Origin of the sequence: Corynebacterium sp. HMSC036D03, from assembly GCF_001836185.1 — a bacterium.
Lineage (GTDB): Bacteria > Actinomycetota > Actinomycetes > Mycobacteriales > Mycobacteriaceae > Corynebacterium > Corynebacterium simulans.
Genome location: NZ_KV827743.1, coordinates 1 through 115038, shown reverse-complemented (window position 1 = coordinate 115038; position 115038 = coordinate 1). Strand labels below are relative to the sequence as shown.

Annotated in this window: 105 protein-coding genes and 1 pseudogene (1 of these 106 only partly in view); 59 read left to right on the top strand and 47 right to left on the bottom strand. The window is 61.0% G+C overall.

The features are described 5' to 3' along the window. The 8 genes from clpB to HMPREF2692_RS07730 all read left to right on the top strand — a co-directional run. Positions 1-2173, top strand: the 3' portion of a protein-coding gene (gene clpB / locus HMPREF2692_RS07765) for an ATP-dependent chaperone ClpB (RefSeq protein WP_070497924.1). 389 nt of this gene lie to the left of the window's left edge; the window shows 2173 of its 2562 coding nt (coding positions 390-2562); its start codon lies off the left edge, out of view; the stop codon is at positions 2171-2173. A gap of 47 nt (positions 2174-2220) precedes the next feature. Beyond that, entirely contained in the window at positions 2221-3069 is an 849-nt protein-coding gene (locus HMPREF2692_RS07760; RefSeq protein ID WP_070731683.1) for a sulfurtransferase, read from the top strand. A gap of 69 nt (positions 3070-3138) precedes the next feature. Further along, positions 3139-4377: a type III secretion system chaperone family protein gene (locus HMPREF2692_RS07755; protein ID WP_070823310.1), complete on the top strand. Its 1239-nt coding sequence runs from the start codon at positions 3139-3141 to the stop codon at positions 4375-4377. A 68-nt stretch (positions 4378-4445) separates the two neighbouring features. Beyond that, complete coding sequence (pyrE, locus tag HMPREF2692_RS07750) at positions 4446-4991, top strand: orotate phosphoribosyltransferase (RefSeq protein ID WP_070432286.1); 546 nt, start codon at positions 4446-4448, stop codon at positions 4989-4991. After that, positions 4978-5661, top strand: coding sequence for a TrmH family RNA methyltransferase (locus HMPREF2692_RS07745; RefSeq protein ID WP_070432287.1), 684 nt, complete (start codon positions 4978-4980; stop codon positions 5659-5661). Before pyrE ends, HMPREF2692_RS07745 begins: the two co-directional genes overlap by 14 nt. Before the next feature lie 62 nt (positions 5662-5723). Then, positions 5724-6920, top strand: a complete 1197-nt coding sequence (locus HMPREF2692_RS07740; protein ID WP_070823308.1) for a glycoside hydrolase family 76 protein — start codon at positions 5724-5726, stop codon at positions 6918-6920. Positions 6921-7093: 173 nt separating this feature from the next. Further along, positions 7094-8128 carry a class II fructose-bisphosphate aldolase gene (gene fbaA, locus HMPREF2692_RS07735; protein WP_061924895.1) on the top strand — a complete coding sequence of 345 codons (1035 nt, stop codon included), beginning with the start codon at positions 7094-7096 and terminating at the stop codon, positions 8126-8128. Positions 8129-8491: 363 nt separating this feature from the next. Then, positions 8492-9700 (top strand): FUSC family protein, encoded by a 1209-nt coding sequence (locus tag HMPREF2692_RS07730; protein WP_070823306.1) that lies wholly within the window; start codon positions 8492-8494, stop codon positions 9698-9700. Positions 9701-9724: 24 nt separating this feature from the next. On the opposite strand, the gene HMPREF2692_RS07725 is transcribed toward HMPREF2692_RS07730, so the two are convergent. Continuing rightward, the gene (locus HMPREF2692_RS07725; protein ID WP_070823304.1) at positions 9725-10621 is read right to left on the bottom strand and encodes a hypothetical protein; all 897 of its coding nucleotides are present in this window, start codon (positions 10619-10621) and stop codon (positions 9725-9727) included. Between the two features lie 220 nt (positions 10622-10841). Between HMPREF2692_RS07725 and gltS the strand changes: the two genes are divergently transcribed. The 3 genes from gltS (at position 10842) to purT (ending at position 15079) form a co-directional block, all read left to right on the top strand. Beyond that, a complete protein-coding gene (gene gltS, locus HMPREF2692_RS07720) occupies positions 10842-12062 on the top strand; it encodes a sodium/glutamate symporter (protein WP_210386809.1) in 1221 nt (406 codons plus the stop codon). A gap of 117 nt (positions 12063-12179) precedes the next feature. Continuing rightward, the gene (locus tag HMPREF2692_RS07715; RefSeq protein WP_070518569.1) at positions 12180-13472 is read left to right on the top strand and encodes an adenylosuccinate synthase; all 1293 of its coding nucleotides are present in this window, start codon (positions 12180-12182) and stop codon (positions 13470-13472) included. Positions 13473-13729: 257 nt separating this feature from the next. After that, positions 13730-15079, top strand: a complete 1350-nt coding sequence (gene purT, locus HMPREF2692_RS07710) for a formate-dependent phosphoribosylglycinamide formyltransferase (protein ID WP_070823303.1) — start codon at positions 13730-13732, stop codon at positions 15077-15079. Here purT and HMPREF2692_RS07705 read toward each other — a convergent pair. From HMPREF2692_RS07705 to HMPREF2692_RS07695, 3 genes are all read right to left on the bottom strand, one after another. Next, positions 15076-15546, bottom strand: a complete 471-nt coding sequence (locus HMPREF2692_RS07705) for a GNAT family N-acetyltransferase (RefSeq protein ID WP_070823301.1) — start codon at positions 15544-15546, stop codon at positions 15076-15078. The genes purT and HMPREF2692_RS07705 overlap by 4 nt on opposite strands. 22 nt (positions 15547-15568) lie before the next feature. Beyond that, positions 15569-16426, bottom strand: coding sequence for a PRD domain-containing protein (locus tag HMPREF2692_RS07700; RefSeq protein WP_070823299.1), 858 nt, complete (start codon positions 16424-16426; stop codon positions 15569-15571). A gap of 68 nt (positions 16427-16494) precedes the next feature. Further along, the gene (locus HMPREF2692_RS07695; protein WP_070823297.1) at positions 16495-18501 is read right to left on the bottom strand and encodes a glucose PTS transporter subunit IIA; all 2007 of its coding nucleotides are present in this window, start codon (positions 18499-18501) and stop codon (positions 16495-16497) included. Positions 18502-18916: 415 nt separating this feature from the next. Here HMPREF2692_RS07695 and pta point away from each other — a divergent pair, with 415 nt between their 5' ends. The 3 genes from pta to HMPREF2692_RS07680 all read left to right on the top strand — a co-directional run bounded on the left by pta (position 18917) and on the right by HMPREF2692_RS07680 (position 22477). Next, positions 18917-20275 (top strand): phosphate acetyltransferase, encoded by a 1359-nt coding sequence (pta, locus tag HMPREF2692_RS07690; RefSeq protein ID WP_061924832.1) that lies wholly within the window; start codon positions 18917-18919, stop codon positions 20273-20275. Further along, a complete protein-coding gene (locus tag HMPREF2692_RS07685; RefSeq protein ID WP_061924828.1) occupies positions 20276-21496 on the top strand; it encodes an acetate kinase in 1221 nt (406 codons plus the stop codon). It abuts the gene before it with no gap. A 123-nt stretch (positions 21497-21619) separates the two neighbouring features. Continuing rightward, positions 21620-22477 carry a hypothetical protein gene (locus HMPREF2692_RS07680; RefSeq protein WP_141761314.1) on the top strand — a complete coding sequence of 286 codons (858 nt, stop codon included), beginning with the start codon at positions 21620-21622 and terminating at the stop codon, positions 22475-22477. A gap of 318 nt (positions 22478-22795) precedes the next feature. On the opposite strand, the gene HMPREF2692_RS07675 is transcribed toward HMPREF2692_RS07680, so the two are convergent. The 3 genes from HMPREF2692_RS07675 to HMPREF2692_RS07665 form a co-directional block, all read right to left on the bottom strand. Further along, entirely contained in the window at positions 22796-25168 is a 2373-nt protein-coding gene (locus HMPREF2692_RS07675) for a serine/threonine protein kinase (RefSeq protein ID WP_371326202.1), read from the bottom strand. Positions 25169-25282: 114 nt separating this feature from the next. Further along, positions 25283-26290 carry a glutamate ABC transporter substrate-binding protein gene (locus HMPREF2692_RS07670; protein WP_070823292.1) on the bottom strand — a complete coding sequence of 336 codons (1008 nt, stop codon included), beginning with the start codon at positions 26288-26290 and terminating at the stop codon, positions 25283-25285. Continuing rightward, a complete protein-coding gene (locus HMPREF2692_RS07665; RefSeq protein ID WP_210400650.1) occupies positions 26290-27750 on the bottom strand; it encodes a hypothetical protein in 1461 nt (486 codons plus the stop codon). Before HMPREF2692_RS07665 ends, HMPREF2692_RS07670 begins: the two co-directional genes overlap by 1 nt. Positions 27751-27847: 97 nt before the next feature. Between HMPREF2692_RS07665 and HMPREF2692_RS07660 the strand changes: the two genes are divergently transcribed. The 3 genes from HMPREF2692_RS07660 to HMPREF2692_RS07650 are packed head-to-tail and all read left to right on the top strand — an operon-like array spanning position 27848 to position 30129. Further along, positions 27848-28357: an NUDIX domain-containing protein gene (locus HMPREF2692_RS07660; protein WP_062044452.1), complete on the top strand. Its 510-nt coding sequence runs from the start codon at positions 27848-27850 to the stop codon at positions 28355-28357. A 30-nt stretch (positions 28358-28387) separates the two neighbouring features. Then, a complete protein-coding gene (locus tag HMPREF2692_RS07655) occupies positions 28388-29347 on the top strand; it encodes an ABC transporter ATP-binding protein (protein ID WP_061924817.1) in 960 nt (319 codons plus the stop codon). A gap of 14 nt (positions 29348-29361) precedes the next feature. Then, positions 29362-30129 (top strand): ABC transporter permease, encoded by a 768-nt coding sequence (locus HMPREF2692_RS07650; RefSeq protein ID WP_062044454.1) that lies wholly within the window; start codon positions 29362-29364, stop codon positions 30127-30129. Between the two features lie 282 nt (positions 30130-30411). Here the strand turns inward: HMPREF2692_RS07650 and cls are convergent, their stop codons facing one another. Genes cls through HMPREF2692_RS07630 form a run of 4 tightly spaced genes read right to left on the bottom strand, consistent with a single transcriptional unit; the run spans position 30412 to position 34189 of the window. Continuing rightward, positions 30412-31881, bottom strand: coding sequence for a cardiolipin synthase (gene cls / locus HMPREF2692_RS07645; protein ID WP_070432324.1), 1470 nt, complete (start codon positions 31879-31881; stop codon positions 30412-30414). Positions 31882-31897: 16 nt separating this feature from the next. Beyond that, entirely contained in the window at positions 31898-32707 is an 810-nt protein-coding gene (locus tag HMPREF2692_RS07640) for an exodeoxyribonuclease III (protein ID WP_070455288.1), read from the bottom strand. Between the two features lie 3 nt (positions 32708-32710). Then, entirely contained in the window at positions 32711-33520 is an 810-nt protein-coding gene (locus tag HMPREF2692_RS07635) for a GNAT family N-acetyltransferase, cg3035/Rv0428c family (RefSeq protein ID WP_070497944.1), read from the bottom strand. A gap of 42 nt (positions 33521-33562) precedes the next feature. Then, on the bottom strand, positions 33563-34189 hold the full coding sequence (locus HMPREF2692_RS07630) for a peptide deformylase (protein ID WP_061924803.1): 627 nt from the start codon (positions 34187-34189) through the stop codon (positions 33563-33565). A gap of 16 nt (positions 34190-34205) precedes the next feature. Between HMPREF2692_RS07630 and HMPREF2692_RS07625 the strand changes: the two genes are divergently transcribed. The 3 genes from HMPREF2692_RS07625 (at position 34206) to HMPREF2692_RS07615 (ending at position 36507) form a co-directional block, all read left to right on the top strand. Continuing rightward, positions 34206-34469, top strand: coding sequence for a DUF3263 domain-containing protein (locus HMPREF2692_RS07625; protein ID WP_062039327.1), 264 nt, complete (start codon positions 34206-34208; stop codon positions 34467-34469). A gap of 17 nt (positions 34470-34486) precedes the next feature. After that, the gene (locus HMPREF2692_RS07620; protein WP_070455284.1) at positions 34487-35263 is read left to right on the top strand and encodes a LytR C-terminal domain-containing protein; all 777 of its coding nucleotides are present in this window, start codon (positions 34487-34489) and stop codon (positions 35261-35263) included. 107 nt (positions 35264-35370) lie between these two features. Next, on the top strand, positions 35371-36507 hold the full coding sequence (locus HMPREF2692_RS07615) for a glutamate--cysteine ligase (RefSeq protein ID WP_070455282.1): 1137 nt from the start codon (positions 35371-35373) through the stop codon (positions 36505-36507). 17 nt (positions 36508-36524) lie between these two features. Here the strand turns inward: HMPREF2692_RS07615 and HMPREF2692_RS07610 are convergent, their stop codons facing one another. The 8 genes from HMPREF2692_RS07610 to HMPREF2692_RS07575 form a co-directional block, all read right to left on the bottom strand. Then, a complete protein-coding gene (locus HMPREF2692_RS07610; RefSeq protein ID WP_083286022.1) occupies positions 36525-37811 on the bottom strand; it encodes a glycosyltransferase 87 family protein in 1287 nt (428 codons plus the stop codon). A gap of 19 nt (positions 37812-37830) precedes the next feature. Continuing rightward, positions 37831-38211 carry a monovalent cation/H(+) antiporter subunit G gene (locus tag HMPREF2692_RS07605; RefSeq protein WP_061924793.1) on the bottom strand — a complete coding sequence of 127 codons (381 nt, stop codon included), beginning with the start codon at positions 38209-38211 and terminating at the stop codon, positions 37831-37833. Continuing rightward, positions 38211-38483, bottom strand: coding sequence for a monovalent cation/H+ antiporter complex subunit F (locus HMPREF2692_RS07600; protein WP_061924789.1), 273 nt, complete (start codon positions 38481-38483; stop codon positions 38211-38213). The genes HMPREF2692_RS07605 and HMPREF2692_RS07600 overlap by 1 nt, the downstream gene beginning before the upstream one ends. Next, positions 38483-39001 carry a Na+/H+ antiporter subunit E gene (locus HMPREF2692_RS07595; protein ID WP_070455280.1) on the bottom strand — a complete coding sequence of 173 codons (519 nt, stop codon included), beginning with the start codon at positions 38999-39001 and terminating at the stop codon, positions 38483-38485. The genes HMPREF2692_RS07600 and HMPREF2692_RS07595 overlap by 1 nt, the downstream gene beginning before the upstream one ends. Further along, positions 39001-40773: a Na+/H+ antiporter subunit D gene (locus HMPREF2692_RS07590; RefSeq protein WP_062043228.1), complete on the bottom strand. Its 1773-nt coding sequence runs from the start codon at positions 40771-40773 to the stop codon at positions 39001-39003. Before HMPREF2692_RS07590 ends, HMPREF2692_RS07595 begins: the two co-directional genes overlap by 1 nt. Continuing rightward, positions 40766-41266 carry a Na(+)/H(+) antiporter subunit C gene (locus HMPREF2692_RS07585; protein WP_070823289.1) on the bottom strand — a complete coding sequence of 167 codons (501 nt, stop codon included), beginning with the start codon at positions 41264-41266 and terminating at the stop codon, positions 40766-40768. The genes HMPREF2692_RS07590 and HMPREF2692_RS07585 overlap by 8 nt, the downstream gene beginning before the upstream one ends. Before the next feature lie 2 nt (positions 41267-41268). After that, on the bottom strand, positions 41269-44214 hold the full coding sequence (locus HMPREF2692_RS07580; protein WP_070823283.1) for a Na+/H+ antiporter subunit A: 2946 nt from the start codon (positions 44212-44214) through the stop codon (positions 41269-41271). Positions 44215-44591: 377 nt separating this feature from the next. After that, entirely contained in the window at positions 44592-45974 is a 1383-nt protein-coding gene (locus HMPREF2692_RS07575) for a dipeptidase (protein ID WP_070823348.1), read from the bottom strand. Between the two features lie 184 nt (positions 45975-46158). Between HMPREF2692_RS07575 and HMPREF2692_RS07570 the strand changes: the two genes are divergently transcribed. The 5 genes from HMPREF2692_RS07570 (at position 46159) to ppk2 (ending at position 52233) form a co-directional block, all read left to right on the top strand. Further along, positions 46159-48180, top strand: a complete 2022-nt coding sequence (locus tag HMPREF2692_RS07570; RefSeq protein ID WP_082778656.1) for an OPT family oligopeptide transporter — start codon at positions 46159-46161, stop codon at positions 48178-48180. A gap of 292 nt (positions 48181-48472) precedes the next feature. Next, complete coding sequence (gene groL / locus HMPREF2692_RS07565; RefSeq protein WP_061924773.1) at positions 48473-50119, top strand: chaperonin GroEL; 1647 nt, start codon at positions 48473-48475, stop codon at positions 50117-50119. A 670-nt stretch (positions 50120-50789) separates the two neighbouring features. After that, a complete protein-coding gene (locus HMPREF2692_RS07560) occupies positions 50790-50978 on the top strand; it encodes a hypothetical protein (protein ID WP_061924768.1) in 189 nt (62 codons plus the stop codon). 72 nt (positions 50979-51050) lie between these two features. Next, complete coding sequence (locus HMPREF2692_RS13495; protein WP_256366445.1) at positions 51051-51182, top strand: hypothetical protein; 132 nt, start codon at positions 51051-51053, stop codon at positions 51180-51182. Between the two features lie 151 nt (positions 51183-51333). Next, positions 51334-52233 carry a polyphosphate kinase 2 gene (ppk2, locus tag HMPREF2692_RS07555; RefSeq protein WP_062037083.1) on the top strand — a complete coding sequence of 300 codons (900 nt, stop codon included), beginning with the start codon at positions 51334-51336 and terminating at the stop codon, positions 52231-52233. A gap of 216 nt (positions 52234-52449) precedes the next feature. Here ppk2 and HMPREF2692_RS07550 read toward each other — a convergent pair whose 3' ends face one another. From HMPREF2692_RS07550 to HMPREF2692_RS07520, 7 genes are all read right to left on the bottom strand, one after another. After that, the gene (locus HMPREF2692_RS07550; RefSeq protein ID WP_070823281.1) at positions 52450-56400 is read right to left on the bottom strand and encodes a Pls/PosA family non-ribosomal peptide synthetase; all 3951 of its coding nucleotides are present in this window, start codon (positions 56398-56400) and stop codon (positions 52450-52452) included. Beyond that, positions 56401-56859 (bottom strand): MarR family winged helix-turn-helix transcriptional regulator, encoded by a 459-nt coding sequence (locus HMPREF2692_RS07545; RefSeq protein WP_062037089.1) that lies wholly within the window; start codon positions 56857-56859, stop codon positions 56401-56403. It lies immediately after the preceding gene. Between the two features lie 61 nt (positions 56860-56920). Beyond that, the gene (locus HMPREF2692_RS07540) at positions 56921-57250 is read right to left on the bottom strand and encodes a type II toxin-antitoxin system HicB family antitoxin (protein ID WP_062037092.1); all 330 of its coding nucleotides are present in this window, start codon (positions 57248-57250) and stop codon (positions 56921-56923) included. Between the two features lie 135 nt (positions 57251-57385). Then, on the bottom strand, positions 57386-57688 hold the full coding sequence (locus HMPREF2692_RS07535) for a rhodanese-like domain-containing protein (RefSeq protein ID WP_070497955.1): 303 nt from the start codon (positions 57686-57688) through the stop codon (positions 57386-57388). A 36-nt stretch (positions 57689-57724) separates the two neighbouring features. Continuing rightward, positions 57725-59731: a hypothetical protein gene (locus tag HMPREF2692_RS07530; protein WP_070823273.1), complete on the bottom strand. Its 2007-nt coding sequence runs from the start codon at positions 59729-59731 to the stop codon at positions 57725-57727. A 132-nt stretch (positions 59732-59863) separates the two neighbouring features. Then, positions 59864-60520: a LuxR C-terminal-related transcriptional regulator gene (locus HMPREF2692_RS07525; protein ID WP_070518558.1), complete on the bottom strand. Its 657-nt coding sequence runs from the start codon at positions 60518-60520 to the stop codon at positions 59864-59866. After that, positions 60517-61215 carry a sensor histidine kinase gene (locus tag HMPREF2692_RS07520; protein WP_070432314.1) on the bottom strand — a complete coding sequence of 233 codons (699 nt, stop codon included), beginning with the start codon at positions 61213-61215 and terminating at the stop codon, positions 60517-60519. Before HMPREF2692_RS07520 ends, HMPREF2692_RS07525 begins: the two co-directional genes overlap by 4 nt. Before the next feature lie 110 nt (positions 61216-61325). Between HMPREF2692_RS07520 and HMPREF2692_RS07515 the strand changes: the two genes are divergently transcribed. The 3 genes from HMPREF2692_RS07515 to HMPREF2692_RS07505 are packed head-to-tail and all read left to right on the top strand — an operon-like array spanning position 61326 to position 64337. Continuing rightward, positions 61326-62012, top strand: coding sequence for an ABC transporter ATP-binding protein (locus HMPREF2692_RS07515; RefSeq protein ID WP_062037107.1), 687 nt, complete (start codon positions 61326-61328; stop codon positions 62010-62012). Continuing rightward, positions 62009-63409 (top strand): FtsX-like permease family protein, encoded by a 1401-nt coding sequence (locus tag HMPREF2692_RS07510; protein ID WP_062037110.1) that lies wholly within the window; start codon positions 62009-62011, stop codon positions 63407-63409. The genes HMPREF2692_RS07515 and HMPREF2692_RS07510 overlap by 4 nt, the downstream gene beginning before the upstream one ends. Next, the gene (locus tag HMPREF2692_RS07505) at positions 63351-64337 is read left to right on the top strand and encodes a S41 family peptidase (protein WP_246823436.1); all 987 of its coding nucleotides are present in this window, start codon (positions 63351-63353) and stop codon (positions 64335-64337) included. Before HMPREF2692_RS07510 ends, HMPREF2692_RS07505 begins: the two co-directional genes overlap by 59 nt. Before the next feature lie 15 nt (positions 64338-64352). On the opposite strand, the gene HMPREF2692_RS13395 is transcribed toward HMPREF2692_RS07505, so the two are convergent. The 3 genes from HMPREF2692_RS13395 to HMPREF2692_RS07495 form a co-directional block, all read right to left on the bottom strand. Then, entirely contained in the window at positions 64353-64862 is a 510-nt protein-coding gene (locus HMPREF2692_RS13395) for a DUF559 domain-containing protein (protein ID WP_235591242.1), read from the bottom strand. A 12-nt stretch (positions 64863-64874) separates the two neighbouring features. Continuing rightward, the gene (locus HMPREF2692_RS13390; protein WP_235591243.1) at positions 64875-65186 is read right to left on the bottom strand and encodes a hypothetical protein; all 312 of its coding nucleotides are present in this window, start codon (positions 65184-65186) and stop codon (positions 64875-64877) included. 195 nt (positions 65187-65381) lie between these two features. Continuing rightward, a complete protein-coding gene (locus HMPREF2692_RS07495) occupies positions 65382-65855 on the bottom strand; it encodes an inorganic diphosphatase (RefSeq protein ID WP_062037114.1) in 474 nt (157 codons plus the stop codon). 116 nt (positions 65856-65971) lie between these two features. Here HMPREF2692_RS07495 and dacB point away from each other — a divergent pair, with 116 nt between their 5' ends. The 13 genes from dacB to HMPREF2692_RS07430 are packed head-to-tail and all read left to right on the top strand — an operon-like array spanning position 65972 to position 77555. After that, on the top strand, positions 65972-67246 hold the full coding sequence (gene dacB / locus HMPREF2692_RS07490) for a D-alanyl-D-alanine carboxypeptidase/D-alanyl-D-alanine endopeptidase (protein ID WP_061924734.1): 1275 nt from the start codon (positions 65972-65974) through the stop codon (positions 67244-67246). Further along, on the top strand, positions 67236-68243 hold the full coding sequence (tilS, locus tag HMPREF2692_RS07485) for a tRNA lysidine(34) synthetase TilS (RefSeq protein ID WP_062037121.1): 1008 nt from the start codon (positions 67236-67238) through the stop codon (positions 68241-68243). The genes dacB and tilS overlap by 11 nt, the downstream gene beginning before the upstream one ends. Before the next feature lie 12 nt (positions 68244-68255). After that, positions 68256-68843: a hypoxanthine phosphoribosyltransferase gene (hpt, locus tag HMPREF2692_RS07480; RefSeq protein WP_070518556.1), complete on the top strand. Its 588-nt coding sequence runs from the start codon at positions 68256-68258 to the stop codon at positions 68841-68843. Between the two features lie 26 nt (positions 68844-68869). Then, positions 68870-71212: an ATP-dependent zinc metalloprotease FtsH gene (gene ftsH, locus HMPREF2692_RS07475; protein ID WP_070518555.1), complete on the top strand. Its 2343-nt coding sequence runs from the start codon at positions 68870-68872 to the stop codon at positions 71210-71212. Beyond that, complete coding sequence (folE, locus tag HMPREF2692_RS07470) at positions 71202-71792, top strand: GTP cyclohydrolase I FolE (protein ID WP_061924723.1); 591 nt, start codon at positions 71202-71204, stop codon at positions 71790-71792. Before ftsH ends, folE begins: the two co-directional genes overlap by 11 nt. Before the next feature lie 2 nt (positions 71793-71794). Beyond that, complete coding sequence (folP, locus tag HMPREF2692_RS07465) at positions 71795-72730, top strand: dihydropteroate synthase (protein ID WP_070518554.1); 936 nt, start codon at positions 71795-71797, stop codon at positions 72728-72730. Next, on the top strand, positions 72730-73104 hold the full coding sequence (gene folB, locus HMPREF2692_RS07460; protein ID WP_061924717.1) for a dihydroneopterin aldolase: 375 nt from the start codon (positions 72730-72732) through the stop codon (positions 73102-73104). Before folP ends, folB begins: the two co-directional genes overlap by 1 nt. Before the next feature lie 2 nt (positions 73105-73106). After that, positions 73107-73574, top strand: coding sequence for a 2-amino-4-hydroxy-6-hydroxymethyldihydropteridine diphosphokinase (folK, locus tag HMPREF2692_RS07455; RefSeq protein WP_070823271.1), 468 nt, complete (start codon positions 73107-73109; stop codon positions 73572-73574). Then, positions 73571-74035, top strand: coding sequence for a DUF3180 domain-containing protein (locus HMPREF2692_RS07450; RefSeq protein ID WP_061924713.1), 465 nt, complete (start codon positions 73571-73573; stop codon positions 74033-74035). Before folK ends, HMPREF2692_RS07450 begins: the two co-directional genes overlap by 4 nt. Positions 74036-74072: 37 nt before the next feature. Next, positions 74073-75194 carry a DUF6779 domain-containing protein gene (locus HMPREF2692_RS07445; RefSeq protein ID WP_070823268.1) on the top strand — a complete coding sequence of 374 codons (1122 nt, stop codon included), beginning with the start codon at positions 74073-74075 and terminating at the stop codon, positions 75192-75194. Beyond that, positions 75195-75866: a 6PGD fold domain-containing protein gene (locus HMPREF2692_RS07440; RefSeq protein WP_210385626.1), complete on the top strand. Its 672-nt coding sequence runs from the start codon at positions 75195-75197 to the stop codon at positions 75864-75866. Then, positions 75863-76630 (top strand): pantoate--beta-alanine ligase, encoded by a 768-nt coding sequence (locus HMPREF2692_RS07435; protein WP_070432306.1) that lies wholly within the window; start codon positions 75863-75865, stop codon positions 76628-76630. Before HMPREF2692_RS07440 ends, HMPREF2692_RS07435 begins: the two co-directional genes overlap by 4 nt. Before the next feature lie 10 nt (positions 76631-76640). Next, positions 76641-77555 (top strand): 2-dehydropantoate 2-reductase, encoded by a 915-nt coding sequence (locus HMPREF2692_RS07430; protein WP_070823265.1) that lies wholly within the window; start codon positions 76641-76643, stop codon positions 77553-77555. A gap of 365 nt (positions 77556-77920) precedes the next feature. Here HMPREF2692_RS07430 and HMPREF2692_RS07425 read toward each other — a convergent pair whose 3' ends face one another. Next, entirely contained in the window at positions 77921-80011 is a 2091-nt protein-coding gene (locus HMPREF2692_RS07425; protein WP_070432304.1) for a PhoX family protein, read from the bottom strand. Between the two features lie 165 nt (positions 80012-80176). On the opposite strand from HMPREF2692_RS07425, the gene lysS reads away from it, so the two are divergent. Next, positions 80177-81754 (top strand): lysine--tRNA ligase, encoded by a 1578-nt coding sequence (gene lysS / locus HMPREF2692_RS07420; RefSeq protein ID WP_062043275.1) that lies wholly within the window; start codon positions 80177-80179, stop codon positions 81752-81754. A 6-nt stretch (positions 81755-81760) separates the two neighbouring features. Here the strand turns inward: lysS and HMPREF2692_RS07415 are convergent, their stop codons facing one another. Together HMPREF2692_RS07415 and HMPREF2692_RS07410 are read right to left on the bottom strand one after the other, a co-directional pair. Continuing rightward, positions 81761-83035, bottom strand: coding sequence for a serine/threonine-protein kinase (locus tag HMPREF2692_RS07415; RefSeq protein WP_070823264.1), 1275 nt, complete (start codon positions 83033-83035; stop codon positions 81761-81763). Beyond that, a complete protein-coding gene (locus tag HMPREF2692_RS07410) occupies positions 82996-83436 on the bottom strand; it encodes a hypothetical protein (protein WP_062037152.1) in 441 nt (146 codons plus the stop codon). Before HMPREF2692_RS07410 ends, HMPREF2692_RS07415 begins: the two co-directional genes overlap by 40 nt. Positions 83437-83611: 175 nt before the next feature. Here HMPREF2692_RS07410 and HMPREF2692_RS07405 point away from each other — a divergent pair, with 175 nt between their 5' ends. Then, positions 83612-85036, top strand: coding sequence for an MDR family MFS transporter (locus HMPREF2692_RS07405; RefSeq protein WP_256381215.1), 1425 nt, complete (start codon positions 83612-83614; stop codon positions 85034-85036). Positions 85037-85043: 7 nt separating this feature from the next. On the opposite strand, the gene HMPREF2692_RS07400 is transcribed toward HMPREF2692_RS07405, so the two are convergent. Then, complete coding sequence (locus HMPREF2692_RS07400) at positions 85044-85670, bottom strand: hypothetical protein (protein WP_070455247.1); 627 nt, start codon at positions 85668-85670, stop codon at positions 85044-85046. Between the two features lie 13 nt (positions 85671-85683). Then, positions 85684-87087: a serine/threonine protein kinase gene (locus HMPREF2692_RS07395; protein ID WP_141761313.1), complete on the bottom strand. Its 1404-nt coding sequence runs from the start codon at positions 87085-87087 to the stop codon at positions 85684-85686. A 251-nt stretch (positions 87088-87338) separates the two neighbouring features. On the opposite strand from HMPREF2692_RS07395, the gene HMPREF2692_RS07390 reads away from it, so the two are divergent. Next, positions 87339-90059: an ATP-dependent Clp protease ATP-binding subunit gene (locus HMPREF2692_RS07390; protein WP_061924678.1), complete on the top strand. Its 2721-nt coding sequence runs from the start codon at positions 87339-87341 to the stop codon at positions 90057-90059. Positions 90060-90161: 102 nt separating this feature from the next. On the opposite strand, the gene HMPREF2692_RS07385 is transcribed toward HMPREF2692_RS07390, so the two are convergent. Continuing rightward, complete coding sequence (locus tag HMPREF2692_RS07385; protein WP_070432301.1) at positions 90162-91409, bottom strand: lipase family protein; 1248 nt, start codon at positions 91407-91409, stop codon at positions 90162-90164. 195 nt (positions 91410-91604) lie between these two features. Between HMPREF2692_RS07385 and HMPREF2692_RS12710 the strand changes: the two genes are divergently transcribed. Together HMPREF2692_RS12710 and HMPREF2692_RS07380 are read left to right on the top strand one after the other, a co-directional pair. Next, entirely contained in the window at positions 91605-91775 is a 171-nt protein-coding gene (locus HMPREF2692_RS12710) for a DUF4236 domain-containing protein (RefSeq protein ID WP_005529875.1), read from the top strand. A gap of 47 nt (positions 91776-91822) precedes the next feature. Continuing rightward, on the top strand, positions 91823-93091 hold the full coding sequence (locus HMPREF2692_RS07380) for a threonine/serine exporter family protein (protein ID WP_070455243.1): 1269 nt from the start codon (positions 91823-91825) through the stop codon (positions 93089-93091). A gap of 9 nt (positions 93092-93100) precedes the next feature. Here HMPREF2692_RS07380 and HMPREF2692_RS07375 read toward each other — a convergent pair whose 3' ends face one another. After that, positions 93101-93964 (bottom strand): HhH-GPD family protein, encoded by an 864-nt coding sequence (locus HMPREF2692_RS07375; protein ID WP_210387426.1) that lies wholly within the window; start codon positions 93962-93964, stop codon positions 93101-93103. A 47-nt stretch (positions 93965-94011) separates the two neighbouring features. Here HMPREF2692_RS07375 and HMPREF2692_RS07370 point away from each other — a divergent pair, with 47 nt between their 5' ends. Both HMPREF2692_RS07370 and HMPREF2692_RS07365 read left to right on the top strand, forming a co-directional pair. After that, positions 94012-94638, top strand: coding sequence for a carbonic anhydrase (locus HMPREF2692_RS07370; RefSeq protein ID WP_070498216.1), 627 nt, complete (start codon positions 94012-94014; stop codon positions 94636-94638). 71 nt (positions 94639-94709) lie between these two features. Continuing rightward, positions 94710-95447 carry a hypothetical protein gene (locus HMPREF2692_RS07365; protein WP_082787662.1) on the top strand — a complete coding sequence of 246 codons (738 nt, stop codon included), beginning with the start codon at positions 94710-94712 and terminating at the stop codon, positions 95445-95447. On the opposite strand, the gene radA is transcribed toward HMPREF2692_RS07365, so the two are convergent. Both radA and HMPREF2692_RS07355 read right to left on the bottom strand, forming a co-directional pair. Continuing rightward, the gene (gene radA / locus HMPREF2692_RS07360) at positions 95444-96820 is read right to left on the bottom strand and encodes a DNA repair protein RadA (RefSeq protein WP_062043300.1); all 1377 of its coding nucleotides are present in this window, start codon (positions 96818-96820) and stop codon (positions 95444-95446) included. The genes HMPREF2692_RS07365 and radA overlap by 4 nt on opposite strands. A 106-nt stretch (positions 96821-96926) precedes the next feature. After that, positions 96927-97520, bottom strand: coding sequence for a hypothetical protein (locus tag HMPREF2692_RS07355; RefSeq protein WP_061924658.1), 594 nt, complete (start codon positions 97518-97520; stop codon positions 96927-96929). 219 nt (positions 97521-97739) lie between these two features. Here HMPREF2692_RS07355 and HMPREF2692_RS07350 point away from each other — a divergent pair, with 219 nt between their 5' ends. From HMPREF2692_RS07350 to HMPREF2692_RS07315, 9 genes are all read left to right on the top strand, one after another. Next, positions 97740-98324 carry a CarD family transcriptional regulator gene (locus tag HMPREF2692_RS07350; RefSeq protein WP_061924655.1) on the top strand — a complete coding sequence of 195 codons (585 nt, stop codon included), beginning with the start codon at positions 97740-97742 and terminating at the stop codon, positions 98322-98324. After that, positions 98296-98985, top strand: coding sequence for a 2-C-methyl-D-erythritol 4-phosphate cytidylyltransferase (ispD, locus tag HMPREF2692_RS07345; RefSeq protein WP_070518547.1), 690 nt, complete (start codon positions 98296-98298; stop codon positions 98983-98985). Before HMPREF2692_RS07350 ends, ispD begins: the two co-directional genes overlap by 29 nt. Further along, positions 98982-99464 (top strand): 2-C-methyl-D-erythritol 2,4-cyclodiphosphate synthase, encoded by a 483-nt coding sequence (gene ispF, locus HMPREF2692_RS07340; RefSeq protein ID WP_062037182.1) that lies wholly within the window; start codon positions 98982-98984, stop codon positions 99462-99464. The genes ispD and ispF overlap by 4 nt, the downstream gene beginning before the upstream one ends. 79 nt (positions 99465-99543) lie before the next feature. Further along, positions 99544-100977 carry a cysteine--tRNA ligase gene (gene cysS, locus HMPREF2692_RS07335; RefSeq protein WP_062043306.1) on the top strand — a complete coding sequence of 478 codons (1434 nt, stop codon included), beginning with the start codon at positions 99544-99546 and terminating at the stop codon, positions 100975-100977. Between the two features lie 9 nt (positions 100978-100986). Beyond that, positions 100987-101934, top strand: coding sequence for a 23S rRNA (guanosine(2251)-2'-O)-methyltransferase RlmB (gene rlmB / locus HMPREF2692_RS07330; RefSeq protein WP_061924644.1), 948 nt, complete (start codon positions 100987-100989; stop codon positions 101932-101934). A 303-nt stretch (positions 101935-102237) separates the two neighbouring features. After that, positions 102238-102537, top strand: a complete 300-nt coding sequence (locus tag HMPREF2692_RS12705; RefSeq protein WP_348967633.1) for a lactococcin 972 family bacteriocin — start codon at positions 102238-102240, stop codon at positions 102535-102537. Positions 102538-102543: 6 nt separating this feature from the next. After that, positions 102544-104529: a hypothetical protein gene (locus HMPREF2692_RS07325; RefSeq protein ID WP_061924639.1), complete on the top strand. Its 1986-nt coding sequence runs from the start codon at positions 102544-102546 to the stop codon at positions 104527-104529. Between the two features lie 3 nt (positions 104530-104532). Continuing rightward, positions 104533-105159 (top strand): heme ABC exporter ATP-binding protein CcmA, encoded by a 627-nt coding sequence (gene ccmA / locus HMPREF2692_RS07320; RefSeq protein WP_061924635.1) that lies wholly within the window; start codon positions 104533-104535, stop codon positions 105157-105159. Positions 105160-105167: 8 nt separating this feature from the next. After that, a complete protein-coding gene (locus HMPREF2692_RS07315) occupies positions 105168-105779 on the top strand; it encodes a helix-turn-helix domain-containing protein (protein WP_141761312.1) in 612 nt (203 codons plus the stop codon). A 60-nt stretch (positions 105780-105839) separates the two neighbouring features. Here the strand turns inward: HMPREF2692_RS07315 and HMPREF2692_RS07310 are convergent, their stop codons facing one another. From HMPREF2692_RS07310 to HMPREF2692_RS07295, 4 genes are read right to left on the bottom strand one after another with little or no spacing between them, the layout of a single operon-like run. Continuing rightward, positions 105840-106640 (bottom strand): CE1 family esterase, encoded by an 801-nt coding sequence (locus HMPREF2692_RS07310; RefSeq protein ID WP_070432299.1) that lies wholly within the window; start codon positions 106638-106640, stop codon positions 105840-105842. 11 nt (positions 106641-106651) lie between these two features. After that, on the bottom strand, positions 106652-107608 hold the full coding sequence (locus tag HMPREF2692_RS07305; protein ID WP_141748318.1) for a metal ABC transporter permease: 957 nt from the start codon (positions 107606-107608) through the stop codon (positions 106652-106654). Next, positions 107586-108287 carry a metal ABC transporter ATP-binding protein gene (locus HMPREF2692_RS07300; protein ID WP_070432297.1) on the bottom strand — a complete coding sequence of 234 codons (702 nt, stop codon included), beginning with the start codon at positions 108285-108287 and terminating at the stop codon, positions 107586-107588. The genes HMPREF2692_RS07305 and HMPREF2692_RS07300 overlap by 23 nt, the downstream gene beginning before the upstream one ends. Next, complete coding sequence (locus HMPREF2692_RS07295; RefSeq protein ID WP_070823262.1) at positions 108287-109240, bottom strand: metal ABC transporter solute-binding protein, Zn/Mn family; 954 nt, start codon at positions 109238-109240, stop codon at positions 108287-108289. The genes HMPREF2692_RS07300 and HMPREF2692_RS07295 overlap by 1 nt, the downstream gene beginning before the upstream one ends. 118 nt (positions 109241-109358) lie before the next feature. Here HMPREF2692_RS07295 and HMPREF2692_RS07290 point away from each other — a divergent pair, with 118 nt between their 5' ends. Then, complete coding sequence (locus tag HMPREF2692_RS07290; RefSeq protein WP_070432295.1) at positions 109359-110468, top strand: LacI family DNA-binding transcriptional regulator; 1110 nt, start codon at positions 109359-109361, stop codon at positions 110466-110468. Positions 110469-110583: 115 nt separating this feature from the next. On the opposite strand, the gene otsB is transcribed toward HMPREF2692_RS07290, so the two are convergent. From otsB to HMPREF2692_RS07270, 4 genes are read right to left on the bottom strand one after another with little or no spacing between them, the layout of a single operon-like run. After that, positions 110584-111330 (bottom strand): trehalose-phosphatase, encoded by a 747-nt coding sequence (gene otsB, locus HMPREF2692_RS07285; RefSeq protein WP_061924620.1) that lies wholly within the window; start codon positions 111328-111330, stop codon positions 110584-110586. Between the two features lie 20 nt (positions 111331-111350). Then, a complete protein-coding gene (locus HMPREF2692_RS07280) occupies positions 111351-111848 on the bottom strand; it encodes a metal ABC transporter substrate-binding protein (protein WP_235591083.1) in 498 nt (165 codons plus the stop codon). Continuing rightward, complete coding sequence (locus HMPREF2692_RS07275; protein ID WP_070823259.1) at positions 111845-113275, bottom strand: alpha,alpha-trehalose-phosphate synthase (UDP-forming); 1431 nt, start codon at positions 113273-113275, stop codon at positions 111845-111847. The genes HMPREF2692_RS07280 and HMPREF2692_RS07275 overlap by 4 nt, the downstream gene beginning before the upstream one ends. 5 nt (positions 113276-113280) lie before the next feature. Beyond that, the gene (locus tag HMPREF2692_RS07270; RefSeq protein ID WP_070823257.1) at positions 113281-113628 is read right to left on the bottom strand and encodes a hypothetical protein; all 348 of its coding nucleotides are present in this window, start codon (positions 113626-113628) and stop codon (positions 113281-113283) included. A 221-nt stretch (positions 113629-113849) separates the two neighbouring features. On the opposite strand from HMPREF2692_RS07270, the gene HMPREF2692_RS07265 reads away from it, so the two are divergent. Continuing rightward, positions 113850-114305, top strand: coding sequence for a hypothetical protein (locus HMPREF2692_RS07265; RefSeq protein WP_049063229.1), 456 nt, complete (start codon positions 113850-113852; stop codon positions 114303-114305). Here HMPREF2692_RS07265 and HMPREF2692_RS13385 read toward each other — a convergent pair. After that, a pseudogene (locus tag HMPREF2692_RS13385) lies at positions 114306-115038 on the bottom strand (IS3 family transposase); the annotation flags it as partial. It abuts the gene before it with no gap.

Sequence of the window (115038 nt, the reverse complement as noted above, 5' to 3'; positions counted from 1 at the left end):
CGGCGCTACCTTTGATGCGCTGAAGGGCGCTTTCCCTTCGGTGCGCGGGGCCGCGAAGGTCACCTCTGAGAACCCAGAGGAGCAGTTCCAGGCGCTGGAGAAGTACGCCACCGACCTAACCGCCCGTGCGCGGGAGGGCAAGATTGACCCGGTTATCGGCCGCGACCAGGAAATTCGCCGCGTCGTGCAGGTGCTTTCCCGCCGCACAAAGAACAACCCAGTCCTTATCGGTGAGCCGGGCGTGGGCAAGACCGCCATCGTGGAGGGCCTGGCTCGCCGCATCGTGGCAGGCGACGTCCCGGAGTCCCTCAAGGGCAAGACCTTGCTGAGCCTCGACTTGGGCTCCATGGTCGCCGGCGCGAAGTACCGGGGCGAGTTCGAGGAGCGCTTGAAGGCAGTGCTGGATGAGATCAAGGCCTCGGAAGGCCAGATCATCACGTTCATCGACGAGCTGCATACCATCGTCGGCGCGGGCGCCACGGGCGAGGGTTCCATGGACGCTGGCAACATGATTAAGCCGATGCTGGCCCGCGGTGAGCTGCGCCTGGTGGGCGCTACCACCTTGGACGAGTACCGCAAGTACATCGAGAAGGACGCCGCTTTGGAGCGCCGCTTCCAGCAGGTCTATGCGGCTGAGCCCTCTGTTGAAGATACCGTGGGCATCCTGCGTGGCCTGAAGGAGCGCTACGAGGTCCACCACGGTGTGCGCATCATGGACTCCGCGCTGGTTTCTGCAGCTGAGCTGTCTAATCGCTACATCACCAATCGCTTCTTGCCAGACAAGGCAATCGACTTGGTTGACGAGGCCGGTTCCCGCTTGCGCATGGAAATTGACTCCTCCCCGCAGGAGATTGACGAGCTGGAGCGCGTCGTGCGCCGCATGGAGATCGAGGAGCTGGCGCTGAAGAAGGAAAAGGACGCCGCCAGCCAGGACCGTCTGAGCAAGCTGCAGCAGGAGCTTGCCGACGAACGCGAAAAGCTCGGGGAGCTCAAGGCTCGTTGGGCCAACGAGAAGAAGGCTATCGATGAAGTCCAGCACGCCAAGGAGGAGTTGGAGGATCTGAAGCGCCAGGCCGAGATTGCCGAGCGCGACGGTGACTACGAGTTGACCTCCGAGCTGCGTTATGGTCGCATTCCCGAGTTGGAGAAGCAGCTTGCCGACGCCGAGGTGCGCGCCAACGCGCAGTCCAACACCATGCTGGTAGAGGAGGTCACCCCAGACACCATCGCTGAGGTGGTTTCCGCGTGGACCGGCATTCCGGCTGGCAAGATGCTGCAGGGTGAGACCCAGAAGCTGCTCAACATGGAGGCCGAGCTGGGCCGCCGCGTGGTGGGTCAGAAAGAAGCGGTCAAGGCCGTCTCCGATGCCGTGCGCCGCGCTCGCGCGGGCGTTGCGGACCCGGATCGTCCGACCGGCTCCTTCCTCTTCCTTGGGCCTACGGGCGTGGGTAAGACGGAGCTGGCTAAGGCCCTGGCGGACTTCCTCTTCGACGATGAGTCCGCGATGGTGCGCATCGACATGTCTGAGTACGGGGAGAAGCACTCCGTAGCCCGCCTCGTCGGTGCCCCTCCGGGATACGTTGGCTACGATGCCGGCGGCCAGCTCACGGAGGCCGTGCGTCGCCGCCCGTACACACTCGTGCTTTTCGACGAAGTGGAAAAGGCGCACCAAGACGTCTTCGACGTTCTGCTGCAGGTCCTCGATGAGGGCCGCCTGACCGACGGCCAGGGTCGCACCGTGGACTTCCGCAATACGGTCATCATCCTGACCTCGAACCTCGGTGCCGGTGGCACCAAGGAGGAGGTCATGGAGGCCGTCAAGCGCAACTTCAAGCCGGAGTTCATTAACCGTCTCGATGATGTCGTGATGTTCGAGTCTCTGTCCTCTGAGCTGCTGGCCGGCATCGTCGACATCCAGCTCGATGCTCTGGCATCGAGGTTGCAAGGGCGCCGCCTGAACCTGCAGGTTTCCGACGCCGCGAAGCTGTGGCTCGCCGAGCGCGGCTACGACCCTGCTTACGGCGCCCGCCCGCTGCGCCGCCTAGTGCAGCAAGCTATTGGTGACCAGCTTGCCCGCCAGCTTTTGGCCGGCGAGGTCATGGACGGCGACACCGTCCAAGTCGACGTCGCTGACGGCGGCGAGCACCTGGAGCTCAATAGCAAGCGCAGCTAGCCTGCGTAAGAAGCGCCGAAGTGCTCATGGCCCTAGAATCTAGAGCCATGAGCAATTTGGTTTCTCCAAGCGAACTCCAGCAATCCATTTACCGCGGCGAGCGCGTCGCACTTCTTGCATCTTTGTGGGCACCAGGTGAGGGGGAGGCATACAACCAGTTCGCCTCCCTGCACATTCCTACCGCGCAGTTCGCCGACGCTGCGCACTCCTTCGTCGGCCTTCCTGGCTCCAAGGTGGGCCGTAACCCGCTTGTTAACCCGGAGCGCTTGAAGGAGAGCTGCGAGGCATGGGGACTGCGTCCCGATTGGGAGATCGTGGTCTACGACGAAGGCCGTGGCCTCTTCGCTGCACGCGCTTGGTGGACCCTGCGCTGGGCGGGCTTTAAGAACGTACGCATGCTCGATGGTGGCTTGGCTAATTGGCGCCGCCAGGGCTTTGCCACCCTTACGGGCCCAGGCAACCTTGGTCTTGCCACCGAGGTCGAAATCACGCCGGGCTCTATGCCGACTGCCACTATTGAGGACGTCAAGGCCCACGACGGCCTGTTCATCGATACTCGTACGGCAAACCGCTTCGCTGGCCGCCGTGAACACCTCGATCTGAAGGCCGGCCATATTCCCGGTGCAGTGAACCTGCCGGAGCGCCAGTTCCACAACGAAGACAAGACCATCAAGTCTGACGAGAAAATCCTAGAGATCCTCGACAACGCTGGCATCACCAAGGAAAACGTCAAGGACGCCATCGTCTACTCCGGTTCCGGTAACCACTCCGCGCTGACCATCGGCATCCTGGAGGGCCTTGGATTTACTGGCCTGCGCCACTTCGTCGGTGGCTGGTCCCAGTGGTCCGCAGACCCATCCAACCCGGTCGAGCGCGGCGACCGCACGACTGTATAAATAGCCTGCGTAAATTAACCAGCGCGCCAGCCTACTCACCCCAAGACTTCCTACTAAAGTCTTGGGGTGATGCCTATTCTGATCATTGCCCTAGTCCTCGCCGCGGCCGGCGTCGCGCTTCTCCTCCTCGACAAGCGCCAGCGCACCAACCAGCTTGACGGCACTACCCCTGTCGAGAGCCTCGAATCGTCAGAGCGTCCCACCGCTGACGAGCCACGTGAAGCCGAAACGTTTGAACCGCAGGAGGAAGGACTTGCTTCTGCAGAAAACGCAGTGGAGGAAGAGCCTGCCTCAGTACAAGAGCCCGCCCCAGTAGAGAAGGACCAGGCGGCCACCGAAGCAGCCATGGACGAGCAGAAGCAGGAGGCTGAATCGGAGCCAGTGGCCGCCGGGAAGCAGGTGGCGCCGGAGCGCAAAAACGAGCACCTGCTGCGTGCGCGTGACTTGGTGCCCGGGTCGCTGCGCCGTGAGCGCAAGGCATGGGGCGAGCATCACCAGTTCGAGTACACCAAGCAGGATGATTACCTGGCTGATGAATGGATGCGTGGCGCAGCGGCCCTGGGTGCGGCGCCGAAGGATATCGTGGCAGGGTTCGTGCATGGTCACGAGATGCTGCTGATGGACTTGGGCGGCATCAACGTCATGGCAATGCGCACCGGTGCGGCATCAGACATCGTGGTGGATTTCCGCCGCATCGGTCTCGCAGAAGAACATTTTTCGGAGGACCTGATCAAGGTCGACGACGTTGAAGGATTCGAGATGTTCGCAACCGACGCGGGCGTCGGCAAGCGGCTCATCGATGAGCGTCTAGAAGTAGCCCTTGAGCAGATGCCCGAGGAAGTCACCGCGGCGTGGATGGAATCCGAATGGGTGCTTGCTCAAACCACCAAGCACGCGCGCGGCGTGCAGTGGGATGCCATGCTGGCCCCGCTTGCAAAACTTGCCGATTGCGCCCGTGTTCTGCCGCCGCGTTCGGCCGCGATGCAGGTGCTGCGCGTGGCTGAGCTGGACCCGAGCCGCGAGATCCCTGAGCCGCCGCAGCCCGAGCCGACCGGGCCCACCCTTGTGCCGGACCACGAGGAAATCCAGCGCCCGCACATCCAGCGCCCGGAAGAGCCGGTAGAGCTGCCGAGCCGCACCCGCAGTGAGACCCTCGGCGAGGTTGACCACAGCGCGCTGGGGGCAGACGAAGTCGACGCCATTGCCGACGGCCGCGAGCGCCCCCTGCTCGATAAGGCGCAAGCGCGCATGCGCCGTGATCTCAACGGCCGCTCGACCATCTTCGGCGACGAAGAAGCAAACGAGTAGTCTTAAAGCGATAATCCCGCAAAACATGGCGGGGACAAGAAGCGGCATAAGAAACAAAAAGGAGAGCCATGAGCTTGGATGCACAGAAAAAGGCCCGTCTGGCAGAGCTGGTCAAGGAACTGGCTGTTGTACACGGCAAGGTCACCTTGTCCTCCGGCAAGGAGGCTGACTACTACGTTGACCTGCGCCGCGCCACCCTTCAGCACGAGGCCTCCCGCCTCATCGGCTCCTTGCTGCGCGAGCTGACCGCGGACTGGGACTACGTGGCAGTTGGCGGCCTGACCCTGGGTGCTGACCCCGTCGCTACCTCCGTCATGCATGCCGACGGCCGCGATATCGACGCCTTCGTGGTACGCAAGGAAGCCAAGAAGCACGGCATGCAGCGCCGCATTGAGGGCTTCGACGTCACCGGCGCTAAGGTCCTCGTGGTTGAGGACACCACCACCACCGGCAACTCCCCGCTGACCGCCGTCGAGGCACTGCGAGAGGCAGGCGCCGAGGTCGTCGGTGTGGCCACCGTTGTGGATCGCGCAACCGGCGCTGGCGAAGTTATCGCCGCTGAGGGCCTTGAGTACCGCTACCTGCTGAGCTTGGAAGACCTTGACCTCGCCTAATAACCCATTCGCGCAAGAGCCTATAGAGACAGGCAAGGGCCCTACCGAGTGGAACGAAGGCCGCCACGGCGTCGGGCCGTGGGAGGGCCCCTGGCCAGACGGTGCGCAGTATGACCCAGAGCTGCTGCGCGAGGGTGATCGCCGCAACGTGGTTGACGCCTACCGTTACTGGAGCAGGGAAGCGATCACCGCGGACATCGATAAGCGCCGGCACGCCCTGCACATCGCCATCGAGAACTTCGAGAACGATTCCAACATCGGAACCGTGGTGCGCACCGCGAATGCCTTCGCCGTCGACACCGTGCATATCGTGGGGCGTCGCCGTTGGAATCGCCGTGGGGCCATGGTCACTGACCGCTACCAGCACCTGCAGCATCATGCCACGGTGGAGGAGCTTTTGCAGTGGGCCAACGCCGAAGGGCTAACTGTTGTCGCCATCGATAACACCCCCGGATGCGTCCCCCTTGAAACAGCCGAGCTGCCGGAGCGCTGCCTGCTTTTGTTTGGACAAGAAGGCCCCGGCGTTACCCAAGCAGCCCAAGATGCAGCGTTAATGACCTGTTCCATTGCCCAATTTGGCTCGACTCGTTCGATCAACGCGGGCGTCGCCGCGGGCATCGCCATGCATGCGTGGATTCGTCAGCATGCTGACTTAGAAAAAGCGTGGTAAATCGTTATCTCAAGTAGATAAGATGGAGTAACGAAACCATAATCGAGAGTGATAGATCTACAGTGGAAGAGACATGGGCACACCGCGCGGACCTCGCGGAAACCGCCATCAATGAACGCCATGCGCAAAACGTATGGTCAATTCCGCGTACCAATCTTGCGGTCGTCAGCTGGCCGCCGACTGGTAAGGAGAAACTCTTCGTCCACTGGCACTACTGGTGGCAAGCTCATTACCTCGATTGCCTGGTAGACGCCGCGCTGCGTAACAACACCAAGGCGCGCCGCGCCCGCATCGTGGACACCATGCGCGGTATCCGTATTCGTAACATGAGCCAGCTTACGAAGAATCGTTATTACGACGACAAGGCGTGGCTGGCCCTGGCTATGGAGCGTGCCGAGCAGCTCAAGCGCATCAAGCCGCATAAGCGCCTAGGCTCCTTGCAGCGCAACATCCTGGAAGGTACCGACCCCCAAATCGGCGTGCTGCCGTGGCGCGAGGGCGAGACCTTCCTGAACGTGCCATCCAACGGCCCCGGCGCCATCATGCTTGCCCGCATGGGGCGCATCGACGAGGCCCGCCACATCGTGGACTGGATCTATGACCATCTGGTTGATGATGACGGCTTCATCATGGACGGCGTGCGCATGCGTATGGACGGCCCGGAAATCGTGAAGGCTATCCACCCGTATTGCCAGGGCGTGGTTCTGGGCGCCTGCCTGGAAATTGCATTGGCACTGCGCGAGAAAGCTGGGTTGACCTCCCTGGAGAGCATCGACACCATTCAGGAAGCCGAGCTGGCAGCGGATACGATGCACTACATCACCAACATCCGTGGCCTAGTGCAGGCAGTGGCAACCGGAATGGCTACCCCGTCCGGCGTTATCAACTGGATGACGGGCGACGGAGATGGTGGCCTGTTCAAGGGCATCCTCGTGCGCTACCTCGCGGACGTTGCTGTGCGATTGCCGGGCGATTCCCCGGCTAACCGCGCCACCAAGAAGCTTGCGGCTCGCATGGTCGTGGCCTCTGCTGAATCCGTGTGGGAACACCGCCTGGAGGTAGATGGTCTACCTATCTTCGGCTCCGACTGGACCACCGATGCTCGCCTGCCACATAATTACGGCTTCGGGCCGCATACCGTCGGCGAAAAGGTAGGCATCATCCGTGTTGCAGAGCGTGATCTTTCGGTCCAATTGTCAGGCTGGATGCTGCTCGAGGCCTGCGCACGAGTCATGAAACACCAGTCCCAAGAAAAATAAAAACGCATTACAACCGTACTATTTTGTGGTTTCACCTGCGTATCGGCAACCGCCCACCAGGCGCCTGCCTGCATTAAGGAAGTTCACAAAAATTCTGGCGGCGAAATCGGGCAAAAACAGGCATACTTGGGACTTGGAACGTGATTGCCCCAACACACTAAGGATGGAACTTCATGCCAATCGCAACTCCTGAGGTCTATAACCAGATGCTGGATACCGCCAAGCAGGGCGGTTTTGCATTCCCAGCCATCAACTGCACCTCTTCTGAGACCATCAACGCGGCTCTGCGCGGTTTCGCAGAAGCTGAGTCTGACGGCATTATCCAGTTCTCCACCGGCGGCGCTGAGTTCGGCTCTGGCCTTTCCGTGAAGAACAAGGTGGCAGGTGCTCAGGCTCTGGCAGCTTTCGCTCACGAGGCGGCAAAGCACTACGGCATTAACGTTGCACTGCACACCGACCACTGCCAGAAGGAAGTTCTGGACGAGTACGTCCGCCCCCTCATCGCCATCTCCCAGGAGCGCGTTGACCGCGGCGAGCTGCCTTTGTTCCAGTCCCACATGTGGGATGGCTCCGCAATCCCAATCGACGAGAACCTCGTCATCGCCCAGGAGCTGCTGGAGAAGGCACGCAAGGCAAACATCATCCTCGAGGCTGAGATCGGCGTCGTTGGCGGCGAAGAGGACGGCGTCCAGGCGAAGGCCGGCGCAAACCTCTACACCTCCGTTGAGGATTTTGAAAAGACCATCGATGCACTTGGTACCGGCGAGAAGGGCCGCTACTTGCTGGCTGCTACCTTCGGCAACGTCCACGGCGTTTACAAGCCGGGCAACGTGAAGCTGCGCCCAGAGGTTCTCGACGAAGGCCAGAAGGCTGCCGTCAAGAAGCTCGGCCTGGAAGAGGGCTCCAAGCCATTCGACTTCGTCTTCCACGGCGGCTCCGGCTCCGAGAAGGAAAAGATCGAGCAGGCTCTGTCCTACGGCGTTGTGAAGATGAACGTTGACACCGATACTCAGTACGCCTTCACCAACCCGGTTGCCCGCCACATGTTCGCTAACTACGACGGCGTCTTCAAGATCGACGGCGAGGTTGGCAACAAGAAGGTCTACGACCCACGCTCCTACATGAAGAAGGCAGAGCAGTCCATGGCTGAGCGCGTGGTTGAGGCCTGCACCGACCTGCACTCCGTGGGTAAGTCCATCTCCAAGTAAGACTGACCACTAAACCCACACCACACAGAGCCGTTCCCCCACCCCCCGCAGCCGCAGGGAACCCCGCAGCCGCTGGGAGGGAGGAGCGGCTTTGCTGCGTTTAGCATCAAAGAATGCGCCGGCAAAGTCCCTGACCAACATCCTCGCCCGAGTCAAACCGGAAGCAAAACCCAAATGGTGAGGTCACCGCACAACAAAAGGGACTAGTGTAAACCAATGGGGCAAATGAGGCCCGCAAGTGGTGAGGTGACCTCACCATCTAGAGCGAACCCAGCCACGACCCAGGCCGAACCCAGCCACGACCCAGGCCGACCCCAAACCAGAGCCAAGCAATCCACACGGGCGAACTAAGATAAGGAAACCATGGCGGAAGCAAAGGATAAGAGCACCAAGGAACGGGCCAAGCTGACCACGCGCCAACAGCTGCGCAGCTTTGACCGCTCGGTCAAATCCCGGTTTGCGCGCGTGAAGTCCCGCTTCCTCTACATCGTCCAGTCCACCCTCGGCGCCGGCCTGGCTTTCTTCGTCGCGCACGTCGTCTTCGGCCACGCTCAGCCGTTCTTCGCGCCGATGTCCGTCATCATCATCTTGGGCCTGTCCGGCGGGGACCGCCTTAAACGCGCGGTGGATCTCTCCATCGGCGGCATCGTCGGCGTTATCGTGGGCACCCTCCTGGTTGACGGCCTGGGCACCGGCCCTATCCACATGACCATAATCATCGGTTGCTCGCTGCTCATCGCGTCCTTCGTGACCGAGTCGCAGCTCATCAGCAACCAAGTGGCCATCGGCGCCATCCTGATCGCCACCATCATGCCCCCGGAGGAGATGGGCGGACTCTCCCGCGCCATCGACGCCATCATCGGCGCCTTCATCGGCATCTGCATGGTCGCCCTCATTCCGACCTCCCCATTGCGCGCCGTGCGTAAGGAAGTATCCAAGGTTCTGCGGGTGGCTTCTGCAGTGCTTTCCGACGTTGCCGGCGGCCTCCGCGACGGCGATGAGAAGGCGATCCTGGAAGCTCGCGACGCCGTCCGCGGTACGCAGAGCGATATCAATGACATGCTCCAGGCGGCCAAGGGCAGCGCCGAGACCGTCAAAGTTTCCCCATTCCTGTGGAGCTGGCAGCGCAACATCCGCTCCCTGGAGCGCATCCTCACCCCGGTGGACAACGCCATCCGCGGTGTGCGCGTGCTTTCCCGCCGGGCCTTGGTGCTTTCGGAGGACGGCGACCACGTCACCGAAGCCCAGCTTGACCTCATCGACGAGCTTTCCGACGTTACGTATGAGCTCGCCGAGCTCTACGGCCGGGCCAGCAGCAAGGAATCGCGGGCCAACGAGGCCGTGGTCATCCCGGAGATTGTGTACCGCTTACGCGTCCTCGGCGCGAACGCCACCATGGACGTGCTTGGCGAGGACGGCGTTCTTTCCGCCTATTCACTCCTCGCACAGACCCGGTCCATCATCGTTGACCTGCTGATGGTCTGCGGCATGTCCCGCGAATCTGCCGTGGCGCAGCTTGCCCCCACCTCTGACCATCCGGCCTATCCACCGGAAGTGCTCGACGCCGACTAAACGCACGAAGTAAAGCCGTAATAATTAAGGCCGTACAACCTGCAGATCACGCAGATGCCGGTAGAAAGTCACGCGCTTGACGGCTCGCTTTGCGCTGACGCCATCGACAATCACGCGCAACTCCGGGCCGCCCGCTTGCACCGCGCGGCCGGTACAGATGCTGGATTCATCGAGCTGACCGGAGGCGATGGGGGAGGAGAACTTCGATCGCAGCCATCCGCCGAAGCCGGACTTTGCGACTTCAGCAAGCCCTAGGTCTGCAGATTCAGCAACGGGGGAGATAGCCTTCGCTGCCAAAATTCCCGGTGCGTCAATCATTGGTACCAACCGGGCACCATACGTACCGATGCCGGCCTTGCCGGTACCTTCGTGGCGGACGACAACATGATCATCCACGATGATCTCGCCGGTGATGTCCGTGTTATTCCATTCGGAAATCGAAGCCGAGCCTGCCACGGCAAGACCTGCATCATTGCGGATGAGTGGCACTGGGTGAACCGGTGCTGAAAGCGCAACGCTGAGCGCAGATTGCAGATCAGTAGGCAGACCCCAGTTGCGGGCAGCGGGCGAAGAAGAATCCGTGGGCACATAGGCGAGCTCGGTCCACAGGTAGTCGCCGCGCATCATGCGGCTAAGAACTGCGCTCAAGGCGGAGTCGTCTCCAACCACGACGATGCGTAGTGGTTCCACCAAGTGGGGTGCTTGCGGCGCGAAGGCGGGGGTACTCAAATGCCGGACGTCTGGTTGGGCGGCAATCTCATCGAGCGAAGGGGTGGGATCTTCCGGCAGTGCGGTCTTCGCGGCTGCATCTAGCGGACGAAGCTCGGAGCGGGTGGGAACCGCGCTGACGTCGAGAACTTCTGCGTGTGGGGGCAAATCCAGGCTGAGTCTGCTACCGCAACGAACAACGATTAGGGCCACCGTGAGTTACCTTGCCTTTCCCAGCGAATCACCCCGCGAATTGGGGCATAACTCCTACACCCTACAACGCAAATTACCCCCCTTGATAACCGCCAATTGGGGTGGAGGGGGCCACATGGGGATATATTTTTAGTCCACACTACTTTCAACTTCACATTTTATTTATCTTCGTGCTGTGGCACACAGGTAACTATCCCGACAACTTCACGGAGGCTTCATCTTGGCAATTGAATTCACCATGATCCAGTCCATCGGCATCGCTGTCGTGTTGCTCTTGCTGGGTATTTGGCTCAAGCAGCGGATCTACTTCTTTGAGCGCTTTGCTATTCCGGCCCCGGTTATCGGTGGCTTCCTCTTTGCTTTGATCAACCTGGTGCTGCACCAGACTGGTATCGCTGAGATTACGTTCGATACCACGCTGCAGAGCTTCTTCATGGTTATCTTCTTTACCACGGTGGGCTATGGCGCATCGTTGAAGGTGCTGCGCGCCGCCGGCCCGAAGGTAATGGTCTTCCTCGTTGTGGCGATTGTTCTGACCATTCTGCAGAACGTCGTTGCCGTGGGCCTGGCTCCAATCGTTGGTGTCGATGCCAAGTTGGCCTTGATGACGGGCTCCGTTTCCATGACCGGTGGTCACGGTGTTTCTGGCGGTATCGCGCCTCTTGTCGAGCAGTCTGGTGTTAGCGGTGCAGAAACCGTGGCTTACACCGCAGCTACCTTTGGCCTCATCATGGGCTCGCTTATGGGCGGCCCGCTGGCTAACCGCCTGATTACCAAGGGCAACCTGATGGATCAGAAGGCAGTAGAGGTCGACGTTGACGAGTCGCTGATTGCTCACGTCGCCCGCAAGCTGCGCGGCGACGCCATGCTGCACGCCTTCGTGATGATTCTGGTTTCGATGCTCATCGGTAGCTTCGTGACCGATGCGATGAACCACTTCGTGGGCATGCTCACCGATAAGGCGGCCTTCCCGCTTTACTTCGGCTCCATGATTGTGGCGATTATCCTGCGCTTTATTAATGACTCTCGTGAGCAGAAGGAATACAAGGAACTGGTCCCAACCCAAGAGGTTGAGATTCTCGGCGTCATTGGCCTGAACTTCTTCCTGGCGATGGCTCTTATGAACATCAAGCTCTGGGAGCTCGCTGAGCTGGCTGTCCCTATGCTCATTCTGCTGGTGGGTCAGACGGCACTCATGTGGCTGTTTGCTAACTTTGTCACCTTCCGCGTCATGGGCCGCGACTACGACGCCGCGGTTCTTACCGCTGGCCACTGCGGCTTCGGTATGGGCGCTACCCCGAACGGCATGGCAAACATGGACTCCGTGGTCACCAAGTTCAAGGAATCCAAGCTGGCTTTCTTCATCCTGCCGATCATTGGCGGCATGTTCATCGACTTCGCGAACATCGTAAACATCTTGGTATTCCTGAACATCGCGTAAACGCGGCGAAGCAGCCGTGTTAAAAAATGAGAGCTGTCAATTAATACCCGTCTGCACACTTCTAGGGGTAAAGTGGTTGCGTATTTGGCTTCAATCATTAGGAAGTGACACCCAGACATGGCAGCAATCGTCATCGTTGGCGCTCAATGGGGCGACGAAGGTAAAGGTAAGGCCACCGATATCCTCGGTGGCAAGGTTGACTACGTAGTCAAGCCGAATGGCGGCAATAACGCTGGCCATACTGTTGTAGTTGGCGGCGAGAAGTATGAGCTCAAGCTCCTTCCCGCCGGCATTCTCTCTGAGAATGCAACTCCGGTATTGGGCAACGGCGTTGTCATTAATCTTGAAGCTCTCTTTGATGAGATCGACGGCCTTGAGGCACGCGGCGCGAATGCCTCGCGCCTGCGAATCTCCGCGAACGCTCACCTGGTAGCGCCGTACCACCAGACCCTGGACCGCGTGCAGGAGCGTTTCTTGGGCAAGCGCGCCATTGGCACCACGGGCCGCGGTATTGGCCCGGCTTATTCCGATAAGGTCGCTCGCATCGGTATCCGCGTGCAGGATATCTTCGATGAGTCCATCCTGCGGCAAAAGGTTGAGTCTGCGCTGGACATCAAGAACCAGATGCTGGTGAAGATGTACAACCGCAAGGCGATTGACCCTGACCAGATCGTGGACTACTTCTTGAGCTACCGCGAGCGCCTAGCACCGATGGTTATCGATGCAGAGCTGGAGCTCAACAAGGCCTTGGAGGAGGGCAAGCACATCCTGATGGAGGGCGGCCAGGCCACCATGTTGGATGTGGATCACGGCACCTACCCGTTCGTTACGTCCTCGAACCCGTCTGCCGGCGGTGCTTCCGTGGGCTCCGGTATTGGCCCGACCCGCATCAAGACCTCGCTGGGCATCATCAAGGCCTACACCACCCGCGTGGGTGCCGGCCCGTTCCCAACTGAGCTCTTTGACAAGTGGGGCGAGTACCTACAGACCACCGGTGGTGAGATCGGCGTTAACACCGGCCGTAAGCGCCGCTGTGGCTGGTACGACTCCGTCATTGCGCGCTACGCCACGCGCGTTAATGGCTTCACCGATTACTTCCTGACCAAGCTGGACGTGCTCACCGGTATTGGCGAGATTCCGATCTGCGTGGCTTACGACGTCGATGGCAAGCGCTACGATGAGATGCCGCTGACCCAGTCTGAGTTCCATCACGCAACGCCAATCTTTGAGACCATGCCGGCATGGGAGGAGGACATCACGGGCTGCAAGACCTTTGAGGAGCTTCCGCAGAAGGCTCAGGACTACGTCCTCCGCCTTGAGGAACTCTCAGGTTGCCGCATGTCCTACATCGGCGTGGGCCCCGGCCGTGACCAAACCATCGTCCGCCATGACGTCATGACCGACCACTAGATGTACGTTACTTAAGTTCGACAAATGCGAGATATCTAATCCGATATCTCGCATTTCTATTGCTGTATCTGTGTTTTTCGGATCACAGTGAGCAGGTTTTTGGCGGCGTGGCACTGGTTGCTACAGGGGCATTGGTAATTAGTCTCCTGGCTTAGCTAGATGCATCCGGATATGCCTGCGGAGCTTGATAAGCCTGCGAAAGGCCAGCCTGGCTTTTCGTTAATATGTCTGTGGGGTTGGTATGCAATAATTCAAGGATGGATATTTCAGGCGACATCGCAGGTCATATAGGTACCCCCCTTACCGGTAACGCCACCAAAGTGCTGCTGCTTGGTGCAGGCGAGCTGGGCAAGCAACTAGTCATTGCCTTCCAGAACTTGGGCCTTGAGGTACACGCTGTTGACCGCTACGCCGGCGCCCCTGCACAACAGCTCGCGCACTTTAGCTACATCGCAGACATCACCGATGAAGCCAAAGTCCTTGAAATCGCCCAGCGCATCCGGCCAGACTATATCGTCCCCGAAGTTGAGGTTGTGGCCGTCGAGGCGTTGTCGCGGCTTGAGTCCGAAACCCCAGCGGTCGTCGTCCCTAGCGCCCGGGCGTGCGAACTGACCCAGTCCCGCCAGACCATCCGTGAGGCGGCCGAAAACATTGGCCTGCCCGTAACCGCATACCGTTTTGCCAGCTCCGCGGAGGAGCTTGCCGAAGCCGTCCATGAGCTCGGCATGCCGTGCATCGTAAAGCCGGATGTGGCAACCTCCGGCAAGGGCCACATGCTGGTCAAGGATGAGGATGATCTCAAGGACGCTTGGAACCTCGTGCGCCGCGTGTCCTCCGATGAAAAGCGCGTCATCGCTGAGCGCTTCGTGGACTTTGACTACGAGGTCACCCTCCTCGCCGTTCGCTCCATCGACCCTGCAACGGGCAAGCTCTGCACCTGGTTTAGCGAGCCCATCGGTCACCGCCACGAGCGCGGCGACCTCATCGAATCCTGGCAACCGCTGGCCATGAGCGAGATCGCACTTGAGAACGCACGCTCCGTTGCCGCGCGCATCTCCAACGAGCTAGGCGGACGCGGCGTCTACGGCGTCGAGCTCTTCGTCGCCGGCGAGGATGTGTATTTTTCTTCCGTCTCCCCGCGCCCTTCCGATACCGCCATGCTCACCGGTTACACGCAGCGCTTCTCCGAGTTCGAGCTGCACGCCCGTGCCATCTTGGGCTACCCAATTGACGTCACCCTAACCTCGCCAGGTGCCAGCGTGGTGCTGCATGCCGACGCCGCGACTGACGACGTCGCTTATAGCGGCGTTGCAGAGGCCATGGCCTTCGAAGAGACCGACGTCCGTCTCTTTGGCAAGCCCGGTGCCTACGCTGGCCGCCGCATGGGCATGGTGGCAACCACCGCAGAAGACGTCGAGACTGCGCGCGACCGTGCCGCGCTTGCCGCCGCCAAGATCAGCATCAGCCAGACCCCGAACGCGCACGTTGTCGCCAATGCACAGGCCGTGGACCCAGTAGCTAACGACGCCGCGGACATCGATTTCGTCGAGGTGGCTGAGCCCGTCGTCGAGGTCGACCCAGTTCTCAACCGTTCCGCAGACGATTAGCTCTCGCGGCGCAGAATCATCGGCTGGTGGGGGATGCCCTCGTCGTCGAAAAGCGCGCCGCACACCTTAAAACCATAGGCGCCGTAGTAATCCACCAGCGGTGCCTGTGCCTCCAAGTAGACCGGCTGGCCGCTCATGGCCACCGCGGCATACTGCAAAGCCGCTTCCATGACCTGCTTGCCCAGCCCCGTGCCGCGGGCCTGCTTGTCCAACGCAAAGCGGCCAAACTGGGCTACCTCCTCGCCATCCAGCGTGGAGGGGAAGACGCGCGCGGTGCCAGCCAGCTGCTGGGTCTCATCATCAATCGCCAGGATATGCACCGTGCTATCGCGTGCATCCGTATCGTCGATTTCTGTATATGGGCACTGTTGCTCGTGCACGAAGACGTCCACTCGCAACTTATACAGCTCGTGCACCTGCAGCGGGCTGAGATGAGACAAGTTCGCAGCGGAAATCGTGTAAGTCATGGTACACGATTGTACGTGAGCGTTAGCCCTGTTCGATGTCTTGCGTGGACGCTTTCTGCAGGCGCGCAATGTGCAGCGTCAGGTAGCTGACCTCATCCGCGGTAAGTTCCGTGTCCATGCGCAGCTCGATGAGCTCTGCGATAGTGCGTGAACAGTCTGCTGCCTGCGGGTACTGGGCGTTGATTGCTTCGCCGATTGCGGTGCCCTGCGAGTCCAATTGCGTGTGCTCTGCCATGCGGACGAAGAGATACCGCAAGTGCGTAATGAAACGCGCGACGGAGATTTCCTCGCTGTTTAGCTTCACTCCGGCATGCTGGCCGATGATGTCGAGCAGCTGCTGGATTAGACCCGTCATGCGGTAGGTGCCAGACAAGTCGCCCACCAAGAACCCCGCATTGACCAAGTGCAAAGTGATGGCAACGGCCTCTGACTCCGCTAGCGGCGTGTGCAGCTGCTCGTTAATTACGCGCAAGAGGCGCTTCGCTAGTTCGAAATCCTCCTGATAGAGGTGGCGAACCTCCGCTTCGAGCGGATAGTTGATGGTGGCGCCGCGTTGGACTGCGGAGTGGACGTGGTCCGCCAATGCGACGACGAGGGTTAGCTTGTTGCGGTAGCTCTCCGGCACCGCGGCCTGATCCATGGCCTCTAGCACCAGCTGGATGAACTCGCCCGGCACGGATGCGAGCATGAGGGCCGAGTGGTCGGGGTCGCGGCCGGAGGCTGGCACGAAAACCTTGACCACCTTGGCAGAGTCCACCTCGTCGCCGGAGCGGGCCTTGAAACCGATCCCGCGCCCGGTAACGATCACTTCCTCTGCTGCGGCACCAGTGCCGCGGCGAGCGAGGATGACGTTGTTATTGAAAACGCGCAGGATCTGCATGAGGCCCGATGATAATAGAACTCATCGGGCCTCATGGAATAGCGCGCCGCATACGCGCCGAAGCGGTTTTAGCGGGTAGCGGTGATGATGGTATCGCCAGCCGTAGCCTTCTTAATTCCGGCCGGAGTTACCTCGGCCAGGGACTTGGTGTTGGTGACTGCTACGACGATGGTGGTGTCGAAACCGGCGGCGCGGACTGCGTCGAAGTCCACGGTGGCTAGCAGATCGCCAGCCCCCACGGTATCTCCCTTCTTAACGGCAGGAGCAAATCCCTCGCCCTTCATCTTCACGGTGTTGATGCCGATGTGGACGAGGACCTCGACGCCGGACTCGGTCTTGATGCCATAAGCGTGGCCGGTCTTCATCGCGCTGACGATGGTGCCCGTAACAGGGGAGTAGACCTTGTCATCAGCAGGGATGACTCCCACGCCATCGCCCAGCGTGCCGGCGGAAAAGACCGGGTCATCGATCTCGGCCATCGGGATAACCTCGCCCTCTGCAGGGGAGGAGATGTCGGTGACGGTGCCGGCAGTGGCGGCTGCGGGTGCGGCTGTGGACTCGGCCGGGGCGTCGGCAAGCGGTGCGTCCTTCTCCTCTGCGGCTGCGGCCTTGAGCGCTGCGCGCTCTTCCGGGGAGCGGTAGTCAGTGATGAAGACCGCCAGGAAGGCTATGACGAATGCCACAGCAATGGCGATGGCGTACTTGGCCATCGGGCTAAACACGGAGATGGTCAGCAGGGAGGTGAAGACGAAGGCATCCGTGGTGATGCCGTTGGAGCCCAGGGTCAAAAGCGCAACGGTCAGGCCACCGGCAAAGCAGCCCACCAGCATGCGCGGGTAGATGCGCTTGTAACGCAGGTGAATGCCGTAGAGAGAAGGCTCGGAGACGCCGCCCAGCAGGCCCGCAACCAAGGCGGAGCCGGCGGTCTGACGCATCACGGTGTCCTTGTCGCGGATGGACAGTGCCAGCACGGCGGCGGTGGCGCCGAAGCAGGAGAAGTTCCAAGCACCCATTGGGCCTTGGATGAAGTCATAGCCCAAGGTCTGGATGTTTACCAGCATCAAGGCGTTCAGTGGCCAGTGCAGACCCAGCGGAACCAGGAACGGGTAGATCATCGGGATAGCCAGGGCGAAGACGAATGGAACGTTGTCATTCATCCAGGACAGGCCGGCGCCGATGCCGTTACCGGCCCATACGCCGAACGGGCCGATGATAAATGCCGTGAGAGGGATGACGATGAGCATGGTGAAGAACGGGACGAACACCATGTGCAGAGCCGAAGGGATGATCTTCTGGAAGAAGCGGTAGACCAGCGCTGCCACAAAGGCCATCATCAACGGTACGAAGACGTTGCCGCCGTACCCCGGAAGCTGCATGGTCATGCCGAAGATAGGAATGGAGCACTGCTCGCTGCCCAACGTATCGTTGACCACGCACTGGACGGCAGGGTTCTCAGAAAGGCCCAAGAACTCCGGAGTCAGCAGGGCGGCCATGATGGCGCCCGGGACCCACGGGTCGATGCGCAGCTTCTTGCCGGCGTTGTAGGCCACCATCAGCGGCAGGAAGTAGAAGACGGAGCGCCACATGGCGTCGACGAAGAACCACGAGGCGGGCTTGTCCTCGGCGCGGAAGTCGACGATTCCGAATGCGTCGAGGATCGACGCGAAGGCGATAATCAGCGAGGCGCCGAGCAACACACCCAGAATTGGTCGGAAAGAGTCGGACAAGTACTCGAAAAACTCGTCCATAAAAGGAACCTTGCCCTTCGCCTTCGAGCGGGCCGCGGCTTTGATGTCCGCATTCGAAGCGCCGCCGTCTTTCATCTCCGACAAAGCGTTGATCTCGTCGTAGACGGTAGCGACGTCGCCACCGATAACTACCTGGTAATTTGAGTCGCCTTGCGGCACGGCGCCGAGCACCTTGGGGATGGCGTCGAGCGCTTCCTTGTCGGCCTTCGAGGCGTCGTTAAGCTGGAAGCGCAGGCGGGTGGCGCAGTGTGTGAAAGAGGCAATGTTTTGCGCGCCGCCGATGCCATCCAAGATGGCCTCAGCTGTAGAGCGCGTTTGCGTCGACATGAGATTTCCTTTCGAACTTCTTACCGGGCGCAATGCGGTTCGCGGAGGTTCCTGGGGCCTGCCCAGGAGGCCTAAAAACTACAAAAAGACCCAGGAAGCTGGGTCTTTGCATTTCACAGTTCAGTGGAATGCGCGGTGCACACAGCATCCTAGGTCTTGCCCGAAGTAACAATCCTTATAAATTCAACCTACTCCGCGGCTCTCACTCTGGGCAATTTATGTGACTCACCACACCGCTTTTTCGGGTGGCTGGGCGATTGGAGGTTCCTAAATGTGTTTTAGATTGCACTAAGCCTTTTTAAAACGGCTAAATTCGGACATCTCCAGTATGGTGAAGAGGTCACTGTATGTTGTGCCTCGTGACGCGCAACACACAACATCGTCTACTCTTTGGGAAGAGAAAGGCTAGCAGTAAATGTCTTCACAGAACTCCGCACTCGTGAGCGTCATTGGCCGTGGTTTTGACGGCCTCGATATCGCCTCCCTGGCAACCGACCTCGGCGCGACCTTCGCGCAGCTCGATGACCTGGGCACCACCCTGGACCAGATTCTGGTCACCGTTCCAGAAGGCGACGTCGTGTTGCAGGGCACGGGTGTGATGGACTTTGACGCCAAGGCCGCAGCGGCCCTGGGCATCCCGTTTGTTCTGATTTCCAACGCTCCGCAGCGCACCTCCGACCTGGCCCTTGCACATGCCCGTTCCCTGGGTGCTGAGGTAGTAGGCGCGTTTACCGACGTCGCGTCTGTCCCCGGTGCGCTCGCAGCCATCGAGTCCGTCGCGCCGGTAATGAGCGCGGAGGTCTTCCAGAAGCAGTTGCTTGACCAAGCCCGTGCCGCCGGTGCGCACATCGTTCTGCCGGAAGGCGAGGACGACCGCATTATCGAGGCAGCCGGAGCGCTTATGGCGGGCAAGGTGGCGAAGCTGACCATCCTGGGTGATGAGGCGGACGTCGCCAAGCGTGCGGAGCTCCTCGGCGTGGATCTCACCGGCGTGGACGTCATTGACCACCTGAACTCCCCGCTGGCAGAGGAGTTCGCGGCCGACTTCGCGGAGCTGCGCAAGAAGAAGGGCGTTACCCTCGAGCAGGCGCGCGAGACCATGAAGGATGTCTCCTACTTCGCCACCATGATGGTGCACAAGGGCCTGGCAGACGGCATGGTTTCCGGCGCTGCGCACACCACCGCACACACGATTAAGCCTTCCTTCCAGATCATCAAGACCGCGCCTGGTGCATCCGTTGTTTCCTCCATCTTTTTGATGGTGATGCGCGGACGCCTGTGGGCCTTCGGTGACTGCGCGGTCAACCCAAACCCGACCGCCGAGCAGCTGGGTGAAATCGCCGTGGTTTCTGCGAAGACCGCAGCGCAGTTCGGCATCGACCCACGCGTGGCCATGCTGTCTTACTCCACCGGCACCTCTGGCTCCGGCCCGGACGTCGACCGTGCAGTTGCTGCTGTTGAGGCTGCCCGCGGTATCGATTCCTCCGTCAAGGTGGATGGCCCGCTGCAGTTCGACGCCGCTTGTGACCCAGGCGTTGCTGCCAAGAAGGCACCGGAGTCCGAGGTGGCTGGACAGGCAAACGTCTTCATCTTCCCGGACCTGGAGGCGGGCAACATCGGCTACAAGACCGCCCAGCGTACCGGCGGCGCACTGGCAGTCGGCCCGATTCTGCAGGGCCTGAACAAGCCGGTCAACGACCTTTCCCGCGGCGCTACCGTTCCGGACATCATCAACACCGTCGCAATCACGGCTATCCAGGCAGGAGTCAAGTAAATGGCCTACGTACTCGTTCTTAACTCAGGATCTTCCTCAGTCAAGTTCCAGCTGGTTGACCCAGCAGGCAAGGCTACCGACGCCCCGCTGGTCTCCGGCCTTGTGGAGCAGGTCGGCGAGCCGATGGGTGCCGTCACCGTCAAGACTGGTGGCGAGGAATACAAGGAAGAGCTGGAGATTCCTACCCACTCTTTCGGCCTGGAGCGCGCGTTCGACATCATGCACCAGCACAATGTCGGCCCGATGGACGTTGAGGTCATCGCTGTGGGCCACCGCGTTGTGCACGGCGGCCGCCTCTTCTCCGATCCACAGCTGATTACGGACCAGATTGAGTCCATGATTGAGGACCTCATCCCGCTGGCTCCGCTGCACAACCCGGCCAACCTGGACGGCATTCGCGTGGCTCGCAAGATGCTGCCGAACATTCCGCACGTGGCCGTGTTCGATACCGCGTTCTTCAACACCCTGCCGCCGGCTGCTGCGCTTTACGCCATCAACAACGAGGTGGCCTCCAAGTACGACATCCGTCGCTATGGCTTCCACGGCACCTCCCACGAGTTCGTCTCCCAGCAGGTTCCGCGCCTTCTGGATAAGGACCCGAAGCGCGTCAACCAGATCACGCTGCATCTGGGCAACGGTGCTTCGGCAGCAGCAATCCGCCATGGCCGCCCGATTGACACCTCGATGGGCCTTACCCCGCTGGCTGGTCTGGCAATGGGTACCCGTTCTGGTGACATTGACCCGGGCATCATCTTCCACCTCTCCCGCCAGGCGGGCATGTCTATCGATGAGATTGACAACCTGCTCAACAAGCAATCCGGTGTGAAGGGCATTTCTGGCGTCAACGACTTCCGTGTGCTGCGTGAGCGCATCGAAGCCGAGGACCAGGATGCATGGCTGGCATACAACATCTACATCCACCAGCTGCGCCGCTTCATCGGCTCGTACATGATTGCGCTAGGCCGCCTGGATGCGATCACCTTCACCGCGGGTGTGGGCGAAAATGACACTGAGGTGCGCCAGGATTCGCTGTTCAACCTGGGAATGTATGGCATCCACTTTGATAAGGAAGCAAACCTTGTGCGCTCGAAGGAGCCGCGCATGATTTCCACGCCGGACTCGCCGGTCAAGGTCTTCGTGGTGCCGACCAACGAGGAGCTGGCTATCGCACAGAAGTCCGCTGAAATCGCCGATATGGCGCGTGAGGCGGGGCTGTACTAGTCCGCGTTTGGAAGGGGCCAACCTGGTGGTTGGCCCCTTCGTCGCGATGAGTTATCCACAGATTTGACCTGTTGCGCCAATTCCCTCTTGCGCTAGTACTGGCCCTGCTAGTGGACTAGCCCTATGGAACAATTCGGGGGAGTAGTAGAAGGGCAGTCGCTGCCTTGGCATGAAGAGCAGCTGGCGCGGTGTTTGCGGGCGGGCCATAGTGCTAGGCGGGCGGTTCTCGTAGGAGTTTCGGCGGCGCGGGTGCATGGGCTGTGGGTCCTCCCGCCGCGGTGCGGCGAGGAGCCGGTGATGCTCGCTCTGCGCTCCGGCGTTATGCCGCCACGGAGAGACTGGGGCCACGGCCGAAGCTACAAGAAGATGCGTCTGCCAGATTCTATGGTCGAGAAGGTTCAGGGCGTTCGCGTGACGTCTGCTTTGCGCGCCGCGTTGGATGTCGCGCGCTTCGAAGGCTGGATTCGCGGCTTCGTGGCGCTCGAATCATGGTTCCGGATGCACCCTGAACTCGATGTCGAGGCTGCCAAGGCTATGGCAATGGATTGCCTCGAAACTATGGGGCGGGTCAAAGATATCGCTGAAGCACGTCGAGCTATATCGCTTCTTTCTGGTCAATGCGAGTCGCCCTACGAGGCATTATGCATCGCGTTATTGGCACACGCAAAGATGGGTCATTCCATCCAACAGCAAGTCTGGGTGATTCCCAGTGTTCGGGTTGATGTTCTGATTGATGGTTGGCTGGTATTGGAAATTGACGGAGCCGTGAAGTATGACGGCGAAACCTATGGCTCGGATACCCGGCGGGTAATCGTGGAAGAGCGTCGCCGCGAGGTGCGATTGCAGAATGCCGGCTACACGGTATTCCGTGTGACTTCGACTGAGCTGTTTCATCAGCCGCAGAAGTTCCTCGCAGATTTGCGGGCAACTTGGGTGTCTGGCCGTGAGCGGGGACTGCAGCAAGTGGTGCGCCAGGCGTAGGCGCTTCCTCTCACCAGGGTCCTCACCATTTGCAGGTGGTTGGCCTAGATGGTGAGGTCGAGCTGTAACTACTGTGACTGGCGCTGTCTGCTGGGGCTGGTGATCACTCACCTCACCATGTGGTCCTCACCATTTGGGCTGAGGCACGACGCGAATAGTCAAATGGTGAGGTCGCGATGTGGCTAGTGGAGTCAGTGTTCATGGTTGGGGCTAGTGATGGCTATTGAGGTGACGTTCGGGACGGTTGACCTCACCATTTGGAAGGGCAGACATGGCGGAAGGCAGAGCCATCGAGGGGAGCCGCGGAGGCGGACCAGGCTAAAAGTTGGTCACCGGCCGCACCTGGTTCGCCAGGTCCACCAGCGCGTAGCGGTGCCGCGCGAAGGGCGCCTGCCGAGCCAGGGCGCGCAGAGTATCGGCCAAGCCATAGCGTAAGCCGCGCTGCGTGAAGGCGAACTCGAAGAGGTCATTCGGAGAGGCCGCCGCATCGAGGTCACAGTCGCGGAGGAAGTTCAGGCCCGCGGAGATGACTGCCGCCTTGACCTGCAAGAATCGCGGCTCATTTTGCGGGATCTCCTCCAGACGGCGGGCAGCGCGGCGGATACGAGATTCGGAAAGATCGTGCAGTACCAGTTGCAAAATGGTGGTCAGCCGGGCCATGCGGTAGTGGCGCGAGGCGTTGGGCACGCGATCTAGCGTCGTCACGGCCAGCTCCACCTGCTGCTCCGAGCGCAGCTGGCGGGCCAGGCCGAAAGCGGATGAGACCGTGGTCGGGTAGGTGGCCCACACGATTCCGTACAGACGCATCGAGTTAAAACGCAGGTGAGCCGGGTCATCGGTGACGTGATCCCAGATTCCTCGATCGTCGGTAAACAGTTCGTTCGGCAGCTCGTCCAGGCTGGTAGTGAGGTTCGCACAAGCCCGCGCGATGGCAGGATCGATGAGCGAGACTTCGTTGTAGCCCAGCTGCTGCAAGATGAGCTCGTTAATCGCCGCGATAGCCAGCTTCGGCGCCGGCTCGCCCGGCAGTAGGTTGAGGACGTTCGCGAAGTGCACTTGGGCGGCGCGATAGTCGTCGAGAAGCAGCACGGCGACGCCGGAGTACCACTGGAAGCGCCAATCGTTTCCGAGCTTGTCCTCAATCGAGGCGAGCCATTCGCGGGCCTGGCCGGTATAACCCAGGTCGATCATGGAACGCACCACGCCGAGCGGGATTTCTGCGGATTCCTCGTACTCCGGGGCCTGCATGGCCTGACGCAGCGTTTCGAGGGCTTCCTGCGGCTCCGTGTAGGAAGCACCCTGCAGGAGCGCGGCGCCCACGTCGGAGCGGTCCACCAGGGGCGCCGGCAGCGCCGAGACCACCTCGGAGGCGGTGATGCGCACGGTGCGGTCGATGCCGTCAATCAGCTGGTCCGTGCGAAAGACCAGGTGCTTGGTGCCGAAGGTCGTACGCTGTGGGGAAAACAGCGAGTGCTGCGAGGGATGCTGAACGCCATCGCGCAGGGCGATGACCTCGCGGAGCACACCAAAGAGCTGGTCCCGCAGCTGCGATACGCTCTGAAAGCGCTTGGCCGGATCTGGGTCCGTGGCGCGCAGCAGCAGCCGGTAGAAGGAGAGGTAGCGGCGCAGCAGCGGCTCCTCGGCAGGGGAGGGCAGTCCGGGTAAGTAGACGCCGTCTTCCTGCGGCAGATGGAAGGTCAGGCAGGCCAGCGTGCGGCCGATGGTGTAGATATCGGAGGCTACCGAGGGGCCATCCTTGGCAATCTCCGGGGCTTGGAAGCCCTTCGTGCCGTAGATGTGCCCGAAGGCGCCGATGCCGGAGACCGCGCCAAGGTCAATCAGCTTGACCTGGTCCTCGGTGATGATGATGTTCGAAGGCTTTAAGTCGTTGTAGACCACCCCGCGCGCATGGAGATAGTCCAGCGCCGGCAGCAGCTCCAAGATGTAGGCAATCGCGGTATCGACCGGGAACAGGCGGTCTGCCTGGTCGTTGCGCCGCTGTTTGAGCGAGGGGCCGCCCACGTACTCCATTACGATGAAGCCGCCGTCCACGCGGGGGTCATCGATGAAGTTGAAAATCTTCACGATTCCCGGGTGCGTAATATCCGCCAGGAACTCGCGCTCGACCTCTGCGGTGGCGGTCTCGTCTGATGACTTTTCCGCCTGCATGCCCTTGAGCACCACGATGCGCCCGGAGACGAAGTGGTCATTAGCCAGGTAAATCCAGCCCAGACCGCCGTGGGCAATAACGCCCAGAATTTCGTACTGACCTGCCACGATATCGCCGGGAGAAAGCTGCGGCGGGGCAACCTTCTCCTTTGCGGGGTCGATGAGCGCCGCCGTAGGGTTGCGCGGCACGATGAAAGGCAAGCGCGCCATGCCGTCGGCCACCTCGCGGTCGGTGCGCTTGGCCGCACGCCGCTGGCGGAAGGTATCGATGGCCGCGCGCCGCGAGCGCTGCGAGGCATCCTCCTGCTTGCGGCGGTCACGCAGCTGCCCCAGCTCCGCAATCAGGGCGCCGATATTATCCGGGTCGTTGAAGTCGCTGTCCGCATCCGCGCCGTCCTCGTCCGCGAAGGGGTCGAAGGCCACGGCCGAGGTACCCTCCTCATCTGCAAACGGGTCGAAGGGCACTGCTTGGGTGGCATCATGCGCCGCGCTAGCCGACGCCGCACTGGACGCCGTGTGCATCGCCGCCGCCGTCGCTTGATCGTCCGCGTGCTCGCTGGGCTCTTCCAGCTTCTCCGGCTCCAAGTGGTCGAGCTCGTCCTCGCTGAAGCTATGGCCTTGAGTAGGGCTCAACGCTTATGCCTCCTCATCGTCTAGGTAGTCAGGGCTGCCCAAAGCCGGCTTGGCCAGGTAGTCACCGAGCCAGCGATCAAAAAGCTTGTCCCAGGTGCCGTCGCTGTGGATGCGCTCCAGGGTGGAATTGACCTGGCGCAGCAGCGGCCGCGAATCATGGGTGGAATCGGGCTTGCGCACGGCCACGCCGTAGTCCTCCGTGGTCAGCGGCTCGCCGACGATCGAGGTATAGGAGTCTTGGGCCACCATGCCGGAGAGGAGGGCGTCGTCAGCCACCACGCCGTCGACCTGGTTGAGCTGCAGCGCCATGAGGCAGTCTCCCCAGGCGCGGGTCTGCAGGATATTCGCGGTGGAGGCCTCACGGCGGATGGTGTCCACGATGGTGGAGCCCTGGACCGCGCACAGCGTCTTGCCGGCGGTGTCATCGATCGAGCGGATGCCGGAGCTGGTCAGCACCAATAGGCGGGGCTTGGTGGTCATATACGGCGCGGAGAACGCAACCTCACGCTGACGCTCGGCGCTAATGGACATCGTGCGAATGACAATATCCACGCTTTCGTCGTTGAGCGCTCTCGTGCGCTCTGAGGACTCGACGAAGCGGAAGTCAACCTTGTCCGGGTCGCCGAAGATATCGCGGGCAATCTCGCGCGCGATATCCACCTCAAAACCACGCACCTCGCCCGTTGCGGTGTCGCGGTAGCTCATCAGGTTATTGGAGCGGTCCACGCCGACGATGATGCGCCCGCGCTTATAAATGGCAGGGATTCTTTCCTTCGCGCTCTTGCCGTCCGGTTTATAGGTGCCCTTCAGCGGCGCGTCCAATACCGGCCGGGGTTCGGCGCTGCCGGCGGGCTCGAAGATGGAGTTATCGGGAAGGGGAGGGCCCGCCTCTGCGTCTAAGGAAGCGCGCGGAATCCTTTCCTCCTTGCTGCCTAAGTCGGGGACACCGCAGGAGGCGGCACACAGGGCGGCCGCAGATAAGACGGCTAGAAGGCGAGTGGAATGAGCCATTAGAGGTACTCCTGGAGTCGCGGACGAATACCCAACCAGACGGCGATGATAGCGCCCATGGTCAGCAAGAATACGGCCGTGGCCACCATGGTCATCGCGTTGAGGCCTTCTTCCAGATAGGAACGCATGGCCACGCGCGCCTCGCCGATGAGCTCCGCCAGCGCGGAATCCACGTCGTTGAAGGAGCTCGCGGTGGTCGGAGCGCCGTCCGGGGTAATCGCCGTGGCTTCGTGGATAGCGTCGTCATAGTGGCCGTCGGCAAGCGCGTTCATGAAGACCTCGTGTGAGGCCTCCCATTCTTTGGTGGCGCTTTGTGCGGCTGGCAGGAGGGCGGGATCGGTGACGGGAATGTCGTCGTCGGCAAGCGCGGCTTCGTAGTCCTCGAGGGCCTGGTTGATGGAATAGACCGTCGAGCCAAAGCGCACCGTCATGTCGGACTCGGAGGAGCGCAGGACCAGCGCCAGGGTCTCCGAGGTGCGGGTCTGCTGGGCCTCAATCCGGGAGGCGGTGAGCGAGTCCCACGGACGGGAGACCGTCTCGAAGCTGTGATAGCCGGAGCTCCAGGTGGCGAAGTTCGCCATCGCGGCCCAGGAAAGCGCCAGGAAGAGCAGCACGCTGGCGGCCAAGAAGCCACGGTTGAAGCGGCGGCGCGTCAGGCGCCACAGCCACCACTGCGCGACAAAGAGGAAGAAAAGCGCCGCCACTAAGCCGGAAAGCGGGACCCACTGGGGGCTGGTCAGGCGCTGCTGTTGCTCCTTGACCTTGGCCGTGGTGAGTGAGAAAAGCTCGGCGGCCGCGGGCAGGATCTTGTCACTCATCAGCGAAGAGGCGTTGGACATATACGAGTTCGCCACCGCATTGCCCGCGCGGTGGTTGGTTCGCGCCTTTTCCACCAGGGCGGTATAGACGGGCAGCTCGCGCTGGATAAAGGTGACCAGCTCGCGAATGCGGGCGTCGTTAGTGTTGGTGCCCAAAACGGACTCGGTGGCCGCCACGGAGGCAGCGTCGATGGCCTTGTTATAGCGCTTGCGGTTGATCTCGGAGTCCACGCCCGCCTGGACGAAGCCCGTGGTGGCGACGGTATCCGCCAGCGAAAGGTTGGTGTAGAGGTGGTGCGCCGCGTTAGACATCGGCTCGGTGGAATTGAGCAGCTCGTCCAAGGCCTCGTGGCGGCTGGCGGAAGTATTCGACATCGACAAGCCGGCGGCGGCGAGCGCCACCGTCAGAATCACAGTGACGGTAAAAAGCTTGCCTGGGGTAGTGGCCGCGAAGTGGTAGAGACGGCGGGCCAACCGCGCCGGGCCAGCGAAGGAGTTCATGGCCAGCTGCGTGGCGTTGTTGAAGGCCGGGGTAGCGGGCTCGGTGACTTCGTCGAGCCAGTGATCGCCTGGATGCGCTTCGTGCGCGGCCGGATGCTCGCTGGGACGTGCGGCAGCATCCTCCAACCCTGTGCCAGTCATTCCCATAGAATAGCGCAGTTCCGCGCCGCTTTGGTGATGCACGCCACCGCTGTGCGCTGTCGCTGCACGCTGTCGCATGCAGCGAGAGGATCGTAGGATGGGCGCCATGAAGCAAGGAGAGCACATAAGTGGCGATGGCTGGGCAGCCGGCCCGGGCGGGATAAAGCTATGGGGCAAGTTTGGCGCGGCCGGGCTTTTCCTCCTTGCCGGCGAGCGCGTGCTGCTCCAGCACCGTGCGGAGTGGACCAACCACGGCGGCACCTGGGGCATTCCCGGCGGCGCGCGGGATTTCCACGAAAGCGCCGTTGCGGCTGCACTGCGAGAAACGCAGGAGGAATGCGCCATCGCGCCTGCCGACGTCCTGGTGCTCGGCGAGCGCGTCACCGCCGGGCCCTATCCCGCAGTGGGCGAGCTGCCCGGCAACTGGACCTATACCACCGTCATCGCACGCACCCGTGGCGATGAGCCGTTGGACGTTATTGCCAACGAGGAGTCCAACGAGCTGCGCTGGGTGCACCTCGACGAGGTGGAAAATTTACCTCTGTTGGGGGCATTTCGTGAGGCCATCCCCTCCTTGCGGGCCTTTATTGCGGGCCAACCTCGGTGAGGAGGCTGAAACTATGGCACCCTTGACAGCATGATTGAAGTTGAGGGACTGACGAAACAATATAAGTCTGTCCGCGCAGTAGACGACCTCACCTTTAAGGTGGAGCCAGGCATCGTGACCGGCTTTCTAGGTCCGAACGGTGCGGGCAAGTCGACGACCATGCGCATGATTCTGGGCCTGGATACCCCCACGGCGGGTCAGGCCCGTATTAACGGCAAGGCCTACCGCGAGTTGAAGAGCCCGCTGCGGGAGGTCGGCGCGCTGCTCGACGCCAAGGCCGTGCACCCGAACCGCACCGCGGCCAACCACCTGAAGTGGATGGCGCAGTCCAACGGCATTCCTACTTCCCGCGTGGACGAGGTGCTGGGGCTGGTTGGGCTTTCCGACGTCGCCGGTAAGAAGGCCGGCGGCTTCTCCCTCGGCATGGGCCAGCGCCTCGGCCTGGCCGGCGCCCTGCTGGGTGACCCGGGAATCCTCATCCTGGACGAGCCGGTCAACGGCCTCGACCCAGAAGGTATTCGCTGGGTTCGCTCCTTGGTCCGCGCGCTCGCGGCAGAGGGCCGTACCGTCTTGATTTCCTCCCACCTGTTGTCGGAGATGTCCATGACCGCAGACCACCTCGTGGTCATCGGCCGTGGCCGCCTAGTGGCTAGCCAGTCCACCTATGACTTTGTAAAGCAGCACTCGGATTCCTCAGTCATCGTGCGCTCCGATCACCTCGAAGAGTTCGGCGGCGCGCTGCGTGAGGCCAACGTGGCTTATACAGACGGCAGCGACGAGGAAGGTCGCAAGACCCTCATCATCAATGACGTCAGCACCGATTTCATCGGCCAGCTGGCATATTCCACAGGCGTTCCGCTCAACGAGCTTAGCCTGAAGCGCGCTTCGCTGGAGGATGCGTTCATGCGCATGACCGGCGAGGACGTGCAGTACCACGCCAGCACCCCAGGTGCTGGGCAGCCGAACCAGCCTAACCAGCCTGCCGCATAGGAGGAATGCTAAAAGTGATTATCAATACCCTCCGCGCCGAGTGGACCAAGCTGCGCACCACCAAGTCCTTCTACTGGACCACCGGCCTGATTTTTCTCCTGTCCTTCCTGTGGGCGCTGTTCAACGGTCTCAACGCTGAGATGGACCCAGCGATGCCGATTAGCCCGCTTACTGCCGAGGGCATGAACTCCATCCTGCTGATGCTGGGCATCCCGATCATCATGATCCAGGCCATCATGATCGTGACCACCGAATACCGCTTCGGACTGCAGTCCACGGTCTTCATGGCGAACCCGAATCGCTCCATCGTCGCGCTGGTCAAGCTCCTGATGTACGCGGTTATTGCGGCGGTCATCCTGTTTCTGGCGCTGGTGCTGATTTACTTTGTCTCGGACCTTTCCGCATCCAAGGAAATCGCGGACATCTACAAGCCTTTCGAAGAAGACGGCGGCAAGCGCGCACTGTGGCTCTTACCTCTGCTGGGCTTTATGGTCGTGATCTTTGTGCAGGGCTTGGGCTGGCTGCTGCGCCAGACCGCTGGCACCGTGGCACTGTCCCTGATTCTCTACCTGGGCATTGAGAACGTCGTGCGCCTGCTGCCGAAGGTCGGCGACGACCTCATCCCCTACATGCCATTTTCCGCCTTCGGCAACTGGGCTTCGGACACTGTGCCGGAAAACGTCCCATGGGACTCCTCGGCGGGAAGCGCCATCGTCTTCATCGTTTGGGCGGTAGCGCTGTGGATCCTCGGCGTCTTCGTGCTTGAAAAGCGAGACGCATGATCTCTTGGCCACTCCTGGCTACATTGGCGCTGTTGTCTTCAACAGCGCCTTTTGTCACTCGTCGCCATTTGCAGCGTGCTTCCTCACCATTTGGCTATCTACCCAGGGCTGAAAACCCAGACCTCCTGTTCGTGGATCGCTGCGCTTGCCGACGCCCCTCATTCCAGCAGAGAGCTGCATTTCCAGGTCTGGGTATTTAGTGGGGAAGGGGCCAAACGCGACGGGAGCGCAGGCAGTGTGCGGGGGAGGGCGGCCCAGGCGGCGCTGACGGTGCCGGTGGCGCTATTGCAGCGCCGAGGTCAGGCGCATCACGTTGTCCATGTAACGGCGCACGAAGCCGCGCTCGTTCCATTCCTCCAAGGTCAGCTCATGGCACACCGCGCGGTAGTTGCTAGCAAGCTGGTTAAACTCCGCCAATAAGTTGCCCTTGGCCACCAGCATCGTGGATTCGTAGTTCAAACCGAAAGAACGCATGTCCATATTCGAGGAGCCGAACATGCACAGCGGGTGGCGGCCCGGCTCGTCTGGGTCCGTCATGATGAACTTCGAATGCAGCACGAAAGGCTCTGGGAATTGGAAGATCCGCACCCCTGCCTCCAAAAGTGCCTGGTAGTAGGAGGACTGCGCGTGGTTGACCATGAACTGGTCCGCCTTGGCCGAGACATAAAGCTCCACGTCCACGCCGCGATAGCAGGCAGTGGTGACCGCCTCCATCAAAGATTCATCGGGCACGAAATAAGGCGAAACCATTACCAGGCGGTCTTTGGCGTGGTGCACCAGTGAGTTGAACATGCGCAGGTTCGGCTCCGTGGTGTAACCCGGGCCGGACGGGATGAGCTGGAGGAAGTTGGAGTCCTCGGTATCCGCGTCGTCGTAAGGCAGCGGCTCCAAAGAAAGTGCTTCTTCTGATTCCAGGTACCAGTCCACCGCAAAGACCGCCGACATGGAGGTGACCACCGGGCCGGTGAGCTCTACCATGTAGTCCACCCAGTAGCGGTCCTTGGTGCGGTAGCTGCGCTTAATCATGTTCATCGAGCCCAGAAAGCCCGTTTGGCCGTCGATGATGACCAATTTGCGGTGGTTGCGCAGGTCAGGACGGCGGAAACGAAGCTTGTGCAGCTGCAGCGGCAGCATCAAGCGCCAGTCGACGCCGATCGCGCTAAGGCGCCGGCCGAATTTCCAATAGCCGTGGTACTTCAGGCTGCCAATCTGGTCTAAAAGCAGCTTGACTTCCACGCCCCGCGAGCGGGCGCGTTTGAGAGCCTGGTAGAAGACATCGGTGGCCTCGTCCCAGGATTGGATATAAATCTCGATGTAGACGTACTTCTCGGCGCGGTCGACGGCGCTGGAAATCGCGCGTATTGCCTCGTCGTAGTCGGCGTAAATGCCACGATTGTGGCCCACGAGCGCCGGGAAACCCGTCAGATTGCGATTGAGCGCAATGACGGATTCCACCTCCGGAGAAAGCCTGCCCAGCGGATGATTCGGCGTACTCGCCGTGACGTCTTCCATCAGGTCATGGGCCTCCTGCTGGATGCGGTGGCGGCGGCGATTGATATATGGCGAGCCCATCAGCAAAAACAGCGGCAGGCCCACGATGGGCAGCAGCAAAATAGCCAGCAGCCAGGCCGTGGAGCTCGAGGGTCGGCGGCCTTCGGGCACAAATCCGATGGCCAAGATTTTGATGCCGTAGTCCAAGATGAGGAAAAACAGCTGCCAGAAAGAAAGATCGATGTTTAGTGAGAAGTCCATGCCCCAGTAGGTGCTCCTAACGCACCGAATCGAAGTCAGGCAGATCGAAATCTGCCAGCAGCGGGCAGTGGTCAGAGGTCTTGTCGCCGGCGCGTTCTACCATGTCTACCTGCGCAGATTCCACCGTCGCGGCCAAGGACTTCGAAGCCAGCTGGAAATCGATGCGCATGCCCTCGTTCTTCTGAAAGCGCATCGACTTGTAGTCAAAGTAGGTCCAGCGCTGCTCTTCCGTAAAACGCCGCGTAACCTCCTCAAGGTCTGCCTCCTCCAGCATCTGGAAGGCCGCACGCTCTGGCTCCGTAACGTGGGTCTTGCCGCGGAAGGCCTCGATATCCCAGACGTCCTCATCGCGCGGGGCAATGTTGAAATCGCCGGTGAGCAGCAGCTTCGACTGCGCGCGGCTCTCGCTGTAGTGCGCCAGCGCGTAGAGGAAGCGCAGCTTGTAGTCGTAGTGGCGGTCGGTGATTTCGCGGCCATTGGGCACATAGAGCGACCAGATCTCTACGCCGCGAATCCGCGCGCCCACCGCACGGGCTTCCAAATCCTGCGGCTTTTCTGGGTCCTTGGCAAAGCCTGGCTGGCCGGGGAAGGAGTAGAAGACTTCCTCCGGCTCCGCCTTGGAGACGATGGCCACGCCGTTCCACTGGTTCAGCCCGTGATGGGTGACGTGGTAGCCGGCGGCTTCGAATTCCATGACAGGGAACTTATCGTCGGCAACCTTGGTCTCCTGCAGGCACAACACGTCGATGTCGTGTTTGGACAGCAGGTCTACCGCCCGCTGCACGCGGGTGCGGACCGAGTTGATGTTCCATGTGGCTATGCGCATGGACTACAGGGTACCGCCTTTGCGCACGGCATACCCACGGCGATGGTGTTCTAAAAACCCGACTTCACTAAGCAGGGCCAACGCTGCGCTTTCCGACGCCTCCACCTCCACGAATGCATTCTCCGCACCGTTTGCTTTGCCCCAGGCCAAAAGCGCCTCCAGCTGTGAGGGGGTGGCGTTTCCAAGCAGCGAGATTCCCAGCCACACGCGCTCGTCGCCGGATTGGCTGAGCGTGGCGTCGAAAAGCGCGGAGTCAAGGTGCGGCTCGGCGCTCGCAGTGTCTAGGGAGCGGGTAAACACGAGGACCTCGGGCTCGAGCTGCCATGCCGCGGGCTCGTTATCGAGTACGCGCAATGCCGCCTTGCCGATGCGCTCCGGGATGGCCAGGCGGGTGGGCAGGTTGTGCGCGGCGTAGAAGGCGTCGATTTCTTCCATGGGCGCGGGCATGAAACCTGCGGAGGGGCCCAGAGGAATGGCGGAATCGGTGCCTTCGCCGAAGCGCATGAGCCATTGGCCATCATTGGTCCAGACTTTCGTCCCGCCGCGCGCTGCCGCGGCTGCCACCTCGACGGCGCGGATTTCGGAGTTGCGCACCGTGCGCGGCGAGAGCTTCTTGATGATCTTCAGCTGCTCGGCGGGGATTTCCACCGCCTCCAAGTCGGAAGGGTAGCCACCCACCGCCTGCGGCCGGATGACAAGCGGTGAGGTGCTCAGCACATGGCCGATGACATCGGAGTGGGTGCCGCCGAATTCGCGCCGGGCAACCACGCGGTCGCCGACGCTGACGGCATCAGAACGGAAGATATAGCTCATGTCGATTAAGGGCGATTAGGGGCGATTAGGGGTGCAGTCTATTTACGCGCCGTGGCCGAAGGGATCCTCGTCCTCGCCTGGCATCCAGGTCCAGCCGGCCTCGGTCCAACCGTTGCGCTTGATGGTCTTCTTGGCCTGGCGCTTGAAGCGGCCGGTGAGCACGTCGGTGTAGACGTAGCCGTCCAGGTGGCCGGTCTCGTGCTGGAGCATGCGCGCGAAGAATCCATATCCTTCGATGGAAATGTCGTTGCCGTGCTCGTCCTTGCCTGTAACGCGGGCCCAGTCGGCGCGGCCGGTGGGGAAGCCCTCACCGGGCACGGAGAGGCAGCCTTCGTCCTCGGAGCCGTCGTCGGCAGGCATGCCCTCGGGAATCTCGGAGGTCTCCAGCACCGGGTTGATGACGCAGCCCTTGCGCATGCCGCTTTCTCCAGCACCAAGCTGCTTGGCGCTACCGTTTGGGCCGTCGGTGTCAGGGCAGTGGTAGACAAACAGGCGCTTGTTCACTCCTACCTGGTTGGCGGCAAGGCCGACGCCATGGGCGACGTCCATGGTCTCGTACATGTCGGCGATGAGCTGCTGCAGCTCTGGGGAGTCGATGGGCTCAGTGACCGGCTCGGTGGGATTGTGCAGAACCGGGTCGCCGTGGATAACGATGGGGCGAATAGTCATGCCCTACAGTTTAGGCATGCAATCCTTGTCAGACCTAGACGCGGCCATTTTGGAGTTCGAATCGCATGCCCCGCGCGGTATCGGGCCTAAGGAAGAGGCCATTCGCGCGGAGCTGGATATCTCGCCGGTGCGTTATCACCAGCGCTTGAACGTGCTTCTCGACGCCCCCGCTGCCGCCGAGGCCTATCCGGTGCTGGTTGCGCGCTTGCGGCGCGTGCGGGACGGCCGTCAGGAGGTGCGGCGCGCCGCGCGGGAGGATGCACCAGATTTCCCTAATTAGAGACTAGGGTTGCTGCTGTGACTAATGTGAATTCAGATAAAGCAGCAGAATCCACCTCCACGCCGAGCAAACAGGCGGGTGCGCACCGCAGCTCGTCTAGCGGCCTGCCGCTGCGCGGCTTCGCAATGGTGCTCATTGCCGTTGCTGTCATGCTCGGCATGTGGGGCCTTTACACGCTGACCTCCAAAGACTCCACCGATACTGCCCAGACCGGCAGCACCGGCGTCGCCACGCTGCCGGCTCCCGCCGAGGGCGAGCCCGGCGCACAGGGCGGCCCATCTGCGCAGCCGGGTGCTGCCGGCAGTGCCGCGCGGGGCACGCAGGATGCCAAGGCTGGCCAAGACGCAGCCGGACAGCCTGCCAAGGAAGGCCAGGATGTAGCCGGCCGCGAGGCAGCCAACAAGGACGGTGCCGCTGCCGGCGCTGCTGGCGCTGTAGGTGCAGAAAGCGCTGCGGGTGCCGAGCGCGCCGCCAAGGACATCCCGGTCAACGTCTTTAATAACTCCGGCCGCGCGAACTTCGCTGCAGAGCAGGCAGACAAGCTGAAGGAGAAGGGCTTCAAGATCGGCGAGGTGGGCAACCTGGCCGGCGATATCCTCACCGTTCCGCAGACCACCGTCTACTTCCCGGCAGGCGATAAGGACGCAGAGAGCCTCGCACGCGAGACCGCAGCGCAGTTCTACGGCGCGCAGTCCATCCCGGAGGGTGCCATCGCCGAGTACCCGGCAGAGCTCAAGGCTGAATTCACCAAGGGCAACGCAGTCGTTGCAGTTCTGGCCATCCCGCAGGCCTAAAAGATTCGCAAGATAGATGCACGGTGGAATAAAAGACAAAATCCACCGTGCATTTAATGCATAAGAAAATGCTCTAGCTGGACCTTGCTGCGGATAGACTCACAAGGGTGAACATTCCGGAAGAATCCTTCACCCGTTCGGCCGGGCCCACCTTGGGCGTTGAATGGGAAGTAGCCCTTGTCGATCCGCACTCTTGGGATCTGGTCCCGCGCGGCGCCGAGCTGATTGAACGCGTGCAGGCGGCCACGCCCGAAATCCAGCTGGAGAAGGAATTCCTCCAAAACACCGTGGAACTGGTCACCGGAATTTGCCACACGGTGCCGGAAGCAATCGCGGATTTGTCGCACAAGCTAGAGCATGTGCGTGCCGCTGCTCAAGGAATGGGCGTGGCCCTGTGGGCCTCCGGCGGGCACCCTTTCACGGACTACCGCGAGAACCCTGTCTCGGAGAAGGCAAGCTACTCCGAAATCATCAACCGCACCCAGTACTGGGGCAAGCAGATGCTGCTGTGGGGAACCCACGTGCACGTGGGTATCCGCCACGAAGACCGCGTGTGGCCCATCATCAATGCGCTGATGACCAAGTATCCGCACCTGCTTGCAATCTCTGCCTGCTCGCCAGGCTGGGAGGGCATGGATACTGGTTATGCTTCCAACCGCACCATGCTCTATCAGCAGCTGCCCACCGCCGGCATGCCTTATCAGTTTGCGGATTGGCGCGAGTGGCAGGACTATATGCGGGATCAAGCCATCTCCGGCGTTATCAACCACACCGGCTCGATGCACTTCGATATTCGCCCGGCGGCAAAGTGGGGCACCATCGAGGTGCGGATCTCGGATGCCTCATCTAATCTCCGCGAACTTTCGGCCATCGTCGCGCTCACGCATTGCTTGGTGGTCCACTATGACCGCATGCTTGATACAGATCAGGAGCTGCCCACGCTGCAGCCGTGGCACGTGGCTGAGAATAAGTGGCGCGCCGCCCGCTATGGCATGAACGCCTTGGTAATTACCTCTCGCGCAACGGATGAACGCTGGGTCAAAGACGAGTTGGTTGACTTGGTCGAGGAGCTAACTCCTCTGTCTCGCGAGCTGGGCTGCGAGGCCGAGCTGCAGCTCATCCACGAAATCATCGAGCGCGGGGCCGGCTATGAACGCCAGCGCCGCCTCTACGAGGAGACCGGCAGCTGGCAGAAGGTCGTGGAGGCCACGAGTAAGGAGATGGATAGCCTCCGTCCGCTCTAGGCCCCTCAAGGCTCGGCCTACTTGCGCACTACCGGAATGCGCACGTCGGTGGGGTAGTCCGCCACGTTACTCTGGCGTGCGGCATGCTTGCCGGATGGCTTGCCGTGCGGGAAGCACCCCCAAATGCCATAAACCGCGATGTAGAGGAAGCATGCAAAAGGCCACAGCAGCCATGCCCACGGATGCAGGTTCTCCATGGCCTCTAGGCCATGGGAGGACATCAAGCGCCACACCGGTGGGGAGACGAAGGGCAGCTCCACGAGCAGCAACGCCACGAAGGATGCCAGGCCCGCCAGCTGCGCACCCCAGAAGGAGGGCAGACGCTTGCCGACGGCCTCATTGACCGCCAGCATCACCCATACGCCGAGCGGTACTACCCAGACGAAGTGGTGGTACCAGGAAAAAGGCGAGACCAAGCAGGTGGCCAAGCCCGCCAGCGCCAGCGCGGCGGAGGAATTCTTATTGATCCAGGCGGTGCGCAGCGCCAGCATGGTCACCATCACCACGATGACCACGGCCAGGACCCACAGCGCGGTGTTCTCTTCGCCGTTGAGACGCGCGATGATCGAGCGCAATGACTTCGCGCCGGGGTGGTCCAGGTTGCCCACGCGATCAGAATTGAACATCTTATCCGTCCAGAAATCCCAGGCATCGGGGATGGTCTGCACGCCCACGTAGACGGTAAAGAAGAAGGTAAACACGCAAGCGAAGGCGGACCACCAGCGCTTCTGGAATAACAAAACCAGGCCCATGAAAGCAGGCGTTAGCTTCATGCCAGCGGCAAGGCCGATGCCGATGCCAGGCAGGCGCAACTTACGCGGTAGCAGGTCGAGGGAGACCAGGAACATCAAAAGGATGTTGATCTGGCCATAGAAGAAGGTGCCGTTTACCGGATCAGTAGCCAAGCTGCTTATAAGCAGCGCGAGGCCTACGAACCAAGAGGCTGGGCCCATCTTGTAGCCACGCTCGCGGATGACCAGCATGATAACGGCGAAAAGAGCGATGCCCGTGATCCACTGCCAAGTCACCATCAGGCCATGGTCGGAAAAACCAGCCATCCACTCGAAGAACCAGCCTGCAAACGGCGGGTAGGTGAAAGGAAAGTTGTGGATATACGGGGCGTCGTAAAGATCGCCGCCCGCCTTCACGTCGGCGCCGGCGAGCTGGTAGATCTTCAGGTCGAAAGGAATCCTGCCAAAGAAGGCGCGCCCGCGCTCATCCGAGACGTTGAAGCGGTAAATCACGAAGGCGGCGAAGGCCGTCAGGACAGTAGCCAACGTGGGCAAGCCGTAGAGCTTTTTCACCTGCTGTTCCCTTCAAAGGTTATTTTTTACGCAAAGCACGGGTTGCTGGTTTGTCGTTTCGGGACATCAGTTCCGGCGACCCGTAGAGGCCCTCACGGCGCGCGATTCGGGAAGTGCGCTGCGCCGTAACGGGACTCGTAATCATGGCAAACAGTACCAGCAACAACAGGATTCCCAGATCACCACGCTCTGCCGGGCCGAAGGAATCTGCGCCGGTGACGCGGAAGAATGCACCCAGGATGCTCAAGATGAGACCTGTCGTTTGCGGCTTAGAAATGGCATGCACGCGCGACATGGTGTCGGGAAAGCGCGCGACGCCGATTGCGGCTGCCAGCACCAAAAGCGCACCGGCGAGGATCAAGATGATCGAGATGATGTCGGCGAAAAGGTGATAGCTCACTAGGCATCCCTCTTTCGGAATCTGGTGACAGACACGGTGGAGATAAATCCCAAAAGGGCCACGACCAGCATCGCGGAGACCACCGAGGTGTTCAGCGTCCAACAAATATAGGCGGCCATCGCGCATTGGAACATGGCCACGAACCCGTCCATGCCCACTAGGCGGTCCAGCGAATTCGGGCCGGTGATAATCCGCCAGGTGGTAATCAGGAAGGCCACGACCAAGATGCCGGCGGCAACGCCCAGAAGAATGTCATAAAGCTGGGGATCCATTAGGGGTGGCTCCTTTCAAAAATCTCAATCATGCTTGCTTCGAGCCCCGCGACGTTCGCGATTTCGCGCTCTAAAGCGGTTTCCGACGCCGCGTCCAGGACGTGGATGGTCAGCATGCGGTTGGCGATGTCGATGTCGGTTACCGTGCCGCCTGGCTGCAGGTTGTACAGGCTAACCGCCAGAGACAAGATAAACTCGCTGTCCAGGCGCATCGGCAGCTCGAGGATGGCCGTCTTCGGTGGATCTTGCGGGCGCACCGCCAGCCAGGCCACCTTGAACGAGGCGTGGAATAAGTCGATGGTCCAGCCCACCATGAATAAGGCTAGCTTGCCCCAGGAGACCTTCAGCTCGGCAATCGGCATGGCAGGCAGTGGCAGCGCAAGCACCACGAACAGGCCCACCAGTAGTCCGCCAACTAGGTTGGCTACGGTGACCTCGCCCATGAGTAGGCACCACATGGCGGTGATCCACGCGATGAACCAGGGGCGGAAGCGGTGGCGGAGTCCAGCAAATTTCATTACTTCGCCTCGCTTTCGGTGGGTTGTGATTTGGGCTGTTCCTGAGGCGCAGTTTCTACCGCCGGAGCTGGGTCCTTGATGGGCCCACGGCGTACTTCAAAAGAATCCTGCTCGTTGGTGTAGCGATCCTTCTGGTTCTTGTGCCGGGTGGGGTTATCTGCGTTATCGCCCAGGACCGCGTAGCGGTAGATGGAATCATCCTGCGCAGACTCGGCGGCGCGGCTGGTCACGCCGGAGATCGGGCCGGCCAGGAAGGTGATGGACACCGAGGCCAGCACCAGCAGGCAGGTGGAAGCCAGCATGCCAAAGGGCACGCGGCCGACGTCTTGGCGCTCGTCGAATTCGACGACATCCGTGACGTCGGAAAGCGGCGATGGATGCGCCATCACGATGTTGCCTTCCGGGGCGTCGGCGCGGTCACGCAGGAAGCCCTTGGACCAGACCAAAACCATGACGTAGAGGGTAAGCAGGGAGGTCACTACGGCACCGCCGATGACCACCCAGGCCTGCCAGGAACCCTCGTTGGCGCCGGCCTGCAGGAGGATGACCTTGCCCAGGAATCCGGAAAATGGCGGGATGCCACCCAGGTTCATCGCCGGAATGAAATACAAAATGGCGATGAGCGGCGCGGTATAAATCAGCGAGCCCAGGCGCCGCAGGGAAGAGGTGCCCGCCTGGCGCTCGATGAGGCCGACTACCAGGAACAGTGCGGTCTGGACCAGAATGTGGTGTACCGCGTAGAAGATGGCACCGGACAGGCCCTCGGCAGTGCCCAGCGAGACGCCGAAAATCATGTAGCCAATGTGGCTGACCAAGGTAAAAGACAAAAGTCGCTTGATATCGGACTGTGCGATGGCGCCCAAGATACCCACCAGCATCGTGGCGAGAGCAACCCACATGAGCAGCTGGTCCAGCCCGCCAGCGGTGAAGATGGAGGTGCGGGCGCGGATAATTGCGTAGACGCCGACCTTGGTGAGCAAGCCCGCGAAGACTGCCGTCACCAGCGAAGGCGCGGTGGGGTAGGAGTCCGGCAGCCACGCCTCGAGCGGGAAGACGGCGGCTTTGATGCCGAAGGCGATGAGCAGGACCGAGAAAATCGCGGTGCGGGTACCGGCCGGGATTTCCTCCATGCGCATCCCGATCTGCGCCATGTTCATGGTGCCGACCGCGGCGTAGATATAGCCCAGCGCCAGCACGAATATCAGCGAGGAAGCCATCGAGACCATCACGTAGCCCACGCCCGCGCGCACGCGCGCCGGGGAAGCGCCCAGCGTCAGCAGCACGTAGGAAGCCACGAGGAAGATCTCAAAGCCGACGTAGAGGTTGAAGAGATCGCCTGCCAAGAAGGACACGTTCACGCCCATGGTCAGCAGCATGTACGTGGGCAGGAAGACCGCCACCGGCTCGTCCTTGGAACCGTCGCGAATACCCTGCGAGATGGCGTACCACATCACCGAAAACAGCACTACGGACGAGGTAAATAGCATCACGGCGGAAAGGCGGTCAGCCACCAGCGTGATGCCCACCGGCGCGTCCCAGCCGCCCACCTGGAGCGTTTGAATGCCGGCCGTATCGGCGATGAAGATCAGCAGTGCGTTCGCGGCGGCGAGCAACAGCAGCGAGAAGAATGCGATCTGGCGCTGCACGCCGGTAAAGCGCGCGCACAGCATGGTCAGGGCCGCAGCCAGTGCCGGGATTATAACCGGCATGGGGATGAGGAAGCCGGTATAGGGCAGCAGGAAGTTAACCAGCGGAAGCAGCGTCTCAGTCATCGTTTGCCTCCTTTACTGGCTCTTCGAAAAAGTTGGGGCCAAAGGCGTCGCCCTGCTTGGTGGCGCGGCCGGTGGTTGGGTCATTGGAAGCATCGTGGTCCGGTGCCGCCGCGGCATTGCTAGGGCGGGCGGCCATCGCTGCAATCGCGGTATCTTCCGCGTCATCCTCAATGACGTCGGCGGTGCGGTAGCGGTACTGGCGGTAGGCCAGGGTCAGGATGAAGCCGGTTAGCGCCATGGAAATGACGATGGCCGTCAAAATCATGCCTTGGGCCAAGGGATCGGCGATTTGATCGCCATACTGGGCGGTCTCGCGGCCGTCGATAGGCGGCGAACCCGCCTTGCCGCCGGCCTGCAGCATGAGCAGGTTGGCGCCGTTACCGAGCAGCAAAATGCCCAGCAGCATCTTGGTCATCGCGCGGTCCAGCATGAGGTAGACGCCGGTACCGCACAGCACGCCCGCGGCGAGGAGAAGGAACAGGTTTGCTTCCATGTTTATTTCTCCTTTCCGGAGGTCATTGTTCGGCTTGCGGATTGCGCCGTGGCGCGGTTGCGCTGGCGGCGCGCGAGGGAGCGGGCGCGGTCGCGGGCGCGCTGCTTACGCATGTCCTCTTCCTCGTCGAGCTTGGCGCCCAGCGAGTTCAGGATGTAGAGCGTGAGCCCCACGACGATGAGGTAGACGCCGGCGTCGAAGACCAAGGCCGAAGGTAGTGAGACATCGCCCACCAGCGGCACCGGCAGCTTGGTGTAGCCGGTGGTCAGCGGCGGATGGCCGAAGGCAAAGGGGACTACCACCGAGGCGATCGAAATCAGCAGACCGGTGCCCATGGTGCGCCCGCCGTCGATTGGCAGTGCTTCATCGAGCTCTGCGCGGCCGCCGGCGAGATAGCGCAGGATGAGCGCGAGCGCGGCCACCAAGCCACCGGCGAAGCCGCCGCCCGGCGCATTGTGTCCGGAGAAGTAGAAGTAGAGCGAAAGCGCAATCATCGAGGGGAAGAGCAGGCGAGTGGTGACGTCCACCATGAGCGAGCGGTTCAGCGCCTGCTCGGATTCCGCACCGGCCGCCAGCCAGCGACGCCCGGTCACGCGCAGCGTAGGACGCCGCGAGGAGCGGGTAAAGGACTGGGTGCGGTAGATCAGCGAGGCGATGCCGGTGGCCGCGATGACCAGGACGGTGATCTCGCCGAAGGTATCCCACGCACGCAGGTCCACCAGCAGCACGTTGACGGTGTTTGCGCCGTGGCCGATTTCCTTGGCCAGCTCCGGCATGAAGGTGGAGATGGACTCGCTGCGGCGGGCATTGATGGAGAACATGCCCACCAAGGTCACGCTAAGGCCAACGCCAACGGCAAGCCAGGCGCGCAGGCGCGAGACCTTGGGGTCTTGCTTCCACTCGGTGTTTGCCGGCATGCGGCGCAGCACCAGCATGAACAGCACCATGATGATGGTCTCCACGAGCAGCTGGGTTAGTGCTAGGTCCGGTGCGCCGTGCAGGGCGAAGATGAAGGACAGGCCATAGCCGGTCACGCCGACGATGATGACGCCGGAGAGACGGTTATCGGTCACCGTGGCGGCGATTGCCGCGACCATGATGATGACGGCCGCGACGACCTGCCATGGGTTTTCCGCGACTTCCATGTGCACGTTGGTCAGATCGCCGCGGATCAGCATGATGACCGGCAGGATCATGAGCGTGCCGAAGATGATGGACAGGTTCATCTGCAGCGAACCGCGCTGGGTGGAGGCGGTGGTGCGCAGCGAGAGGGTGCGCAGCGCCTGGAGCACGGAATCGTAGGCGGCGTCGGCTGAGCCCAGCGCCGGGTACTGGAACTGCCACTTGGCCACCACATTGCGCTGCCAGTGCACGATGAATCCCACCACCACGATGAGCAGCGACAGGCCCAGCGGGATGGTGATGCCGTGCCACAGCGCTAGGTGGGTGTGCTCGTGGTGGCCGAAGAGATTGTCCAGGTGCTGGTTGATGCCGAGGGAAAGCGGGTTTGGCTGCAGGCCCAAGAAGATGGTCAGCGCGGTCAAGATTGCCGGCGGAATCCACAGCAGCGGGGCGAGCGCATGCATGTTCTCCACGGCTTCGGAGGTGCCCAGACGCTCGCCGTCTTTATCCTTCTTTACGGCGAAGGCGCCCCACAGGAAACGTAGCGCATAAGCCATGGTGAGCATAGAGCCCACCACGACGCCGACGAGCAGCATGTTGCGCGGCATTCCTACGAGGAGGGACTCGTGGAGGATGGCCTCCAGCGTTGCCTCCTTGGCCACGAATCCCAGCAGCGGTGGGATACCAGCCATGGACAGCGCGGGGATGATGGCCAGCAGATACAGTCCCGGTTTAGCGCGGCCAAGGCCGGAAAGCTTGGCGATGTCGCGTGTGCCCGAGGCATGGTCGATGGCGCCGACAATCATGAACAAAGCAGCCTTGAACAGCGAGTGTGCGAAGGTCAGTGCCAGGCCTGCTTGCAGCGCCTCGCGGGAGCCGATGGCCACGATGGAGGTGATAAAACCCAGCTGGGAGACGGTGCCATAGGCCAGAATCAGCTTGAGGTCGCGTTGCTTGAGCGCCATCCAGCCGCCCAACAGCATGGTGAATAGACCCAGCGGAATGAGGACGAGATGCCAGGTGGCGACCTCATGCAGCTCAGGGGCGAGGCGGGTGACCAAGTAAATACCCGCCTTCACCATTGCCGCGGAGTGTAGGTAGGCCGAAACCGGTGTCGGCGCTGCCATGGCGCCGGGCAGCCAGAAATGGGCGGGAGCGATGGCGGACTTGCTGATCGCACCGGCCAGGATCAGGACGATAGCGATCGTGATATAAGGCGTCTGTGTGATCTGCTCGAAATCTGCGAGTGCGCTGAAGGTCCACTGGCCGGTCTGTCGGCCCAGCAAAATGATGCCCATGAGCATCGCCAGGCCGCCCAGGGTGGTGATCATCAATGCCTGCTGGGCCGCACGCCTCGAGGAAGCTCGTTCTCCGTAGTAGCTGACGAGAAGGAATGAAAGCAGAGAAGTGATCTCCCAAAAGACGTACATCATCAGGATGTTGTCTGAGACCACCAAACCAAACATGGCGGTGGCAAAGGCCGTCATCTGCGCGCCAAACATCGCAAGGCGCCGCCGGGTTTGGTCGAAGTAGCCCCAGCAGTACAAAAGCACGAGCGCACCTATGCCTAAGATGATGAGGCTAAATAGCGCCGAGAGCGCGTCCATCCGCAGGGTGATGCTGAGGTTGGCGTCTGGCATCCACTCCAGGTTGTAGCGCAGCGCGTTGCCGTCATGGAACGTGGAGTTTGTCAGCTGGCTGAGTACCCAGAAAAAGCCAGCGCCTGGGGCGATGGCAAGAATGCCGAAGGCAGGTCTGCCCAAGTAATAGATCAAAAATGGCGCGAGGACTGTGGCCAGAATTAGAGTACTCAGAACTGTTAGCACAGTTAAGCCGGATCTCCTTTGCAAGATGGAGACGCGCGAGCATTTTTAGGCGCACGTGCGACGTTATATGTACACGAAATCGAGCATGCGCCGATGAAGACATCTAGGCCACCGAAAAGGCCTGGTTGATGAACCACTGTGAAAAGGAAACCCCACTAGAGGGGTGCCGCTGGCAGCGTCAACGCCCTGCCTCAAAAGAAAGTAGGGGGCGTGTCACATTTGGCGCAGCCAATACGGCCACTATACCGGCATAACCGGCAAAAGTCACAGATTTTTAATTAGGCAGTATTATATGGGGCTATTTTGGCTGAATACAGCCTCAATAGCCCCATGAGCTCAAGGCAGTCACAGCGCCTGCTGTGCGGTCTGCCGCGCGATTAGGCGAAGCGCTGGAGGAAATAAGCCTCGGCGGTGGCGATCTTTTCGATCTCGTTTGGATCGACGGACTCGTTTGCCGAGTGGATGGTGGCCTGCGGATCCTCCACTCCGAAAAGTGCGATCTCCGCGTTCGGGTGCTTTTCCTGCAGCTCTACGGTCAGCGGGATGGAACCACCCATGCCCTGGGAGATGGTCGCAGTGCCGTATGCCTCAGCTAGGCACTCGCCGAGCAGCGCTGCGGCTGGCTTTGTAGGATCGGTCTCGAAACCGCGGTTGGCCTCCAGAATGTCGACCTTGATGTGAGCGCCCCACGGAACGTGGTTCTTCAGGTGCTCGGCAATGGCCTCGGCAGTGGCGCGCGGATCCATGGTGGCCGGGGTGCGTAGGTTCAGGTTTGCAGCGGCGGTAGCCGGAACGGCATTGACGGCCTCGGCAACCGGGGTAGAGGTAAAGCCGGTGACTGTCACTGCCGGGCGGGCCCAGATCATGTCGCCGATTTCGGTGGCGCCGGCTGGATCTTGTGAGCCCATGATTTGGGTGCCCTCAAGCATCTGCGCGTCGGTGCGGAAATCTTCCGGCTTATAAGCGGTGGTCTGGCCCTCAGCCAGCGGCCAGGTGCCGGCGCAATCGACGCCGTCGATAGTCGTGCGGCCGTGCTCGTCGCTCAGGGAATCGAGTGCGCGCATCAGCGCCTTAACGGCATCTGGAGCGGCGCCGCCAAACTGGCCGGAGTGTACGCCGGCTTCGAGGGTGTCTACCTGGACATAGATCTGCGCGCCGCCGCGCAGGGAGGTGGTCAGCGTGGGCTGGCCAGCTTTGGCGTTGCCGGCATCGGCGATGAGGATGGCGTCGGCAGTGAAAAGCTCTGGGCGCTCCTCGATGAGTGCGGACAGGCCTTCGCCGCCGCGTTCCTCAGAACCCTCGATGAGGAAGGTCAGGTTGAGGTCGGTGCCACCGTTTGCGTCGATAGCGCGCAGGGCGGCCAGGTGCATGGCGATGTTGCCCTTGCAGTCTGCCGCGCCGCGGCCATACCAGCGGGTATCGCCGGAAGGTGCAGTGCGCTCGGTCAGGGTCAGCGGGTCAGATTCCCATGGCTCGCGTGGGCCGACCGGGACTACGTCGTAGTGGGAGTAAAGCAGGACGGTCTTGGCACCCTCTTTGCCGGCGCGCTTGCCGACGAGCGCGGTAGAACCGTCCGCAGTCTTCACCGCCTCGACCTTGACGCCGGCGTCAGTAAGGGTCTTCTCAACCCACTGCGCTGCCTTCTGGGCTTCTTCCTCGAGGCCCGGCTCGTTGTGTACGGAGTTGAAAGAAACGAGTTCTTTGAGCTGCGCGAAGATATTCGCGCGATCATTTGCGATGTAGTCAGAAATAGCAGTCATGTTGTCCAACATACTCGCAGGCTTGGACACGCACGCCAGGTGCTGTTTGGGGAACCTGTCCGAAAATTAGTATTGCCTGAACGTTTGAGATCGTGCCCGGGTGAACTAGAGTTCTAAGAATATTTAATTCCGATAATTAAATACACATACCTTCACATTGGTTTCTCGTTAGAAAGGTCTCGGCATGGCACACGACGCCGTCCAGGCTTCCCCCGCTTCTGCGTCCCACTCACCAGGGGCAACAGACAATGATGCAAGTTCTTTGCGCGAGCTGACGCTGCGCGGCATCCTAATCGGCGGACTCATCACGTTGGTCTTTACCGCAGCCAACGTCTATCTCGGCCTCAAGGTCGGCCTGACCTTCGCCACCTCGATTCCGGCAGCCGTTATTTCTATGGCTGTGCTGCGTCGCTTTGCCGGGCACAATGTCAAAGAAAACAACATTGTGCAGACCATCGCTTCTGCGGCCGGCACTCTTTCTGCCATCATCTTCGTCCTGCCGGGCCTGGTCATGGTGGGTTACTGGAAGGGATTTAGTTTCTGGGAGACCGCAGCTGTCTGCGCCATCGGTGGCGTGCTCGGCGTAATGTACTCGATCCCGCTGCGCCGCGCGCTGATTACCAGCTCTGACCTGCCCTACCCGGAGGGCGTTGCCGCCGCTGAGGTTCTCAAGGTAGGCGATGGTAACGGTGCGTCGGAAGTCGCTGCGGAAGAAAACGCCCAGGGCTTGCGCGTCATCTTGGTTGGCGGTGTTATCTCCGCGGTGATGGCGCTGTTGGCTGCGATGAAGGCTGCAGCCTCCTCAGTCTCGACCTACTTCAAGCTGGGTTCTGGTGCCACCACCTTGGGTACTTCGCTGTCGCTGGCTCTTATCGGTGTGGGCCACCTCGTTGGCCCGGCTGTCGGCTTTGCCATGCTCATCGGCGTCATCATTTCCTACTTCTTCCTGCTGCCGATGCACACTGCGGGCGACGTCTCTGGCCTGGACGCCACTGCGCTGGCTGATACCGTCGATTCCGTTTTCTCCGGCGAGATCCGCTTCATCGGTGTCGGTGCCATGGCCATCGCCGCGATCTGGACGCTGATCAAGATCACTGGCCCGATCATCAAGGGCATTTCTGAGTCTCTGGCTTCCTCCCGCAAGCGCAAGGAAGGCCACACCGTCGACGTCTCCGAGCGTGACATCCCGTTCCCGTACGTGCTTGGCACCATCGTCATCTTGATGGTTCCGATTGCGCTGCTGCTGTGGGACTTCGTACGCGGCACGGATATCCACGAGCACATGGGCGTGCTGATTACGGTCTCGGTGCTGTTTACCTTGCTGGTTGGCCTCATCGTCGCTTCCGTGTGCGGCTACATGGCGGGGCTGATTGGTGCGTCTAACTCGCCGATTTCTTCCGTTGGCATCATCGCCGTGCTGGCTGCCTCGCTGCTGATTGCCGCGGTAACTCGCGGCAGCAGCGCGGACCCGCTTTCGCTGGTGGCTTATACCCTCTTCACCGCGGCCATCGTCTTCGGCATCGCCACGATTTCGAATGACAACCTGCAGGACCTGAAGACCGGTCAGCTCGTCGGCGCGACACCGTGGAAGCAGCAGGTTGCGCTGATTATTGGCGTCCTTTTCGGCTCCGTTGTCATTCCCCCGATCCTGCAGATCATGCTCAACGGCTTCGGCTTCCAAGGCATGGAAGGCGCGGGGGAGGACGCTCTCGCTGCCCCGCAAGCTGCGCTAATGTCTTCGGTGGCATCGGGCATCTTCGATAACTCCCTGGACTGGAACCTCATCTTCACCGGTGCCGTCATCGGCGCGGTTCTCATTGTTGTTGATGAAGTTCTGCGTAAGACCACCAAGAAGTTCTCCCTGTCCCCGCTGGCCGTGGGCATGGGCATGTATCTTCCGGCCGCGCTGACCATCATCATCCCGATTGGCGCAATCCTGGGTTACTTCTACGACAAGTGGGCGGCAAGGCAGGCTAACCCGGATTTCTCCAAGCGCATGGGTACCTTGCTGGCAACCGGCCTCATCGTTGGTGAGTCTCTGTTCGGCGTGGTCAATGCTGCCATCATCGCGGCAGCCGGCGGCGAGTCCCCGCTGGAGATCTTCGAAGGTGGCACCTCCGCTAACGTCTTCGGCCTCATCCTGTTCATCACAGTGCTGGGCTTTATTTACCGTTGGACCGCCAAGAAGGTGAAGAAGGCCGAGTAGAACCGCGAAAACGCGAAGAACTCAATAAACTTCGCAAACTCCGCAACTTAATTTCTGACACGAACACCCTCCGGAACGCTCACAGCGAACGTACTGGAGGGCGTTCGTGTCTTTCCTTGCACTCGTAGTGGTCGAGTGCCAGAATGGTCGCTAGCACTCCCACCGGGTAAGTGCCAGAAAATCTCATCTATGTGGTTGAGGCTGGTTAACACTCACCAGCCGTGCCGTCGCGGGCGTCCGTATAGATACAGACGTGAGTGTCGTCCTAAACAAATCAAGGAGCACAAACACAATGGCAAAGCTTATTGCTTTCGATGAAGAGGCACGTCGCGGCCTTGAGCGTGGTCTGAACACGCTGGCCGACGCAGTAAAGGTCACCCTCGGCCCGAAGGGTCGTAACGTCGTCCTGGAGAAGTCCTGGGGCGCTCCGACCATCACCAACGATGGCGTCTCCATCGCTCGCGAGATCGAGCTGGAAGATCCTTATGAGAAGATCGGCGCTGAGCTGGTTAAGGAAGTAGCAAAGAAGACTGACGATGTCGCCGGTGACGGCACCACCACCGCTACCGTTCTGGCACAGGCACTCGTACGCGAGGGTCTGCGCAACGTTGCAGCAGGCTCCAACCCGATGGGCATCAAGCGCGGCATCGAGACCGCTACCAAGGCAGTCGTTGACTCCCTGCTTTCTTCCGCTAAGGAGATTGAGACCCAGGAAGAGATCGCTACCACCGCTGGTATCTCCGCCGCTGACCCGGCAATCGGCGCCAAGATCGCTGAGGCTATGTACACCGTGGGTAACGGCTCCGTGAACAAGGACTCCGTTATCACCGTTGAAGAGTCCAACACCTTCGGCGTGGACCTCGAGGTAACCGAGGGCATGCGCTTCGACAAGGGCTACATCTCCGGCTACTTTGCAACCGACATGGAGCGCCAGGAGGCAGTCCTCGAGGATCCGTACATCCTGCTGGTTTCTTCCAAGATCTCTAACATCAAGGACCTCGTTCCGCTGCTGGAGAAGGTCATGCAGACCGGCAAGCCGCTGCTGATCATCGCCGAGGACGTTGAGGGTGAAGCACTGTCCACCCTCGTCGTGAACAAGATCCGTGGCACCTTCAAGTCCGTTGCTGTTAAGGCTCCGGGCTTCGGAGATCGCCGCAAGGCTACCCTGCAGGATATGGCCATCCTGACCGGCGGCCAGGTCATCTCCGAAGAGGTTGGCCTTTCCCTCGAGACCGCGGAGATTGAGTACCTCGGCCAGGCACGCAAGGTTGTTGTCACCAAGGATGACACCACCATCGTCCAGGGTGCTGGCAACCAGGAGCAGATCGACGGCCGCATCAAGCAGATCCGCGCTGAGATTGAGAACTCCGATTCTGATTACGACCGTGAGAAGCTGCAGGAGCGCCTGGCCAAGCTGGCTGGCGGCGTTGCTGTCCTGAAGGTCGGCGCTGCAACTGAGGTGGAGCTCAAGGAGCGCAAGCACCGCATTGAGGACGCAGTCCGTAACGCAAAGGCTGCCGTTGAAGAGGGCATCGTTGCCGGCGGTGGCGTAGCCCTCCTGCAGGCTGCTTCCGCTTTGGATGCGCTGAATGACCTGACCGGTGACGAAGCAACCGGCGTCAAGATCGTTCGTGAGGCACTGTCTGCACCGCTGAAGCAGATTGCTCACAACGCTGGCCTGGAGCCGGGCGTTGTTGCTGACAAGGTTGCATCCCTGCCAGCAGGCGAGGGCCTGAATGCAGCTACCGGCGAGTACGTTGACCTGATGTCCGCTGGCATCAATGACCCGGTCAAGGTCACCCGCTCCGCACTGCAGAACGCTGCTTCCATCGCAGCGTTGTTCCTGACCACTGAGGCTGTCGTTGCTGACAAGCCGCAGCCTGCTGGTGCAGGCGCTGGCATGCCTGACGCTGACGCTATGGGCGGCATGGGCTTCTAATAGAGCCAAACCCCTAAAGGCGTCCATGTAGCTCCGTGCGAGCTAGATGCTGTCGATTTAAGGCGCCCTACGTGAGATAAAGAACGTCTCTCGTAGGGCGCTTTCGCGTGTCGCTACACGGAAGAGATGAAAAGTGTGCTTCCAAACCTCAACTTTCACACTAAATAACAATTTTCACAGCCAGTGGCCCATTTTTGAGACTGAATGGCGGTTGATTGGTCGCGCCTTTGTCTCTATTTGACTGCCTAGAACTCCGGGCGGAAGCGGAAACGGCTAATCTGGGGCCGTTGGTGCACCCCCGCATTGGGGCAATTTTGAAACTAATTTCCTGCTGAATTTCTAACTTTTGGACCGTGTTCATCGGCGGGGTCCTGATGTTTGTTACACACTTTTTCCAAAGAATTTGATCATTTCTGTTCAGTGTCAGAAAACCCGCTGGTAATGGGCATTCTAATTAACTTTCGAGTAAGAAATGACTTGGAGTATGCTGTGTATAAAGTGACGGTTGGGAACTGTGGGGAGCTTTCCCGAGATTTAAGAACTCGAGAGTTTCGGATTGATCTTTGAGCGCTGTGTGACAAAATAGTTACTTGTGACGCCCGCAGAGGGTGTCTGCAAATCCGCAATACCCTCGGGTGTAAATACCCGAAACCTATCCAAGGAGTTCATTATGGACCTCTCCATGATTCAGACCCACCTCGACAACTTCGTTGACACCTGGGAAGGCTGGGGCAAGATCCTGGGCAACGTTGGTTCCTTCTTCCAGAACACCATCAAAGTCTTCGACTTCCTGTCCTCCGAGCCTGAGGCATCTGACTTCTTCCCAGGCACCTCTTCCCTGATTGCTGAGAACAAGTAATTCATTTACTTCTCATCGGGGCCTTTTAGGTTCTGATCTTCAATCTTCAAATACTAGTCCTAAGGAGATAAAATGGACGGCTTCATTAACTTCGCAATCGGTTCTTCCGAGTTCGCAAACGACCTGAACATCTACGCAACCCTGATCGATCCGCTCGTTCAGATTGCTAAGGGCGCTTCCCAGCTGATCGGCATGTTCGTCTAAGAACATCCATCGCGTAAGCGATTCTAAGAGCCTCACCTTTTGGTGGGGCTCTTTTGCTATGTCTGGGTGGGGGAGGGCTTAGGGGTAAATCGGTGGAGTTGCGGTGTACTTTAACGCGCCGAATAGTTGGGTGACCGGTAAACTTTTGAGTATGGCTGACATTAAAGACGACGAACTTCCCGAGATCGACCTTGCTAAGACCGACGGCTACGTCGTCGATGATTCTGATGAGGATGACCCGGCGCTGATCATGCCGGATGGTTCCCCCATCGATACCTGGCGAGAGAACTACCCTTACGAAGAGCGCATGTCGCGTGATGAGTATGAGGCCACCAAGCGCGCGCTGCAGATTGAGCTTCTAAAGTGGCAGAACTGGACCAAAGAAACCGGCCAGCGCCACATTATCCTTTTTGAAGGTCGAGATGCAGCCGGCAAGGGTGGCACCATCAAGCGCTTCAACGAGCACCTGAACCCGCGTGGTGCGCGCACCGTCGCACTGGAAAAGCCCTCCCCGCGTGAGTCCACCTCCTGGTACTTCCAGCGCTACATTCAGCACTTCCCGGCAGGCGGCGAAATCGTCTTCTTCGACCGCTCCTGGTACAACCGCTCCGGCGTCGAGCGCGTCATGGGCTTTTGCACTGAGTCCCAGCACGCAGAGTTCCTGCGCGAGGTGCCAATGCTCGAAAACATGATTCTTGGTTCCGGTATCTCCCTGACCAAGCTGTGGTTCTCCGTTACTCGTAAGGAGCAGCGCACCCGCTTCGCTATTCGTCAGATTGACCCAGTGCGTCAGTGGAAGCTTTCCCCGATGGATCTGGCTTCCCTCGACAAGTGGGACGATTACACCTCCGCGAAGGAGGAGCAGTTCCGCTACACGGATACTGAAGAGTCGCCGTGGATCACCATCAAGTCCAACGACAAGAAGCGCGCCCGCATCAACGCTATGCGCTACGTGCTTTCCAAGTTCGAGTACACCAACAAGGACCATGAACTGGTCGGTGAGCCGGATCCACTCATCGTTATGCGCGGCCGTGACCAGATTGGTGACTAGCGTTAGTTTCGCCCTAAGGATCTAAGCGGCTGAGAACGTCGAAAGGCTGGATGCACGATGCATCCAGCCTTTTGCTTTGCGCCCCATCGCCCTAATTGCCAAATCGTGGGCCTACGATGGCTGAATCTTCCCACGATTTGGCATCTAGGCAGGCGCGCCGGCGAGAAAATGCCGCTGCAGCCAATTCCGCAGAGGATAATCGGCGGCAGGCCGGGCCTAGTCCCACGGCTCAATTGGATTGCCCTGCCATACGGAGTTGGCGGGCACGCGGTCGCCGCGCATGACGAGCGAGCCGGGGCCGACGGTGCCGGCGTCGCCAAGCAGCGATGCTGGCAGTGCGACCGAGTGGGCAGCAAGGGTCGCGCCGTCTTCGATGGTGACGGTATCCAAGCTCATAACGCGGTCCTGGAAGAGGTGGGTCTGCACCACGGTGCCGGGGCCCACGGAAGCGCCCTTGCCCACGTAACAGAGATCCGTCTCCGGGAACCAGTAGGAATCGATCCAGGCGCCCGCGCCGATCTTTACGCCCAGCGCGCGCAGGCCGAGATTGATCTCCCCAGTGCCCAGCGTGTGCTGGAAGAACCACGGCGCCGCGACGGCCTCAACGAAGGTGTCCTGCAGCTCGTTGAGCCACACGAACGCGGACCACAGTGGGTGGTCGGCCGCGCGGTGCTTGCCCACGCAGATCCACTTCACGGCCACGGTGATAGCCATGCTGACCGCGCCAATTGCCATAAGCAGCAGTCCAGAGACAGCCCAGGCAAGGCCCACACCGTAGTTATCCACGAGCACGTACATGGTGGCTAACGTTGCTGCCAGCAGCATCGCCGAGGTCATCGGCGCGAGCAGGCGCATGGTCTCAACGAGACCGCGGGCCGCCTTCACTCCGAAGCCAGGGTTATAGGTCAGGGACTCGCCCTGTACGCCCTCAACGCTGGCCTCCACGCGGCGCATGCGCTCCGGCGGCGAACCCCACCAGTTCGAGCCCGACTTGGACTTCTTCGGCGTCGAGGAGAGCACCGCAACCAGCGAGTTCTTACCCAGCTTGCGGCCCGGGCCCGTGATGCCGGAGTTGCCCACGAAGGAGCGCTTGCCCACCTTGGTCTCGCCCGTGAGCATCCAGCCGCCGCCCAGCTCGTAGCCGCCGATCATCGTGTCGTCGGCCAGGAAGGCGCCGTCCTTGATGTCCGTCAGCTTCGGAATCATCACTGCTGTGGAAATCTCCACGTCTTTGCCGATCTTCGCGCCCAGCGAGCGCAGCCACGTCGGGGTTAGCTGCGAGGCGTAGAGCGGGAAGAGCGTCGTGCGGGCTTCGTCCATGAGACGCTCAACGGACCACAGGCGCCAGCCGGCAGCAGACCGTACCGGAGCCACGCCAGGCTTGAGGCCGATGGACAGAATCCGCACGCCCAGCCAGGTCTGCGCCATGAAGCAGGCGAATGCCGCCAGTGCGCCTAGCGGCGCGAAGAAGATCGAGCCGATGAAGTCGTTGCCCGCGGTCATGCTAAGGCCTGCGACAACGACGGCCGCGCCCACAGCGAGAGCTACCACCGGTTGGATGGCTAGCAGGATCGACGTTGCGCCGTAGAACGCAACCCACCACGGGCGGCGCTTTGGCGGCTCGGCGGGGAAGCGGTGCTTGGAGCGGCCCACCTTCTTGGCAGGCGAACCGGACCAGCGCTGACCGTCTTTGATCTTCTTTCGAGCCGTGACCGTGGAGCCGGCCTCCACGTGGGCGTACTTGCCCACATTGGTGCCAGGCAGCAGGGTAGATCGCGCGCCAACGCGCGCGCCTTCGCCAACGTTGATGGCGCCAACGTGCAGTACGTCGCCGTCGAGCCAGTAGCCAGAAAGATCCACTTCCGGCTCGATAGCCGCGTGGTCACCCAACTTGAGTAGGCCCGTCACCGGAGGTAGAGAGTGCAGGTCCACGCCGCGGCCAATCTTTACGCCGAGTAGGCGCGCGTAGTTGTTCACCCACGTCGCGCCCGCAATCGAGCGTGAGCCCGAGGCATCAGCCCAGCGCTCCGCGGCCCAAATACGCAGGTGCGCCGAGCCTCCGCGCGGGTAGTCGCCCGGCTTGATTCCCGCAGTGATAAGGCGCGCGCCGATGCCGCCTATCGGGATGCGGCCAATCGGAGTCGCAAAGAGCACCACCATGACGGCAACCAGCCACCACGGGGTAGTCAGCGCCCAATCCACACCGAGCGCGTGCGCCACATTCGAGCCAAGTAGCAGCCAGGTCAGCCACGAAGTCGCAGCCAAGGTCATCACTGGAATCTGGATGAGCGTCTGCGCCACGCGCGTGCCCATGCCAACCTTGTGCACCGTGCGTTTGGGCGCAGCCGAAGGCCGCTCCTCGACACCGCCGATGTGCTCGGCCAACGAGCCCAGGCGCGGGTGGTCGTAGAGGTCACGCACCGCCACGGTGGGGTAGCGCTCACGGATGCGGCCTACCAACGTCGCCGCGGCCAGCGAGGTGCCGCCCAGGGAGAAGAAGTCCGCGTTCTCATCCGAGACAGAAACGCCCAGCGTCTCCACCCACAGCTGTGCCAGCCACTGCTCGGTCTGGGTAAGGCCCGCGGCCTCCACACCAACGCCTGGAAGTGGCCACGGCAGGGCCTTCTTATCCACCTTGCCCGAGGTGCGCACCGGCAGCTCTTCCATCACGCAGATGCGCGGGACGAGTGCAGCCGGCATGGTCTCGGCCAGACGCTCGTGCGCGGCTTTTTCGTCAAAGCCCTTCGCCTCATCCTCCAAGGAAACGTAGCCCACCAGCACGGACTCGCCGCCCGGCGTCTTCTGCACTGCCACCGCGGAGTTATAGACGTTCGGCAGGGCCGCCACGTTGGCTTCAACCTCGCCGAGCTCGATGCGCCGGCCGCCAATCTTGACCTGGTCATCGATACGACCTACGAAGTACAGGCCGTCTTCCTCCAGACGGACGTGGTCGCCCGTGCGGTACGCGCGCTCCCACGCCATCGAGTCCAGCGGCGCGTACTTTTCCGCATCCTTTGCCGGATCCAGGTAGCGCGCCAAGCCGACGCCGCCGATAACCAGCTCGCCGACCTCGCCCACGCTCACCGGGGAGCCTTGCTTATCCACGACCACCAAGTCCCAGCCGTTCAAAGGCAAGCCGATGGAAACCGGCTGGCCCGGCACCATGCGCTGGGCACAAGCGACGACCGTCGCCTCCGTCGGGCCGTATGTATTCCACATCTCACGCTCGTCTGTTGCCAGGCGGTCTACCAGCTCCTGGGAACAGGCCTCGCCGCCGACGATGAGCAGGCGGATATTGTCCAGCGCCTCTGCCGGCCACAGGCCCGCCAAGGTCGGCACCGTGGAAACAACCGTGATGTCGCGGCGGATGAGCCACGGGCCTAGGTCCATGCCGGAGCGCACCAAAGAGCGTGGCGCCGGCACCAGGCAGGCACCGTGGCCCCAGGCCAGCCACATCTCCTCACAAGAAGCGTCGAATGCCACTGACAGCCCGGCTAGCACACGGTCGTCGGGGCCCAGCGGGCCATGTGGGTGATCGACCAAAAACAGTGCGGCCTCGGCATCCACGAAAGCGGCCGCGGAGCGGTGGGTGACGGCCACGCCCTTCGGCTTGCCCGTGGAACCGGAGGTAAAGATGATCCACGCGGTGTCATCCGGCGTCGGTGCACCCTGGTGGGCGTCCTTTCCTACGCGCTCAGCTGAACGCAGCGATCGGAAGCCCTCATCCGTAAACAGGCCATCGATGTCGGCCTCGCCAAAGACCATCTCGGCGCGCTCGTCGGGATCGTCTGCGTCGACCGGCACATAGGCCGCGCCCGCAGCCAAGGTGGCCAGAATCGCGAGATAGAGCTCTCGCTTGCCGGAGGTCATGCGGATGCCGATGCGGTCGCCGCGGCAGACGCCGTTGGCCTGCAGCTCGGCGGCCCATGCCTGGACATCGGTGATGAGCTCTGAGTAGGTGAGCACCTCGCCGTCGTCAAGCGCGGCGGCGTCCGGGTTTAGCTCTGCAGTGGTTTGCACGATGTCCCACAGTGTGCGCTCGCGCGGCGCGCGATCCCGCAACAGGTATTGCTCCGGAACATGCACGAAGCCCGCGCCGGGCTGCCGGGAATCTAAAAGGTCTTCGGGCAGCGCGTGGCGCCCGGTACTAGCGTCCTCTTCCGCCATTTAAGCATCACCCTCGCTTGAAGACATGATGGCGCGGGCCAGCTTGCGCAGGTGCTTGAGCTGCTTGGAGGTGGACTCGTCGAGGGCTTCGTCCTCGGCTGCGGCGACGAGCTCCGCGAGCTCCTTGTGGGCCTTCACGCCCTTCTTGGTGGAGGCCACGATCTGACGGCGGCGATCCTTCGGATCGCGCTCGCGCTTGGCCCAGTTGCGCTCCTCCAGGGAATCGATGAGGCGCACCATGTCGGAGGCGTCGATCGCGAGGGTCTCGGAGAGCGCGGACTGAGAAGCAACGTCACCATCGACGAGGCAGGTAAGTACCCAGTACTCGCGGATGGTGGTCTGCCGGGTGCTGAGCGCTTGCTCGACGCCGTCGCGGGTGCGGCGGCGGAGGCGCTCCAGCTGGAAGGAAGGAGACTCTAGGAGCGCGGTAGGGATGGAAATAGAATTCAATGAAGGCATGCCGATGATTCTAACGCGCCTACGGCGGAACACCTAAATTATGGGTTATGGCCCATTAGTTTTACGCCGAGGCTAGCTTCTGAACAATGAGGGTGTTAAGGGATACGCCCTCTCGCTCCGCTTCAATGGTGAGGCTCCGGTGGAGCGATTGAGGGATGCGAAGGTTGAACTTTCCGGAAAAGCTGCGTTGGCCAAAAGGTTCTGGAGCTTGCTCATTGTTGCGTTGCATATCTTCTAGAGTTTCTTCGACGATGCTGCGCAGCTCGGACTCAGCGGTAGCTGCAGTGGAGTCGAGCCATGACAAGGAGGGGAACTCTAGGACTGTGGCAACGAATTCTCCATCCTCTTCGGACCACGCGGTTTGGTAGGTGTATTTGTCTGCGAGGTTCATGGTCTGCTCCTAGAAATAGAAGTCGCACTCAAGTTGCAGCTCAGAGAAGCGAACATTATTCCGAGAAGTCCGCATCTTGATGAGGATCTTTTCTATCTTTGAAACCACACTTTAGTGGTACCGTAAATGGTACCACTACTGTGTGGGGTAAACCATGGGACAACCTTGGGCCTTCCAACCATCCGTTCCGCCCTCGACGTTGATGACGTCCCAGCCCTTGGTGTGCTCCAAGTACTGGCATACCTGCATGCTGCGCCCGCCAAGGTGGCAGATGACGTAGACATCGCGGTCCGAGTCAATCTCGTCGAGGCGCTCGACAAGTTCGCCCATCGGAATGTGCGTGGCGCCTTGAGCATGCTCGGTGTTCCACTCGTGGTCCTCGCGGACGTCGATAAGCTGGGCGTTCTCAGGTACTTCCTGTGGCGTTACGTTTCTCATGCCCCATACCCTAGTCACGCGGAGGGCCTAGTGTTGCTACTCCACTCGTCGCGTCCATGGAAGAGCTTCAAACTCTGCGCGGTCTCCGTTCGCAAACCGCTCAAGGAGGGACAAGGCTTCGTCGATGTCCTCAAGGAGCATCTGGAAGTTTTCCTCCTCACCGTTGTTGTGGCCCCATTCGACGAGGTAACGTGCCGCTCCTGTTTCTGAGGGTTGCACGCGGTCGACCTGGCAGTAATCGCCCGGGACTATTCGGTCAAAGGCCGCTACCCACGCTCCCACTTCGGGGAAGCCGTCCTGGCGAACTGCTTCGAGAAGGTCATCGTTGAAAAGATATGCAGCTGAGCCGAAGACCGTGGCATTGACCATGAAGCGCTCTTCCTCAGGGATATCTGAGGATGACTTCTGATCTTGCCAATTCACTTTGTCTACCAATTGCGCTGGGGAGTAGGTGAATTCAACCATCAAATCCAGAGCAAGGGGCAGTGGGATGGATGGGATTTCGTGTAGGTTCCCGTCGGGGGTGACAAGGTCAAGCGAAACGTTGTCGCCCGTATAGGTTGTTTCCAAGGTATAACGCTCCTGGAAGTCCACCTGACTCCCGGATCGAACCTCAAGCCTCCATCCTGTGAAGAGGCGAAGCCCTGCCTCGAGTACGGAGGAGGATGTAGTCACCTCCCAGGTGTTCACATACAACTTATCCGCGAGTAGCTTCAACTGGCAGCTCTCAGCCCCCGGAAGCGGCTTGCCCGACGGGTTGTACAGTGCCAGGGAATCATCGACAACAAGCGAAATGCCATGATCCTGCGCCAGATGAGTAAGCCTCTCTATCGTGACCGACCTGACGTCGGCAGGGATGAGCAGCCGAGTGAGTGCTTGTGCCTCCACGTGCTCCTCGGCGAGGAGGATTTCGCTTCCGAGCTTTGCGTTAATCCTCTCAATATATTTCTGCATCCGGGGGCTGGGCTCGCCATTATGGTCAGCGCGGATGCGGTGCATCATGCATACTGATGCTTCTGTCCACTGCTCCTCGCGCTCCGGAAGCTCCATTGCGGTGACCGTGGTGTACGGTGCCGGATCCGAAGATGAAGAGTCCGGGAAGACCGTGGAAATCATCTCGCCGTTGCCGTCCAAATAGTGCTCCGCCACTGCGATGACTTCGTCTGCGATATCGAAGGTCTGCACATTGTCGGTGCCGAGGTTATCGTAAACCTTTGCGGTCCACTGTCCCTGTGCATTGCGGCCGTAGGCCAGGGAAAATGTTGGCCATTTGTGCAGGTGGACCATCACGCCTTCGGGGAGCTCCTTCACCGCGTCCAGCCGGCGCCAGGGTGTTTCGTGGCGGACTGAAGGATCCAGGATAGGTTTTGATGCGCGCTGAGAAAGCGGCTCCCATGCGAATTCTTCGATCAACGGGTTGCGATCACTGAAGGAAAGCAGAATTTCTCGTGCTTCTTCGTAAGTATCGACAGTGAGTGTGCGGAATACCGGTTCAGTGGCCTCTGGAGGGAGGCTGGACCATATCAGTTCGAACTGGCCGCTTGCGCGCACGTGCATGGACATTTCGAGGCCGTAGCTTCGTTCTTCCGAGCCATAGTTGATTACCTGAATCCACGTCTGTTCGGACACCGGCAGGCGGAGTGCGTCTTCAAAGGCGCGATCAAGCATAGGTCTGCTGACCTGTCGCCACATAGTTCCCATGCAGTTCCTGATGGAGGAAAGGCCATTGCTGCTCGTGGGGATTCCAGTCGCATTAAAGAGGATGTCTGTGGTTCCAATGAAGACCACCAAGCCGTGGTAATACGCCAACAAAGCTAGCTTTTCTTGGAGCTCTAAATTGCTGGAATCCATCGTGACCGTGACGGCCGAATGCGCGGGCACATCCTGACCGAAGAGCTTGGAGAGTGCCGCCGATGCCTCTTCCATTTCTGGATCCGGCTTACGAAAGGAATCCAGCCCTTCCGTCTGTATTAACTCCAGAAAATAGTCATGGTCGGCAATCAATGCTTTCGTAAAGCGCACGATGTTGAGCTGCACGTCCATTAAGCGGGGTCCTTCCGGGGTGAGTTGGGCAAGGGCACGAACAAGCTTATGCGTCTTGAGTCACAGTTTTCTTGGGATCCTCTGGACGGTCTCTGTCAGGGCGCTCTTGTCGACGGTGGGCGGGCGCGGGCTTTAGCGGTGCGCTGAGAGGTACTCCAAGATTGCCTTGACGCGGCGGTTGTCTTCGCTGGGATCTAAACGCAGCTTGGTGAAGATATTGGAGACGTGCTTGGCCACCGCGGCGGAAGAAAGGACGAGCTCGGCGGCGATGTCCTTGTTGGACTTGCCGCGGGACATGAGTTCGAGCACCTCGAGCTCGCGCGGGGTGAGCTCACCCAAGCCGCTGCGTCCGGAGCTCATTAAAGCCTGAGCCACGGTGGGGTCGATGACGGTGCCGCCCTGGGCCACCACGTCCAGGCTGGAGAGGAAGTCCCGCACTTCGGAGACGCGGTCTTTCAGAAGGTAGCCGGTGCCGGCATCGGGGGAGTCGAAGAGCTCCACCGCGTATGCGGGGGCCACATATTGGGAGAGCACCATGACGGGCAGGCCCGGGTATGCGTTTCTTAAGTTCACGGCGGCTTTCAAGCCGTCGTCGCCCATGCCCGGCGGCATGCGCACGTCCGTGATGACGATGTCCGGAAGCTCATCGCGCAGCTTGTCCACCACCGCCTCAAGCGCCGGGGCGGAGTCCGCCTGGCCCACAATTAAATGCCCGCGGCGCTCCAACAGGCCGGCGAGGCCCTCGCGCAGAATGGCGGAGTCATCCGCCACGACGATTCTCAAACTCATTGGTGAACTCCTGACTGTCCGCGATCGAGAAGAAGGGGAATCGAGCACGCCAGCCTCGTCGGCCCGCCCGGGGGAGAGCTCAGCGTCATCTCTCCGCCGAAAGCGGCGAGGCGCTCGGCCATTCCCGCCAGGCCGTGCCCGGGGACGACCTGTGCGCCGCCGTGGCCCTCATCCACCACGGTGATGCGCAGCGAATCGTCCGAGGTCACCAGCACCGAGACTGGCGCGCCCGGCGCATGCTTGGCCGCATTCGTCAAAGCTTCCGTGCCGAAGAAATAGCCGCAGGCCAGCACGGAGGCGGAGAGCTCAGGCAGAGGATGCGGGGCGAAGACGCTGACGTGGGGGCCGTGGGAGGAGGCGGCGTCGGCAAGCGCGGCGACCAGGCCGTGATCCTGCAGCACCTGTGGGTGAATACCGTGCACCGTGGCGCGCAGAGAATTCAGGCCGCGGTCCACGTCCTGCTTAGCAGCGGTGAGGAGCTCGGTGAGGTCAGCGGGGGCGTCGAGAAGAGCCTCGCCCAATTTCATGCTCGCGGCCACGAGGTATTGCTGCGCGCCGTCGTGCAGGTCGCGCTCGATGCGGGCGCGCTCGACCTCGTAAGCGTCCGCGATGGCGCGGCGCGAGGCCGTGAGCTGCGCAATCTGCTGCGCCTGCTGCTGCTCGTGCGTGGTGGGTTGGGGCTTTTTACGGAACACGGTTCACAGCATAACGGGCGCCCCGAACTGCAGGGGTAGTGCTGGCACTACCTTAAAGAGCAACGCTAGGGCTGTTCTTTCCGCGGGCCCGGCACGGTGGAATGAGAGACATGGCAAAGACACTTTCCCTGACAGACATCACCAAGGATTTCGGCGGCGGCCCGGTGCTCGCTGGAATCTCCCTCGACATTGAACCGGGCGAGCTCGTGGCCGTCATGGGGCCGTCCGGCTCCGGCAAATCCACGCTGCTGCACTGCATGTCCGGCGTGCTGACGCCTACGCACGGCAGCGTGCGCTACGGCGACGAGGAGCTCTCCGCGCTTGGCGACGGCCCCCGCTCCCGCACCCGCCTGCGCAACTTCGGCTTCGTCTTCCAAGACGGCCAGCTGCTGCCGGAGCTGAGCAACGTGGACAACGTGGCGCTGCCCGCCATGCTCAACGGAGTATCGCGTGGGGCTGCCCGCAAGCGCGCGATGGAGCTTCTTGGTCAGCTTGGCCTTGGCGGTTTGGCGGATCGTCGCCCGGCGCAGGTCTCCGGTGGCCAGGCGCAGCGCGTGACCATCGCGCGTGCACTGGTGGCAAATCCGGGCATCGTCTTCGCCGACGAGCCCACCGGTGCGCTGGACCAGTCCACCGGCCACGAGGTGATGCAGATGCTCACGACCATCGTGCGCCAGTCGGGTGCCAGCCTGGTCATGGTCACGCATGACCCGAAGGTGGCCGATTGGATGCAGCGCCGCGTGGAGATTCGCGATGGCATCATTCACGACGACCGCCGCCTTGGGGTGATTCGATGAACACCGCGACCCTAGTTATGGACCTGCAGCGCGAATCTATTCGCGCGCGCTCAGGCACGGGAATCGTCTCGATGCTGGCGATTGTGAGCTTGACCATTGGCTCCGCCATCGCCTTCCTCGTTGCGGGTGGTACCTGGATGTTCTGGCAGCGCGCCCAGCACGTCGAGGATGCCGCCCCGGCACTCAAGGAGGCCTTCGGCAACGATATTACGGCCTGTTTTTATATCTGGTTCGCCCTAGCCCTTTTTGCCTGCGCGTTCATTCTTCCGGCGCTGTTTAACCTCACAGCCCAAGCAGCCGTCCTCGGTGCGTCCGGCAGGGAGCAGCGCCTGGCCACCCTGCGCCTGTTGGGGCTGAGCTCCCGGCAGGTGGAGCGCATGGCCATTGTGGAGACCGGCCTCCAGGCGGTGATCGGCATCGTGCTCGGTGGGCTGATCAGCCTGCTCGTCGCGCCGGTCTTCACCCAGCTGGATTTCCAGATGCGCCCCATCGCTCTGTCCGAGCTTCTCCTCCCGTGGTGGGGCTACCTCGCCGTGGCGGGTGTGCTTTTCCTGCTGGCCATCGGCGCCGCATTCGTCGGCATGCAGCGCGTGCGTGTGAGCCCGCTGGGCGTGGCCAAGCGTCAGATGCCCGCGGCTTACCGCTGGTGGCGCGCCATCGTCTTCCTCATCATCGTGGCGGCCGGTGGGGTTTTCCTCTTCGGCAAGGCGGGCCCGCCGACCGCCATGGTCATCGTGGTCATGTTCGGCATGCTGATGAGCATCAACCTCATCGCTCCCTTCATCCTGCAGCTCGGCGCGCACATCTTGTCCCTCTTCCCAGGCACCGCGCACTTCGTGGCCTGCCAGCGCGTGGCGGGCAATGCGCGCCCCGCCTGGCGGCGGAGTGCTGCCATCGGCTTCTTCGGTTACTTGGCGGGATTCCTCGTTGCCGCGCCCCTGGGCGCAGACGCTTTGGCCCTATCTCTGAAGGAAGACCCGGGGACGAACGTGGTGTTCAAGGACATCTCCACCGGTGTCTTGTTAACCCTCATCTTCGGCTTCACGCTGACCACCATGTCCATCATCCTGGGCCAGGTCTCCGGCATCTTCGAAGACAAGGAGCTCATCCGCTCCCTGGATCTCATGGGCGTGCCGCGCGGCTTCCAGTTCCGCTCCGGTGCCTGGACCGTCATGGGCCCGGTCGTGGGCTTGAGCTTCTTCGGCTTCCTCTTCGGCGGTGGCATCGCCTCGCTGATGTTCTTCTCCGGCCTCGATTCAAGCGACGTCGACGTGAGCGCTCGCCTGCTTATGGCCTTCGGCTTCCTGGCGGTGGGCTGGGTGGTCACGCTTCTTGCCATTGTCCTTGTTGAACCGTTGCGCGGCTACGTGCTGCGCACAGGAGGTCGAAAAGAATGAAAACTGTACTGAAACTTTTGGCGGACTCTTAGTCGTTGCCTTTATCGCGGTGCTCGCCGCCGTGTACTTCCTCGGCCCCTCCTATGGCGGGGCGCTCCTGGGCAAGCCCTATATTCTTTTCAACACCAGCGAAAAACGTATCAACACCGCGATGGTGGATACCGCAGCGTATACCGGAATCTATGGCGAGAGCGAAGAATTTCAGCGCGCCCGCGAGGCCTTCAAAGAGGACCCGACCAACGCGGAGCTCCTCGTTGCCGCCATCGATGCCGCCGGCGGCAAGCACTCCAAGGTCTTTAACACCGAGAAGGAAAAGGCCATCGACAACGCCGAGCCCTCGGTTTCCTTCGAGGACGGCATCCTGCGCGCCACCGTCCCGTCTATCGGCCGCCACGATGATGGCCAGGCCTATGCCGATACCTTGGCTCAAGGCCTGACTGCCCACCCGGAGGCCTGTGCCGCCGTGGTGGATCTGCGTGGCAACGACGGCGGCGATATGGGCCCGATGTACGCGGGCTTAAGCCCCCTGCTGCCGGATGGCACCGCGCTCTCCTTCGTCAGCCGCATGGGCACATCTGACGTGGTCATCGACGGCAATTCCGTCACCGGCGGCGGCACGCCCACCACCACGTCGGGCGGCAAACTTGAGGTTCCCGTCGCCGTGATTGCCGACGACGAAACCGCCTCCTCCGCCGAAGCCACCCTCCTGGCCTTCCGCGGGCTGGACAACGTGCGCACCTTCGGCGAGCCGACCGCCGGCTACGCCTCCGCGAACGTGGTTCTGGATTACCCGGACGGCCGCTCGCTCATGCTCACCACGGCCAAGGACAAGGCGCGCACCGGCGAGGAATTCGCCGAGGACCCCATCGCCCCCGATGCCCCGGAATTCGAGCTCGATTCTTGGCTCGCTTCCCGCTGTGGCTCCTAAGCACGTTGCGGCTTCCTAGCCGCAACGCTCGCCTTCCCACCGCCAGTAGTGGTGCCACTTCCACGGCGGAGGAACGAACTCGCCCCGCCGTTTGATGACCGCGAGGACCTGGTGCACAGCGACGTCAAGGTGGTGCTCAATCGTGGCGGCGGTGAAGTGGAGGGGCAGGTAGCCGCGCTGGATGGCGTCGTTAAGCTTCTGGCGGTCGATTTCGAAGCGCTGCCGGTTCTCGCCTTTGTGATACGCATAGCCGTCCACCTCGATGGCAACCTTGTGTTCCTCTAGCACCAAGTCCCAGCGGTAGGGCCCAACCCGCACGTTGTTGCGGACTTTGACGTGGGGTTCAAGGCCCCGGGTGAGGTCGCGCTCCGGCTTGCTATCCGCCCCGACGATGGCCTTCTCCAACACCTCACGCGTGTGCTTGGGCAGGCGGCGAAAGTCCAGCTGCTCGGTCTCGATGCGCGAGCGCCCGTGTGGCCCAGCGAAGAAGGCCTCGATGAAGGCCACGCCATCCTCCTGCGCCATGGCCTCAATGCATTACAGCGGGCTGCACACGTTTACCCCGTTCATACTGCCCAGCGCCTTGGGCCGTGCCCGCCGGCTGCGGAAATACGTGCTTGATGCCATCGTTCCTGCACGCAGGAAGTGAAGCGGAAAAGTCAGTTCTTGGCCAAGATACTGCTGAGCGGCGGAATAGCCGTCTAAAGCTGAGTCCGGCCAGCGCCGCGAGACGACTTCAGCGAGCTCGCGCGGCGTTGGCACCGCAGATAAATACAGACCGCGGCAAATCTTGATTGCCTGCCCCTTAGCAGCGCGGCGAGTCCCCGCGCGTCCCTCGAAAATTTCCATGTGCCCCCGACGAGTACGTTTCTAACAAATAAGCCCCCAGAAACCGCTGTTTTCGGCCCCCTATTTGATCGAATCGTACGTCACGAACGAGGAGTTGTCGCGGTGACAAAGAAAAAGGACGTTTCGATCAACTAAGGCCTCTCAAACCCTCGGATTTTGAGCCCTATTTGATCGAAACGTCCCTAGAAACGTGAATTACTTGAAGCGAGCGATAGCCTCTTCGAGGATCTTCTCCGCCTCAGCCTTGTCGCCCCAGCCAGAGCCGGTAACTTCCTTGTTCGGCTCCAAGTCCTTGTAGTGGACGAAGAAGTGCTCGATCTCGTCCTTGATGGAATCCTCAACATCGTTGATGTCCTGGTAGCGCTCCCAGCGAGGATCATCGATGACGCAAAGCAGCTTGTCGTCGCCGCCGGCCTCGTCGGTCATCTTGAAGACGCCGAGGACGCGAGCCTCAACAACAACGCCCGGGAAAACTGGCTCCGGCAGGATAACGAGAGCGTCGAGCGGATCACCGTCCTCACCCAGGGTGTGGTCGATGAAACCGTAATCAGCCGGGTATGCCATCGGGGTGAACAGGTAGCGGTCGAGGTGAACCTTGCCGGTCTCGTGGTCAACCTCGTACTTGTTGCGGGAGCCCTTTGGGATCTCGATGGTTACTTCAACGCTCACTGCGTATTCCTCCATACAAATTGTGGGTACTGGGGGATTGCGGCCGAGAATATTCGGCATCATCAATCGCTGCCAATAGTCTACCGTGCCCCATTATCGCGCTAGGGTGAAAGGCGATGAAAGCGAAGCATATGTGGTGGACGGGCACGGCCGTGGTGATGGCCGCTGCCATTGCAGGCACGGCTGCACTTGGGGTAAACATCCAGAGCGCCTACAACAATTTGGACCACGGGTCCCCATATTCCCAGCCCACGCCGGCGACCCCTTTGCAGGTTGCCCAGCCCGGCGATGTGGATTTAGAAGCGCTGAAGGCCCGCCTTGATTCCCAGGCCAAGGACCCCGCGTTGGCGACGTTCGGCGCGCAGGTCATCGACACCACCAGCGATGAGGTGGTGTGGGAGCGCGACGCCCAGCGCCCGCTGACGCCGGCATCTTCCACCAAGGTGTTAACCCTTGCCGCAGCCACGTTGGCGCTCGGCGAGGACGAACGGATCACCACGCAGGTCCTGCAGGGCGAGCAGGAAGGCACGGTTGTGCTGCGCGCGGCTGGCGACGTCTGGATGACCTCCGAACAGCTCGATGACCTTGCCACCCAGGTGGGCAACGCTAAGCGCGTGGTGCTGGATACTTCCGCATGGGCAGGCCCGCAACAGGCACCGGGTTGGGACCCCGAGAATGTCGACGAGGGCTTCGTGGCGCCTATGCAGCCCGCGATGCTTTACGGCGGCCGCCTCGGCGCCACGACTGGCGACGTCCCGCGAAGCCACACCCCGGCCACGGATCTTGCGCATGCACTGGCAAAACGCTTAGGCACCGACAAAGTCGAGGAAGGCGATGCCCCGCAGGCCGGCGTCGTGCTCGGCGAGGTACACTCCGCGCCGCTGGCCGAACGCGCGCAGGAAGCCGCGAAGCATTCCGACAACGTCATGACCGAGGCCATTGCCCGCGAGCTGGCCACGGCCCGTGGAAAGGAAGCCAGCTTCCAAGGCGCTACCGAGGCCACCCGCGAGGTGCTCGAAGAAAACGACATCGATTTAAACGGCGTGAATATTAAGGACAACTCCGGGCTGTCCACTGAGAACCGCATCCCGGCGGCAGTGCTGACGCGCATCATGGACATCGCCGCTACAAACGACGCCCTGCGCCCCCTGCTGGGCTATCTTCCGCTGGCTGGCGGTGAGGGAACCTTGTACGAACGCTACGGCGATTCGCCTGCCCGCGGCTATGTTCGCGCCAAGACTGGCACGCTGACCGGCGTCTCTGCGCTGGCTGGTACCGCACAGGGCCAGTCCGGCCACGTCTATGCCTTCGCCTTTTTGGTCAACGATGGTGACATCTTGGCCGCCCGCAAGGCCCAAGACGCGCTGGCCAGCGTGCTGCATGAGTTCTAAATACGCGGCAAAGCCCTTCTGGCCGCGAGTTTCGCCAAACTTTCTGGCCTGCCGCCGCGCGGTGGTGGAGTGGGCGCAGGAGGCAAAGCCACAAGAGAGCATAGCCGTGGGGCTCTCTGGCGGCGCCGATTCTTTGGCACTGACCGCGGCCTTGGTGGCCGAGGGCTTCGAGGTACAAGCCCTGTGCGTCGATCATGGCCTGCAGCCGGGTTCTGCCGAGCAAGCCGGGAAGGCCGCCGGCCAAGCAGAAAGCTTGGGCGCGCGGGCAGAAGTACTGAAGGTGGAGGTTGCAGATCGAGGCTCCCTGGAGGCCGCCGCGAGACTAGCGCGCTACCAGGCTTTCGCCGGTGCGACGCGGCTGCCCGTGGCCGTGGCACATACCGCTGACGACCAAGCCGAGACCCTGCTGCTTGGCGCGCTGCGCGGCAAGGTCGCCGGCATGCTGCCTGCCGCCGAGATTGAGGGCGTGCGCGTGGTGCGCCCCCTGCTGCAGGTCCGCCGCGCGCAGACGCTTGCCGCCTGCGAAGAGCTGGGTCTTGCGGTTTGGCATGACCCGCAAAACCGCGATACCTCCTTCCGCCGCGTGGCGCTGCGCCGCGAGATCATCCCGCAGCTTTCCCAGCTGATCGGGGGAGACGCCGTGCCCGCACTCGCCCAGGCGGCGGGGGATGCCGCGCTTGACGACGCCGCGTTAAGTAACGCGGCGTTGAGTAAGGCGGCGTTAAGCAACGCGGCACCGGGAAGCGAAGGCCTCGACGCTGCGGAGTTGGCAGCTCTTAGCGAACCGGTGCGACGGCGTATCCTGGCTGCGTGGCTGCATGAGCAGGGGGCGGAAGTAACCCGTGAGGTGCTGCGCGGCGTCGGCAAGCTGTGCACCAACTGGCACGGACAGGGAGGCGTGGCCGTGGCGCCGAGCCTGAAAGAGCAAAAAATCATGGGGCAGAGGTTGGAAGTAAGAAGGGTTGGTGGCAAACTGGCACTATTGCCCGGTCACTAAAGGAGCGCAAGCGTGCACGACAAAAAAGATTTCAACGTCCCAGCAAATGCTTACGGCAAAGACGTCGAAGCCGTCCTCATTGGCGAGGAAGAGCTGCAAGCACGAATCCAGGAAATGGCGGATAACGTAGCCGCTAAATATAAGGACGCAGAGGAAGAAATCATCCTCGTTTGCGTGCTCAAGGGAGCCGTTTTCTTCATGACGGACTTCGCGCGCAAGCTGTCTATTCCTTCCCAGATGGAGTTCATGGCGGTTTCTTCCTACGGCAACGCCACCTCCTCTTCCGGCGTGGTCCGCATCTTGAAGGACCTTGACCGCAACATCGAGAGCCGCGACGTTCTCATCGTTGAGGACATCATCGACTCTGGCCTCACCCTGTCCTGGCTGATCCGTAACCTCAAGGGCCGCAACCCGCGCTCCCTCGAGGTGGTCACCTTGCTGCGTAAGCCGGAGGTCATTCGTGCCGAGATCGATCTGTTCGATGTTGGATTCGACATCCCGAACGAGTTCGTCATCGGCTACGGTCTCGACTACGCGGAGCGTTACCGCGACCTGCCTTACGTCGGCACCTTGCACCCAGACGTCTACACCAACAAATAGGGATTACTAGGTACAAATAGGTACTAATGAAAAACAAGAAACTCCTTCGCTACGGCGGAATCGCAGCGCTTGTACTCGTAGCGCTTTATGCATTCACCTTCTTTACCAACGATGCACGCAACTATGTCCAGGTGGAGACATCCGTAGCGGTCAAGCAGCTGACGGACAAAAACGTCGCTGAGGCGCAAATCGACGACCGCGAACAGCAGCTGCGCCTCAAGCTCAAAAAGCCAGTGACGGTGGAAGAGCGCGAAGGCGTCGAAGAAATCATCGCCAAGTACCCGGCCCGCGCCGGCGAACAGATCTTTAACTCTGTTAAGGACTCCGGCGCGGAGAAGTACCAGACCAAGGTCACCCAGGAATCCTTCCTGGGCTCGATGGTCAGCTTCCTGTTGCCGATGATCATCCTGTTCGCGTTCCTGTTCTGGTTCATGTCCCGCATGCAGCAAAACGGCGGCGGCATGTTCGGTATCGGCGGCTCCAAGGCCAAGGAGCTGACCAAGGACATGCCCACCAACACGTTCGAGGACGTGGCTGGTGCCGATGAAGCAGTGGACGAGCTGCAGGAAATCAAGGATTTCTTGGATGATCCCGAGCGCTACCATGCCCTCGGCGCGAAGATTCCGCGCGGCGTTTTGCTCTACGGTCCTCCCGGCACGGGTAAGACGCTGCTGGCCCGCGCCGTTGCGGGCGAGGCGGGAGTTCCTTTCTTCTCCATCTCCGGCTCGGACTTCGTGGAGATGTTCGTCGGCGTGGGTGCTTCCCGCGTACGCGACCTGTTTAAGCAGGCGAAGGAAAACAGCCCGTGCATCATCTTCGTCGACGAGATTGACGCCGTGGGCCGCCAGCGTGGCTCCGGCACCGGCGGCGGACACGACGAGCGCGAGCAGACCCTGAACCAGCTGCTGGTGGAGATGGACGGCTTCGGCGACCGCGAGGGCGTCATCCTCATTGCGGCCACCAACCGCCCAGACATCCTGGACCCGGCTCTGCTGCGCCCGGGCCGCTTTGACCGCCAGATCCCGGTCACGAACCCGGACCTGGCCGGTCGCGAGCAAATCCTGCGCGTGCATGCGAAGGATAAGCCGCTGGCCAAGGAAGTCGACGTCGCCCAGCTGGCCAAGCGTACCGCCGGTATGTCGGGTGCGGACCTGGCTAACGTCCTGAACGAGGCTGCACTTTTGACCGCCCGCATCGGCGGCAATGTGATTACTTATGACGCTCTCGAGGAGGCCACCGACCGCGTCGTCGGCGGCCCGCGCCGCCAGGGCAAGATCATCTCCGAGCACGAGAAGAAGGTCACCGCGTACCACGAGGGCGGCCACACCCTGGCTGCCTGGGCGCTGAAGGACATTGAGCGCGTATACAAGGTCACCATTTTGGCCCGTGGCCGCACGGGTGGCCACGCGATGACCTCCCAGGAAGATGACAAGGGCATGTACACCCGCGACGAGCTTTTCTCTCGCCTGGTCTTCGCCATGGGCGGCCGTGCTGCCGAGGAGCTCGTGTTCGGCGCGCCGACAACCGGCGCTTCTTCTGATATTGAAAACGCCACCAAGATCGCTCGTTCCATGCTGACCGAGTACGGCTTCTCCCCGGACCTTGGCACCGTGAAATACGGCAAGGAGCAGGGCGACCCATTCGGCTACGGCATGGGCGGCGGCTCCATCGAGTACTCCGAAGACGTGGCTACCCGCATCGACGAGCAGATGCGCTACCTGTTGGATCGCGCGCATCAGCAGGCCTACGACATCTTGGCGGAGCACCGCGACTACCTGGATAAGCTCGCAGAGATGCTGCTGGACAAGGAGACCTTGCGTCGCCCCGACCTGGAGGGCATCTTCGAGGGCATCGAGCCACGCGCGGCTTTCGACGTCTTCCCGAACGAGGACGATCGCTTCCCGCGCCAGGCTGGCCGCGAGCCAGTCAAGACTCCGGCCGAGTTGGCCAAGGAACGCGGCGAGGAGCTGCCACCGCGCATGACTTTGGTTGAGGCTTCCCGTGCGGCACGCGAGCGTCGCCTAGCAGGCCAGGACCCACAGCCCGCCGGCGAGATCGGCTTCAACTTTGGCCAGCACGCGGGCGACAAGGTCGAAAGTGAGAAGAACACTTTCTTCGCACCCGAAGAAGAACAAGCCGAGAAGCAGGCCCAGCCTGCTCCGGCTCCCGAGACTCCCGCTGGCCAGGCCCCGAGCGACCGCCCGACCACTGAAATTCCCCGCGTCGGTAGCCGCCACGCCAAGCCGCAGCCTGACCGCGACCAGTGGTCCAGCTTCGGCGAGAACCAGCGTGCCAATAACCCGTACAACTCTCCTCGCTCTGGCAACCAGGGCCAGGCCAGCCCCTACAAGGATTCAGATGAGCAATAACATCCCCGCCAAGGGCGAATTTGATCAGGCCCGCGCGGAGGCAGCGATCCGCGAGTTGCTCATCGCAGTAGGGGAGGACCCCGACCGCGAGGGCCTGCAGGAGACGCCAGCCCGCGTCGCGCGCGCTTACAAGGAAGTCTTCGCCGGCCTGCACGCGGACCCAACCGAAGTCCTGCACAAGACCTTCGCCGAGGAGCACCAAGAACTGGTCTTGGTGCGCGATATCCCGATTTACTCCACCTGCGAGCACCACCTGGTGCCTTTCTACGGCGTGGCGCACATCGGCTATATCCCGGGCCCAGACGGCCAGGTCACCGGCCTGTCCAAGCTAGCCCGCCTGGCCGATATGTACGCCAAGCGTCCGCAAGTCCAGGAGCGTCTGACCTCCCAGGTTGCCGATGCCCTGGTGGAGGTCCTCCACGCGCAATCTGTCATCGTGGTCATCGAATGCGAGCACCTGTGCATGGCCATGCGCGGCATCCGCAAGCCTGGCGCTACCACCACGACCTCGGCCGTCCGCGGCGGTTTCAAGTCCAATGCCGCTTCCCGCGCTGAGGTAATGAGCCTTATTAGGAGCTAGAAATGACTGTCAGTGACTTGACCGTCCCGGGCCGCACGCTGGTCATGGGAATCGTGAACGTCACCGAGGACTCTTTTTCTGACGGCGGGCGGTGGCTCAACATCGATGCCGCGATTGAGCACGCCCGCGAATTGGTCGCGGCGGGTGCAGACATCATCGATGTTGGCGGCGAATCCACCCGCCCCGGCGCAGTCCGCGTGGACGCGAAGGACGAGGAAAACCGCGTGGTTCCGGTCATCCGCGCGCTGCACGAGGAGGGCATCAAGACCTCCGTGGATACGATGCGCGCGTCGGTGGCGGCGGCGTCGGCAAGCGCGGGCGTGGACCTCATCAACGATGTCTCCGGCGGGCTTGCGGACCCTGACATGCTGGCCGCGATGGCCGATAGCGCGCTGCCCGTGTGTCTGATGCACTGGCGTACCGTGCAGTTCGGCTCCGCCGCCGGCAGTGCGGACCATGGCGGCGATGTCGTACGCGACGTGCACGAACGCCTTGCGCAGCTGAGCGACGCCGCCCTTGAAGCAGGCGTGCGCGCTGACAACATCGTCCTGGATCCGGGCCTGGGCTTTGCTAAGACCCCGCAGGATAACTGGGCGTTGTTGAAGGCACTGCCGAGCTTCCTTGAGGGCGAGTTTCCGATCCTCGTGGGCGCTTCCCGCAAGCGCTTCCTCGCCGCCATCCGCGAGGACCGCGGCGTGGAAGCCTCGCCCGTGCTCGCCGATCCCGCCACCGCCGCTGTCACCGCGATCTCCGCGCAAATGGGTGCGTGGGGCGTGCGCGTGCACGAGGTCGGCGTCTCCCGCGATGCCGTCGACGTCGCCGCCGCGTGGAACGCTGGCTTGGCCTATTCTGGCGGCGTAAACGCCACCCGCAGCTACACCAACGGCGCTGCGTCCGGCGCCATGTCCGGGGCTGTGTCTAAGGAAGGAAACCGCTAATGGCAGACCGCATCGAACTGACCGGCCTGGAGTGCTTTGGCTACCACGGTGTCTTCGAAGAAGAAAAGCGCGAGGGTCAGCCCTTCCTGGTGGACATCACCTGCTGGACTGAGTTCCCAACCACAGATGACCTTGCGAACACCGTAAGCTACGCCGAGCTTGCCGACGTCGCGGCGGACATCGTCGAGGGCCCGTCGCGCGATCTCATCGAGACCGTGGCCAACGAGGTGGCCGATACCGTGATGCAGCGTTATGACCTGCTGCATGCGGTCGAGGTGACCATTCATAAGCCGAAGGCGCCGATTCCGCGCACCTTCGCCGACGTCGCCGTCGTGGCGCGTCGCTCGCGAAAGAGCATGCGAGGAGGCAAGTGACGATGCGCGCGGTACTTTCGATTGGCTCCAACATGGATGACCGCCGCGCATTGCTGCAGACGGTCTTCGACGAGTTCGCCGCGGAAACCGTGGCAGCCTCGCCCATTTATTCCACCCCGCCGTGGGGTGTTACGGACCAGGACGAGTTCCTTAACGCGGTGCTCATCGTGGACGTAGAGGAGAGCCCAGTGGAGTTGCTGCGCCGCGGTCAAGTCCTAGAGCAGGCCGCCGAGCGCGTCCGCGTGCGCCACTGGGGCCCGCGCACCTTGGACGTGGACATCGTGCAGGTAGAAGGCGTGACCTCTAGCGAACCGGAACTGACGCTTCCGCATCCTTATGCCCACGAGCGCGCCTTCGTGCTGGTGCCGTGGCTGGCTGCGGACCCAGATGCGCGGCTTGGCGATACCCCGGTTGCAGACCTCATCGCTGCGCTCGACCCGGCCGAAGTAGAGCAGGTGAAGCTGGCATGAAGCGGACGTCGATAGGCTGGCTTGTCGGAGTAGGGCTCTTCGTTGCCGCTGCGGCTGCGATTTTGACCTCCCGCTTTTACGGCTCCATGCTGGCCATCCCGGCGACTGTTTCCATTTCCCTGTGGGCCGTGACGGCCGTGTGTGTCTTTTTGACGTGGAAGGTGCGCCAAGCCAAGAGCAAAGAACACGGTATTGGTCTAGATAACTCGCAGCTCAATCCCATGACCATCGCGCAGTTTCTGCTCGTGGGCAAAGCCTCGGCGTGGACCGGCGCCATCGTCGGCGGCGGCTACTTGGGCATGTTGGTCTATGTGCTTCCTCATGCGAATGAGCTGGTGGCCGCCGCTAGTGACCTTACGGGCGTGCTGACTTCCGCCCTCGGCGGCATCGCCATGGCAGTGGCTGGCGTGGTCTTGGAACGCCACTGTGAGGTGCCGCCCGACGCGCTGGGTCAGACTTAGTGGGCTAATTAAAGGATCGGACTGTAAATTGGTTTCCATGACTGCTCCGACCCCTGAACCACAGCAATCCGCCCCCAAGAAAGCAGACGCCGGCTCGATTGGCCTTATTGCACTGGTGATTTTGGCCGTCATCGCCAGCTTGGTCATGCTCATTTCGGGCTCTGCTAGTGCTTTGAAGCTGGCGCTCATCGCCGCATTGTGGGCGGCTGTCCTGGGCTTTTTCATGGTGGTGCGCTACCGCCGTGAGGCCGCGGAATCGGCCGCGCTGCTGGAATCTGAGCGCGCCCGCAAGGTCGAGCCAACCCAGGGTGATTCCGACATTATGGAGGAAATTCGCCGGGAGCTGGCTTCCATCCGCGCCCAGATTGAGGAGCTGTCTGGCCGCGAGTTCACCTATGAGCCAGCCGCGCTGCACGCAGAGGCACGCCGCATCATGGAGCTTGAGGAAAAGACCCGCGAGCCAGAGGTCAACTTCACCCAGGCTTCCAAGGGTGCGCCAACTGCCGACGCCGTCGCCGGCCGCCTCGGCTCCCAGCCCAGCGCCCGCACCCCGCAGCACAACCCGCTGGATGACATCATCTCCCAAAAGGTCCAGCAGCGCGGCCAGCAGACTCAGCAGTCCCAGCAGGCGCAGGCCCAGCAGTCCCAGCAGGCGCAGCGCCAGGCCCAGGAGCGCGCCCGCCAGTCCTTTGGACGTCCGACCTTCCCAGCACAGGGGCAGGCACAGCAGGCACAACAGCCGCAGAACCAGCAGGCGACTGCCCAGCAGCAGCCGCAGGCGAAGCCGGTCTCTGCAAAGCCGAGCCAGCACTTCCCAGGCGGCCAGCCGCAGAAGTCCCCGCAGTCGACTTTCGACACCGCTTCCTTCCAGACCGTGCGCTGGGATGGCCAGCAGTCCTCCCACTCCAAGCCGGCAGAGACCAAGTCCGCGCAGGCTAGCGGCCACCACGCTGCCAACGCCGCGCAGTCTGCTGGCGCACAGCAGGGCCAGCAGGGCCAGCAGGCACAGCCGCAGCAGGCAAGGGCGGCGCAGCACGCTAGCCATAAGCACCGCGCGCCGGAGCAGGAAGGATCCCGCGGCCGTCGCCGTAGCGACGAGCCACGCGAGGGTTCTGTCTCAGTGGCCGAGCTCATGGCCGCAATGAAAAAGAAGAAGTAAATGCGCGCACCGCGGATGCGCGTCGCGCTCTTCGGAAACTCACAAGCCGGCCAGCTTCTCGCTGAGGAGATGCGCATGGTCGGCCACACCGTGGAGCCGCTCACAGAACTAACCGAGCTACAGGACTATCAAGCACTCATCATCGCGCTTGGCGATGCCCGCTTGGAGCAGGCCGTCGACATGCTCGAAACCTACGTGCACGACGGCCTCATCGTGTTTCACACTTGCCTTTCCCGCGGAGTGCAGGTGCTCGATCCCTTAGAGACCCGCGGCTGCGTCGTCGCCGCCATCGCGCCGTGTCATGCGCGCCGCTGGGCCACCACGACTATCGACGAGCTTGGCCAAACCATCGCCGAGCTGGTGTTGGGGGAGTTCCAAGCCAGCGGGGCGTCGCTAAGCGATAGCGAAAGGCCCGCGTTTGCCGCCCGCGTGTACTATGCCCAGATGATGACCGAGCTGGCCGTGCGCGCGAACGAGGATGTATTCAGCGAGACTCTGGTCAAAAGCGCCGAGGCCCTCGAAGCGGCCGAAAGCGCCGAAATCATCGCGGCGTATCGAGGCATCACCGAGCCCGGAATGCGCCGTGCCTTCGTCGAAGCGGCCCGTCGATTCGGCGAGGTCTTTCGCCGCGAAGAACTAGAAATGTGGGCGCTACAGGAGGAGAACCGATGAACATCGTCGAGGACATCGAACGCATTCGCATGGTGGGCAGCGCCTACCGCAAGACCGGCCGCCGCGTAGTCCTGGTTCCCCTTGGTCGCGGCGTGCACGCGGGGCACCTGGCGCTGGTGCAGGCCGCCCGCCGGATTCGCGGCGCGGTGGTCGTCGTGGCGCTCACCGACCTGCAGGATGCACAGCTGCTTGGCGAAGTCGACGTCGTCTGGCATGCGCCCCAAGCCCCCGAACGCACGCGGATCGTGCCGCAGTGGCATGGCATGGAGGACATTAGCGCTGAGCTAACGCGCATCATTGGTCTGATTGGTGCGCTTGCGCCAAGCGACGTCGTCATGGGCGAGAAGGATTACGAGCTGCTCGTCGCGACCCAGCAGGCGTGCACCGACCTGCACCTGGGCGTGCGCGTCCAGGGCGTGCCGGCGGTACGCATGGCTGATGGCGTGGTGATGAGCCTGCGCAATGCGGACGTGGCGCCGGAGGCTCGCGAGCAAGCTAGTGCGTTGTCGGCGGCGCTGACCGCGGGTGCCTATGCGGCTGAATCTGGTGCTGAGAAGGTACTTGAGGTAACGCGCGAGGTGCTGGCTGCTGCAGGTGTGGAACCGGAGTACTTGGAACTGCGCAGCCGTGACTTGGGCGAGCCGCCGGCTGAGGGCGACGCGCGCCTCTTTGTCGCGGCCACACTCGGCGGGGTGCGGCTGATCGATAGCGTCGGCCTGCCATTGGGTATCGGTTTCCGCAATTTGGAGAACCAAGATAGCTAGTCTGGAACCCATGAAGATTGGATTTCTGGGCGCAGGCGCCATTGGCGGTTACTTTGGCGGCACTCTTTCGCAGGCAAGCCACGAGGTGGGCTACGTAGCCCGCGGCAAGACCCTGGAAGCCCTGCGCTCGGGGCTCACGCTTATCGACGCCTCTGATAACGAAACCTTCATCCCCTCCCCACCGGCGGCGGAAACGTTTGCCGAGCTAATTGAGCAATTGGGCGGACTCGACGTGGCCATTATCGCCACGAAAGCGCTGCCGGGGAATGACACTTTCGGCCCAGATCCGGAATCGCTCACGGGTATTCCCGTGGTGACCACCCATAATTCGGTGGAGATTCCGTACTTGGCTGCAGCGCATTTCGGTGAGGAAAATGTGCTGGCTGGTGTTGCTCGCGTCTTCGCGACCCGCCTGGGGTCGGCGAAGATTAAGCGCAACCCCGGTCCGTTGAGCTTGGCATTCGGCCCGATGACGGGCTCGATTCCGGTGGGGCAGCAGTTGGCCGCTGCCTTGAACGAAGCCGGCGCGCGGGGCAAATATCATGCGGAACCATTGGTCGATGTGTGGGCCAAGGCCATGTTCGTAACCACCACGGGCACTTTGGGCGCATTGGTTGACCGGCCGATTGGTTACCTCATCGACGAAATCCCGGGGCAGTTGGAGGCCTTCATGCGCGAGGTCGAGACCGTCGCTCGAGCGTTGGAGGTCGCGCTGCCGAATAACGTGGTGGAGCAGACGATGGGTTTCGCCCGCGAACAGTATCCGCAGGCCACGACATCAATGCAGCGTGATATCAAGGACCGTTTGCCCAACGAGCTCGATGCCCAGGTCGGCGCCATTCGCCGGATGGGCCAGCGCGCTGGAGTTGCGACCCCGCTCTTTGACTTTGCGCAGGACGTGTTGGAGGCCCAGCTCCGCAACTAGCGCGACCACCCTCACTGAGCAAGCACTCAGGCCTGGAACTGCACCCCTGGAAACCCAGACCTCCTGTTCGCGGTGCGCTGTCATTTTTCGCGCCCGGACCGCGACCTTGAGGTCTTGGTATCCAGGCCTGGGTAAATGGAAAGTGGTGGAGTAGCGGCGAGGTAGTGCGCGCCACAAATGCAAATGGTGAGGTCACCCCGTAACCACTGCGGCCTGTGTTGGCCAGTGTGATTATTGTTGGGTGACCTCACCATTTGTTCCTCACCATTTGTTCCTCACCATTTAGTTAGGCAGCAGCCAAATGGTGAGGTGGTGGCCAAATGACTAGGCAGCGGCCAAAGGCGAGCGGCGAAAAGGAGAGCGAGCTAGTTCACGCCAATCTTGCCGTCTTTCCATACCACGACCACGGCCGGGCGCGGGGTGGACTTGCCACCGTCAGGCCAGTGGGAGGTCGCGGCGTCGAAGGTGGCGTCGTCAGCCTCGCCCGGGTGCTGGACGTTGACCATGACGCGGTCGTCGTCAACGATTGGGCCACAGGTCTCTGCGCCGGCCGGAACCGTGAGGAAGCACTTCAGCTCACCGCGGGTATCGCCGCTGGTGGTGACCGCATAGAGGCCGTCGTTGCTGTCCAGTGCGTTGCCGTCAGTGGTAATCCACAGGTTGCCGTGGTTGTCGAAGGCCAGGTTGTCCGGGCAGGAAATCGGGGAGACCTTGGACTTATCGAAACCGCCGAAGTAGGTGTTGGCTTCATTCGGGTCGCCGCAAACCAAGAAGAGGTTCCAGGTGAAGGACTCGCCGACGTGGTCATCATCAATTTCCATGACCATGCCGTTCTTGTTCTCCTTGACTGGAGCCCATTCCTTGGCATCTTCCTTGTTCTTCTTGGCGTTCTCGCCGGTAGCGCCGCGGTAGGAGTTATTGGTCAGCGCCACGTAGACCTTGTGGGAATCCGGGTGGACCTGGATGTCCTCAGGGCGGTCCATCTTGGTAGCCCCCACCTTGTCAGCAGCTTCACGGGTAAAGATCGCAACCTCTTCCGCGCTGAAGCCATCAACGTGAGATTCAAACTTGTTGTTCTCCGTGTCAGAGGTCAGCAGCTTGACCCACTTGCCCTTGCCGTCGAAGGCGCCGTCCTCAGGCAGAACGCCCGAGCCGTCGATTTCGTCCTCAGGGGAGTTGCCCTCCATCACGGCGACGTACAGGGTGCCGTGGTCCAGGATGGAGAGGTTGTGCTCGATGTTGCCCTCTTCGTACTTCTTGGTGGAGATGAACTTGTAGATGTATTCGAAGCGGGAGTCATCGCCGGAGTAGCAGACCACGGTGCCGTCATCAGCGATGTGGATGTTGCCTGCCTCGTGCTTGAAGCGGCCCAGCGCGGTGTGCTTGACCGGAGTAGAGGTTGGGTCCAGCGGGTTAATCTCAACGATCCAGCCGAAGCGGTTTGGCTCGTTTGGCTCCTTGGAGCAGTCGAAGCGGTCGTCGAAGCGCTCCCACTTGCGGGCGGTTTCCTTGTCCTCAATACCGAAGCGCTCCAGCGACTTCTTTGCCTTCTCGTCCTTGATATCGCCAGCAGCGAAGTACTGGTCAAAGTTCTCCTCGCCAGACAGCATGGTGTTCCATGGGGTCACGCCGCCGGAGCAGTTGTTCAGCGTGCCGCTTACGGTCTCACCCTTTGGATCGGCCTTGGTCTTGACCAGGTCGCTGCCCTTAGCAGGGCCAACCAGCTGGAACGGGGTAGTTGCAGTAATGCGGCGGTTTAGCGGGCCGAACTCGCGCTTGAGCTCGCCGGTATCGCCAACCTTGGAGACCTCCAGGATGGTGTGGCCGTGGCCAGCCCAGCCGATCTTGACCTGCTCTTCGGTGGGGTTCTCCGGGTCATAATCCGGGAACATCATCGGCTCGGTGGTGTACTCGTGGGAGCACATGTAGACCAGACGCTCCGGGTTGTCCGGGTGCTCGATGAGGCCCGCGAAGTCATTGTTGAAGCCGAACTGCTTTTTCGCAGCTTCCGCAGTTTGCTTATCGACGTCGAATTCCGGTGCCCCCTCAATCACCGGGTCACCCCAGGCGATGAGCACTGACTGCTCGTAGCCCTTCGGTACAACGACCTCGTCCTTGGTGTTTGGCTGGACCGCATCGAACTGCATGCCCTCTGCAGAGGTGAGCTCGACCTTGGCATCGGTAGTCTTGCCGGCGCCTGCGTTGCCCTCGGAGTCACCCGGGCCCGCGCCGTCGCCAGAGCAGGCGGCCAGGGCTGCCGAACCGCCTACTGCAACCACGCTGAGGCCGCCCGCGCGCAGTGCGGTACGGCGAGAAAGCGGGGTGGTGAAACGGTCACCGAAGTAGGAGTTGTTGGAAGGGTTATCGCATTCGCCCAAGCAGGCGTTGCCGCACTTGTAGGTGCAGGTCAGCGAGGAACGCGAGGAAGTAAAGAGGTTAAGGCCTTTGAGTGCCATTATGTGATGCTCCTGATTTCATGTTTTAGGTCATGAGGTTTGCCGGAGCTTATATAAGCGCATCTGCATTTACAGCCTGTGTAATCGAAATGTCATTTGAATGAACACTCGTTAAACGGGTACGAGATCGCACTGTCTTAAGGGGATCGACTACCCTAGACAATCGTGAGCGAGCAGAAGAATACCCCCGAAGTAAACGACGTCCCTGAGCAGCTGCGCATCCGCCGCGAAAAGCGCGAGCGCCTGCTGGCTGAAGGCACCGAGGCATACCCGGTCACCGTTGACCGCACCATCGCCATGAAGGACCTTCGCCACAAGTTCCAGGTCCTGGCAGAAGATCAAGAGCCGGGCCAGGAAGCCGACGTAACCTACCTGCACGCAGGCGACGAGACCGAGGTCGAGCACGCCATCGCCGGCCGCCTTATCTTCATGCGCAACACCGGCAAACTTTGCTTTGCCACCCTGCAGGACGGTGACGGCACCCAGGTACAGGCCATGCTTTCTTTGGCCGAGGTCGGCGAAGAGCAGCTGGCTGCCTGGAAGTCCGACGTTGACTTGGGGGACTTCGTCTCCGTGCGCGGCCGCGTCATCGCTTCGCGCCGCGGCGAGCTTTCCATCATGGCCACCAAGTGGACCATGGCGGCGAAGTCCCTGCGCCCGCTGCCCGTTTCCTTCGCGGACATGAATGAAGAGACCCGCGTGCGCCAGCGCTACAACGATCTCATCGTGCGCGAGGAGGCTCGCAAGAACGCGATGACCCGCGTGAAGGTCATGCGCGCGCTGCGTAACTACATGGAGGATCAGGGCTTCGTCGAGATCGAGACCCCGATGCTGCAGACCTTGCACGGTGGCGCGGCAGCTCGCCCGTTCGTGACCCACTCCAACGCTCTCGACATCGACCTTTACCTGCGCATTGCGCCGGAGTTGTACTTGAAGCGCGCCGTCGTTGGCGGCATCGACCGCGTCTTCGAGATCAATCGCAACTTCCGTAACGAGGGCGTCGACCGCTCCCACTCTCCGGAATTCGCCATGCTCGAGACCTACGCGGCCTGGGGCGATTACAACGATTGTGCTCGCACCACTCGCGAGTCCATCCAGGCTGTGGCCGAGGCCGTCTTCGGCTCCCACAAGGTCACCCTGGCTGATGGCACCGAGTATGACTTCGGCGGCGAGGAATGGCCGGAAATCGAGATGTACCCATCCCTGAACGAGGCGCTTGCCCGCAAGTTCCCGGGCCAGCCGGAGGTCACCATCGACTCCACCGTGGAAGAGCTCAAGGAGATTGCCAAGGTCATCGGCCTGGACGTTCCAAAGAACGGCGGTTGGGGCCACGGCAAGCTGGTCGAGGAGATTTGGGAAGTCCTGTGCGAGGACCAGCTCGAGGGCCCAATCTTTGTCAAGAACTTCCCGGTTGAGACCTCCCCGCTGACTCGTCAGCACCGCTCCATCCCGGGCGTTACCGAGAAGTGGGATCTCTACGTCCGCGGCTTCGAGTTGGCCACCGGCTATTCCGAGCTGGTGGACCCGGTTATCCAGCGCGAGCGTTTCGAGGATCAGGCCCGCCTGGCCGCCGGCGGCGACGATGAAGCCATGGTTCTCGACGAGGACTTCCTGGCCGCCATGGAGCAGGGTATGCCTCCAACAGCCGGTACCGGCATGGGCATGGACCGCCTGCTCATGGCACTTACCGGCCTGGGCATCCGCGAGACGGTTCTCTTCCCAATCGTGAAACCGGAAAAGTAGACGGCTTTAGCAGGCTGGAATCTCGGCTGCGGATTCCAGCTCGCCCCGATAGAAAATCACAAAATTCGAGTGTTTTCCGTCGGGGTAGAATCCGGTGAGGTCGTCTGCATAAGCCACGACCTCTAAGCTGCAGCGATCGCCTTCCTTGCGCGCACTACCCCGCCCAGGGGAGGCTTTTTTGAAATCGCTGCGCGCGTCGGAGGAGGCAAATTCCAGCACGCTTATCTGCTGGCGCGGGCTGGAGCAGCTTATCGACGCCTCCATCGGCGCCTCCGCTGCCACCTCCTGCGGGTTGCATTTCAGGCCTTCCCAGCCGGTGCCGCCTTCCTTCTCGCCCACAATTTGGGGATATTCTGCTGCGAGTTCCTTTTGCGGTCCGCTCCAGTCTTCTTTGGCTAGGTAATTCCATGCACCGGCCACGCCGATGCCGCAGAGACCGAGTACCATCGCGGCTAGAAGCCATTTGCGGGCGGTACGCTCGCGCCGCGGGGTAGCGGTGGGTGTGGTCAGCTCCTCGATGAACTCCCGTGCGCTGACATAGCGGCGTGCCGGATTTTCCGCGAGCGCCTTGTGCAGCACCGTGTTGATGTGCTCGGCAAAGCCCTGGTTGCGCGGTCCTACGTCTGCTCCGGTGATTTTCGGAATCAAGCGCGAATGCGCCCATTGTTGCCGGTTGTAGTGCGCGCGCAGATTCTCCAGCGTCAGCATTTCCAGCGCGATGAGCGCCAGCGCGTAGCGGTCGCTTGCCGCGGTAGCCACTGGAGCCTTGTTGCTTAGCGACGTCGGATAGAGCTCCGGTGCCAAATAGGCATCCGTGCCCACGCGCATGCCCTCGGAGGTGATGCGATTATCCTCTTCGTAGAGCGCAATACCGAAGTCTGTCAGGACCGTCGCCGAGGGGCGCGGATCATCGGGGACCAGGATATTTGCGGGTTTCACATCGCGGTGGACAACCGGCGTGGGAAGGCTGGCCAGGTAGTCCAATGCCTGCGCGATAGGTTCGAGATAGATAGCAACCTCGGCCAAGTCGAAGTGGAGCCCTGCGGCCTTGCGGGCCTTCAGGACGTCGTCAAGCGTGCCGCCCTCCACGTAGCGCATGACAAAATAGGGCAAACCTTCCGTCGTGCCGCCGGTGTAAACCGGAACGATGGCGGAGTGGCTGAGGTGGCTCATGCGCCGCATCTCCGCGCGGAAACGCTCGCGTACATCGGGGTTGGGGGTGGCCTTGATGACCTTGATGGCTACGTCGCGTTCCAGGTCCTTTTGGCGCGCGTAGTACACGCGCCCCATGCCGCCCTCAGCGATGAGGCGGATGTCGGTGTAGCGCTCGTCGATTCCTCGGCCAGTTCCTTGGTAGAAGGAATCACCACGCGCGGCACGGCGCTGGGATCCTTGAGAAGCGGGCGCGCGAGAGCTTCGAGCACGCGGCGCTGCTCGTAATTGGGCTCGAAAGTATTCCGGGTAAATTCTGCGTTTGGCAGGCTATCTACCTCGGGTTCTGTGACAGGGGTGCCCTGCACGAGCTCTAATTCATAGCGCATCATCTTGGTGGAAAAACGCAAAAGCGAGGAGCCAAGTGGAATGATGGCGGTGGTTTGGGGAACAACGCGGATAGGAGAATAAGCGCGGTTGCTGGTCGAAGACATCGTGACGGTCAGGAAATTGCCGATGTTTTTGACCAATCACACTCCGTCCGATTCGAAGAAGTGGAGAAAATGGCGGTGTACGGCTAAATCATCTTTCCAACTACATTGCCGCACTCGGGAGAACTCCCCAGATCGCCTTTGAAGTGTCTTTTCTCACAAACGCCTGGTCTTGCTGCAAGATGCGCGCGGGACTGCCCTAATCTCTGTCTTCGTGTCCCAAAATTCTTCTGCTCCCGATTCCTTGTCCCGCGACGTAGTTATTAACCTCACGATTCTGGTCTTGGGCGCCATGATTATGATCTTGAACGAGACCTCGTTGTCGGTGGCATTGCCTGCCGTCATGGCAGACTTTTCCATCCCGGCGACGGCGGCGCAGTGGCTGACCACGGGTTTCATGCTGACCATGGGTGTGGTCATTCCCACCACGGGGTACCTGCTGGAGCGCTTTAGCACCAGGCAGATCTTCTTTGCTTCGACCGGACTCTTCCTCGCCGGCACCGTGATTGCGGCGCTGGCGCCAGCCTTCTTGGTCTTGCTTGGCGGACGCGTGGTGCAGGCGGCGGGCACGGCGCTAATGATTCCGACGTTGATGACGGTGGCTATGACCCTGGTTCCGCCGCAGCGCCGTGGATCGGTGATGGGCATCATCTCGATTGTCATTTCGGTGGCTCCCGCCCTAGGCCCCACGGTGGGCGGCGCGATTGTTAATGCTTTGAGCTGGCACTTCATCTTCTGGGCGATGGCCCCGCTGATGGCGTTGCTGGTGGTAGCGGGCATGGCCAAGCTTGTCGACGTCGGGGAAAGCCGCGATACCCCGCTGGACCCATTGTCGGTGGTGCTTTCGGTATTCGCCTTCGGCGGGCTGGTCTACGGGCTTTCATCCATCGAAAAGATGCTGGAAGGCGACGGCCTGGTGGAAATTATCGCCACCGTGGTGGGCGCGGTGGCTTTGGTTGTCTTTGCTAAGCGACAGCTAGCGTTGGGCAAGGAGAACCACGCGCTGATGGACTTGCGCCCCTTCCGCGTGCGCAATTACACGATTGCCGTGGTCATCATGCTGGTTTCCTTTGGGCTGATGCTGGGCTCGGTGACGGTCTTGCCGATTTACCTGCAAACCTCCCTCGGCGTTTCCGCCTTGGTTACTGGCCTGGTGGTGATGCCGGGCGGCCTGCTGCAGGGCCTTGTCTCGCCATTTGTGGGGCGCATCTATGACTCTCATGGCCCGCGCCCGTTGATGATTCCCGGCGCCATCCTGCTGGTGTTGGGGCTTGGCGCGATGGCAACGCTGGGGGAGGGCTCTCCGGTGTGGCTTGTGGTGGTCATGCACGTGACCTTTGCGGTGGGTATTGGCCTTATGATGACTCCGCTTATGACTACGGCTTTGTCCTCGCTGCCGAATGAGCTCTACTCGCATGGCTCGGCAATCATGAACACTCTGCAGCAGCTCGCCGGTGCGATGGGCACGGCCTTCCTAGTGGTTTTCTTGACCCGCGGCACTGTTGCTGGCATGGAGGCGGGCATGGACGAATCCGCCGCCACCGCACAGGGCACGCATTGGGCATTCTTGTTCGCGGCCGTCGCATCGCTTGTGGCACTCGTGCTCGCGCCGATGCTGCGTCCGGTTCCGCAGGATTAGCCTTTAGCTAGCAGGGGGAGAGGAACTCTGCGCGGTTGGACATGATGCGTGGGTTGCCGCCCAGGCGGGAAGCTGCGGAGCACAGAGCATCGGTATCGAAGCCATAATCGATGGCCACCGGGTAGACCTTGCCCTCTGCTACCTCGCCGCGCACAGATGGGCAGATACCTGGGTTGTAGTATTCCGCGCCGGGGTAGGCAGCGACTGAGCGCTCAAGCTGTGGAAGGGCCTCTTCCGGGCTTCCGGCCACGACGGAATCGACGATGAGCACGCCGTGGCCGTCGCAAGCAACGGCGGAAGGATTAAATCCAGCGGGCAAGTCCGAGCTGGAGTTTTTAGTTGCAGGAGCGGTGTATTCCTGCGTGACCGTCTGTTCGACGGTCTCGGTTATGGTTGCAGCTTCTTCAGATTTTTCGCTCTCAGCGCGTTGGCTGCTTTCTGAATTCTCATCCTCTTTCGCGGTGCTCTCAGTTGCAGGGGCTTCGGCAAGTGGGGCTAGCTGGGATTGCGCATTTTCTTTGGCGCCGCCCAGCATTCGCATGGCCAGAACACTGCCGCCTACCAGTGCAATAAGTGCTAGGACTGCGACGGCAATCGCGATGTAGATGGTCTTGTTTTCCTGCGAATTATCCATGGTCGCTGCTCCTTTAGGCGCACAATTGCATCTTTAGGCGCGCGTTCTCCGCGTCTGCGCCCCAGATAATGAAGGCGGACTGGGTGCCAGGCACTGCCATGTAATAGGTCGGCTCCTCGGCGTTCGGGGCTTCGAAGCTCTGGACGGTGCACTGACCATTGGAAAGCTCGGTGGGATCCGAAGGCAGGATGGCGTCGCGGGCTTCCACGGATTCGTAGGAGGCGACAGAATAGCTTAAATCGTCGCCCTCACAGGTGATCTTCGCCAGCTGGCCTTCCTCCGGCTCGCGGTGGTGGCACTTGGTATCGCCATAGCCGGAGGTGCCGCTGCGCGAGCCCAGCAGGCCAGGGTAGGCCTCTGCGAGGTTGCTTTCATCATCGTTCCAGCCCGGGTACTGCTTGAAGAAGAAGATGCCGGCGGCGGCGAGAACGACCACTGCCAGTGCGGCGCACAGCGCGATGAGGCCGGTCTTCTTGCCAGAGCCGGACTTCTTTTCTGCGACCGGTGTAGCAAATTCCGCGCCGTGTGGTTGGCCCTGCATCTGCCCCTGCGGCTGGCCTTGTGGGTAGCCTTGCTGGAACCCCTGCTGGTACTGGCCTTGCTGCATCATCAGCTGCTGTTGAGGCATGTACTGCGGTGGCATCTGCTGCTGCGGGGCCTGCTGCGCTGGCTGAGGCTGCGTCTGCGGGTGGGTTTGCTCGCGGGTTGCCGCAGCTTGCGGGCTGGCGAACTGGGAAGCAAAACCTGCGCCTGCGGCACCAGCTGCTCCCGCTGCAGCGACGCCCGCTGCAGCGGTACCCGTGGAAGTAGAGGCGTGACGCAGGGCGTCGATAACCGAGCCAGCCGAGTTGAACTGGGAATCTGGTTTGAACTCCGGATGCGCAGATTTAATGAGCTCCGCAAAGCGCTGCGTGACCTGCTCAGCGGTGACGTTGCCCACGCCCGGGCCTGCCGCACACAGCACCGCATTGCTGCGCGAACCCGTAACCATGATGCGGCGCGGATGCAGCGCATGCATGGCAAAGCCCGCCTGGTTGTTCTGCAACAGGTAATCCACTGCCTCGGCCAAAGGAGTAAAAACTGAAAGCGCCTCGGTCTTGGTGAGATGCTGCGCGCCTAGGCCAGAGCCGGTGAAGGTAGAAAGCGGCTCGCCGGAAAGTGCGGCGCGCACCAGAAAGTCCTGGCCCTTTTCTGTGGTTCCGGTGCCGACGAGCGGGGCGATGGAGCGATGGTGGACGTCGGAAAGCGCGGAGGCTTGCTTAACCGCACCGCGGTGGTTGGGCTCAAAAAGCTCGACCGTCATTGGCTTATTAGAGGAGTCCACGACACCGAAAAGCGTGGAGACCGGGGATTCGTCCATTACGGAAAGCTGACGAAGTTGATGCTGAGTAGAGAAGAACTCAGGGAGCTTTTTCACAGGGATTCATCCTTTAAAGGCAAGCGGTATAGGGTGCGTTTCTTAATTAAGAGTAACGGCCAAACGGACATCGCTAAGCGAAAAGGGGCATACAAGTGGCATAAACTTCCTGTTCGCTACCGGCGTACAGTGGTGTGAGCAGGGGAAATGGGTATATAGATGGGTGGGTTTAAAAAACGGCGAATTGCATGTCCAGTCAGCGCGTTAGAGTGGATGACACATTATTAGCGAAAGCATAGAGGTATAAGGCAATGTTCGAGAGGTTTACTGACCGTGCTCGCCGCGTCATCGTTTTGGCGCAGGAGGAAGCACGCATGCTCAACCACAACTACATCGGCACCGAGCACATCCTGCTCGGCCTCATCCACGAGGGTGAAGGCGTTGCCGCAAAGGCCCTCGAGTCCATGGGCATCTCGCTCGAGGACGTGCGCCGCGAGGTTGAGGAAATCATTGGCCACGGCTCCCAGCCGCACACCGGCCACATTCCGTTTACTCCACGCGCTAAGAAGGTCTTGGAGCTTTCCCTGCGCGAGGGCCTGCAGATGGGCCACAAGTACATCGGCACCGAGTTCCTCCTGCTCGGCCTCATCCGTGAGGGTGAAGGCGTTGCTGCGCAGGTGCTGATCAAGCTCGGTGCTGACCTTCCACGCGTGCGTCAGCAGGTTATCCAGCTGCTTTCTGGTTACGAGGGTGGCAATGGTGAAAATGACGGCCAGTCCCAGGGCGGTCCCGTCGGCGCTGGCGCCGGCGTTGGTTCTGGCGGCCGCACCGCGCCGTCGGGTTCCGGCGAGCGTTCCAACTCCCTGGTGCTGGACCAGTTCGGCCGTAACCTCACCCAGGCAGCCAAGGACGGCAAGCTTGACCCAGTTGTCGGCCGCGAGTCCGAGGTTGAGCGCATCATGCAGGTGCTTTCCCGCCGTACCAAGAACAACCCGGTCCTCATCGGTGAGCCGGGCGTTGGTAAGACCGCCGTCGTTGAGGGCCTGGCTCTCGACATCGTCAACGGCAAGGTCCCAGAGACCCTGAAGGATAAGCAGCTTTACTCGCTGGACTTGGGTTCCCTCGTTGCAGGTTCCCGTTACCGCGGTGACTTTGAGGAACGCCTGAAGAAGGTCCTGAAGGAGATTAACCAGCGCGGTGACATCATCCTGTTCATCGATGAGATCCACACCCTCGTTGGTGCAGGTGCCGCAGAGGGTGCTATCGATGCTGCTTCGCTGCTGAAGCCAAAGCTAGCCCGTGGCGAGCTGCAGACCATTGGTGCAACCACGCTCGATGAGTACCGCAAACACATCGAGAAGGATGCCGCACTGGAGCGTCGCTTCCAGCCGGTCAAGGTGGACGAGCCATCCTTGGATGACACCATCCTGATTCTCAAGGGCCTGCGCGATAAGTACGAGGCACACCACCGCGTCTCCTACACCGATGAAGCACTGAAGGCTGCGGCATCGTTGTCTGACCGCTACATTAATGACCGCTTCCTGCCGGACAAGGCAGTTGACCTCCTCGACGAGGCCGGCGCCCGCATGCGCATCAAGCGCATGACCGCGCCGGAAGGCCTGCGTGAGGTCGATGAGCGCATCGCCCAGGTGCGCAAGGAAAAGGAAACCGCCATCGATGCTCAAGACTTCGAGAAGGCAGCTGGCCTGCGTGACCAGGAGCGCAAGCTCGGTGAAGAGCGCGCGGAGAAGGAAAAGCAGTGGCGCTCTGGCGACCTCGAGGAGATCGCCGAGGTAGGCGAGGACCAAATCGCAGAGGTTCTGGCGCACTGGACCGGCATCCCTGTGCTCAAGCTGACGGAGAAGGAATCCTCCCGTCTGCTGCACATGGAAGAGGAGCTGCACAAGCGCATTATTGGCCAGGACGATGCCGTCAAGGCCGTCTCCCGTGCTATCCGCCGTACCCGTGCAGGCCTCAAGGACCCACGCCGTCCTTCCGGCTCCTTCATTTTCGCCGGCCCGTCCGGCGTTGGTAAGACGGAACTTTCCAAGTCCCTGGCTAACTTCCTGTTCGGCTCTGATGATGACCTCATCCAGATCGACATGGGTGAGTTCCATGACCGTTTCACCGCGTCCCGCCTCTTCGGTGCTCCTCCGGGATACGTCGGCTACGAAGAGGGTGGCCAGCTCACCGAGAAGGTTCGCCGCAAGCCATTCTCCGTGGTTCTCTTCGACGAGATCGAGAAGGCCCACAAGGAGATTTACAACACCTTGCTGCAGGTCCTCGAGGATGGCCGCCTGACCGACGGTCAGGGTCGCATCGTGGACTTCAAGAACACCGTTCTGATCTTCACCTCGAACCTGGGCACCCAGGACATTTCCAAGGCCGTGGGCTTGGGCTTCACCGGCTCCTCTGAGAACGACTCTGATGCGCAGTACGAGCGCATGAAGAACAAGGTCAACGATGAGCTGAAGAAGCACTTCCGCCCAGAGTTCCTGAACCGCATCGACGAGATCGTGGTCTTCCACCAGCTCACTCAGGAGCAGATCGTCGAGATGGTTGAGCTTCTCATCGGCCGCGTGGAGAAGCAGCTGGCTGAGCGCGACATGGGCATCGAGCTGACTCAGAAGGCAAAGGACTTGCTGGCAAAGCGCGGCTTTGACCCAGTCCTCGGTGCGCGCCCGCTGCGTCGCACCATCCAGCGCGAGATTGAGGATCAGCTCTCTGAGAAGATTCTCTTCGGCGAAATCGGCGCCGGTGAAATCATCACCGTTGACGTGGAGAACTGGGATGGTGAGTCCAAGGACAACTCCAAGGCCACCTTCACCTTCACGCCGCGTCCGCGCCCGCTACCGGAGGGCACCTTTGAGGATGATCTCGCTGACGCTGAGGTGCGCGAGAACGAGGAAGAGACTACCGCTGCAGATTCCACCGACACCCCGGATATCCTCTCCAGCGACGTCTTGCCAGAGTCCAATGATGACGACGGCGAGGGCAACCCACCAGCAGCTGGTGCTGGCCAGCCACTCTAAGGCTCGCCGCTAGCTGAAAAGTAAAAGGGGGCGCCTGCGTACAAAATGAGTACGCAGGCGCCCCTTTCGTTTTCCTTCTTCTAGGTTCGCTTAGTTTCTGCTCTACTCCGCAGAATCTGCTTCGGTGCTTAGGGTCTCTTCGAGCCAATCGATTGCTGGTTCATATTGTCCGATAAGACCTGCGATGTGGCCGCCGGCAACGCGGGAGGAGAGTGCACCGCCGCGGTCTTCGAGGGTTTCTACTTCACCGCCGAGCTCTTGCCAGTCGGTGGCTAGCTGCATTGCTTGGGCGTGGTCCACGATGTCGTCGTTGGGTGCGCTGCCCACCAAAACCTTGCCGGCCGGGCGCAGGTTGCCGATGCGTTGTGCTTCCAGCACGGAGCGCACCCGCTCATCGGAGGTGATGAACTCGCTCATCGAAATTCCAGTGTCGGTGAGCTCGGACAGATCCGTCATGGACCAGCGCATCGAGGAATCCACGATGCAGGAGCGGGAGTTTTCTTCCAACCAGTGCTTGCCCTTGGCGTTGAAGTACTCGTCGACCGCGGCGGAGAAATCCTGCGAACGGGCGCTAAATCCTTCAATGGCATAGGCCAAGTTCGGCCCAAGCCGTGGGGAACCGGCGAGCACCTTCACTAGGTCTGCCGGAGGAGCGCCCGCAAAAGTCGCACGCAGGTCTAGCTCCGGCGCATATTCCGGAACGAGCTCAGCCGCAGCGGCTGCAGCACCGCCACCCTGGGAATAGCCAAAGAATGCGACGGGCCCAGATGCGGCGGCCCGTGCGGCGTCGATAAGCGCGTGCCCTTGCTCAAGCCGGTTGGCATAGGTGTGCACACCCGGGGTACCCAAACCAATGTAATCCGTGATGACCAGGCGCATTCCGCGGTCCAGGAACTTGGAATACAACGGGGATTCATAGTTGACATTGATGGAAGACCCCAACAACGAGACCGGGCCTAAAAAGCCCTTGCTTCGCGAAGGCGCACAACTATCCGCCATTCCCCGGGTGCCCGGAGCCATCACCACCGTGGGAGCCTCACCCGGGCCTTCCCACTGCTCAGTCGGCTCCATGACGGTGCCCGAAACATAAGTGGGAGTGCCATCTTCAAGCCGGGAGGAATAAAGAATGCGTTCGACCCCGGGCGCTATGTTCTCGCGGCGCAGCACGGTGCCGGGCTCAGCATTGGCGACGCCCTCGGGCTCATCTTCGTAGAAATCCGCCACGAGGGCGCTGCTGAGCGAGGAACCCGCCATAGAGGAGCCAGAACTCAGCGCAGCCTGAGCCGGCATGCTCGGTGCAAAGAGGAGCAAGCTGGTGACAGTAGGGGTAAGAAGGCGCAGGAAATTCACGGATTCCAGTCTACTGGCATGGGGGATTTTCTCCGGGCTGAGGCGTGCGATTGCGGCTTTGCCGCCCTAGATGCCAAATCGTGACCGAATCTGCGGGCGTTGTCCCGTCGATTTGGCATGTAGGCACATTGAGTAGGGCGCTAAGGCGCCGCAATGCGATAGCGCGCTGAGACCACCGCGCTAAACTGTATAGCCATGGGCATTCAATACCGATCTCGTAAGAAAACCGGCAAGAATAGCTGGATCAACATCTCCGGCTCTGGGGCATCCATGTCCACCAAGGTGGGGCCGGTGACCTTCAACTCCCGCGGCGGCATGTGGATCAACCTGCCTGGCGGGCTGAACTTCCGGGGACGCTGGCGCTAAATTACAAGGTCGCAACCATGGAAGAACCTACGAGTGACTATGTCCGCATGGGCATTGAAGCCGACGTTGTGCTGCGCCTTGGCATGCTGCTTATGGGCGCCGGCACGTCGGGCTATCGTGCGCTGCGCGGAATGAAGCGCGCGGCCCGCGCTCTAGGCTTTTCCCGGTTGGACGCCAACGTAGGCGTTACCCAAATTACGTGCACCTTCCATAAGGGGCGAGCTTTTCGCACCGTGGTGGCGCAGCAGCATTCGCCAGCTGTCGACGCATCTCGTATCGAAGCCCTTGAGGATCTCACCCATAATCGCCTCTACGCCGGCATTACTGCGGAAGAACTCGATGCTTTCCTCGATGACATCGAGTCTCACGTGCGCAAGCGCTGGAATGGTTTTACCTTGGCCACTGCCGCGGGCGTGGCCTGCGCTTCCTTCTCAGTGCTTAACTATTTCCAGTCCTATGTTGTCTTCTTGGTCGCGCTCGCTGCCTTTTGCGGGCAGTTTGTCAGGTGGGCGCTGCATCATAAGCACGTGCACCAGATCGGCTGCATTGTGGCAGGTGGCGCCACGGCGAGCTTGGTCTACTTCCTGAGCACCGAGCTTTTGTCTATTGCTGGCTTAGCCAATCCCACAGACTTCTCCTCGGGCTATGTAGCCGCAGTACTTTTCCTGATTCCCGGCTTCCCGCTGTTTTCCGCGCTGATTGATTTGGCGCGCTTTGACTTTGACGCCGGCATGGCGCGGCTTAGCTACGCACTGACCGTCATCATCGCGGCTACCTTCACGGTGGCCATGGTCAGCTGGTTCACGGAACTTACCCCAATTGCGCCGCCACCTGTGCCCGATGCCAGCTGGTACGCAGCCGCCATCCTGGCTAGCTTCTTAGGCATCGCCGGCTTTGCCTTCCTGTTTAATTCCTCGCGGCGCATGGTGATTGCCGCCGCAATAGTAGGCACCGTAGCCAACATGGTGCGCTTGGGCATCCTAGAGCTGGGAGTGACCAGCTACTTCGCAGCTTTCGTGGGCGGCACGATCATCGGTCTGCTGGGCGGGCGCGTGGCGCGCACCATGCATCTGCCACGTATCACCACCACGGTTCCCGCCGCAGTCATCATGATTCCCGGCGCAGCGATGTTTCGCTCTGTCTATCACTTGAATGCCGGCAACATGGATCAAGCGTTGTCCAATCTCGCCACGGCCTCGATGATTGTGCTCTCCATCGGCTGCGGCCTCATCTTCGCGCGCCTGCTTACTGACAAAGACTGGGCACTGGGCCGGCTTATCGATTTCTCGCGCCAACCACACGATTCGCGCTACTAAAACGCCGCCTTAATGGGGCAGGTGGAAAAGTCCCTGGGAATCTTGCTCCGCGAGGCCGTCGTCAAGCAGCGAAGCCAACGCCCGCGAGCGTTGCGCCGCATCGGGCCACACCACATCGATTTTACTCTTCGGCACCGGGGCATCGGCGCCGCGCAGGACATCCAGAATCAGCCCACGCACTTGGCGGTCGGTGCCTTGGAACTTTTGCACGCGTTTTTTGGCCTTGGAAAGCTCGGCCTCACTAGGCTGCGGGCAGCCCGCCAGCTGCCAGGCACAACCTTCGCGAAGCGGGCACCCCTCACAATTGGGGGCCTTTGCCTTGCATACCAAAGCACCGAGTTCCATGAGCGCGGCCGAAAAACGTGGACCATTTTCTGGCGGGAGGAGCTTTTCCACGGCGGAAAGTTCCTTCTTCGAAGGCTGCGGCTGCAGGAATCGGCCGTCCACGGCGCGCGCGTAAACTCGGCGCACATTGGTATCAACCACCGGCACGTTGCGCTTGTAGTGGAAACAAGCCACCGCCCGCGCTGTGTAATCGCCGATGCCGGGCAGCTCCAGCAGCTTCTCGACGTCGCTTGGTACCGGCTTTTCACCTATGGCTTGCGCACACTCCCACAAGCGCAACGCGCGCCGGGGATAACCCAGCTTGCCCCACGCGCGCAGCACCTCCGCGCGGGAGGCCGCCGCGAAGTCGGCCGGGGTAGGCCACCGCTGCATCCATTCCTCCCACACCGGGGCCACACGTGCGACCGGAGTCTGTTGGCTCATGACCTCACTAAGCAGGACGCCCCACGCGGAGGTACCGGGGCGGCGCCAGGGGAGGGGACGTTCGGCTGAATCAAACCAGTCCAAAAGAGCAGCGGTGTTAATCATCGGGAAACAGTGTAAGCCAGCCTGCGTTCGGGACTACAGTTGAATCCATGCCACTTTCAAAAGTCCCGAAAGATCCCCAAAAGGTTTGGGAAGCCCTACAAGCTGGAAACGAGCGCCTGGTCAGTGGAAACGCTATCTCCGTCAACACTGAGTCGCGCCTCCGCGCCCGGCTAACCCGGGGCCAAGACCCGCGCGTCATCGTGCTGGCATGCTCCGATTCGCGCGCCCCGATTGAGCACGTATTTAACATCGGTTTCGGCGATGCCTTCGTCATTCGTACCGCCGGGCATATCCTGGACAACGCGGTGCTTGCCTCGCTGGACTATGCCTTGGAGAACCTAAACGCCAACCTTCTCGTGGTGATGGGCCACCAGTCCTGCGGTGCGGTGGGCGCGGCCTCGGCGTTCCTGAACGGAGAGATCAACCTGCCGACCGGGCTGCAGCGACCCATCATTGAGAAGGTCGCGGCTTCGGCGCTGCAGGCCAAGCGACAGGGCCGTGAGACTCGGCCCGATTTCGAGCGCGAGAACACGGCCCAAACGGTCTCTCAGATCATCGCTGATGTGCCAGCGGCGCGGCGGCTTCTCGACGCCGGCACGCTCGGCGTTGTCGGCCTGCGCTACCTACTGGAAGATTCTAGCGTGGAAACGGTGGTGCGCCACGGCGTGGACTAGGGCCATTTAGGCCTAGACACGCGGCGAGGGCTGGTGCAAGTTTGTCTGTGTCACCCCTTAAAATCGGAAGCGTGACTGATAACCGACGCAAACCCCTGCCCCAAGAGATCTACATGCGCCGCCGCGTTGCTGCGCTGATTGGACTTTTGGTGCTCGTCGGGCTGCTCATCTGGGCAGCGACCAGCATGTTCGGCGGCTCCGATGAGTCGGTGCCTACCGCTGCTACCAGCGCCCGCGGCTCGGAGGCTGCGCCGGAGACCAGCAAGACGAGCGCTGCCCCAACTAGTGATGCGGCATCGAGCAGCGTAAGCGCCGCGCCGAGCAGTGCGGAAAGCAGCGCCGACAGCAGCGCTGCAAACCCAAGCGAGTCTTCGCCTTATCCGGCGCCTAGCGCGGGCGCGGAGCCGGCTAAGAATACCTGCGCCTTGGAGGACTTGGAGATCGTAGGTACTGTCAGCCAACCTAGCTACAGTGAGGGCGAGTACCCAACCTTCTTCATGGAGGTCAAGAACCCTACCGCCGCTGATTGCGTGATTGACCTAGATAAGGACATCCTGCGCTTTGAGGTCTATGACCTTTCCACCAATGAGAAGAAGTGGGCTGATACTGACTGCTTCCCGCCGGTGGATACTGGTGAGGTCACCTTCGAGCCAGGCAAGCAGCGCACCTTCCAGGCTGATTGGTCCCGTAAAATGTCCCAGCCAAACCAGTGCAATGACCGTGCACCGGCCCCGGTGGGTGGCTACTTCATGCACGCAGTTATTGGTAACCACGCCTCGAAGGCAGAAACCTTCAACCTCGATAGCTAGCGCAAAAGGGCGATGGCCTCGCCCAAAGTTCCAGCTTGCAGCACCCGTATCCCGGCGGCATCCACCTTGCCCGCCGGGACGATTGCGTTTTCATAGCCCAAGCGCGCGGCCTCGCTCAAGCGGCGATCCAGGTTGGGCACGCGGCGCAGCTCGCCAGCCAGGCCCACCTCACCGATGACCACCGTCTTGGGCGGTAGCGGCTTTTCATGCAAAGAGGACCAGGTGGCAAGCGCTACGGCAAGATCCGTGGCGGTCTCCTGGATGCGCACGCCGCCCACGGTGGCGACGTAGGCGTCTTTGTCATTAGTGCGCTCTCCTGCGCGTGCCTGCAGAACCGCCAGCACCATGGGCACGCGGTTGGAGTCCAATCCCGTGACCACGCGGCGCGGGTTCTTTGCCACTGGATCCACGGTGAGCGCCTGAACCTCCGCGAGCATGGGGCGTACACCGTCCATGGCAACGGTGACCGCGGAGCCATCCGGCGTGCTCCCGCGGTGGGAGAGGAAGAGCCCAGAAGGATCTGCTACCTCGCGAATGCCGCCGGAAGTCTGCTCGAAACATCCCACTTCATCGGTGGCGCCGAAGCGGTTCTTGATGCCGCGCAGCATGCGTAGGCTGGACTGCCTGTCACCCTCGAAGTTCAACACCACGTCAACCAAGTGCTCGAGTACGCGGGGACCTGCAACGTTGCCGTCCTTGGTTACGTGGCCCACAAGCAGCACCGGAATGCCGGTGGACTTTGCCAGGGTGGTTAGCGCCGCAGTGACCGCGCGTGACTGGGCCACGCCGCCAGCTACGCCCTCGACGCCTGCCGCATGCATAGTCTGTACAGAGTCCACGATGATAAGGCTGGGCTTGAGTTGTTCAACGTGGCCGAAGACTACGTCCAAGTTAGACTCGGCGGCTAGGTAGAGGGTCTCGTGGAGCGCGTCAGTGCGCTCGGCACGCGCCCTTACTTGGCCCGCTGACTCCTCTGCGGTGACATATAGTGCCGTGCGTTCGAGCTGCGCCCACCTTGAAGCCACCTCCAGTAGCAACGTGGACTTACCAACGCCGGGCTCGCCGGCCATGAGTACAACCGAGCCTGGAACGATGCCTTTGCCCAAAACACGGTCTAACTCGCCGATACCCGTGTTGATGGTCTTAGTAGCACTCGCCCCAATCTTGGTGATGGGTTGCGCCGGGCTGGAAGGCGTTAGACCCTTGACCATCTGCCCGGTCACCGCAGCCGAGGCAGCCGTGCCCTCAGAAGCAGCCGGGGCGGATTCCTGCAGCGTTCCCCACGAGCCGCAATCTGGGCAGCGGCCTAGCCACTTCGGAGAGACGTAGCCACACTCGGAACAGGTGTGGATTGGACGCGATTTCTTAGCCATGCCAGTAACTCTAAAACACCCGCCGGACACGAGCGCCAACGAGAAACCCCGCACTTAGAAGTGCGGGGTCGAAGGGTTAATTAAAGGGCTTATTTCACCCGGAGGCTTAGTGGTGAGATGCCTCAGGGGACTCGGTGGTAAAGCCCTCGGTGGACTCAACGTCGCGGTTGTACTCACCGGACTTCAGCGGGGAAGCGGCAACAGCTGCGTCCACCTCGATGGTGCCGTTGTTGAAGGTGAAGGTAACCGGGCGGGAGCCGGCGTAGCCAAAGTCCTCATTCTCGAGGGAGGTCTCGACGTACTGAACGTTCTTGTTCTTCTTGTCCTTCTTCAGCTCTTCCAGGTTCTTGGCGGAATCAGCGATGATGGACTGGTCACGGGCCATCGGCTTCGTGGAGCCCAACTCTACGTCCTGGCCATCGACGGAAACGGACTCCAGGGTGACGTCAGAAACGTCGTAGCCCTGGTTGACGGCAACGAACTTCAGGGAAGTCTCACCGGAATCCGGCTCAACCTGGATTGTGACGTCGCGGACTGCGACAGCGCCGTCCTCGGTAGCAGCGGAGGAACCATCGACAGCCGCAACCTTCTGGGAAGTTTGAGTGATGTGGCCTGCCGAGCAGGAAGCCAGAGCCAGCGCAGACAGGGCGGTTACGGAAATGATGGCACCGCGACGAGCGGCGGTCTTCAAGGGCTGCACTTTGAGGGTCCTCCATAGATTGCGATCACAAAGCTTATCAACGCTTTAGCCTAGTACCTTTCCGCCCCAAGTACACAGTTTCCTCTAAACCCGTTGGGTAGGTGGCGGGGTAATACGGGGGTAGACCATGGGCGTCGACAAGCGCAAAAGCTCTACGTGCTAAACTGGTTGCCCTGTATGCGTGCCGCGCGAGGCACGAACATTAAACAAGGAGTGGGAATGGAATTTAAGGTCGGAGAGGTCGTCGTCTACCCGCACCACGGTGCTGCCAGGATTACTGACATTGAGCAGCGCGAGATGGGCGGCGAGACCCTGGAGTTCCTCGTCCTCCAGATCAACCAGTCTGACCTTGTGGTTCGAGTGCCTTCGAAGAACGCCGAGACCGTCGGTGTGCGTGACGTCGTGGGCAAGGAAGGCCTCGAGCGCGTCTTCTCCGTTTTGCGTGAGCTCGACGTGGAAGAGGCCGGCAACTGGTCCCGCCGTTACAAGGCAAACCAGGAGCGCCTAGCCTCTGGTGACATCAACAAGGTCGCGGAAGTGGTTCGTGACCTGTGGCGCCGTGACCAGGATCGCGGCCTGTCTGCTGGTGAGAAGCGCATGCTTACCAAGGCTCGCCAGATTCTCGTGGGCGAGCTCGCGCTGGCTTCCCCGGTCGATGAAAAGAAGGCCGACACCATGATGGAAGAAATCGATGCCACCATCGAGCGTCACCGCGCTGCCGGCATCGTGGAGGATAAGTCCATCACCACCGATATCGACAACGACATCGATCTCGATGACCTCTCCTTCGACGACGAAGACTAAGGTCTACGGCCTCATCGCGGCCGCAGGCATGGGCACCCGCTTGGGCGCCGAATTGCCGAAGGCTTATGTTGAGCTGGAAGGCCGCACTTTGCTGGAGCGTTCTGCGGCGGCCATGGGGGAGGTCTGTGACGAATTGATCGTCACCGTCAGCCCCGAGATGGAAGAGCACGCACGCGCCCTGCTGCCCGGCGCTCACTTGGTCCACGGCGGCGGCGAGCGCGCTGACTCCGTATGGGCTGGCCTCCAGCACATCCCTGACGATGCCATCGTCCTCATTCACGACGCCGCCCGCGCGCTAACCCCGCCCGAGATGATCGCGCGCGTTGCCGAGGCCGTGCGCAGCGTCCCCGCGGTCGTCCCGGTGGTGCCGGTCGCGGACACCATCAAGGTCGTCGACGAGCACCGCGTCGTATCCACCCCGGACCGTTCAAAGCTGCGCGCGGTCCAAACCCCGCAGGGCTTCCGCGTGGCTAAGCTGCGCGAAGCGAACGAAGCCTATTTCTCAGGCCAGCAAGATTTCGTGGCCACTGACGATGCCAGCTTGATGGAATGGTTTGGCGTCCCCGTCACGACCGTCGAGGGCGACCCACTAGCTTTCAAAATCACCACGCCCATCGATCTCACGCTGGCCACGGCGATTTTAAACAAGGAGCTCTCATGACCCAGCCCATCATCCCGCGCGTAGGCATTGCCACCGACGCCCACCAGATTGAGGAAGGCAAGCCCTGCTGGATTGCTGGGCTGCTTTTCGACGACGCCGATGGCTGCGAGGGCCACTCCGACGGCGACGTGGTCAGCCACGCGCTTGTCGACGCCCTCTTGTCCGCCGCCAACCTCGGTGACTTGGGCTCGTTCGTGGGTGTGGGGCGCAAAGAATACGACAACGTTTCGGGCGAGCGCCTGCTGCGCGAGTGCCGTGAACTGCTTGAAGAAAATGGCTTCGTGATTGGTAACGCCGCAGCTCAGCTGGTGGGACAAACCCCGAAGATGGGCCCGCGCCGCGAAGAGGCCGAGCACGTGCTCAGTGAGATTTTAGGCGCTCCCGTTTCCGTCTCCGCTACCACCACCGACCACCTAGGCTTCACCGGCCGCTCCGAAGGCCGCGCCGCGGTGGCGACGGCGGTGGTCTGGAAACAGTAATTGCCGGGAAAGGCGCGCGTGGAAGGCGCATCGCTGTGCCTTAAAGTAACCGCAAACAGCCAAGCGCCCATAGCCTAGAATGGTCAGGGTGAGTAACCTACGCATTTATGACACCGCCACCCGTAGCCAACGCGATTTCGTGCCCGTTAAAGAGGGCCACGCCTCGATTTACTTGTGTGGTGCCACCCCGCAGGCACAGCCGCACATCGGCCACCTGCGCTCCGGCGTAGCCTTTGACATTCTGCGCCGCTGGCTCATGGCGCAGGGCCTGGACGTCGCCTTCGTGCGCAACGTCACCGACATTGATGACAAGATTCTCACTAAGGCCGCCGATAATGGCCGCCCCTGGTGGGAGTGGGTTTCCACTTACGAGCGTGAGTTCACTAAGGCCTACAACACCCTGGGCGTCCTGCCGCCATCGGTAGAGCCGCGCGCCACGGGATTCGTTACCCAGATGGTGGACTACATGCAGCGGCTTATCGACGCCGGCTTTGCCTACGCGGTATCTGACGATACCGCGGGGGCAGACGGAGCCGGTTCCGTCTACTTCGACGTTCAAGCCTGGGTCGCGGCCGAGGGATCTGACTACGGCTCCCTGTCCGGCAACCGCGTCGAGGAGATGGAGCAAGGCGAAGACCCAGAGGCTCTCAAGCGCGGAAAGCGGGGGCCGCAGGACTTCGCGCTGTGGAAGGCCGCCAAGCCTGGCGAGCCTTCTTGGCCTACCCCGTGGGGCCGCGGACGCCCCGGCTGGCATTTGGAGTGCTCGGCTATGTCCACCTACTACTTGGGCGGCGAATTCGACATTCACTGCGGTGGCCTCGACCTGCAGTTCCCGCACCACGAGAACGAGGTCGCGCAGTCCCATGCCGCCGGCGATAAGTTTGCCAATTACTGGATGCACAACCACTGGGTGACCATGGCCGGCGAGAAGATGTCCAAGTCCCTGGGCAACGTGCTGGCCATCGACAACATGCTGGAGATCGTCCGCCCGGTCGAGCTGCGCTACTACCTCGGCTCCGCGCACTACCGCTCCGTGCTGGAATACTCCGAGGCAGCCCTCACCGAGGCCGCTGCCGGCTACCGCCGCATCGAGGACTTCGTGAACAAGTTCGACGATCTAGCGCTGGGCGAGTGGACCCCGGCCTTCGAGGACGCCATGAACGACGACATCGCCGTTCCGAAGGCACTGGCCGAGATTCACACCAATGTGCGCGCAGGCAATAAGGCCCTGGGCGCTGGCGATGAAGCTCAGGCACGGCAAATTGCCGAATCGGTTCGTGCTATGGCCGCAGTGCTGGGCTTTGATCCTTTGGCTGAACAGTGGAAAGATGGGGCGTCGACAAGCACTGCGGATACAGCGCTGGACGCACTCGTCCAAGCAGAACTGGAGCGCCGCACCCAAGCCCGCGCGGAGAAGGACTGGGCCACTGCGGACGCCGTCCGCGACCGCCTCGCCGCAGCTGGCATCACCATCACTGACACTGCCGACGGCCCCACCTGGTCGCTGGCCTAAGGAGAATTCATGGCACGTACGCACGGCCGCGGCGGCGCGGGCATCCGCAAGACAAACAAGAAAGGCGCCACTAAGGGCAGTGGCGGCCAGGTAAAGAAGGGCCTTGAGGGCAAGGGGCCAACGCCTAAGGCAGAGGATCGCGTCTACCACGCGAAGCACAAGGCCAAGCTGGAGCGCGAGCGCCGCAACTCGGGCCGCCACCAGAAGGAGACGGCGGAGATGGTCGTCGGCCGCAACCCGGTTGTCGAGTGTCTGCACGCGAAGGTGCCTGCTACCTCGCTGTACATCGTGCAGGGCACCCGCAACGATGCGCGCCTGTCGGAGGCCGTGGCCATTGCGAATTCCCGCAACATTCCTATCCTTGAGATTCAGCGTCACGAGATGGATCGCATGACCGGCAACGGTTTGCACCAGGGCATTGGCCTGCAGATTCCGCCTTATAAGTACGCGGACTTCCATGACCTGATGGACCGCGCGAAGGACGCTGGCGAGCCGGGCATGTTTGTCATTCTGGATAACATCACCGACCCGCGTAACTTGGGCGCGGTTATCCGCTCCGTTGCGGCGTTCGGCGGCCACGGCGTCATCATTCCGGAGCGTCGCTCCGCGTCGGTGACTGCAGTGGCGTGGCGTACTTCCGCGGGTACCGCAGCACGCTTGCCCGTCGCGCGCGTGACCAACGTGACCCGCACCGTGCAGGAATTCCAGAAAGCCGGCTACCAGGTCGTTGGCCTAGACGCCGGCGGCGAGCACACGCTCGACACCTACACGGGTGGCAAGGATCCCGTGGTCATCGTCATCGGCTCTGAGGGAAAGGGCATCTCCCGCTTGGTCCGCGAGAACTGCGATGTCATCATGTCCATCCCGATGACCGGTTGGGTTGAGTCCTTAAACGCATCCGTTGCTGCGGGTGCAGTGCTTTCGGAGTTTGCTCGGCAGCGTCGCGCTGCGAAGTAACACGTAATTTGGAAGGCGTCGCGTTGTGCGGCGCCTTTTTGCTTGCCTCCAATGCGTCTGCTGGGCAGCTACCGCCGTCCTGGTTGCAAATGCCCAGGGCTGGAAACCCAGACCTCCTGCTCGCATTTTCACGCGCTTGCCGACGCCCTGCAATCCACCAGAGAGCTGCGGATTGAGGCCTGGGTATTTGCGCGGAGTTGATGAATCTGCGAAAGATAACTTTTGACACTTGAACGCGGTTTAGGGGCAGCGTATATCTTTTAGTAGCGCGCGCTATAAGTTCAGATTCTTCTCAAGAAAGGAATGCTTATGAAAGTGAGCATGTCTAAGCGAGCAGTTTCAGTAACTCTCGCAGGTTTGTTGGCGTTGGGTGGTACAGGTGTTGCTGGGGCCACGATTGTAAATATCGATGGCGGCACGTGGGACTACGGTACGGGTAGTGGCCAAGTTTGGTCGCACTACTTTCACAATGGGGTGCGGCACGGTTCAACTGCTGTTGGTACCTTCAAGTCGGATAGCGGTTGCGTCAACAAAAACACTTGGTCACGAGCAACAGCTCCCAAGAAGTCCTCTGGAAATAAGTCCTACTACCGACACTGCTAAGGCTCGATGAAAACTTCAGTCAGACTACTAACCGTAGGGATTTTGCTCTCTACGGTTATTAGCGCATTCATTGCCTTTGTCGGAGCCAGCCTCTTATCGACTCTGGATTACCGGCTTGGCAACGAGTTTGTCCAGATCGAAGACTTCAAACCTGACAGTCACACAGAAACACTGTTTCCTGAGCTTTCTGAATTTGCGCGGGACTCAGGATTTGACGTATCGATTTATTACGCCTCGCTAGCTGATTCGGATGGTGAGGTGCGAATCTACTCCTCGGCTCTGCCTTCAGGTGCAGCTAACTTTGAGTCTCAAAAGTTTCAGAGAGGCGAAAAGCTTGTTTGGTATCCATTGTCGGAAATTCCGACTAAGGAACCGCGCCAAGTTTTTAACATTAAAGGATCGGAAAACGACGCTCGAGACCTAACGACATGGTTGGAGGAGCGCGGGTATTCCGTGATAGGGCTCCAGAACTTGACTTGGAGCATCGTCATGACTTCGTCGCTGCCTTTGTTGGTCGCGGCTGCTTTTCTACTCGCGCTCGTGTTGGGTGGCGGGCACTGCCTAGTGCGGGCTCGCGAAATCGGCATTCACAGACTTTTGGGGCTAAAGCTATCGCAGACGCTAAGGCTTGATGTAACGCGGCTTGCCAAGCAAACATGGCTACCATTTTTTCTTGCGATCATTTTTATTGCGGCGGCATTGTATCTTTACAACGACTGGGCAGAAGCGACGTTGTTTTGGGCCTTTTTCGGCGTTTCTGTGTTGCTCCAATGGGTCGGTTTGGCGCTGGGCTATGTGCTCGGGCAGTTATTGGTTCGAAATATTTCGATCCCGCAGGCCATCAAAGGCAAGGTTCGGGCGCGTCCAATTACCTACGCTCTGTATGCTGTCCGGCTATTGGCACTCTTGACGAGCCTGACGGCACTTTCGCAGATGGTTGATACCGGTGCTGAGGTGTCCGCGCGAGAGGAATTGCAACCGTATTGGAGCGGACATGCCAATGAGCAAGAGTTTGCCCTGAGCTCGAATATCACTCCGGATGAAAAAGAACAGGCTGCAGCTGCAGCGCCCTTGCGTCAGGCGGACCGCGAAGGAAAGCTACTCTTAGCGGATCCTTTTTGGCTTACCTGGCCGACTCAACTGGAAGCCCCGGTTATTCTCAGCAACCATCGGTTCGCCGTTCAAGCTGGTGTTTCCCCTTCTGAAGAAGACGTAACCGTTTGTGCTCCCGTTGCCCTCAGTGAAGAATCCAAACAGACGATTATTGACTCCGTTGCATTTGAAGCCGAACTCGCGAAGAAGAAAGTTCCAGATTTTAACTGGAAAGAGGATTGTTCGCTTGGGCAAGTCTTTTCCTATGACGTTGAGCTGCGGCCAGTAATTAATGACCCCATTGTGGTCTCGTTACCAGTGGGGCTTGAAGCTATCGGTGACCGGAATTTACTCGCGAAAGCCTCGCAGAAAGTCCTCCTTGCCATCGAGCCAACTGTCGTTGGTGAGCTGAAAGATGGGACGGTGGGCAAGGTGCTTGCCACGGCACAACCGCATGCTGATTCCTGGCGATCGTCCCTTGAGGAAGCCAAAGATCAATTCAGCCTTTGGTCGTTAAATACGGTCGTAGCGATATTACTGGTTTCCTTGTTAATCGTCGCGGGGCTTTTCAGTTTCCAGGTGGCGTTCCGGCGAGAGCTCTATGTTTCCTTCATTTGTGGGCGCAGCCCGTGGAAGATGTGCAGGAAGATTCTGCTGGCCGAGCTATTCTTTTTCGTTACCACCATCGGCTGGGTTTTGTATCGTTTGCGCGAGCATAAGGAACAACTGGAATCGCACTATCCATCAACGTGGTCGATGGGGTTTGAAAACAGGTGGTCCACGGCAACCGTTCTTGCTGTCGTCGCATTTTCGATCGTGTGGATGTGTATTTCAATCGGTTTGACCTGGTGGATTAGTGCGCGAAATCAAATGCGCTGGACAGACAGCGAGGGAAATTAGGATATGGAAATTCAGGTTGAAGACCTTCACTACAGTGTGAAGGGAAAAATGATTCTTTCCGGCCTTACGCGGTCTTTTGCGGCTGGCCGGGTGACTGCATTAACCGGCGTCTCCGGAAGTGGGAAAACCACCCTGTTGAACCTCTTGGGCGGTCTGATCTCGCCGGACAAAGGCTCAATCATGTGGGATGGAAACAACATTGCATCGCTATCGGCAGGTCGACTGCGCAAGTATCGACGCGAATGCGTTGGGTATCTTTTTCAAGATTACGGCTTGGTTCCTGACCTCACCGTTGTCGACAACGTGAAGCTCGCAGCCAGTAACGTTTCGCGCCGTGCTTTCGATGAGGCGCTAGACAGCGCTTTGGCGCAGGTCGGTTTACGAGGCTATGAAAAGCGTGTGGTCAGCGGCTTGTCGGGCGGCGAACAACAACGAGTAGCCTTGGCGAGGATCCTCATTTCTAAGCCCAAAATCGTATTGGCGGACGAGCCAACCGGTGCGCTTGACGAGGACAATGCTCAGCTGGTTGTTGAACACCTCCGTGCTTTCGCTGACCAAGGCGCCGTTGTCGTCGTCGCGACGCATTCCAAGCATGTAGCTGACCAAGCAGACTGCGAGGTAACGCTTTAGTGTGGCGATTGAAATACTCGGATATGCCGTGTCTGCTTGCAGGCATCCGAGACGATGAGCAATCGATACTCGATGAGCTAAGACGTTACTTCCTCTGGCCCCAGGTTGAATGTGTGTCCACTCAAAGGGAGCTGCTGAATGCATTGTCTGGCTCACAGGAGCAATTGCTGGTGTTGTGCGAGCGCAAAGACTCGGCGACCTGGGTATGGGATATACAAGAGTTAAAGAGCAGCGATTTCATTTACTTGGTGGATTATTCACAGCATTCGCGTGAGAAGCTTCAAACGGCAATCAATTTGGGCGCGTCTGCATATTGCGTCGTTACCCGGGAAGCTCGCTCCGGCCATGGGGGCCTTAAAATAAGTTGTTGCTTTGAAATAAACGGCGTAGCTGTTGGGACAATGCCTGAACCAGATATGCAGCGAAACCTCGAGCGACTGTCCGCAATTCAGCTTCGAATTTTAAACGGAATTGTATGTGGGCACTCAAATTATGGCATCGCGGAGGAAACACATCTTTCTGTGCCGATGATCAAGAAAATAGTTTCCCAGCTGCTCGACATCTTTGCTGCAGAGAACAGAGTCCAGTTAGCCATAAAAACCTTACCCGCTATGGGTTGAGCTGCCATCCTGTTGCAAATGCCCAGGGCTGGGTAAGTAGCGGGGAGGCGAGCCGCGGGGCTATAAGCCGAAGAAGTCCTCCACCACCTGGGCCGCGATGAAGCTATCGGTATTCGGGCCCAAGCGCGCGTCGAGCTCGTTGCCCGAGGGGATGACGTGGCCCACGCCTTCCATGGTCCACAGTTCGACGGGGTTGTCACCTTCCCAGGAATGCAAAGACACATCAGAAAACGGGCGGGTTACCTTGGCCTTAGAGCAACCGTTCATCGTGGCGAAGCGCTGCGCAGTCCACAACGCGGAAGTAACCTCGCCGCGGGAGCTATTCGCGAGGCCAGCGTGGCCGCCTTCATAAGGCGCTAACGGGTCCGCAGTGCCGTGCATCATGAGGATTGGGGTGGGCGTATAGCCCTCGGGGTTAGACGGCGCATGGTTAGCGCCGCTGCCCATCGTCGAGGCGAAGATGCAGGCACCGTCGAGGAAGCCCGGGGCATCGAAAAGCAGGCGAATTACCATCTGCCCGCCGTTGGAATAACCGCAGGCGAAGGTGCGCTGCGTGCCGTATTCCTCCTGTACGGTGGCGGCGACGTGTTGGAGAAAGGCGACGTCGTCAATGCCAAGCTCACGGGCCTTGACCGGAAGCACCGCGCGGGCGTCGTTGAAGTGCCTATCCACGCCGTCGGGGTAGACAACCACCGTGCCCGTGCGGGCGGCGAGCTCGTCGAAAGTACCGTTTGTAAAGCGCCGCATCACGCTGCCATTTTGCAGCGAACCGTGGAGGAAAAGCAGCAGGTTCGGACCGGGATTTTCCGGCGCGACGACGGTGTACTTACGCTTGAATCCCTGAAATTCCACGATGGTCATGGAACAAAAGTTTAGTCGGGGTGGGCGCAGGTTTCGTCGTGTGTGCTGGTGTGGTGCTTTTCCGAATCGCTGCGGCCCTCGAAGTGAGCTTTGGTGACGCGGGCGGCGGCGATGTCGTCGCGCACGGCACGGCGGTTGCGCAGCCAGCCCACGAGGCGGCAAACCAGGTAAATGACAAAAGAAATTGTGGTGACGAAGACCGAGACTGGCAAGCCTGGTGCTAGCGAGAGGATGAGGCCACCCACGGCGGCGACCTCGGCGAAAAGCGTGGACCACAGCACCGCGCGCACCGGCGAGGAGGTGATCTGCACTGCTGCTGCGCCCGGTGTAATCAGCAGCGCCATGACCAACAGCGAACCGACAATCTGCACTGACTGCGCCGCGGTAAGGCCCACCAGAATGGCAAAGCCTACGGAGATAGCGCGCACTGGTACGCCGGCTGCCTGCGCCATGACCGGGTCGGCGGAAGCGAAAAGCAGCGGGCGCCAGAAGAGCAACACGACGCCCACGATGATGACGGTAGTCAGCGCCAGCAGCCACACCGAGGCCGCGGAAACACCCACGATCTGGCCGGTCAGCAGCGTCATCGCCGTATTGGAATTGCCCGGATAGAGATGCAAAAACAGCACCGATAGACCAAGGCCAAAGCTCATCACCACGCCAATCGCGCTGTCTTGCTGGCCTTTCAGCCCCAACACCGCCAGGATGATGGCGGCCACGATGGCGCCCGCGATGGCACCGAAGCCTAAGTTAAATCCGAAAAGCAGGGCAGCCGAAGCGCCCATCAGGGCGAGCTCAGACGTCGCGTGCACTGAAAAGGACATCTGGCGCAGCACGATGAGTGAGGTCATCACACCAGAGAGGATGCCCAGCAGCGCGCAGGCCCACAGAGAAGACTGCACGAAATCGACGCCGAGCAGATACTGGGTGTCTTCGAAAAACTTATTAGACAACGATGAGTCTCCCATCGACCTCGATGACGTTGACCTTGGAACCATACAGCTCAGACAAGACATCCGAGCGCATAACCTCATCCACAGCGCCAAACATGTGGCCATGCGGGGCGATGTAGAGCACCTTGTCCACCACGCCTAGCACCGGGTTGATGCCGTGCGTCACGAACAACACGGAGGTGCCGCGTTCTTTGCGCCAGCGGTCGAGCTTTTCCACGGTCGCTTGCTGGCGGGCAGGATCGAGCGAGAGTAATGGTTCGTCGGCAAGGATGAGCTGCGGGTCATTGGCCAGCGCCTGGGCCTGCCGGATGAGCTGTTGCTGACCGCCCGAAAGCTGCCCCACGCGGCGCTCGGCGATGCCGGTGGCACCCACCTCAGCGAGGAGTTCGTCGACGCGGGCGCGGGAGGGGCGTCGCTTAGCGATGGCCCCGTGTGCCAACGACAGTGAGACCAAATCCCGGGCGCGCATGGGAAGATCCTGCGGAAACATGCGCTGCTGCGGAATGAAACCAACCCGCGAATTGACGTCCACGCGCCCTCCGGTGAGCTGGCGCGTGCCCAGGATGGTGCCCAGCAAGGTGGACTTGCCCACGCCGTTTGGCCCCAAGACGGCGATGAATTCGCGCTTGTCGACGCCCAGGTTGAGCCCCGACCACAGCGGTTCCACGGCCGCTTCATGAAATTGAACCAGCACTAAGCTGCCTCGATGTGGTCCACGGCCTGCTCGTAGTAGTCGAGGAAGTTCGTGCCCTCTGGTGGGGTCTCGCCGATTTCCACGATAGGGATGTGGCGCTCCTCAGCTGCCTTGTGGATGCGCGAGGAGATATCGGTCTCGGTCTGTGGGTTATAAATCAGCAGATCGACCTTGTCTTTCTTGATGGCCTCTAGGAAGCGTGCGAGGTCGGCGGCAGTCGGTTCGCCCTCAGACACGGTGGCCTTGCGGAAGCCCTCCGGCGTCACGTCCAAAGCAGGGGTGTACTTCATGATGTAGTCCGCAATCGGCTCGGTCTGCGCATAGTTGAGCTTCGGCAGCTTCTCGACACGCTTCTTAATGTCCTCGACGCGCTCCAACAGCGGGTCTGCAGATGCCTTGGCCTCTGGGTTGGCCTCATTGACTAGGTCGGCGACCTCGGTGGCCACTTTCTCGATGGCGGCAGCGTCGTACCAGACGTGCTCGTTGCCCTCGATGTTGGTGACCTTGGAGGGCTCCTTCTTGGCGATGACCTTGGCCTCTGCCGCGGTGACGACGTCCGGCTCTTCGTCGAGCTTGCCGTGGTCGGTCAGAGGGAGGGCGTGGATGATCTCGTCCTGGTTCTTTACTGCCTGGTACAGCCAGGAATCGTATCCGCCTCCGCCGACGATGAGGACGTCGGCTTCGTTGGCCTTAGCGATGTCTGCCGCGGTGGGCTCGAAGTGGTGCGGGTCGACGCCGTTGCCCTTGACGATTGGCTCGACCTCAATCTTGACGTCTTGCCTCTGTGCGGAGTCGATGACTTCCTGGGCCACATCTGCCCAGATGGAGGTGGAGGCGACGACCTTGATGGTGTCCTCGTCGGCGCTATCGGTGCTGGAGCAACCGGCCAGGGTGAGGCTGCCTGCACACAGGAGAGCGGCGGGCGCAGCCAGGGATTTAAGGGAAAAACTCATGCCCTCTAGTTTGCGTTTGTTGAAAATTGTTGTCAAATGGAAATGTATTGAAAATCCGCTCGCTAAAGACCTTGCCTGAAACGCGAAACGCAGAGGTGAACAGGGTAGGGTAGCCAGCATGGTAAAACGCAGCCAGAATCGGAAAACGCTAGCCTCGCTGGCTGCTGAATTGGGTGTTTCGCGTACCACCGTTTCCAATGCATATAATCGCCCAGACCAGCTGGCCCCAGCCACGCGCGAGCGCATTCTCTCCGCGGCCGCAGCCCACGGCTACACGGGCCCCGACCCCACCGCGCGCAGCCTGCGCACTCGCCGCGCGGGCTCCACGGGGGTCCTCCTGACCGAGCACTTGTCCTACGCCTTCGAGGACGCCGCCTCCGTTGATTTTCTAGCCGGCATGGCAGAGGCATCCACGGGTGCCGCGACCACCCTAACTCTGATTCCCGCAGGGCCCGACGCCCCTTCCGACGACGCTGCCGCCCTCCTCACCCGCGCCGCCGTGGATGGCTTCGTTATCTACTCGGTCTCGTCCGAATCCGTGGAAGCGGCGCGAACGCGTGGTCTTCCGCTGGTGGTCTGCGATCAGCCCAAGGACTCTGGCCTTCCCTTCGTGGGCATCGATGACCGCGAGGCAATCAAGCCCGCCGCCCGCGCGTTGCTCGCGGCCGGCCACCGCCGCATTGGCATCCTGTGCATTCGCCTCCACCACGAGCGCATCGATGGTTTCGTAAGCCCGGAGCAGGTCGAACGCGCAGACATGCACGTCCAACGCGACCGCGTGCTGGGCGCTCTCGATGTATTTGCACAGGCAGGCATTGGCGAGATTCCCATTGTCACCCGCCACATCAACGATGCGAGCACCGCGCGCGCTGCCGCGGAAGAGCTGCTTGCCGCGCGCCCTGAGCTGACCGCCGTGCTGTGCACCACCGACTCGATGGCGCTCGGCGTGCTCGGTGTCTTGCGCGATGCTGGCCTCGCGGCACCGAAAGACCTCTCCGTGACGGGGTTTGACGGCATCACCACCGCCTTGCTGGCGGGGCTTACTACCGTGGTCCAGCCGAATAAAGCCAAAGGCGCGGCGGCAGGCCACATGTTGGCCGAGCATATCGACGCCGCGCTTTCCGAGACTGCCCCAGCACACGACCATAAGCTGCTGTCCACCCGCTTCAACGAGGGGACCACGGTGGGCTCGCCGCGCGAGCAGCATTTATTGGATTGGCGGCTCTAGTCGGCACACTTTGCCAAATATTGCGCCAAAACTTGCCGAAATCAGCGCCTTGTTTGGCAAAATGTACCGCGCTTGTCCCGTTTACCGCGCTTGCCCCGTTTACCGCGCATCACGCTTAAGCGCCGAGGTGAACCGCGCGGGCCGCAGCGAGCTCCTCCAAGAAATCAGACACAGCCGCAATATCCGGAACGCGGTGTGCGGCTAGCGTCTCGCCCTCGCCAACCTTCACGCCCAGGTCTGGTGGCTGATTCAAAACCGCGAATCCGTCTTCGTCGGTGACGTCGTCGCCCAAGAAAACCGTGGCCGTGGCGCCGACGCGCTCGCGCAGCTCGGAAATCCATGAGCCCTTCGTGGCCTGGGTAGCGGAGAACTCGATGACAGACTTGCCGGCAGTCATGGGGAAACCGGCTGGGTCGAGTGCGCGGCCAGCAGCGTAGGCCTCGGCGGCTAGCTCTGGGTCTGTAAGCTCCAAGCGGCGCAGGTGGAACACGCGCTGGAAAGGCTTAATCTCAATTTCCGCGCCAGGAAAGCGCTCCATCAGCTCACGGATTTCTGCTTCCTTGCGGTCCAAGTGCGCCTGGGCTTCCGGCGAAAGGGAAGAGTCCTGCCACGAGGACTCCGCGCCGTGGGAGCCGCCCAACAGAACCGGCTCGCGCAGCGGGAAGACGCGCTTTAGCCCTTCCAGGTGGCGCCCAGAAAGCGCCGCTACCGTGGTATCCGGCAGCTTCGCCAGACGCTCCAGGGCAGCCAACGACCGCGGCTCGGCGTGAACCGCATAGATGTCATTGGCAAAACCGGCGAGGGTGCCATCAAAGTCAGAAACTACGGCCAGATGCTTGGTTGCTGCGAGCTTTTCAATCATGCCCTCATCCTAAAACAGCCCTAAAGCGAGACCATGCGAATAGCGGGGGAGTCCACCTCGGCGGTATCCAGAGTCAGAACCAGCTGATTATTCGGGTTTAGCCGAACCTCAAAATCATGGTCTTCCGCCAGCAGATTGCGTAGCAGATTATCCGCCCATAGTGCCGAGCCGGTGCAATCGTCGGGACGGGTATCCATTCGCACCTTATCGATGTGCATGGTGTCCGCGTCGCGGATATTGGCGGCATCCTCGGCCTCGCTGTAGGAGACCTTGGCTTGGAACGGCGCACAGCCAGTAGAGCCCACAATGGAGGATTCGCCGAAGCTCATTTGTGGCACCGCCTTAGCGGTCTGCGGAATCGCAGAAGGCTCATCCGGCTTGGTGTAGATAGCCACTACTTGCCAGTCCTTGCCCACGATTCTCTCGTCACCGCGTGGCTGCGGCCCTGAATCCTCGGAGCCGCAGGCGCTAAGTGTCATTGATGCGGCGAGAAGTGCCGCTGTAATTACTCGCTTCACTTGTTCTTCGCTGCTTTCTCTAGGGCGCTCAAAAAGGCGCGCGACCATACATCCACGTCGTGTTGGACCACCTGTGCGTGCAGGTCGAGCATGTGCTGGCGCATGGTGTCGGGTGAATCATCAAGCGCCTTCAATGCGCTGAGCAGGGCGCGTTTGATGGACTCTATGTCGAAAGGGTTGCATAGGTTGGCCTGCTTGAGCTCCGCGGCGGCGCCGGCAAACTCGGAGAGCACCAATGCACCGCGGCCGTCGTCGTGGCAGGTCACATACTCCTTGGCCACCAGGTTCATGCCGTCTTTGAAGGGGGTGACCAGCATGACGTCGGCAAGCCGGTAGTACTTGCGTAGCATGTCCTTGTCCACTGCGCGGTGCACGTAGTGGACCACTGGCCGCCCAATCTGGCCGAAGCGCCCATTGATGCGCCCCACGGCCTCCTCGACCTGCGAGCGGGTCACGCGGTAATGGTCGATGCGCTCGCGCGAAGGCGTGGCAATCTGCACCAGCGTAACCTCGCTCGGATCCAGCGCCTGCGCCTCCAGCAGCTCCTCGAAAGCTTTGAGGCGCTGCAGGATTCCCTTGGTGTAGTCCAACCTGTCGACGCCCAAAATGACGCGGTGGTGGCCGCCGAATTCCGCACGCAGCTTGGCGACGTCGCGGTCCTCCGCCTTACTGAACCGCGTCATGTCGGAGGATTTGATGGAGATCGGGAACGCGCCCACGCCAACGGTGCGGCCATCGACCTTGATGCCGGCAGTGATGTCGCGGGTGCTGACCTCGCCCGTGACCTCTAAGCCGAGGCGAGTGGCCAGCTCTAAGAAGTTACGGGCGTTGGATTCGAGGTGGAATCCGATGACATCGGCGCCCATCAACCCGCGGACGACCTCTTCGCGCCATGGCAGTTGCAGGAAGAGATCCGCAGAGGGGAATGGAATGTGTAGGAAGAAGCCGATGGTGAGATCGGGGCGTAGTTGGCGCAGAATGCCTGGCAGCAGCTGCAGCTGATAGTCCTGTACCCACACCGTGGCGTTGGATGCTGCGACCTTGGCTACTTCTTCGGCAAAGCGCAGGTTGACCTCGCGATAGGAGTACCACCACTCGCGCTTGTACTGCGGGGTGACGATGAGGTCGTGGTAGAGCGGCCACAGGGTGGCGTTAGAAAAGCCCTCGTAGAAGCCCTCGTAATCCACGTCGGTCAGCTTGACCGGGTGCAGCAGCACACCGTTTTCGGTGTGGAAGGGTTCCGGGGCGTCGTTTGTGATGCCTGGCCAGCCCACCCAGCAGCCTTGCTCGGCCTCCAGCACTGGCGACAAAGCAGTAACCAAGCCGCCAGGCGAGGCCTTCCAGGTGCGGGTGCCGTCCGGTTGGATCTCCAGATCCACGGGGAGGCGGTTGGCCACCACCACGAAGGAATTGTCGTGGCCAGACATTGTTCTTAGGCCTTCTTCGTGGTCTTCTTAGAAGCCTTCTTGGCGGTCTTCTTTGTGGACTTCTTGGTCGACTTCTTCGTTGCCTTCTTGGTGGTCTTCTTAGAAGATTTCTTGGTTGCCTTCTTCGAGGACTTCTTAGAGGTCTTCTTTGGCGCAGCGTCTTCCTGCTCTGCAAGAACCTTCTTGTGTACCAAGCCATCTGGCTCGACGCCGAGCATGGACATCAAGGTCACGCCATCGAGGAAGTCCTCAGCATAAGTAGCGACGATGCGGCGCGCAGCGCGGGCGGTCTCCTCCTCGACTGCATTGCTCTGGTCTGCAGCGGGCTGAGTGTCAGTGACCTTTGGTGGCACGAAGTCCTCCTGAACGAGTTGTGAAAGCTTTCAGACCGCATATTCTACGCCATGCGGCCGTGCGGTGCGGATTCGGGGCTATGTGCGCAGAGATCTATTTTGTGGGCCTGGGTTATGGCGCCGGGCACGGCGAGGATTTCGCCCTAACTGCCAAATCGGTGCCGTGCAGGGAAGGCGAGTTCAGGTGGTGAATGCATCTATACAGCTAGGAGGTTGTGTAGATGTCAAGTGATAAGAGGCTGTGTGAGCGGTACGTGGAGGCGTATCTGCATGATGCGCGTCCGATGTCGGTGATCCTGAAGGAGTTGGGGGTCTCGAAGGCTACGGCGAAGGTGTGGCGTCAGGCTGAGGGCCTTAGCCGTGGTCAGCGTCAGCGGAGTCTGACTGAGAATAAATTCAAAGATCAGTACCAAAAGGTCGTTGCTCTTGTAGAAAGCGGCCAGTCTGCGCATAGCGCACTGAAAGAGACTGGTTTCCCACAGACTGCTTACCGATACCTTGCCCAAGACGGTATCGAACTCGCTAATACCAGTCGCGGTGGAGCCATACAACGCGAGCGGGATCGCATCGCTAAAGCTTTGAAACTTGTTGACGCTGGAAAAAGCTATAAACAGGCTGGCCAGGTGGTTGATCGCTGCGGGGCCCGACCCCCGGAAAGTGGACACATCGGGGGCTAGCTATGCTGCTGTGGTCAGTATAGCCGAAGTCTCGGCTTCAAAGACATCAGGAGCTACGAGATTGCACCAGGAGTGCCGCCTGCGCGTGTTGTAGCGCATGCACCACCGGAAGACTTCCTGCCGGCAGATAATGGGATTGTCAAAGACTTTCCTATCACGCAAGACTTCCCGCTTTAAGGTGGCGTTAAAGGATTCTGCTAGGGCGTTATCGGCACTCGTTCCAACCGCGCCCATGGACTGGCGCACACCTAACGACGAGCAGTAGTTCCTAAAGGCTTGTGAGGTGTACACGCTGCCGTGATCGGAATGGAATACAGCCCCGTCAAGACTGCCACGCACACCGTGCGCGTGGGCTATTGCATCGACGACCAGTGACACTCGCATGTGGTCTGCGAGCGCATAACCTGCAAGTTTTCGTGAATAGGTGTCAATGACTGTGGCAAGGTACATGTTTTGCCTCCCCTACACGGCAGGTAAGTAATGTCACCGACATACACACGATTTGGCTCGCCAGCTGTGAACTTGCGGCCTACTAGATCTGGCATGACACGGTGACCAGGCTTGCGCCTGGTAGTAATGCATCGACGCCGTTTGCTAAAGCCTTTTAACCCCATGGATTTCATGATGCGTGCAACTTTCTTGTGATTTATCGGGCCGAAATCCGTATCACTGTTGAGGCTTGCAGCGATGCGTTTAGCGCCATAAAGCCCGTGCTCATCATCGAAGATGGTCT

Bases quoted from the DNA above. Each gene is read 5' to 3' on its own strand.
- HMPREF2692_RS07760 (WP_070731683.1), top strand. From the start codon at position 2,221: ATGAGCAATTTGGTTTCTCCAAGCGAACTCCAGCAATCCATTTACCGC.
- HMPREF2692_RS07755 (WP_070823310.1), top strand. From the start codon at position 3,139: ATGCCTATTCTGATCATTGCCCTAGTCCTCGCCGCGGCCGGCGTCGCG.
- pyrE (WP_070432286.1), top strand. From the start codon at position 4,446: ATGAGCTTGGATGCACAGAAAAAGGCCCGTCTGGCAGAGCTGGTCAAG.
- fbaA (WP_061924895.1), top strand. From the start codon at position 7,094: ATGCCAATCGCAACTCCTGAGGTCTATAACCAGATGCTGGATACCGCC.
- HMPREF2692_RS07730 (WP_070823306.1), top strand. From the start codon at position 8,492: ATGGCGGAAGCAAAGGATAAGAGCACCAAGGAACGGGCCAAGCTGACC.
- HMPREF2692_RS07715 (WP_070518569.1), top strand. From the start codon at position 12,180: ATGGCAGCAATCGTCATCGTTGGCGCTCAATGGGGCGACGAAGGTAAA.
- purT (WP_070823303.1), top strand. From the start codon at position 13,730: ATGGATATTTCAGGCGACATCGCAGGTCATATAGGTACCCCCCTTACC.
- HMPREF2692_RS07705 (WP_070823301.1), bottom strand. From the start codon at position 15,546: ATGACTTACACGATTTCCGCTGCGAACTTGTCTCATCTCAGCCCGCTG.
- HMPREF2692_RS07700 (WP_070823299.1), bottom strand. From the start codon at position 16,426: ATGCAGATCCTGCGCGTTTTCAATAACAACGTCATCCTCGCTCGCCGC.
- HMPREF2692_RS07695 (WP_070823297.1), bottom strand. From the start codon at position 18,501: ATGTCGACGCAAACGCGCTCTACAGCTGAGGCCATCTTGGATGGCATC.
- pta (WP_061924832.1), top strand. From the start codon at position 18,917: ATGTCTTCACAGAACTCCGCACTCGTGAGCGTCATTGGCCGTGGTTTT.
- HMPREF2692_RS07685 (WP_061924828.1), top strand. From the start codon at position 20,276: ATGGCCTACGTACTCGTTCTTAACTCAGGATCTTCCTCAGTCAAGTTC.
- HMPREF2692_RS07680 (WP_141761314.1), top strand. From the start codon at position 21,620: ATGGAACAATTCGGGGGAGTAGTAGAAGGGCAGTCGCTGCCTTGGCAT.
- HMPREF2692_RS07675 (WP_371326202.1), bottom strand. From the start codon at position 25,168: ATGCACACGGCGTCCAGTGCGGCGTCGGCTAGCGCGGCGCATGATGCC.
- HMPREF2692_RS07670 (WP_070823292.1), bottom strand. From the start codon at position 26,290: ATGGCTCATTCCACTCGCCTTCTAGCCGTCTTATCTGCGGCCGCCCTG.
- HMPREF2692_RS07665 (WP_210400650.1), bottom strand. From the start codon at position 27,750: ATGACTGGCACAGGGTTGGAGGATGCTGCCGCACGTCCCAGCGAGCAT.
- HMPREF2692_RS07660 (WP_062044452.1), top strand. From the start codon at position 27,848: ATGGGCGCCATGAAGCAAGGAGAGCACATAAGTGGCGATGGCTGGGCA.
- HMPREF2692_RS07655 (WP_061924817.1), top strand. From the start codon at position 28,388: ATGATTGAAGTTGAGGGACTGACGAAACAATATAAGTCTGTCCGCGCA.
- cls (WP_070432324.1), bottom strand. From the start codon at position 31,881: ATGGACTTCTCACTAAACATCGATCTTTCTTTCTGGCAGCTGTTTTTC.
- HMPREF2692_RS07640 (WP_070455288.1), bottom strand. From the start codon at position 32,707: ATGCGCATAGCCACATGGAACATCAACTCGGTCCGCACCCGCGTGCAG.
- HMPREF2692_RS07635 (WP_070497944.1), bottom strand. From the start codon at position 33,520: ATGAGCTATATCTTCCGTTCTGATGCCGTCAGCGTCGGCGACCGCGTG.
- HMPREF2692_RS07630 (WP_061924803.1), bottom strand. From the start codon at position 34,189: ATGACTATTCGCCCCATCGTTATCCACGGCGACCCGGTTCTGCACAAT.
- HMPREF2692_RS07625 (WP_062039327.1), top strand. From the start codon at position 34,206: ATGCAATCCTTGTCAGACCTAGACGCGGCCATTTTGGAGTTCGAATCG.
- HMPREF2692_RS07600 (WP_061924789.1), bottom strand. From the start codon at position 38,483: ATGGATCCCCAGCTTTATGACATTCTTCTGGGCGTTGCCGCCGGCATC.
- HMPREF2692_RS07595 (WP_070455280.1), bottom strand. From the start codon at position 39,001: ATGAAATTTGCTGGACTCCGCCACCGCTTCCGCCCCTGGTTCATCGCG.
- HMPREF2692_RS07590 (WP_062043228.1), bottom strand. From the start codon at position 40,773: ATGACTGAGACGCTGCTTCCGCTGGTTAACTTCCTGCTGCCCTATACC.
- HMPREF2692_RS07585 (WP_070823289.1), bottom strand. From the start codon at position 41,266: ATGGAAGCAAACCTGTTCCTTCTCCTCGCCGCGGGCGTGCTGTGCGGT.
- HMPREF2692_RS07575 (WP_070823348.1), bottom strand. From the start codon at position 45,974: ATGACTGCTATTTCTGACTACATCGCAAATGATCGCGCGAATATCTTC.
- HMPREF2692_RS07570 (WP_082778656.1), top strand. From the start codon at position 46,159: ATGGCACACGACGCCGTCCAGGCTTCCCCCGCTTCTGCGTCCCACTCA.
- groL (WP_061924773.1), top strand. From the start codon at position 48,473: ATGGCAAAGCTTATTGCTTTCGATGAAGAGGCACGTCGCGGCCTTGAG.
- HMPREF2692_RS07560 (WP_061924768.1), top strand. From the start codon at position 50,790: ATGGACCTCTCCATGATTCAGACCCACCTCGACAACTTCGTTGACACC.
- HMPREF2692_RS13495 (WP_256366445.1), top strand. From the start codon at position 51,051: ATGGACGGCTTCATTAACTTCGCAATCGGTTCTTCCGAGTTCGCAAAC.
- ppk2 (WP_062037083.1), top strand. From the start codon at position 51,334: ATGGCTGACATTAAAGACGACGAACTTCCCGAGATCGACCTTGCTAAG.
- HMPREF2692_RS07550 (WP_070823281.1), bottom strand. From the start codon at position 56,400: ATGGCGGAAGAGGACGCTAGTACCGGGCGCCACGCGCTGCCCGAAGAC.
- HMPREF2692_RS07545 (WP_062037089.1), bottom strand. From the start codon at position 56,859: ATGCCTTCATTGAATTCTATTTCCATCCCTACCGCGCTCCTAGAGTCT.
- HMPREF2692_RS07540 (WP_062037092.1), bottom strand. From the start codon at position 57,250: ATGAACCTCGCAGACAAATACACCTACCAAACCGCGTGGTCCGAAGAG.
- HMPREF2692_RS07535 (WP_070497955.1), bottom strand. From the start codon at position 57,688: ATGAGAAACGTAACGCCACAGGAAGTACCTGAGAACGCCCAGCTTATC.
- HMPREF2692_RS07530 (WP_070823273.1), bottom strand. From the start codon at position 59,731: ATGGACGTGCAGCTCAACATCGTGCGCTTTACGAAAGCATTGATTGCC.
- HMPREF2692_RS07525 (WP_070518558.1), bottom strand. From the start codon at position 60,520: ATGAGTTTGAGAATCGTCGTGGCGGATGACTCCGCCATTCTGCGCGAG.
- HMPREF2692_RS07515 (WP_062037107.1), top strand. From the start codon at position 61,326: ATGGCAAAGACACTTTCCCTGACAGACATCACCAAGGATTTCGGCGGC.
- HMPREF2692_RS07510 (WP_062037110.1), top strand. From the start codon at position 62,009: ATGAACACCGCGACCCTAGTTATGGACCTGCAGCGCGAATCTATTCGC.
- HMPREF2692_RS13395 (WP_235591242.1), bottom strand. From the start codon at position 64,862: ATGGCGCAGGAGGATGGCGTGGCCTTCATCGAGGCCTTCTTCGCTGGG.
- HMPREF2692_RS13390 (WP_235591243.1), bottom strand. From the start codon at position 65,186: ATGGAAATTTTCGAGGGACGCGCGGGGACTCGCCGCGCTGCTAAGGGG.
- dacB (WP_061924734.1), top strand. From the start codon at position 65,972: ATGAAAGCGAAGCATATGTGGTGGACGGGCACGGCCGTGGTGATGGCC.
- tilS (WP_062037121.1), top strand. From the start codon at position 67,236: ATGAGTTCTAAATACGCGGCAAAGCCCTTCTGGCCGCGAGTTTCGCCA.
- ftsH (WP_070518555.1), top strand. From the start codon at position 68,870: ATGAAAAACAAGAAACTCCTTCGCTACGGCGGAATCGCAGCGCTTGTA.
- folE (WP_061924723.1), top strand. From the start codon at position 71,202: ATGAGCAATAACATCCCCGCCAAGGGCGAATTTGATCAGGCCCGCGCG.
- folP (WP_070518554.1), top strand. From the start codon at position 71,795: ATGACTGTCAGTGACTTGACCGTCCCGGGCCGCACGCTGGTCATGGGA.
- folB (WP_061924717.1), top strand. From the start codon at position 72,730: ATGGCAGACCGCATCGAACTGACCGGCCTGGAGTGCTTTGGCTACCAC.
- folK (WP_070823271.1), top strand. From the start codon at position 73,107: ATGCGCGCGGTACTTTCGATTGGCTCCAACATGGATGACCGCCGCGCA.
- HMPREF2692_RS07450 (WP_061924713.1), top strand. From the start codon at position 73,571: ATGAAGCGGACGTCGATAGGCTGGCTTGTCGGAGTAGGGCTCTTCGTT.
- HMPREF2692_RS07445 (WP_070823268.1), top strand. From the start codon at position 74,073: ATGACTGCTCCGACCCCTGAACCACAGCAATCCGCCCCCAAGAAAGCA.
- HMPREF2692_RS07440 (WP_210385626.1), top strand. From the start codon at position 75,195: ATGCGCGCACCGCGGATGCGCGTCGCGCTCTTCGGAAACTCACAAGCC.
- HMPREF2692_RS07435 (WP_070432306.1), top strand. From the start codon at position 75,863: ATGAACATCGTCGAGGACATCGAACGCATTCGCATGGTGGGCAGCGCC.
- HMPREF2692_RS07430 (WP_070823265.1), top strand. From the start codon at position 76,641: ATGAAGATTGGATTTCTGGGCGCAGGCGCCATTGGCGGTTACTTTGGC.
- HMPREF2692_RS07425 (WP_070432304.1), bottom strand. From the start codon at position 80,011: ATGGCACTCAAAGGCCTTAACCTCTTTACTTCCTCGCGTTCCTCGCTG.
- HMPREF2692_RS07400 (WP_070455247.1), bottom strand. From the start codon at position 85,670: ATGGATAATTCGCAGGAAAACAAGACCATCTACATCGCGATTGCCGTC.
- HMPREF2692_RS07390 (WP_061924678.1), top strand. From the start codon at position 87,339: ATGTTCGAGAGGTTTACTGACCGTGCTCGCCGCGTCATCGTTTTGGCG.
- HMPREF2692_RS12710 (WP_005529875.1), top strand. From the start codon at position 91,605: ATGGGCATTCAATACCGATCTCGTAAGAAAACCGGCAAGAATAGCTGG.
- HMPREF2692_RS07380 (WP_070455243.1), top strand. From the start codon at position 91,823: ATGGGCATTGAAGCCGACGTTGTGCTGCGCCTTGGCATGCTGCTTATG.
- HMPREF2692_RS07375 (WP_210387426.1), bottom strand. From the start codon at position 93,964: ATGATTAACACCGCTGCTCTTTTGGACTGGTTTGATTCAGCCGAACGT.
- HMPREF2692_RS07370 (WP_070498216.1), top strand. From the start codon at position 94,012: ATGCCACTTTCAAAAGTCCCGAAAGATCCCCAAAAGGTTTGGGAAGCC.
- radA (WP_062043300.1), bottom strand. From the start codon at position 96,820: ATGGCTAAGAAATCGCGTCCAATCCACACCTGTTCCGAGTGTGGCTAC.
- HMPREF2692_RS07350 (WP_061924655.1), top strand. From the start codon at position 97,740: ATGGAATTTAAGGTCGGAGAGGTCGTCGTCTACCCGCACCACGGTGCT.
- ispD (WP_070518547.1), top strand. From the start codon at position 98,296: ATGACCTCTCCTTCGACGACGAAGACTAAGGTCTACGGCCTCATCGCG.
- ispF (WP_062037182.1), top strand. From the start codon at position 98,982: ATGACCCAGCCCATCATCCCGCGCGTAGGCATTGCCACCGACGCCCAC.
- cysS (WP_062043306.1), top strand. From the start codon at position 99,544: ATGGTCAGGGTGAGTAACCTACGCATTTATGACACCGCCACCCGTAGC.
- rlmB (WP_061924644.1), top strand. From the start codon at position 100,987: ATGGCACGTACGCACGGCCGCGGCGGCGCGGGCATCCGCAAGACAAAC.
- HMPREF2692_RS12705 (WP_348967633.1), top strand. From the start codon at position 102,238: ATGCTTATGAAAGTGAGCATGTCTAAGCGAGCAGTTTCAGTAACTCTC.
- HMPREF2692_RS07325 (WP_061924639.1), top strand. From the start codon at position 102,544: ATGAAAACTTCAGTCAGACTACTAACCGTAGGGATTTTGCTCTCTACG.
- ccmA (WP_061924635.1), top strand. From the start codon at position 104,533: ATGGAAATTCAGGTTGAAGACCTTCACTACAGTGTGAAGGGAAAAATG.
- HMPREF2692_RS07310 (WP_070432299.1), bottom strand. From the start codon at position 106,640: ATGACCATCGTGGAATTTCAGGGATTCAAGCGTAAGTACACCGTCGTC.
- HMPREF2692_RS07305 (WP_141748318.1), bottom strand. From the start codon at position 107,608: ATGGGAGACTCATCGTTGTCTAATAAGTTTTTCGAAGACACCCAGTAT.
- HMPREF2692_RS07295 (WP_070823262.1), bottom strand. From the start codon at position 109,240: ATGAGTTTTTCCCTTAAATCCCTGGCTGCGCCCGCCGCTCTCCTGTGT.
- HMPREF2692_RS07290 (WP_070432295.1), top strand. From the start codon at position 109,359: ATGGTAAAACGCAGCCAGAATCGGAAAACGCTAGCCTCGCTGGCTGCT.
- otsB (WP_061924620.1), bottom strand. From the start codon at position 111,330: ATGATTGAAAAGCTCGCAGCAACCAAGCATCTGGCCGTAGTTTCTGAC.
- HMPREF2692_RS07275 (WP_070823259.1), bottom strand. From the start codon at position 113,275: ATGTCTGGCCACGACAATTCCTTCGTGGTGGTGGCCAACCGCCTCCCC.
- HMPREF2692_RS07265 (WP_049063229.1), top strand. From the start codon at position 113,850: ATGTCAAGTGATAAGAGGCTGTGTGAGCGGTACGTGGAGGCGTATCTG.